This window comes from Xanthomonas phaseoli pv. dieffenbachiae (assembly GCF_008639345.1).
GTDB classification, from domain to species: domain Bacteria; phylum Pseudomonadota; class Gammaproteobacteria; order Xanthomonadales; family Xanthomonadaceae; genus Xanthomonas; species Xanthomonas phaseoli.
Genome location: NZ_CP041380.1, coordinates 4,803,015 through 4,918,357 on the forward strand (window position 1 = coordinate 4,803,015; position 115,343 = coordinate 4,918,357).

84 protein-coding genes, 10 pseudogenes and 1 riboswitch (2 of these 95 cut by a window edge) are annotated in these 115,343 nt (G+C 64.9%); of the genes and pseudogenes, 53 read left to right on the top strand and 41 right to left on the bottom strand.

What is annotated here, in order from left to right; all coding sequences use genetic code 11:
* Positions 1-1,397 (bottom strand): annotated as a pseudogene (locus tag FLG15_RS21340) (outer membrane protein assembly factor BamB family protein) (it extends 333 nt beyond the left edge of the window).
* A gap of 813 nt (positions 1,398-2,210) precedes the next feature.
* On the bottom strand, positions 2,211-2,795 hold the full coding sequence (locus FLG15_RS21350; protein ID WP_057678007.1) for a gluconokinase: 585 nt from the start codon (positions 2,793-2,795) through the stop codon (positions 2,211-2,213).
* Between the two features lie 157 nt (positions 2,796-2,952).
* On the opposite strand from FLG15_RS21350, the gene FLG15_RS21355 reads away from it, so the two are divergent.
* Together FLG15_RS21355 and FLG15_RS21360 are read left to right on the top strand one after the other, a co-directional pair.
* Positions 2,953-4,335, top strand: coding sequence for an MFS transporter (locus FLG15_RS21355; protein WP_057678008.1), 1,383 nt, complete (start codon positions 2,953-2,955; stop codon positions 4,333-4,335).
* A gap of 2 nt (positions 4,336-4,337) precedes the next feature.
* On the top strand, positions 4,338-6,737 hold the full coding sequence (locus FLG15_RS21360) for a GH36-type glycosyl hydrolase domain-containing protein (protein ID WP_057678009.1): 2,400 nt from the start codon (positions 4,338-4,340) through the stop codon (positions 6,735-6,737).
* 92 nt (positions 6,738-6,829) lie between these two features.
* Here FLG15_RS21360 and FLG15_RS21365 read toward each other — a convergent pair whose 3' ends face one another.
* Positions 6,830-9,472 carry a glycosyl hydrolase 115 family protein gene (locus FLG15_RS21365; protein ID WP_150147356.1) on the bottom strand — a complete coding sequence of 881 codons (2,643 nt, stop codon included), beginning with the start codon at positions 9,470-9,472 and terminating at the stop codon, positions 6,830-6,832.
* 685 nt (positions 9,473-10,157) lie between these two features.
* Between FLG15_RS21365 and FLG15_RS21375 the strand changes: the two genes are divergently transcribed.
* Positions 10,158-13,610 (top strand): hybrid sensor histidine kinase/response regulator, encoded by a 3,453-nt coding sequence (locus tag FLG15_RS21375; protein WP_228507658.1) that lies wholly within the window; start codon positions 10,158-10,160, stop codon positions 13,608-13,610.
* Positions 13,611-13,776: 166 nt separating this feature from the next.
* Here FLG15_RS21375 and FLG15_RS21380 read toward each other — a convergent pair whose 3' ends face one another.
* From FLG15_RS21380 to FLG15_RS21395, 4 genes and pseudogenes are all read right to left on the bottom strand, one after another.
* Complete coding sequence (locus FLG15_RS21380; protein ID WP_150147359.1) at positions 13,777-14,361, bottom strand: manganese efflux pump MntP; 585 nt, start codon at positions 14,359-14,361, stop codon at positions 13,777-13,779.
* A gap of 12 nt (positions 14,362-14,373) precedes the next feature.
* Positions 14,374-14,535: riboswitch (yybP-ykoY riboswitch) on the bottom strand.
* A 79-nt stretch (positions 14,536-14,614) separates the two neighbouring features.
* Positions 14,615-16,102: pseudogene (locus FLG15_RS21385) on the bottom strand (S41 family peptidase).
* A 152-nt stretch (positions 16,103-16,254) separates the two neighbouring features.
* Positions 16,255-17,382, bottom strand: coding sequence for a helix-turn-helix domain-containing protein (locus FLG15_RS21390; protein ID WP_209228242.1), 1,128 nt, complete (start codon positions 17,380-17,382; stop codon positions 16,255-16,257).
* Positions 17,383-17,495: 113 nt separating this feature from the next.
* Positions 17,496-18,245, bottom strand: coding sequence for an IclR family transcriptional regulator (locus FLG15_RS21395; protein ID WP_057678013.1), 750 nt, complete (start codon positions 18,243-18,245; stop codon positions 17,496-17,498).
* Between the two features lie 180 nt (positions 18,246-18,425).
* On the opposite strand from FLG15_RS21395, the pseudogene fucP reads away from it, so the two are divergent.
* A pseudogene (fucP, locus tag FLG15_RS21400) lies at positions 18,426-19,722 on the top strand (L-fucose:H+ symporter permease).
* 2 nt (positions 19,723-19,724) lie between these two features.
* Entirely contained in the window at positions 19,725-20,084 is a 360-nt protein-coding gene (locus FLG15_RS21405) for an L-fucose mutarotase (RefSeq protein WP_057678014.1), read from the top strand.
* Positions 20,085-20,599: 515 nt separating this feature from the next.
* Here the strand turns inward: FLG15_RS21405 and FLG15_RS21410 are convergent.
* The 6 genes from FLG15_RS21410 to FLG15_RS21435 form a co-directional block, all read right to left on the bottom strand.
* The gene (locus FLG15_RS21410) at positions 20,600-21,922 is read right to left on the bottom strand and encodes an L-fuconate dehydratase (protein WP_150147365.1); all 1,323 of its coding nucleotides are present in this window, start codon (positions 21,920-21,922) and stop codon (positions 20,600-20,602) included.
* A gap of 524 nt (positions 21,923-22,446) precedes the next feature.
* Entirely contained in the window at positions 22,447-23,304 is an 858-nt protein-coding gene (locus tag FLG15_RS21415; RefSeq protein WP_057679663.1) for a fumarylacetoacetate hydrolase family protein, read from the bottom strand.
* 211 nt (positions 23,305-23,515) lie between these two features.
* A complete protein-coding gene (locus tag FLG15_RS21420) occupies positions 23,516-24,286 on the bottom strand; it encodes an SDR family oxidoreductase (RefSeq protein WP_017156042.1) in 771 nt (256 codons plus the stop codon).
* A complete protein-coding gene (locus FLG15_RS21425) occupies positions 24,283-25,155 on the bottom strand; it encodes an amidohydrolase family protein (protein WP_057679662.1) in 873 nt (290 codons plus the stop codon). Before FLG15_RS21425 ends, FLG15_RS21420 begins: the two co-directional genes overlap by 4 nt.
* Entirely contained in the window at positions 25,152-26,159 is a 1,008-nt protein-coding gene (locus tag FLG15_RS21430) for an aldo/keto reductase (RefSeq protein WP_057679661.1), read from the bottom strand. The genes FLG15_RS21425 and FLG15_RS21430 overlap by 4 nt, the downstream gene beginning before the upstream one ends.
* Entirely contained in the window at positions 26,156-26,377 is a 222-nt protein-coding gene (locus FLG15_RS21435; protein ID WP_057679660.1) for a hypothetical protein, read from the bottom strand. Before FLG15_RS21435 ends, FLG15_RS21430 begins: the two co-directional genes overlap by 4 nt.
* Positions 26,378-26,467: 90 nt before the next feature.
* Here FLG15_RS21435 and FLG15_RS21440 point away from each other — a divergent pair, with 90 nt between their 5' ends.
* Positions 26,468-28,090 carry a family 43 glycosylhydrolase gene (locus tag FLG15_RS21440; RefSeq protein WP_057679659.1) on the top strand — a complete coding sequence of 541 codons (1,623 nt, stop codon included), beginning with the start codon at positions 26,468-26,470 and terminating at the stop codon, positions 28,088-28,090.
* Positions 28,091-28,299: 209 nt separating this feature from the next.
* Here the strand turns inward: FLG15_RS21440 and FLG15_RS21445 are convergent, their stop codons facing one another.
* Both FLG15_RS21445 and FLG15_RS21450 read right to left on the bottom strand, forming a co-directional pair.
* Positions 28,300-28,503, bottom strand: a complete 204-nt coding sequence (locus FLG15_RS21445; protein WP_005922076.1) for a hypothetical protein — start codon at positions 28,501-28,503, stop codon at positions 28,300-28,302.
* Between the two features lie 3 nt (positions 28,504-28,506).
* A complete protein-coding gene (locus FLG15_RS21450; RefSeq protein WP_162267531.1) occupies positions 28,507-29,070 on the bottom strand; it encodes a peroxiredoxin family protein in 564 nt (187 codons plus the stop codon).
* 280 nt (positions 29,071-29,350) lie between these two features.
* Between FLG15_RS21450 and FLG15_RS21455 the strand changes: the two are divergent.
* Both FLG15_RS21455 and FLG15_RS21465 read left to right on the top strand, forming a co-directional pair.
* Positions 29,351-29,912, top strand: a pseudogene (locus FLG15_RS21455) (DUF4424 family protein); the annotation flags it as partial.
* A gap of 189 nt (positions 29,913-30,101) precedes the next feature.
* Positions 30,102-30,259: pseudogene (locus FLG15_RS21465) on the top strand (DUF4424 family protein); the annotation flags it as partial.
* Positions 30,260-30,472: 213 nt separating this feature from the next.
* Here FLG15_RS21465 and FLG15_RS21470 read toward each other — a convergent pair.
* Together FLG15_RS21470 and acs are read right to left on the bottom strand one after the other, a co-directional pair.
* Positions 30,473-31,141 (bottom strand): response regulator transcription factor, encoded by a 669-nt coding sequence (locus FLG15_RS21470; RefSeq protein WP_017156036.1) that lies wholly within the window; start codon positions 31,139-31,141, stop codon positions 30,473-30,475.
* Positions 31,142-31,414: 273 nt separating this feature from the next.
* Positions 31,415-33,358, bottom strand: coding sequence for an acetate--CoA ligase (gene acs / locus FLG15_RS21475; protein ID WP_150147368.1), 1,944 nt, complete (start codon positions 33,356-33,358; stop codon positions 31,415-31,417).
* Between the two features lie 296 nt (positions 33,359-33,654).
* Here acs and FLG15_RS21480 point away from each other — a divergent pair, with 296 nt between their 5' ends.
* From FLG15_RS21480 to FLG15_RS21505, 6 genes are all read left to right on the top strand, one after another.
* Positions 33,655-35,037 (top strand): DcaP family trimeric outer membrane transporter, encoded by a 1,383-nt coding sequence (locus tag FLG15_RS21480; RefSeq protein ID WP_057687119.1) that lies wholly within the window; start codon positions 33,655-33,657, stop codon positions 35,035-35,037.
* Between the two features lie 87 nt (positions 35,038-35,124).
* Positions 35,125-35,442 (top strand): DUF485 domain-containing protein, encoded by a 318-nt coding sequence (locus tag FLG15_RS21485; protein WP_104644630.1) that lies wholly within the window; start codon positions 35,125-35,127, stop codon positions 35,440-35,442.
* Complete coding sequence (locus FLG15_RS21490; protein WP_057687118.1) at positions 35,439-37,166, top strand: cation acetate symporter; 1,728 nt, start codon at positions 35,439-35,441, stop codon at positions 37,164-37,166. Before FLG15_RS21485 ends, FLG15_RS21490 begins: the two co-directional genes overlap by 4 nt.
* Before the next feature lie 602 nt (positions 37,167-37,768).
* Positions 37,769-38,779: a glycerophosphodiester phosphodiesterase family protein gene (locus FLG15_RS21495; protein ID WP_081023123.1), complete on the top strand. Its 1,011-nt coding sequence runs from the start codon at positions 37,769-37,771 to the stop codon at positions 38,777-38,779.
* Between the two features lie 68 nt (positions 38,780-38,847).
* Positions 38,848-39,732: a peptidylprolyl isomerase gene (locus FLG15_RS21500; protein WP_057687116.1), complete on the top strand. Its 885-nt coding sequence runs from the start codon at positions 38,848-38,850 to the stop codon at positions 39,730-39,732.
* 164 nt (positions 39,733-39,896) lie between these two features.
* Positions 39,897-40,604 (top strand): hypothetical protein, encoded by a 708-nt coding sequence (locus tag FLG15_RS21505; protein ID WP_057687115.1) that lies wholly within the window; start codon positions 39,897-39,899, stop codon positions 40,602-40,604.
* A gap of 31 nt (positions 40,605-40,635) precedes the next feature.
* Here FLG15_RS21505 and FLG15_RS21510 read toward each other — a convergent pair whose 3' ends face one another.
* Complete coding sequence (locus tag FLG15_RS21510; protein ID WP_057678852.1) at positions 40,636-41,778, bottom strand: ROK family protein; 1,143 nt, start codon at positions 41,776-41,778, stop codon at positions 40,636-40,638.
* 388 nt (positions 41,779-42,166) lie between these two features.
* On the opposite strand from FLG15_RS21510, the gene xth reads away from it, so the two are divergent.
* Both xth and FLG15_RS21520 read left to right on the top strand, forming a co-directional pair.
* Positions 42,167-42,946, top strand: coding sequence for an exodeoxyribonuclease III (gene xth, locus FLG15_RS21515; RefSeq protein WP_057678851.1), 780 nt, complete (start codon positions 42,167-42,169; stop codon positions 42,944-42,946).
* Positions 42,943-43,380 (top strand): GFA family protein, encoded by a 438-nt coding sequence (locus tag FLG15_RS21520; RefSeq protein WP_057678850.1) that lies wholly within the window; start codon positions 42,943-42,945, stop codon positions 43,378-43,380. The genes xth and FLG15_RS21520 overlap by 4 nt, the downstream gene beginning before the upstream one ends.
* A gap of 61 nt (positions 43,381-43,441) precedes the next feature.
* On the opposite strand, the gene FLG15_RS21525 is transcribed toward FLG15_RS21520, so the two are convergent.
* Positions 43,442-43,693: a GlsB/YeaQ/YmgE family stress response membrane protein gene (locus tag FLG15_RS21525; protein WP_005914591.1), complete on the bottom strand. Its 252-nt coding sequence runs from the start codon at positions 43,691-43,693 to the stop codon at positions 43,442-43,444.
* A gap of 126 nt (positions 43,694-43,819) precedes the next feature.
* On the opposite strand from FLG15_RS21525, the gene FLG15_RS21530 reads away from it, so the two are divergent.
* Positions 43,820-44,416 (top strand): 4'-phosphopantetheinyl transferase family protein, encoded by a 597-nt coding sequence (locus FLG15_RS21530; protein WP_057678848.1) that lies wholly within the window; start codon positions 43,820-43,822, stop codon positions 44,414-44,416.
* 247 nt (positions 44,417-44,663) lie between these two features.
* Complete coding sequence (locus FLG15_RS21535; protein WP_209228238.1) at positions 44,664-46,667, top strand: hypothetical protein; 2,004 nt, start codon at positions 44,664-44,666, stop codon at positions 46,665-46,667.
* A 9-nt stretch (positions 46,668-46,676) separates the two neighbouring features.
* On the opposite strand, the gene FLG15_RS21540 is transcribed toward FLG15_RS21535, so the two are convergent.
* From FLG15_RS21540 to FLG15_RS21555, 4 genes and pseudogenes are all read right to left on the bottom strand, one after another.
* Positions 46,677-47,471 carry an IS3 family transposase gene (locus tag FLG15_RS21540; RefSeq protein WP_370512608.1) on the bottom strand — a complete coding sequence of 265 codons (795 nt, stop codon included), beginning with the start codon at positions 47,469-47,471 and terminating at the stop codon, positions 46,677-46,679.
* Between the two features lie 8 nt (positions 47,472-47,479).
* Positions 47,480-48,567 (bottom strand): IS3-like element ISXcd1 family transposase gene (locus tag FLG15_RS21545; RefSeq protein ID WP_223842567.1). Its coding sequence is split into 2 segments (ribosomal slippage): positions 47,480-48,315 and positions 48,315-48,567, totalling 1,089 coding nucleotides; the frame shifts between segments, so codons are not numbered across the junction.
* Positions 48,568-48,637: 70 nt separating this feature from the next.
* A pseudogene (locus FLG15_RS21550) lies at positions 48,638-48,990 on the bottom strand (transposase); the annotation flags it as partial.
* A 305-nt stretch (positions 48,991-49,295) separates the two neighbouring features.
* Complete coding sequence (locus FLG15_RS21555) at positions 49,296-50,924, bottom strand: alkaline phosphatase D family protein (protein WP_150147374.1); 1,629 nt, start codon at positions 50,922-50,924, stop codon at positions 49,296-49,298.
* A 340-nt stretch (positions 50,925-51,264) separates the two neighbouring features.
* Between FLG15_RS21555 and rsmG the strand changes: the two genes are divergently transcribed.
* The 5 genes from rsmG to FLG15_RS21580 all read left to right on the top strand — a co-directional run bounded on the left by rsmG (position 51,265) and on the right by FLG15_RS21580 (position 58,087).
* Positions 51,265-51,903: a 16S rRNA (guanine(527)-N(7))-methyltransferase RsmG gene (gene rsmG, locus FLG15_RS21560; protein ID WP_150147378.1), complete on the top strand. Its 639-nt coding sequence runs from the start codon at positions 51,265-51,267 to the stop codon at positions 51,901-51,903.
* Between the two features lie 711 nt (positions 51,904-52,614).
* Complete coding sequence (locus tag FLG15_RS21565; protein ID WP_057678936.1) at positions 52,615-54,432, top strand: DUF885 domain-containing protein; 1,818 nt, start codon at positions 52,615-52,617, stop codon at positions 54,430-54,432.
* A gap of 490 nt (positions 54,433-54,922) precedes the next feature.
* Positions 54,923-55,306, top strand: a complete 384-nt coding sequence (locus tag FLG15_RS21570) for a DUF2946 family protein (protein WP_209228237.1) — start codon at positions 54,923-54,925, stop codon at positions 55,304-55,306.
* A 55-nt stretch (positions 55,307-55,361) separates the two neighbouring features.
* On the top strand, positions 55,362-56,633 hold the full coding sequence (locus FLG15_RS21575) for a TolC family protein (RefSeq protein WP_057678937.1): 1,272 nt from the start codon (positions 55,362-55,364) through the stop codon (positions 56,631-56,633).
* A gap of 182 nt (positions 56,634-56,815) precedes the next feature.
* Positions 56,816-58,087 carry an efflux RND transporter periplasmic adaptor subunit gene (locus tag FLG15_RS21580; protein ID WP_057687090.1) on the top strand — a complete coding sequence of 424 codons (1,272 nt, stop codon included), beginning with the start codon at positions 56,816-56,818 and terminating at the stop codon, positions 58,085-58,087.
* Between the two features lie 94 nt (positions 58,088-58,181).
* On the opposite strand, the gene FLG15_RS21585 is transcribed toward FLG15_RS21580, so the two are convergent.
* Positions 58,182-58,880, bottom strand: coding sequence for a hypothetical protein (locus tag FLG15_RS21585; protein WP_150147381.1), 699 nt, complete (start codon positions 58,878-58,880; stop codon positions 58,182-58,184).
* Between the two features lie 356 nt (positions 58,881-59,236).
* Between FLG15_RS21585 and FLG15_RS21590 the strand changes: the two genes are divergently transcribed.
* The 4 genes from FLG15_RS21590 (at position 59,237) to rpmG (ending at position 63,772) form a co-directional block, all read left to right on the top strand.
* The gene (locus FLG15_RS21590) at positions 59,237-62,449 is read left to right on the top strand and encodes an efflux RND transporter permease subunit (RefSeq protein WP_057680077.1); all 3,213 of its coding nucleotides are present in this window, start codon (positions 59,237-59,239) and stop codon (positions 62,447-62,449) included.
* Entirely contained in the window at positions 62,446-63,093 is a 648-nt protein-coding gene (locus FLG15_RS21595) for a cation diffusion facilitator family transporter (protein ID WP_057680078.1), read from the top strand. The genes FLG15_RS21590 and FLG15_RS21595 overlap by 4 nt, the downstream gene beginning before the upstream one ends.
* A 261-nt stretch (positions 63,094-63,354) precedes the next feature.
* A complete protein-coding gene (gene rpmB / locus FLG15_RS21600; protein WP_002809459.1) occupies positions 63,355-63,591 on the top strand; it encodes a 50S ribosomal protein L28 in 237 nt (78 codons plus the stop codon).
* 13 nt (positions 63,592-63,604) lie between these two features.
* Positions 63,605-63,772 carry a 50S ribosomal protein L33 gene (rpmG, locus tag FLG15_RS21605; protein ID WP_002809462.1) on the top strand — a complete coding sequence of 56 codons (168 nt, stop codon included), beginning with the start codon at positions 63,605-63,607 and terminating at the stop codon, positions 63,770-63,772.
* A gap of 443 nt (positions 63,773-64,215) precedes the next feature.
* Here rpmG and FLG15_RS21610 read toward each other — a convergent pair whose 3' ends face one another.
* From FLG15_RS21610 to FLG15_RS21625, 3 genes are all read right to left on the bottom strand, one after another.
* Positions 64,216-65,238 carry an amidohydrolase family protein gene (locus tag FLG15_RS21610; RefSeq protein WP_057680096.1) on the bottom strand — a complete coding sequence of 341 codons (1,023 nt, stop codon included), beginning with the start codon at positions 65,236-65,238 and terminating at the stop codon, positions 64,216-64,218.
* Positions 65,239-65,466: 228 nt separating this feature from the next.
* Entirely contained in the window at positions 65,467-66,522 is a 1,056-nt protein-coding gene (locus FLG15_RS21620) for a 4-oxalomesaconate tautomerase (RefSeq protein ID WP_057680097.1), read from the bottom strand.
* Positions 66,515-67,186, bottom strand: coding sequence for a 4-carboxy-4-hydroxy-2-oxoadipate aldolase/oxaloacetate decarboxylase (locus tag FLG15_RS21625; RefSeq protein WP_057680098.1), 672 nt, complete (start codon positions 67,184-67,186; stop codon positions 66,515-66,517). The genes FLG15_RS21620 and FLG15_RS21625 overlap by 8 nt, the downstream gene beginning before the upstream one ends.
* A gap of 101 nt (positions 67,187-67,287) precedes the next feature.
* Between FLG15_RS21625 and FLG15_RS21630 the strand changes: the two genes are divergently transcribed.
* Together FLG15_RS21630 and cls are read left to right on the top strand one after the other, a co-directional pair.
* Entirely contained in the window at positions 67,288-68,595 is a 1,308-nt protein-coding gene (locus FLG15_RS21630; protein ID WP_150147383.1) for a LysR family transcriptional regulator, read from the top strand.
* Between the two features lie 16 nt (positions 68,596-68,611).
* Complete coding sequence (cls, locus tag FLG15_RS21635; RefSeq protein WP_022560327.1) at positions 68,612-70,030, top strand: cardiolipin synthase; 1,419 nt, start codon at positions 68,612-68,614, stop codon at positions 70,028-70,030.
* 10 nt (positions 70,031-70,040) lie between these two features.
* Here the strand turns inward: cls and FLG15_RS21640 are convergent, their stop codons facing one another.
* A complete protein-coding gene (locus tag FLG15_RS21640) occupies positions 70,041-70,436 on the bottom strand; it encodes a VOC family protein (protein WP_057680099.1) in 396 nt (131 codons plus the stop codon).
* Positions 70,437-70,606: 170 nt separating this feature from the next.
* On the opposite strand from FLG15_RS21640, the gene FLG15_RS21645 reads away from it, so the two are divergent.
* Entirely contained in the window at positions 70,607-72,001 is a 1,395-nt protein-coding gene (locus FLG15_RS21645; RefSeq protein ID WP_057680100.1) for an FAD/NAD(P)-binding protein, read from the top strand.
* Positions 72,002-72,424: 423 nt separating this feature from the next.
* The gene (gene uvrD, locus FLG15_RS21650) at positions 72,425-74,611 is read left to right on the top strand and encodes a DNA helicase II (RefSeq protein ID WP_039571651.1); all 2,187 of its coding nucleotides are present in this window, start codon (positions 72,425-72,427) and stop codon (positions 74,609-74,611) included.
* Positions 74,612-74,798: 187 nt separating this feature from the next.
* Here uvrD and FLG15_RS21655 read toward each other — a convergent pair whose 3' ends face one another.
* Positions 74,799-75,023: a hypothetical protein gene (locus tag FLG15_RS21655; RefSeq protein WP_057680155.1), complete on the bottom strand. Its 225-nt coding sequence runs from the start codon at positions 75,021-75,023 to the stop codon at positions 74,799-74,801.
* Positions 75,024-75,479: 456 nt separating this feature from the next.
* Here FLG15_RS21655 and FLG15_RS21660 point away from each other — a divergent pair, with 456 nt between their 5' ends.
* Both FLG15_RS21660 and FLG15_RS21665 read left to right on the top strand, forming a co-directional pair.
* Positions 75,480-76,061, top strand: a complete 582-nt coding sequence (locus FLG15_RS21660; protein ID WP_057680156.1) for a sugar O-acetyltransferase — start codon at positions 75,480-75,482, stop codon at positions 76,059-76,061.
* 262 nt (positions 76,062-76,323) lie between these two features.
* Positions 76,324-76,770, top strand: coding sequence for a universal stress protein (locus FLG15_RS21665; RefSeq protein ID WP_007972857.1), 447 nt, complete (start codon positions 76,324-76,326; stop codon positions 76,768-76,770).
* Between the two features lie 96 nt (positions 76,771-76,866).
* Here FLG15_RS21665 and tagK read toward each other — a convergent pair whose 3' ends face one another.
* Positions 76,867-77,538 (bottom strand): transcriptional regulator TagK, encoded by a 672-nt coding sequence (gene tagK / locus FLG15_RS21670; RefSeq protein ID WP_057687089.1) that lies wholly within the window; start codon positions 77,536-77,538, stop codon positions 76,867-76,869.
* 313 nt (positions 77,539-77,851) lie between these two features.
* Between tagK and tssB the strand changes: the two genes are divergently transcribed.
* The 15 genes and pseudogenes from tssB to FLG15_RS21750 form a co-directional block, all read left to right on the top strand.
* The gene (gene tssB / locus FLG15_RS21675; protein WP_008572540.1) at positions 77,852-78,361 is read left to right on the top strand and encodes a type VI secretion system contractile sheath small subunit; all 510 of its coding nucleotides are present in this window, start codon (positions 77,852-77,854) and stop codon (positions 78,359-78,361) included.
* Positions 78,362-78,365: 4 nt separating this feature from the next.
* Complete coding sequence (gene tssC, locus FLG15_RS21680) at positions 78,366-79,859, top strand: type VI secretion system contractile sheath large subunit (RefSeq protein ID WP_057677686.1); 1,494 nt, start codon at positions 78,366-78,368, stop codon at positions 79,857-79,859.
* A gap of 80 nt (positions 79,860-79,939) precedes the next feature.
* A complete protein-coding gene (locus tag FLG15_RS21685; protein WP_005993934.1) occupies positions 79,940-80,443 on the top strand; it encodes an Hcp family type VI secretion system effector in 504 nt (167 codons plus the stop codon).
* Between the two features lie 201 nt (positions 80,444-80,644).
* Positions 80,645-81,439, top strand: coding sequence for a type VI secretion system accessory protein TagJ (locus tag FLG15_RS21695; protein WP_057677687.1), 795 nt, complete (start codon positions 80,645-80,647; stop codon positions 81,437-81,439).
* A 6-nt stretch (positions 81,440-81,445) separates the two neighbouring features.
* Positions 81,446-81,949, top strand: coding sequence for a type VI secretion system baseplate subunit TssE (gene tssE, locus FLG15_RS21700; RefSeq protein WP_017157737.1), 504 nt, complete (start codon positions 81,446-81,448; stop codon positions 81,947-81,949).
* A 4-nt stretch (positions 81,950-81,953) separates the two neighbouring features.
* Positions 81,954-83,837 carry a type VI secretion system baseplate subunit TssF gene (gene tssF / locus FLG15_RS21705; RefSeq protein WP_150147387.1) on the top strand — a complete coding sequence of 628 codons (1,884 nt, stop codon included), beginning with the start codon at positions 81,954-81,956 and terminating at the stop codon, positions 83,835-83,837.
* The gene (gene tssG, locus FLG15_RS21710) at positions 83,801-84,841 is read left to right on the top strand and encodes a type VI secretion system baseplate subunit TssG (RefSeq protein WP_057677688.1); all 1,041 of its coding nucleotides are present in this window, start codon (positions 83,801-83,803) and stop codon (positions 84,839-84,841) included. Before tssF ends, tssG begins: the two co-directional genes overlap by 37 nt.
* Positions 84,842-84,897: 56 nt before the next feature.
* A pseudogene (locus FLG15_RS21715) lies at positions 84,898-86,754 on the top strand (AAA family ATPase); the annotation flags it as partial.
* Between the two features lie 70 nt (positions 86,755-86,824).
* Positions 86,825-87,912, top strand: a protein-coding gene (locus FLG15_RS21720; protein ID WP_223842567.1) for an IS3-like element ISXcd1 family transposase whose coding sequence is annotated in 2 segments (ribosomal slippage) — positions 86,825-87,077 and positions 87,077-87,912 — 1,089 coding nt in all. Because the reading frame shifts where the segments join, the coding sequence is not laid out codon by codon here.
* 38 nt (positions 87,913-87,950) lie between these two features.
* A pseudogene (locus FLG15_RS21725) lies at positions 87,951-88,356 on the top strand (integrase core domain-containing protein); the annotation flags it as partial.
* Between the two features lie 395 nt (positions 88,357-88,751).
* On the top strand, positions 88,752-90,551 hold the full coding sequence (gene atzF / locus FLG15_RS21730; protein ID WP_150147390.1) for an allophanate hydrolase: 1,800 nt from the start codon (positions 88,752-88,754) through the stop codon (positions 90,549-90,551).
* Positions 90,552-90,634: 83 nt separating this feature from the next.
* Complete coding sequence (gene uca / locus FLG15_RS21735) at positions 90,635-94,282, top strand: urea carboxylase (protein ID WP_057678178.1); 3,648 nt, start codon at positions 90,635-90,637, stop codon at positions 94,280-94,282.
* Between the two features lie 421 nt (positions 94,283-94,703).
* Positions 94,704-94,922, top strand: a complete 219-nt coding sequence (locus tag FLG15_RS21740; RefSeq protein WP_081023071.1) for a hypothetical protein — start codon at positions 94,704-94,706, stop codon at positions 94,920-94,922.
* Positions 94,923-94,974: 52 nt separating this feature from the next.
* Entirely contained in the window at positions 94,975-95,682 is a 708-nt protein-coding gene (locus tag FLG15_RS21745; RefSeq protein WP_139790887.1) for a hypothetical protein, read from the top strand.
* A gap of 988 nt (positions 95,683-96,670) precedes the next feature.
* Positions 96,671-97,021 (top strand): annotated as a pseudogene (locus tag FLG15_RS21750) (XVIPCD domain-containing protein); the annotation flags it as partial.
* A gap of 36 nt (positions 97,022-97,057) precedes the next feature.
* On the opposite strand, the gene FLG15_RS21755 reads toward FLG15_RS21750, so the two are convergent.
* The 6 genes and pseudogenes from FLG15_RS21755 to FLG15_RS21780 form a co-directional block, all read right to left on the bottom strand.
* Positions 97,058-98,145 (bottom strand): IS3-like element ISXcd1 family transposase gene (locus tag FLG15_RS21755; protein WP_223842567.1). Its coding sequence is split into 2 segments (ribosomal slippage): positions 97,058-97,893 and positions 97,893-98,145, totalling 1,089 coding nucleotides; the frame shifts between segments, so codons are not numbered across the junction.
* 48 nt (positions 98,146-98,193) lie between these two features.
* On the bottom strand, positions 98,194-99,525 hold the full coding sequence (locus FLG15_RS21760; protein ID WP_150147392.1) for a site-specific integrase: 1,332 nt from the start codon (positions 99,523-99,525) through the stop codon (positions 98,194-98,196).
* Complete coding sequence (locus tag FLG15_RS21765; protein WP_150147395.1) at positions 99,522-100,808, bottom strand: tyrosine-type recombinase/integrase; 1,287 nt, start codon at positions 100,806-100,808, stop codon at positions 99,522-99,524. The genes FLG15_RS21760 and FLG15_RS21765 overlap by 4 nt, the downstream gene beginning before the upstream one ends.
* A 147-nt stretch (positions 100,809-100,955) precedes the next feature.
* Positions 100,956-101,258, bottom strand: a pseudogene (locus FLG15_RS21770) (PA0069 family radical SAM protein); the annotation flags it as partial.
* 185 nt (positions 101,259-101,443) lie between these two features.
* Positions 101,444-102,145: a 2OG-Fe(II) oxygenase gene (locus tag FLG15_RS21775; RefSeq protein WP_057679172.1), complete on the bottom strand. Its 702-nt coding sequence runs from the start codon at positions 102,143-102,145 to the stop codon at positions 101,444-101,446.
* Between the two features lie 270 nt (positions 102,146-102,415).
* Complete coding sequence (locus FLG15_RS21780) at positions 102,416-103,756, bottom strand: outer membrane protein transport protein (RefSeq protein WP_057679173.1); 1,341 nt, start codon at positions 103,754-103,756, stop codon at positions 102,416-102,418.
* Positions 103,757-103,974: 218 nt separating this feature from the next.
* Here FLG15_RS21780 and FLG15_RS21785 point away from each other — a divergent pair, with 218 nt between their 5' ends.
* The 3 genes from FLG15_RS21785 (at position 103,975) to FLG15_RS21795 (ending at position 106,086) form a co-directional block, all read left to right on the top strand.
* A complete protein-coding gene (locus FLG15_RS21785; RefSeq protein ID WP_017155963.1) occupies positions 103,975-104,667 on the top strand; it encodes a rhomboid family intramembrane serine protease in 693 nt (230 codons plus the stop codon).
* A gap of 106 nt (positions 104,668-104,773) precedes the next feature.
* Complete coding sequence (locus tag FLG15_RS21790; protein WP_008572943.1) at positions 104,774-105,094, top strand: DUF1820 family protein; 321 nt, start codon at positions 104,774-104,776, stop codon at positions 105,092-105,094.
* A complete protein-coding gene (locus FLG15_RS21795) occupies positions 105,094-106,086 on the top strand; it encodes a D-2-hydroxyacid dehydrogenase family protein (RefSeq protein ID WP_057679174.1) in 993 nt (330 codons plus the stop codon). Before FLG15_RS21790 ends, FLG15_RS21795 begins: the two co-directional genes overlap by 1 nt.
* A gap of 165 nt (positions 106,087-106,251) precedes the next feature.
* Here FLG15_RS21795 and FLG15_RS21800 read toward each other — a convergent pair whose 3' ends face one another.
* The gene (locus FLG15_RS21800) at positions 106,252-107,760 is read right to left on the bottom strand and encodes a S41 family peptidase (protein WP_057679175.1); all 1,509 of its coding nucleotides are present in this window, start codon (positions 107,758-107,760) and stop codon (positions 106,252-106,254) included.
* Positions 107,761-107,864: 104 nt separating this feature from the next.
* Complete coding sequence (locus FLG15_RS21805; protein ID WP_017155961.1) at positions 107,865-109,163, bottom strand: murein hydrolase activator EnvC family protein; 1,299 nt, start codon at positions 109,161-109,163, stop codon at positions 107,865-107,867.
* A 97-nt stretch (positions 109,164-109,260) separates the two neighbouring features.
* Here FLG15_RS21805 and FLG15_RS21810 point away from each other — a divergent pair, with 97 nt between their 5' ends.
* Positions 109,261-109,917 carry a DUF4097 family beta strand repeat-containing protein gene (locus FLG15_RS21810; protein WP_017155960.1) on the top strand — a complete coding sequence of 219 codons (657 nt, stop codon included), beginning with the start codon at positions 109,261-109,263 and terminating at the stop codon, positions 109,915-109,917.
* A 161-nt stretch (positions 109,918-110,078) separates the two neighbouring features.
* Complete coding sequence (locus tag FLG15_RS21815; protein WP_150147398.1) at positions 110,079-111,875, top strand: M28 family metallopeptidase; 1,797 nt, start codon at positions 110,079-110,081, stop codon at positions 111,873-111,875.
* Between the two features lie 313 nt (positions 111,876-112,188).
* Here FLG15_RS21815 and FLG15_RS21820 read toward each other — a convergent pair whose 3' ends face one another.
* From FLG15_RS21820 to FLG15_RS21830, 3 genes are all read right to left on the bottom strand, one after another.
* Positions 112,189-112,632: a PepSY domain-containing protein gene (locus FLG15_RS21820; protein WP_150147401.1), complete on the bottom strand. Its 444-nt coding sequence runs from the start codon at positions 112,630-112,632 to the stop codon at positions 112,189-112,191.
* Between the two features lie 297 nt (positions 112,633-112,929).
* Entirely contained in the window at positions 112,930-114,063 is a 1,134-nt protein-coding gene (locus tag FLG15_RS21825; protein ID WP_057679182.1) for a glycoside hydrolase family 5 protein, read from the bottom strand.
* 620 nt (positions 114,064-114,683) lie between these two features.
* Positions 114,684-115,343: the 3' portion of a glycoside hydrolase family 5 protein gene (locus FLG15_RS21830; RefSeq protein WP_057679179.1), read on the bottom strand. It continues 393 nt past the right edge of the window; the window shows 660 of its 1,053 coding nt (coding positions 394-1,053); the start codon falls outside the window, past its right edge — the gene reads right to left on this strand; it ends in the stop codon at positions 114,684-114,686.

A 115,343-nucleotide genomic window follows, 5' to 3' on the forward strand; every position in this document is an offset into this window, starting at 1 on the left:
TGCCGCCCACGAACCGGCGTTGTGGCTGACGGTGTTGTCTGGGCCCAGCGTGTAGGTGGTGTTGAGGTTGTTGTTGATGCCGACATAGATGCGCGACTTGTAGGGATCAAACGCGGCGCCCCACTCGATACCACCGGTGGTGCCGCCCGGACCAACTTGGGTGGACCATACCTTGGCACCGGTCTTGGCGTCGAAGGCCCAATAGATGCCACTCTTCTGTCCGGCGCCGACCAGTTGTTGCAGCTTGCCGTTGCGCGGCACCGCAAACAGTTGCACGCCCGCACCGCCAAAGTCGTAATCGGGGCCGGTCAGGTTGGTTGCCTGGGTGTTCGGGCACAGGCCATTGGTCGGGGCAAGGATGCACGACAGATTCCAGGCATCGTAGCCCTGGTTGCGGTTGGCCCAGACCAGCTTGCCGGTGTCCAGATTGAGCGAAATCACCGAATCGACGTAGTTGTCCGGTGCCATGCAGTTGAGTTCATCCTCGACGGTCAAATCACCGCCGCGATAGGAGCGCGCATTGGACACGCAGTTACCGACGCTGGCGGGAATGTTGTAGTTGTTGCCGGTGCCGAAATAGATGCGGCGCGCGATCGGGTCCACCGCGACCTGGCCCCATGTCGATGCACCCGTGTAGCCTTCGGGCGCGTTGTAGAACTGCCAAATCTTCTTGCCGGTGTTCACGTCCAGCGCCACCACGCTGCCGCGGAATGAGAACCGATGGGTGGGATCGAGACTTTCATAATCCCTGGAGGACACCCCCAGGTACACGCGGTTGCCGTACACCACCGGGACGAGGTGATCTGTGCCTGTGGATTGGTCTCTACCTCGCTCTTCCACAATAACTTGCCGGTTTTTTTGTCCAAGGCCAGCACGGTGCCGCCGGCCATGTCGCCCAGGATGATGCTCTTGGGGGTGATGGCAGGCGTGGTACGCGAGAGCGAATTGCTCTTGTTCGTATAGTCCGACAGCTTGGCCTGCCAGTTCGGCTTGCCGGTTTGCGTGTCCACGCTATACAGCGTGCCGCCCCAGTCGGGCACGTACAGGGTGCCGCCTTCGATGCTGGGCGTGGCCGAGATGTCGCCGGTGGTGGTCAGCGTCCACGCCGGCTTGAGCGTCTTGGCAGTGGTGCGATTGATCTTCCATTCGCCCGGTGCGAAACGCGAGTTCAAGTAGCCGCCACCGGCCACGGTCCAGTTGCTGGGGCTGGCAAAGGGAAGGTCTTGACCGAAGCTGCGCCAGACCTGGCCGGAGCGTGCGAATGCCTCGGTATCCAGGGCCGATACCGGCTGCTGCGCGGTGGTGGCGCCAGACTGCGCGAAAGCCACGGCACTGGCGAGCAGGCAAGGAACGAGCGTCAAACTGCGAAACCGCAAACGGCGTTTGGGATTGATCATCACGGCATGTCCTAGATGGAAGGAAGCGTTGGATCCCCCCGGATCTGCCGACGAACGATGGACGATTGACGTGACCGTGCAACACCTGCGCGGCGCTGCATTCAGACAACGGTCGGGTCCGTTTGCATCTGGTGCGACCAGCTTGAAAAATTTGCGTTCAATCGGTTCGTTATTCGCACTAATCGTGATGATTCATCACTATTTCCCGTGTTGCGATAGAAAACTTGATTGATGCGGTCTTGAACCGAGATGCGCCGATGACGGCGGTTTGCAAGAAGTAACCAGGAGATATTGCGCAACCTTGTGTGGGTGCTTTGCCACGGATGGGCGCGATGGAAAAGTGCGCCAGGAACACCCGGTGCGCGATATCGGCGGTCGATTGCCGCGTCCTGCGGTATGTAGCCAATGGGGCTGAGGGGCTCGGCGCTGTGGCCGATTGCGCTGCGCGCTGCGAGTCGTGCGGCGTGTGGAGGCGGCGAGATGAGCGATGCGGGTGTGGTCGTACCCTCATCCGCCCCTTCGGGGCACCTTCTCCCGGCGGGAGAAGGGAATGGCGCGTTGCCGATGCGGGCACTTTGCGGCGGCATACGGCCATGCGGATGCGCGCTGGATGCGCAGGCGAGCGCGACAGCAGGTGTTCGCGCTGCGCCGTGCGGGCATTGCCGCTGTGACTGCGCTCAGGCTGCGCGTCGCGCGATCGTGATGGGGCATCCATCCCGGCACGGAAGCAACAGCCTCGCGATGCATGACGCATGACGCATGACGGCCTAGACGACACCCACCGCGTGCCTCACGCAAATCGTCTGCGTGCGCTTACACCCGCTCCGATGCGCGCCATGCATGTTGCACTGCGGCGGCATCGATCGCCGCCAATTGGGCGATCGCATCCTGCACAACCGCAGGCACGCTGGCATCCACGTCCACCGACACCACGTCCGCTTCGTCCAACGGCAGCTCCAACGTCTGCAGCTGGCTGTCGAGCAACGCGGCTGGCATGAAGTGGCCTGCGCGGGCGCTCAGGCGTGCGGCGATCACGTGCGGGGCCGCATGCAGGAACACGAAGCGCATCGGCACGCCGCTGTTGCGCAGCAGCTGGCGATGCGCGCTGCGCAAACCGGAAAAGGCCAGCACCACCGATTCGCCGGCTTGTACGCAATCGCGCAGCGTGGCCGATAGCAGTTCGACCCACGGCAGGCGCATCGCGTCGGTGAGCGGTTGACCGGCTGCCATCTGCGCGCGTGCTGCCACGCTGTGGTAGTCGTCGGCATCCAGAAAACGGAAGCGGTAATGCGCTGCCAGCGCCTGTGCAATGGTGGTCTTGCCGCTGCCCGACACGCCCATCACCACGATGGCAAGCGGCGAAGCGGACGCGGGCGTGGCATGTGTGGCGGTGTCCATCACGTCAGGTTATATCTCTGGATCGATTCGGCATTCGAATGGATTTCACGTTGGCGACAGCCGACGCGTGGTGTAGCGTCGGCGCTCCTCGCCAGGTGCGCGGGCACCCAGCGTAACGGCGTGCTCGGCCGGGTACAACGCATTTGAAGGTGTGTCGATGACGTCATCGCCCGCAACGTCTCCTGCATCGGCGCGCCTGCGCTGGCGCGAAAAGCTGGGCTATGGCGCCGGCGATCTGGGCTTGAATCTGTACTGGGCCAACATCTCGGCGTTCTTGCTGATCTTCTACACCGACACCATGCACCTGCCGGCGGCTGCAGTCGGCACCATGATCTTGTTGACCAAGATCGCCGATGCGATCGCCGACCCGGCGATGGGCGCACTGGCCGACCGCACGCGTAGCCGGCTTGGCAAGTTCCGCCCGTATCTGCTGTGGGGTGCGCTGCCGATGGCCGCTGCCGGCGTGCTTGCCTACACCACGCCGGATCTGGATCAACATGGGCGTATGTGGTGGGCCACGATCACCTTCCTGGTGATGATGCTGGCCTACACGGTGGTGAGCATTCCGTACTCGGCATTATCCGGCGTGATCACCGCCGACAGCCAGCAGCGCACCGGCCTGATCAGCCTGCGTTTCATCGGTGCGTTCGCAGGGACCACCTTGGTCAACTACTTCACGATGGACCTAGTGCGCTGGTTCGGCGCAGGCAACGATGCGCTGGGATGGCAGCGCACGATGATGCTGTACGGCGCGGTGGCGCTGGCGTTGTTCGTCACCGTGGCGCTGACCACGCGAGAACGCGTGCAACCGCCGCCGCAACAACGCACACCGATTCGTCGCGACATCGCCGACCTGCTGCAGAACAAACCGTGGTGCGTACTCTTCGTGCTGTCGTTGATCATCATGATCACGATCACCATGCGCGGCGGTGCGGGCGTGTACTACCTCAAGTACTACGTACAACGTCCGGATCTGGTCGGCCTGTTTCTGGGCAGCTACTCGGTGGCCCTGGGCGTGGGTGCGGCCATCACGCCGCTGCTGACGCGGCGCTGGGACAAGCGCCAGCTGATGTTCTGGCTGATGGTGCTAGTCGGCCTGCTGAGTTGTGCGATGTTTTTCGTACCGGCCGATGCGGTGTGGGCGGTGTTCGTCTTGAACATGCTGATCGGCCTGGCGCTTGGGCCGAAATCGCCGTTGGCGTTTTCGATGTATGCCGATAGCGCCGACTACACCGAATGGCGCACCGGCCGCCGGGCCACGGCGATGACGTTCGCCGCTGCGACGTTTTCGCAAAAGCTCGGTGGGGCGTTGGCCTCGGCCGGCATTGCCTGGGTGCTGGCTGCAATGGGCTATGTCGCCAACACCGCGCAGTCCACCGGGTCGTTGACCGGCATCGTGCTGCTGCTGACAGTGATTCCGGGTGTGGTTGCGCTGCTGGCGGCCTGGACCATGCGTTTTTATCCGCTGGACGACGGGCTGTTGAACCGCATCCAGCACGAACTGGCCGCGCGCAAGCGCGACGAACCGGAGCACCCCTGACCGTGTCTGCAACGCCCCACGCCACGTCCGATGCGCTGTCCAGCTTGATGGCGCCCAGCGCCGATGGTGCGCGCTATACGCTCTACAGCCCCACCGCAATGCCCAATGCCGGCGGCTTCCTGTGGAACCGCCGCATGATGGTGCAGCTGACCTGCCGCGGTTATGCCACCGGCCAGTTCATGCAGCCGGAACCATCGAAATACGCGCATGCGCCGATGCTGGAAGCGCGCAATTTCATGATGCCGGAGCAGCCGTACTACGCGCATCACCCCGGTCGGTTCTTTTATCTCAAGGACGAAGACACCGGCGCGTTGTATTCGGTGCCGCACGAGCCGGTGCGCGCGCAGCCGCAAGCGTTCGAGTTCTCTGCCGGCAAGCACGATGTGCGCTGGCGGGTGCGCCATGACGACATCGTGGTGGAATTGTGCGTTTCCCTCCCCACCGACGATGCGGTGGAGCTGTGGGAATGTCGTGTGCACAACGTGTCCGGGCGCGCGCGCAGGCTGAGCCTGTATGCCTATTTCCCGGTCGGCTACATGTCGTGGATGCATCAGTCCGGCGGTTACGAGCCGGGCTTGGGCGCAATCGTCTGCCGTAGCGTGGCGCCGTATCAGAAGGTGGACGACTACTTCCGCCAGCGCGATTTCAAGGATTGCACCTTCCTGCTGCACGAGCAGACGCCGGTGGCCTGGGACGCGCAGCAGATGGCATTCGAAGGCGAGGGTGGCCTGCACGCACCCTCGGCGGTGCAGGCCGAGCAGCTGGGCAACCACGATGCGCATTACGAAACGCCGGCCGCCGCGTTGCAATACCGGCTGACATTGGAAGCCGATGCGGCCAGCGTGTATCGCTTCGCATTCGGGCCGGCCAAGGACGATGCCGAAATTGCCGCATTGCGGGCGCGCTATCTCTCCGAAGCCGGTTTCGCCCAGGCGGCGCGTGAATATGCGGACTATCTGCAGGCTGGCCGTGGCTGCGTGCAGATCGCCACACCCGACGCGGCGCTGGACAACATGGTCAACCACTGGTTGCCGCGCCAGGTGTTCTATCACGGCGACGTCAATCGCCTGACCACCGATCCGCAGACGCGCAATTATCTGCAGGACCACATGGGCATGGCCTACCTGCAGCCTGCCACCGCACGCGCGGCGCTGTTGCATGCCCTGTCGCAGCAGGAGCCCAGCGGCGCAATGCCGGACGGCATCCTGTTGGTGGAAGGCGCCGAGCTCAAATACATCAACCAGGTGCCGCATACCGACCACTGCGTGTGGTTGCCGATCTTCCTGAGCGCGTATCTGTCCGAGACCGGCGATACCAGCATCCTGGAGGCGATCGTGCAAACCCATGACGGGCAGCGCCTGAGCGTGGCCGAGCGCCTGGACGCGGCCATGCAGTGGCTGCTGGACGCGCGCGATGCACGCGGGTTGAGCTTCATCGCCCAGGGTGACTGGAACGACCCGATGAACATGGTCGGCTGGCGCGGCAAGGGGGTGTCCGGCTGGCTGACCGTGGCCACCGCGTACGCGCTGCGGCTGTGGTCGGACATCTGCGCTGCGCACGGACGCAGCGCGCAGGCCGACAGGTTTGGCGAGGCGGTGGGCGCGGTCAATGCCGATGCCAACCGTGAACTATGGGACGGCAACTGGTACGCGCGCGGCATCACCGACGACGGGCTGCGCTTCGGCATCGCCGACGATGTGGAGGGGCGCATCTATCTCAATCCGCAGAGTTTCGCGCTGCTGGCCGGCACTGCCGATGCGCAGCAACGTGCGGCGCTGCTGGAGGCGGTGCGCGAGCAGCTGCACACGCCGTATGGCCCGGTGATGCTGGCGCCGGCATATACGCACATGCGCGATGACGTGGGGCGGCTGACGCAGAAGTGGCCGGGCGCGGCGGAAAACGGCGCGGTGTACAACCACGCGGCGGCATTCTATTTGTACAGCCTGTACCAGATTGGCGAGGCTGACCGCGCCTGGGAGATCCTGCGCGCCTTGCTGCCGGGGCCAACCCGCGAGGATGTACTGCAACGCGGCCACCTGCCGGTGTCGTTGCCCAACTACTACCGTGGCGCGTGGCATCAATACCCGCGCACAGCCGGGCGCTCGAGCCAGCTGTTCAACACCGGCACGGTGGCGTGGGTGTATCGCTGCGTGCTGGAAGGCTTGTTCGGGTTGGTCGGACAGGGCGATACGCTGGCGATCCGTCCGCAGCTGCCGTCGCACTGGCCGCACGCGCGTGCCAGGCGCCAGTTCCGTGGTGCGGACTTCGATGTCACGCTGACGCGCGAGCCGGGCCGCACCGCGATGGAGGTGCGGGTCGATGGCGAGCTCTGTCCGGAACAGCGCATCGGCAACATTGCGCGCGGGCAGGTGTATCGGGTCGAGGTACGGCTGCCCGAATGAGTCCGCGGGCCATCGCCGCCTCAGCGTTGGCGGCGGCGATGGCCGGCTGAAAGCGCCAGAGCGCGCTCGCGACGCGCTCCAGGTGGCGCGCGTCAGCGTGCCGGCGCAGGCCCCAGATAGGACACAGGCACCGGCACGGTGCTCAGCACGAGCTTCTCAAGGACGATGTTGTCGTCGATCCGGAAGACCTTGATCGTGTGCCGACCCTTCGCCAGCGTGCCCATCTGCGCCGATACGAACACCGCATTGTCCCGCACCGCGGTTGCCCAGGCTTTTTCGGCGGGCGTGTTCTGTGCCCCGCCGGTGGGGTGCAGTTCCCAATTGACGGTGGTCACCGGACCGTCGTCGATGGAGACGCCGAGGCGGAGCGGCCCGCGGTTGGACGTGTCCAGTGTGGGCGCAAGATACAAGCCGAGCGTCGCAGGGCCCGGCGTGGTGACGACCACGTCGTACTCCACTGCGACACGGTCTTCGGCCGTGGTGGCAGGCTGCCCCTGCGGCAGCGCGACCAGGGCGCCTTGGGTACGTCCCAGCGCGGGGATCGCGGTCCATTGCAGCCCCTTGTTGGCGATGACCCGCGAATACCTGGGCGCTTCGAGCGATAGCACCCCTGGCGTTTGCGGGGCCGGCGGGGCGAACGCGATGGAGCGCGCGATCCGGTCGGGCGGCGTGTCGCCGCCAACGCGGCTGATCGAGGGCATGGACTGCTGGGTCGGGTCGTTCCAGATCACATAGCTCATGTGGACCTGGTTCATCATGCCGTCCCATTTGCCGCCGTTGATCGTGTGGTAGCGCTGTGTCAGGGCTTTGTCGCGCTCGAAGGTGGTTTCGACCATGTCGGCGAAGTAATTGGCACGTGCATCGTTGCGTGCGGCCAGGCGCTTGTTCCATGCGGCCGCGTAATAGAGCTGGTAGAGATTGGACACTGCCGCGATCGGGTATTCGATCAGCTGGTAATAGGCGTCTTGCTGGTCGGCAGGCAAGCTTGCCTTGACGCCGAGCATGCGCTGCTCGAGCGCCTGCCATTGCGCCACGATGGCGCCGAACTCACCGCCATCCAGCTCGGCTGGCGCACCTTCGCCCAGGGCGAAGCTGTCCTGATCGACCAATTCCGGCTTTCGCCGCTCAACCAGCATGCTGTAGCGGGTGATCAGCTCTCCGATGCGTGCGGCATGCGCGGCGTCGAACGATTCCTGCGCCCATTGCTGCGGGTACGCCGCAAGCGCGCCGGGCGTCATCGCTTCCGGATTCCAAGCCATCTTCAGGAAAAAACTCAGTGGATATTCCATCGGCTTGATATCGCCGACGTTGACCACCCACAGTTGCCGTGCGCCGCGCTGATAGGCCAGATCCATCTGCTGCCAGATCTTTTCGACCTGATTGGTATTGATCCATTTGTAGTTGCGCGGCACCCCCACATAATCGAAGTGGTAGTACACGCCATACCCGCCGGCGCGCTGCAGGTCGGTGACCGGAAGACGGCGGATCTGGCCCCAGTTGTCGTCGGAAAACAGCAGCGTGACATCGTCGGGGACCTGCATTCCGTGGTCGTAGTAGTCCTGCACTTCCTTGTAGAGCGCCCACACCTGCGGCGTCTGCGCAGCCGGCGCTTTCGTCACATCGGCAATGATGGCGCGCTGGTCCGCCACGACCTTTTCCAGTAGATGGCTGGCCGTGTTCTCGGCCATCGGTTCGTCGCCATCGCCGCGCATGCCGACCGTCACCAGGCTGTCGTAGCGCTGGCCGCCGCCCTTGGACATCATCCGCGCGATGCCGCCCTTCCAGAACGCACGCAGGTTGGCGGCATTGCGGGTGTAGTCCCAGGCACCGCCGCTGTTGGGGATGCTCTTGAGATGCCACTCCTTCTGCGCACGCATCATCGGCTCATGATGGGAGGTGCCCATGACGATGCCCATCTGATCGGCCAGCACCATGTTGTTGGGATCATCGACATTGAATGCCTTGCCCCACATCGCCGGCCACAGATAGTTGGCCTTCATGCGCATGCCCAGCTCGAAGACATGCGCGTACATCTTCGCGTTGACGCCGCCGAATTTCTTCATCGCCCAGCCCTTCAAGGCAGGGTCTTCGTCGTTGATGAAGAAGCCGCGGTAGCGCACCTTCGGCGCATCGGACACGCTGCCGCGGGTGATGAACAGGTTGGAGCGATGCGCCGTTGCGACGTCGGCAAACCAGTACCACGGCGACACGCCAATCTTCTCCGAGACATCGTAGGTACCGAAGACCGCGCCACGGCGATCGGCGCCGACGATGACAAGCGCCCGACCGATCTGCGGCGTGGGGCGATCGACGACAATCTGCGTGTACGCCTCCCAGCGCTGCAGCAGGGCGCGCCTGTCGATTTTGCCGGCGGCGATGAGCGCGTCGATGATCGGGCTGTGGCCGAGCGTGCCCACGATCACGGCCGCTCCGCGGACGCCTGCCAGATCGGTGCTCACGCCACTGCTGTGGCCGGCAACCCGTTGCAGGTCGGCCGCGAAATTGTCGGCCACCGATCGCACGGCGGAATCGGCCGAGGCATCGACCACGACCGTGGCCGGCAGCTCCGAGCGGATCAGCGCAAACGCACCGGCGCTGTCGCGTTCGCACACCGACACCGGCGTGGTACACGCCCAGGCACCGTCGGCGGCGAAAAGGCCGGCAACGATGATCAGCAGGGATCGCACGCCCGACGGCGCAATGGACGAGGTCTGGCTTCTGGCTTGAACGGACATGGGCTCTCCACACCTGCGGTGCTGGTTTCTGGATGGGTGCGACACACGGATCGACTGCACTGCCAGGCGACGGGCGCGGCCGATGCACGCATCGGTATGCGCGGCGCCTGCACGCCGGGACGCATTCCATCGCGTGGTGATGAATGCGCATCGCGGTGGCTGCCGTCGTTGCACTGCAATAGTCAATCGCATCGCGCGGTGGCGCAGGCGATAGCGATGCGGGGAAGAGGCATTGCTGCAATGCAAAACGCCATCGCGCAACGAAACGCTTGGAGCATCGTCCGATTCAAGGTGGACAGACAGTATGGTGTGTTGGCGCTAACATCAAGCCTGGAGTCCGCAGGTCGTGTCTGTCGCTTGCATGTGTTCGCCGATCGCGGCGCTGGCAGCGGTGCGATTCGACGGTGCTGGCATGGTGGAACAGGCCACGGGCGCCGCAGCGGTGGTCGCACACCAACCACGGATATGCCCGCAGTTCGCGCGGGCATGTGCGCGCGTCTTCGATGCCAATGCCTGGCAAGGTGCCGGCCGCGGATTCCCCAAGGCCTTGCTTAGCCCGGCAGGGTTCGTGGCGCATGCCGATGCAACCCACGGCCGACGTCGCCCGGCCCGGATGCTGCGCCTGCAACGCCAACGTGCGCGACTGCGTAAACTCCACCGCTGGCGCTGCGCCACGTCGGAGGACATGTTGGTCTCGAGCTGGATCCTGTTGCTGGTGTCCCTGGGTTACGCAGCCCTGCTGTTCGGGGTGGCGTGGTGGGGCGATCGCCGTCCGCTGTATCCGGAGCGGCCGTGGCTGCGGCCGGCGGTCTACAGCCTGGCGCTGGCGGTGTATTGCTCGTCGTGGACCTTCTACGGCGCGGTCGGCTCGGCGGTGCGCAATGGCATCGGCTACCTGCCGATCTACCTGGGCCCGCTGCTGTTGCTGCTGTTCGGCTGGCGCATCATCGAGCGGCTGGCACTGATCGCGCGCGCCGAAAATACCGTTTCCATCGCCGATTTCATCTCCTCGCGCTACGGCCGCTCGCGCCGGCTGGCCGCGTTGGTGGCGGTGATCGCGCTGATCGGCATCGTTCCGTACTTGGCGCTGCAATACAAAGCGGTGGCGATGAGCCTGGAAGTGTTGACCGGGCATAGCAGCGCCGGGCGCGGCATCTTCGCCGACCCGGCGTTGTATGTGGCATTGCTGATGGCCTTGTTCGCCACCTTGTTCGGCACCCGCCAGGTCGACGCCACCGAACACCACCGCGGCATGATGCTGGCGATCGCGCTGGAGTCGGTGATCAAACTGGTTGCCATCGTGGCGGTGGGGCTGTTCGCATGGCTGTGGTTGAGCGAGCACCAACTGCATATCGCCGATTCGGCGCGCACGCTGTTCGAGCACACGCCGTCGGTGGGCTTCATTTCGCAGACATTGCTGAGTTTTCTGGCGGTGATCTGCCTGCCGCGCCAGTTCCATGTGGCGGTGGTCGAATGCAGCGATGTCGGCGATATCCGCCGTGCGCGTTGGTTCTTCGGCGCCTATCTGGTGATCATCTCGGCGATGGTGGTGCCGATCGCCTCGGCGGGCATCGCGTTGTTCGGCAAGGGCAGTGCGGTGGTCGACGATGCGGTGGTGCTGGCCCTGCCGCTGAGCCAGGGCAACACGGTGCTGGCGCTGGTGGCGTATGTGGGCGGGTTTTCCGCGGCCACCGGCATGGTGATCGTGGCCAGCATCGCGTTGGCCACCATGGTCAGCAACGACCTGGTGATGCCGGTGCTGCTGCGTCGCCGTGGCAGCGCCGATGCGCGCGCGGCGGTGGCCTCGCGCGTGTTGTGGATCCGACGTGTTGCGATCCTGCTGCTGGCGCTCATTGCCTACGGATATCACCGCAGCGTGGCCAACGACACCACGCTGGCCGCGTACGGATTGATGGCATTTGCCGCGGTAGCGCAATTTGCGCCCGGTGTGATCGGCGGGCTGTATTGGCGTGGCGCCAGCCGCAAGGGCGTGGAGACCGGCATGGCGCTCGGCTTCATGACCTGGATCTACACGCTGCTGCTGCCGGCGGCCACGCGCGCCGGCTGGCTGCAGGCGGACTGGCTGGTGGACGGGCCGTTCGGTATCGCCTGGCTGCAGCCGCAGCAGCTGTTCGGCATGCGCGGCTGGGACCCGCTGGCGCATGGCACGTTCTGGTCGCTGCTGATCAACGTGGGCGCGATGATGCTGGTCTCTGCGCGCTGGCGTCCGGGCGTGGACGAACGCCTGCGTGCCGCGCCGTTCCTGGATCCGTACGCGCAGCGCCCGGCGGTGGCCGGCGAGTGGCCGGGGCATGTGCGGGTTGGCGACCTGCAGGCGCTGGCCGAACGCGTGGTGGGCGAGCGGCATGCGCGGCGCGCGTTCGTGGAGCAGGCGCAATTGCTGGAACGCGAACTGCAGCCGACGGTGGTGGCCGACCGCGCCTGGGTGCAGTTCACCGAACGCCTGCTGGCCGCCTCCATCGGCGCCGCCTCCGCACGCCTGGTGCTGACCAGCCTGTTGCGCGGTTCGGGCATGGAACTGGGCGAAGTGGTGGCGGTGCTGGACGAAGCCGGCCAGGAGCTGCGCTTCAATCGCGAGATTCTGTCCACCACGCTGGAAAACATCAGCGCCGCGGTCAGCGTGGTCGACCCGGACATGCGCTTGACCGCCTGGAACCGGCGTTATCAGCAGTTGTTCGGCTATCCCGATGGCATGTTGTACGTGGGCCGGCCGGTGGCCGACCTGATCCGCTACAACGCCGAGCGCGGCGAACTGGGCGAGGGCGATATCGAAGACCAGATCGATCGCCGGATCCGGCATATGCGCGCCGGCTCGCCGCATGTGTTCGAACGCACCCGCAGCGACGGCAAGGTGATCGAGATGCGCGGTCAGGCGCTGCCGGGCGGTGGCTACGTCACCAGCTACAACGACATCACCGACTACAAGCGCGCCGAACGCGCATTGCTGGACGCCAACGAAAATCTGGAGCAACGCGTGGCCGATCGCTCGCGCGAGGCCGAGCTGGCGCAACAATCCAAGACCCGCTTTCTGGCAGCCATCAGTCACGACGTGTTGCAGCCGCTCAACGCTGCGCGCCTGTTCGCCTCGGCCTTGCGCGAGAGCCTTCAGCACAACGAAGAGCAACGGCATCTGGCCGAACGCGTGGATGCCTCGCTGCGTGCGGCCGAAGAATTGCTCGACGGCCTGCTCGACGTCTCGCGCCTGGATGCCGGTGGGTTGCGTCCCACGGTCGAGGATTTCGACGCCAGCGCGCTGATGCACGAGCTGGCCGCGCAATACGCGCCGGTGGCAGCCAGCCGTGGTCTTCGGCTACAGGTGCATGTGCGCGCGATCTGGGTGCGCAGCGACCGCCGCCTGCTGCGCCGGGTGATGCAGAACTTCCTGGCCAATGCGTTGCGCTACACGCGCCAGGGCCGCATCGTGCTGGGCATGCGTGGGCGCGGGCAGCAGGTGGAGCTGCAGGTGTGGGACACCGGCCCGGGCATTCCCGAGCACCACATGCGGCAGATCTTCGAAGAATTTCGCCGCTATCAGCAGCCCTTCGATTGGGGCGAGCAGGGTCTGGGCTTGGGTCTGTCGATTTGCCAACGCATCTCGCGCCTGCTCGACCACGACCTGAGCGCGCGCAGCCAGGTCGGTCGCGGCAGCATGTTCTCGATCCTGTTGCCGCGTGTGGCGCCGGTTCCGGTGGCACCGCTGTTGCCGGTGACGGCTGCACGTGCATCTCCCAGCGGCGATTCGCTGGCCGGCCTGCGCGTGCTGTGCGTGGACAACGACCGCGAAATTCTCGATGGCATGCGCGCGCTGCTCGGCCGCTGGCAGGTGGAAGTGATCACCGCCAGCACCGTGGACCAGGCGCTGGAACGTGCGCGCGAACAGCCGGACCTGATGCTGGTGGATTACCACCTGCACGACCGCATGGATGGCCTGGACACGCTCGATGCCGTGCAAGCCGCCGCGCCGGCGCCGATCGCCGGCGCCCTGCTTACGGCCGACGGTCGCGACGAACTCAAGCAGCTTGCGCGCGAACGCGGGTATCGGTTGCTGACCAAGCCGGTGAAGCCGGCGTCGCTGCGCGCGTTCCTGAGCGCCTACCACGATGCAAAGACACGCTGACAGGTGCACCTGTGCATCGCGACATGCGGGGATGCACGCCGCAGCGATCACGCATTCCATGATGCCGATCGCGTGCGGTTCGCACGCCCACGCAGCGTAGGAGCGCACCCGGGCGCGATGGCGGCTTTACCAGGAAAACCCGCCGCGCCCAGGTGCGCTCCTACGGCTACGCCGCACCGCCCAGGTGCTCGTAAAGAATCACGCTGCCGACGATCACCAGGATCAATCCACCCAGGATTTCGGCGCGCTTGCCGATCAGATTGCCGAGCGCGCGGCCCAGCATCACGCCGGCAGTGACCATGCTGAAGGTGCACAGGCCCACCACCACCGCCACCACGCCGATGTGCACATCCAGAAACGCCAGGCTGACGCCGACCGCCATCGCATCGATGCTGGTGGCAAAGCCGGTGGTGGCCAAGCCCAGCAAGCCATGCCGTTTTGGCGTCTCGGAGGCTGCATCTTCGGCATCCTCCGGCCCGTTGCGCAGGCCGGCCACGATCATGTGGGTCCCCAATGCGCCCAGCAGCACGAAGGCGATCCAGTGATCGTAGGCAGACACATAACTGGCTGCGGCACGGCCCAGCAGCCAGCCGATCACCGGGGTGATCGCTTCGATGCAGCCGAAGATCAGGCCGGCGCGCAGTGCATCGCGCCACTGCGGCTTGCGCATTGCCGCGCCCTTGCCGATCGCCGCGGCGAACGCATCGGTCGACATCGCAAAACCGATCAACACAATGGAAAAAGGAGACATCGACACTCTCGGGTTGGGCACGGTCACAACGGCATGCGCCCGCGCCAACCGTCGTCGTGCACGCATGCCGCTGGTCTCGCCAAACCGAAACTGGTTGCCTGCACCACGGCGCACTGGCCGAGTATGTTGATGCAGGCGCTTTCGATGCACGAAAGCAGGCTACTCCCCAAGGGGCGCGCAGTGTACCAACGCATTGCCGCGTTCGGTGCGTTTGCACTGCACGCGAAGGTCGGTCTGATCTTTATAGCCGTGGCTATGCGGGCGCATCCTGGTCGCCCTGCGGCGGTGTTCCATCACCCCGCAGCAAGGCGCGCACCACGTCCATTTCCGCGTCGCGACCGTCTTGCAGATCCTGCGCCGTGATGTGCACGGGCACATCGGGCAATACGCCGCGATCCGGTTGGGCGCTGATCGGAAACTGCCCAACCACTGGCAGGTCCACTTCGATCTGCGAGTTGGGCAGATGCAGGAAGAAAAAAGCACTGCCGTTGATGCCACGCAGGTTGCCGCCGGTGGGCTGGCCGACCAGCGTGGCCAGGCCGTTGCGCTGCACCTGTTGTGCAAACTCGAAGGTGGCCGAGCTGTTCTCGGCACTGGTCAACACGAAGACCTGGCCGGCGAAGTGCGGCGTGCGCAGTGGCAGGTACGCTTGCGCCGCTGCGCCGCGTGGAGAATCGAGTGCGTAGAAACGCGCGTCGTAGGCGCGCGCACGCGTGCCCCAATCGCGGAAGGAGCGATCCCAGGTCGTGACAGACGATGCCAACGCATCGGGCAGGCGCCGATAGCGCACCAAGTTGCGCACGGGCGGCACGGCCACTTCGCCTGCGGCCAGATAACCAAGCAGCACGCTGCCCACATCCAGCCCGCCCTAGTTGCCACGCAGATCGATCACCAGCGCACGCACGCGGCGCTCGGCAAGGCGAGCGAAGCTGCGCGCCAAGAAGGCGTGCCAGTCCCAGCGGCTCTCATAGAGCGCCCAGTCCGGCATGCGCAGGATCGCCAGATCGGTCGAGTCCATCGTCAGCGTCCATGCCGGTGCTGCGCTGTCGCGTGCACGCTGGGGCGCCATTGCATTGCGCTGCGCCGCGTCGATGCCGCTGACCCGCAGCGCGCGTGGCGCGTTCGCTCCCGGCGTGCGGACCTGCAGCATCGGGTTGGCGGAAATCTGTGGGAACAGCATCGGCAGGTACACATCGAATGCCTCGATGCGTGCAAACCCCTGCAGCTCCATCTGGGCAACGCGCTTGGCATCGTTGCTGCCGTCCGCGCGTGCCACGCTCATCAGGGCCGCCAGAATCTGCGCGCTGGCAACGCCATCGATCGACAGCACTTCAGTGCCGGGGACCAGGCCGGGCTGATCCGAGCCATTGCGGCTGATGACCATGCGGCCTTGCAGCCAGCGGAAGTGAAACGGGAGCAGCCGCTCGCCGGGGAACAGGGCCTGCTGGATCGGCGCGGGTTGATTGACGAAATTGGGGAAGCTGTGGCCGCAGCGCACGCTGGCTGTCAGGCGCGAAATGGCCAGATAGGCCTGGCCGAGCGTGGCGCCGTGTGCCAGTTCGGCGCGCAGCGCGGCGAAGCGTTGCGCAACCTGCGGCTCGGTAGCGTAGCGGTACAGGCCCGGATGCAACGCCGCATAGGCCTGTTGAAGCACATCGACATCGGCCAGCAGCGCCGGGCCCGACAGCGGGCTGTCCCTGCTCAACGGCGGCGTTGGCGGGGCGGCCCACGCCGGGCACATGGGCAAGCACAGCACGCACCATGACAGGACGCGCCACAACGGCAATGGGTGGGGGCGGATGCGCGGGGACATGGCAACTCCTTGGCAAGAGTCGAGACAATTCCCAACCGCACGGCGGCATGCGCCTCAAATGCCCAATCGCCAAGCGATTTTCAGGATATGGGACGTTGCGTGCGCCGGTAATCGCTGGGCGTGCAGCCAACCTGCGCCCGAAACACCCGGTTGAAGCTGGCCTTGGAGCCGAAGCCGACCGCCAGCGCGATGGACAGGATGTCCTCGTTGCCCGCCAGCAAACGCCGTGCCTCGGCAATGCGCAGCGCGTTGACGAAGGCGCTGAAGCTCAGCCCCAGCCCCTCGTTGAGCGCTCGCGAGAGGTAATTGCTGTTGGTGCCAATGCGGCGCGCCAGCTCGGGCAGGGTGAGGTTCGGCTCGCGCCACCAGCCGTGCGCGCCGACTTCGGCGGCGACGCGTTGACCCAGTGCCTGCCAGTCCTTCTCCGGCGCCGCGGGCTGTGGGCAGGCGGGCGCGGGCAGGTCCGACACAGGCATTTGCGGGTCCAGCATCTGCGCCGCGTCGCGCTGCGGATAGTGCGCGCGCGCATGTCGCCAACCTTCCAGCCCCAGGTAGTAGACCAGGGCGGCGGTGGCCAGATACCGCGGGAACTCGTCGAAGTACGACAGGCGATGCCATAGGCGGTCGCTGGCGGTAAAGCCCAGCCGCAACGCCACCAGCAACGAAGCGGCCAGCAGAAAGCCGCGCAGCCACGGCAGCCGCAGTTCCTCGCGCGCGCTGCTGTGGTGCTCCAGCCAGCGTTGATAGGCCAGGTACTCGCGCCAGGCCAGCGCCAGGTACACCGCCAGCGAGGCCAGCACCAGGGCATCTTGCAGCGGGGCGATCCAGGGTACCTGGACAGCGGCGTTCCAGGCCCACTTGCGTTGCAGCGGCCAGGTGAACAGCCAGGTGTAGTAAGCGCCTTGCAGCAGCGCCGGCAGCAGATGCAGCGCCCAGCGCGGTGGCAACTGCTGGCGTGCCAGTTGGCGCACGTAGAGCCACACCAGCGGGCCGATGGCCAGCTCCCAGAACAGCGGTGCGTAGGTAAGGTCCGGGTAGGCGTCGTAGGCGCCGGCATAGCCGAGCGTGTAGGGCGTGATCAGCGCCACCACCACCAGCAGCAACGCCGCCAGGCAGCGGTTGGCGATGCGGTTGACCGACGTCAGCAGCAACAGGCCCGCACCGAGCACGCCATGCGCGCTGCCGAGCAGCAGGATGGTGCTCCACATCCCGAAGGTGATGCTGGACATGCGATCCCGCGTGGTCGATCGCGCCGAGTATAGAGGCCAACGGCGGCGGCGCCGTTCCGGCCACGGTGGCGCGGCCTTCGCTCGGTGTGCGGCTAGTGCAGCGCGCCGGAAATCTCGGCGGTTGCCGCGCACAGGGCCTGCAACGCCGCTTGCGGGCTCACCAGCGCAGGGCGCCGTTCGATGAAGGGCACCGTGAGCGTGTAGGTGGCGCTGCCGCGTTGCAGGATCGGGGCAGTCAGGTCGACCACGCCCACCACCGCCTCGCTGGGCTGCATGGCATAGCCATCGCGGCGCGCCTGCGCGGCGGCGGCCAGGAACTGCGCGCGCTCGAACGGCACATCGCTGGCCTCGAGCATGTCCAACCAGCGCGCCTGCACCTCCGGCTGCTGGAAGGCGAACAGCACCAGCCCGGAGCTGGAATGCGTCAACGGGCGACGATGCCCCGGGCGTACCACCAGGCCCAGGTCGCTGGGCACGTCCATTTGCGCGATCACCACGATCTGGTCGCCGGACGGCGCAACCAAGTGGCACGGCTGGTAGATCGCATCGGACAGGCGCCGCATCACCGGCAGTGCGGCCTCGCTGATGCTCTGCACGTGCGGCTGCTGCATCCCGAGCATGAACAAGCGGTTGGTCAGCACGTAGTCGCCTTCGCCATCGCGGGTGAGGTAGCCGCGCTCTTCCAGCACCTGCAGCATGCGGAAGATTTCCCCGCGCGAGCGCCCGATGCCCTGCGAGATCGCGCCCATGCTCATCGGCTGCGCCTGGCGGGCGAGCAATTCCAGGATGTCCAGCCCCTTGTCCAGGGCGGGTGCGCGGTACTTGGCGGGTGCGGTGCTCATCCGTTTGCGGGTCCAGGCAAGGTGCGGCGCGCCAGGGTACAGGCATCGCAGGCACGGCGGCGGTGGAAGTCTCTTCGTGCAAATATAAACAAAGATTTTATATCTGCATGGCGCTGGCCTGCGCAGTACGCTCGCTCGATTGCAACGCAAGCGCCACAGCCTTGGGAGGGGAACGGTCGCATGCATCACAGTGACATTGCCGCGTCGCCGCGCGGCAACCTGGCGCGCACCGCCATGGTTCCCCTGTTGTTGATCGTCAGCCTGTTCTTTCTATGGGGCATGGCCAACAACCTCAACGACATCCTGATCAAGCAGTTCAAGAAGGCGTTCGAGCTGACCGACCTGCAGGCCGGGCTGGTGCAGAGCGCCTTTTACATGGGCTATTTCGTGTTTGCGATGCCGGCGGCGATGTTCATGCGCCGCTACAGCTACAAGGCCGCGGTGGTGCTGGGCCTGCTGTTGTACGCATGCGGCGCGTTCCTGTTCTATCCGGCCGCGCAAGTGCACACCTACTGGCTGTTCCTGCTGGCGCTGTTCGTGATCGCCAGCGGGCTGGCATTCCTGGAAACCACGGCCAACCCGCTGGTGACCGTGCTAGGTCCGGCCGATGGCGCGGCGCTTGAACCTTGCGCAGGCGTTCAACCCGCTGGGCTCGATCACCGGCGTGCTGGTCGGCCAGCATTTCATCTTCTCCGGCGTGGAGCACACCCCGGCCGAGCTGGCCGCGATGGCGCCGGCCGCGCGCGAGGCGTTTTTCGCCACCGAATCGGCAGCCGTGCAGACGCCCTACCTGATCATCGGTGCGGTGGTGGTGCTGTGGGCGATCCTGATCGCGCTGGTGCGCTTTCCCAGCGGCGCGCCGGAGGCAGGCACCGGCGCCGCGCCCAGGCGCGCACGCTTTGGCGAATTGCTGCGTAACCGCCTGTTCGTGTTTGCGGTGGTGGCGCAGTTCTTCTACGTGGGCGCGCAGGTCGGCATCTGGAGTTACCTGATCCGCTATCTGCAGGACGCAGTGCCCGGCACGCCGGAGAAGACCGCTGCGACCTATCTCACCATCTCGCTGGTGCTGTTCATGGCCGGCCGCTTCATCGGCACCGCGCTGTTGCGCTATCTGGCACCTGCCAAGCTGTTGGCAAGTTTTGCCGTGATCAATCTGGTCCTGTGCGCGGTGGCCATCGCACTGCCGGGGTGGACCGGCTTGTATGCACTGGTGGCGGCGAGCGTGTTCATGTCGGTGATGTTCCCGACCATTTTTGCGCTGGGCCTGGACGGCATGCACGACGATGCCCGCAAGCTGGGCTCGTCCATGCTGGTGATGTCCATCATCGGCGGTGCCCTGCTCACGGCGGTGATGGGCGCGGTGTCGGATATGGCCGGCATCCACTGGGCGATGGTTGTGCCGGGTGCGTGCTTTGCGGTGATTTTGTCGTTCGCGTTGCGCGCCCGTCGCGTGGCGCCCGTGGTTGCAGGAGCCTGAGCATGCCGCGTCTTTGCTATGTGTTGGACCTGCACGACGATGCGGACTTGATCGCCGAATACGAGCGCTGGCATCAACCCACCGAGGTGTGGCCGGAAGTGGTGGCTTCCCTGCAGCAGGCCGGCATCCAGGAACTGGAGATCTTTCGCAGCGGCGACCGGTTGGTGATGCTGATGCAGGTCAGCGAGGACTACGATCCGGCCGCCAAGGCCGCGCGCGATGCAGCCGACCCGCGTATCCAGGCATGGGAGCAGTTGATGTGGCGGTTCCAGAAACCGCTGCCCGGCAGTGCGCCGGGCGAGAAATGGCGGCAGGCCGGGCGGATCTTTGCGCTGAGTGAGGCGATCGACGCGCAGCGCTAAGAGCGCCCTCATCCGCCCTGCGGGCACCTTCTCCCGCAGGCGGGAGAAGGGCGTGCTCCGCGTTGGGCCAGGCGTGGCGGGTTTAGGCAGCCAGCCATTGGTTGTTCTGCACGGCCGAAAGCTCAGGCCCAGACGTGTCAATCCGAATTGCCGAGCGGTCCCGGACCGCTTCCTTCTCCCGTGCGCGGGAGAAGGGTGTGCTCCGCGTTGGTCCAGGCGTGGCGGGTTTAGGCAGCCAGCCATTGGTTGTTCTAGAAGGCCGAAAGCTCAGGCCCAGACGTGTCAATCCGAATTGCCGAGCGGTCCCGGACCGCTTCCTTCTCCCGCGCGCGGGAGAAGGGCGTGCTCCGCGTTGATCCAGGCGCGGCGGGTTTAGGCAGCCAGCCGGTGGTTGTTCTAGAAGGCCGAAGCTCGGGCCGAGACGTGTCAATTCGAATTGCCGAGCGGTCCCGGAACCGCTTCCTTCTCCCGCGCGCGGGAGAAGGTGCCCGAAGGGCGGATGAGGGGACGCGCGCTCAGGTCTTCGCGCTGGCCGCCAGATCCTCTACCCAGAAGCGTCCGCCCGGATAGCTGAACTCCGCGATCGAGGCGGCGTGCATTTCTGCGGAGAAGCCCGCCGCTTCCGGGGCGAGATAGCGGCCGTGGCGAATGCGCACCGGGTCCAGGAAATGCTGGTGCAGGTGGTCGACGAACTCGATCGCGCGGTCTTCCATCTTGCCGGTGATGGCCACGAAATCGGCCATTGCCAGATGCTGCACCAACTCGCACAGACCGACACCGCCGGCGTGCGGAAACACGCGCACGCCGAACTTGGCGGCCAGCAGCAGGATGGCGAGGTTCTCGTTGACCCCGCCCACGCGCGCGGCATCGATCTGGATCAGGTCCACCGCACCGGCCTGCAGCAACTGCTTGAACACCACCCGGTTCTGCGTGTGCTCGCCGGTGGAGACCGGCACCGGCGCGATGCCTTGGCGGATGGCGGCATGGCCGAGCACGTCGTCCGGGCTGGTGGGTTCTTCGATCCAGGCGATGTCGAATTCGGCCAGCTGGCGCATCCAGTCGATCGCCGGGCCCACGTCCCAGCGTTGGTTGGCATCGACGGCCATGGCGATGTCCGGGCCGATCGCTTCGCGTGCCAGGCGGCAGCGACGGATATCGTCGCGCACGTTGGCGCCGACCTTGAGCTTGATGGTGCGGAAGCCGTCGGCCACCGCTTCCTTGGCCAGCCGCACCAGCTTTTCGTCGGAGTAGCCGAGCCAGCCAGGCGAGGTGGTGTAGGCGGGGTAGCCCTGTTCGATCAGCGTGGCGATACGTTGCGCGCGCTGCGGCTGCGCATTGCGCAGGATCGCCAGCGCCTCGTCGCGGGTGAGCACGTCGGTGAGGTAGCGGAAGTCGATGGTGTCGACCAACTGCTCGGGCGTGAGTTCGGCAATGAAGCGCCACAACGGTTTTTTCGCCGCGCGTGCGGCCAGGTCCCATGCGGCGTTGATGACAGCGCCGATGGCCATGTGCATCACGCCCTTTTCCGGGCCCAGCCAGCGCAGCTGCGAATCGTTGGTGAGCCGGCGCGCGAACGCGCCCAGATCGGCGATGACGTCTTCCACCCGCAAGCCGACCACATGCTCGGCCAGTGCTGCCACCGCAGCGGTCTGCACGTCGTTGCCGCGGCCGATGGTGAACACCAGGCCGTAACCGGCCAGGTCATCGGCCGCATCGGTGCGCAGCACGACGTAGGCCGCCGAGTAATCGGGATCGGGATTCATCGCGTCCGACCCATCCAACTCGCGCGAGGTGGGGAAGCGGACGTCGTGGGTTTCGAGGGCGATGATGGTGCGCATGAAAATCCTGGGCGGTGAAGGGTGGAAGAAGAACGGACCGACAAGAACGGAAACAGGGAATTGATCTAGCCCATCTCCTATCGGGAGAGGGGTTGGGGTGGAGGGTGCGAACGCGTAGCGACGGTTGTGTTGACGCATGGCAGGGCCCCTGCGTTTGAAACTCGAATCACTGAATCGATTGCACGACAAACTGCGTATCGCCATCGAAGCGCTACAACGTTTGGACATTCAATGCGGGCGCCCACTCGCTAAAGACCTGCTGATGATTCGTTAGCACCAGCATCGAGGTAGCAAACCAACAAACAGCGGCATTGCGTCGATTTGCGCGACGACGTGGCACCTCACCCTCACCCCAACCCCTCTCCCGGTGGGAGAGGGGCTTGAGCTGCAGCGCGTACCCATGGTTGCTCGGCGACGTCTACGGTTGTTGTTCGGCTTTTGCTGCAAAAGAAGGGTCTGGGTGGTGGAGCGCAACGCGTCAACACGCTTTCAATTCGGTAACCCTCTCCTGCCGGCACGCAACCTCACCCCGCATCGCGTGGATGCGCCACCACCGGCTGACGTTGGCGACCCAGGCCTTCGATCTCCAGCTCCATCACATCGCCCGGCTTGAGGTAGACCGGTGGCTTCTGGCCCAGGCCCACGCCCGGCGGCGTGCCGGTGCTGATCACATCGCCGGGCATCAGCGTCATGTAGCGGCTGATGTGGCTGACCAGTTCGGCCACGCCGAACACCATCGTGCGGGTGCTGCCGTTCTGGTAGCGGTGACCGTTGACCTCCAGCCACATCGACAGGTTCTGCGGGTCGGGGATCTCGTCGCGGGTGACCAGCCACGGGCCGATCGGGCCGAAGGTGTCGGCGCTCTTGCCCTTGACCCACTGGCCGCCGTGTTCGAGCTGGAATTCGCGCTCGGACAGGTCGTTGATCACCGCATAGCCGGCGACATGGTCCAGCGCTTGGTCCACCGACACATCGCGCGCCACATCGCCGATCACCACGCCCAGCTCCACTTCCCAATCGCTCTTCACCGACCCGCGCGGAATGATCACCGTGTCGTTGGGACCGCACACCGCGGTGGTGGCCTTCATGAAAAGAATCGGCATCTTGGGCACGTCCATGCCCGATTCGGCGGCGTGGTCGGCGTAGTTCAAGCCCACACAGATGAACTTGCCGATGCGGCCTACCGCAGCGCCGTAACGCACGTCGCCTTCGATCACCGGCAGCGCAGAGACATCCAGCGCGCGCAGCTTGTCCACGCCGGCATTGGTGAGATGCTCACCGGCGACATCGTCGATCACACCGCTGAGGTCGCGGATGCGGCCTTCGCTATCGATCAGGCCAGGGCGTTCGTGGCCTTCGGCGCCAACACGTACGAGTTTCATGCAGTCTTCCTTTGTAGGGGAGGAGTGGAGCGGCCAATTACACGTCGCAGGCGGGTGCGGAAGGTGCGCTCGGAGGAATATGGATGATGCATGCTGCAAACAGCGGTGACGCCAGGTGTGGAAGAGCGTTTTTTGTCAGCGCGCAACGCGCGATAAAACCCTGGCGAGCGTGAGTGCGCCTGGCGGCTGCACTCTCGTTCGCCAGCGGTGCTCAGTTCGACCAGCCGCCATCGATGATGTGGGTCTGGCCGGTGGTGAACGACGATTCGTCCGAAGCCAGGTACACCACCAGCTGCGCAATCTCGCGCGGGTCGCCCAGGCGGCCCATCGGCTGGCGGTCGGTGAAGCTCTTCCACACCGCCTGTTCGTCGCCGCCCAGGGCCTTGACGCGCTGGCCCAGCGACGGCGTCTTGATGGTGCCCGGGCAGATCGCGTTGCAACGCACGCCCTGCGCCACGTAGTCGGCCGCAATCGCCTTGCTCAGCCCGATCACCGCGGCCTTGGTCACGCCGTACACGAAGCGGTTCGGCACACCCTTGATGCTGGAGGCCACCGAGGACATGTTGATGATGCTGCCGCGGCCGCGTTCGAGCATGCCCGGCAACACCGCCTTGCAGGTGTAGTACATCGCATCGACGTTGATCGAGAACGAACGGCGCCATGCCGGCTCGTCGCAATCGAGAATGCTGCCCTGATGCACGAAGCCGGCGCAGTTGAACAACACATCGAACGGGCCATGCGCAGCGATCAATGCATCGATTGCTGCAGCGTCGGTCACGTCGAGCAGGTGAGTGGTGATGGCGTCCGATTCGGTGGCCAGCGCCTGCAAGGCCGCAGCGTCGATGTCGGTGGCGATCACCTGTGCGCCGGCGCGTGCGCAGGCCAGCGCGCTTTCGCGACCGATGCCGGCCCCGGCGGCGGTGATCAGGCAACGCTTGCCCTGCAGGCGGGTGTTGGGAGTGGTGGAGATCGAGACAGTCATACCGATGAGGTTCCGTGGGTGGGGGCCGCCGGCCGTGGCAGACGATAGAACGTGCGTGCGTTGTCGCCGAAGATGGCTGCCGCGTGCTCGGCGGCATGCCGGGTGACGAGTTGCTGGGCAAGCGCGAACCAGTGCGCGTAATCGGCGCGCAAGGTCAGCACCGGCCAGTCGCTGCCCCAGAGCAGCCGCTGCGCGCCGAAGCGGGCGAACAGGTGCGCCACATACGGCTCCAGCGCGTCCACGCCCGCGCCGCGCGCGGCTTCGGTCAGCAGGCCGGAGAGTTTGCAATGCACATTGGGATGCTGGGCCAGTGCGGCCATGCCGGCGGCCCAGGCGACGAATTCGCCGGCCGCAATCTGCGGTTTGCCGCCGTGATCGACCACCACGCGCAAGCCCGGATGGCGCTTCAGGCGTGCCTGCAGTGCCGGTACATGGGCGGCACGAATCAATGCGTCGAAGGCCAGATCGTGCGCCAGCAGGGCATCGAAGGCGGCATCCAGGGCAGGACTGGCCAGCCAGTGCACGTCGGCGATGTCCTGCACCATCGGGCGCAGGCCCTTGAGCACGCCGCCGCCGGCGCGCACCAAGGCGCCGATGCGTGCAGCCGCATCGGGTGCGGCGAAATCCACCCAGCCCACCACGCCGGCAATGCGCGCATCGTCGCGGGCCAGCTCGAACAGGTAGCAGGTCTCGGCCTCGGTGGTGGCCGCCTGCACCACCACCACGTGATCGACATTGGCCGCGTCCAGCGCAGCGCTGACGTCATCCGGGCCGAAGTCGCGGTACAGCGGCGCCAGCTCCGGCGTCAGCCAGTGGTAATCGCCACGGGCCAGGTGCCAGAAGTGCAGGTGCGCGTCGACCCGGCTCATGGCGTGGGCAGCTCCGCTGCGAGCAGACCCTCATCGCGCAGGCGTTGCCACAGTGCCGATGGCACCGGAGCGGCAAGCCGCGTGGCAGCCGATCGCACTTCGGCCACGCTGCGCATGCCGGCCACCACCGTGGTCACCGCCGGGTGCGCCAGCGGGAACTGCAAGGCAGCCGCACCGATATCCACCTCGAACGCCGCGCAGGCCGCGTACAGCCGCTGCGCATGCTGCAGCGTTGCGGTGTCGACCGGGGCGTAGTTGTAGGTGGCGCCGGGGCCGCGTGCGTCGCTCAGCAGGCCGGAGCTGTACGGGCCGGCCGACAGGATCGCCACATTGCGTTGCTGCGCCTGATCCAGCAGCGCACGCGCGCCGTGCTGTTCCAGCAAGGTGTAGCGGCCGGCCAGCATCACGCAGTCGAGCGGAAAGCGCGGCAACACCTCCAGTGCCACGTCCTGCTCGTTGACGCCCAGCCCGATCGCCCCGCAGGCACCGGCCGCCTTCAGCTCCGCCATCGCCGGCAAGGCCTCCTCCAAGGCCTGGCGCAGGACGTTGGCGTGGTTGTCGCCGTGGGTGAGCGCACCGATGTCGTGCAGCAGCACGTCGATGTAGTCGGTGCCCAGGCGCTGCAGGCTGGAGTCGAACGCGCGGCGGACGCCGTCGGCGCTGTAGTCGAACTCGGCACGCCGCCCGGCCACCGCAAAGCCATCGCGGCCGGCAACGGCGTGGGCATCGTCGTAGACGCAACGGCCAACCTTGGTCGACAGCGTGTAATCCGCGCGCGGCACGCCGGCCAGGCCACGCCCCAGGCGCGCTTCGCTCAGCCCGTAGCCGTAATAGGGCGCGGTATCGAAATGACGGATGCCGGCCTCGAACGCGCCTGCAACCGCTGCCAGTGCGTGCGCTTCATCCACTTCCGCATACAGGTTGCCGATCGGGGCCGCACCGAAGCCCAGTGCAGACAGCTGCACGTCGGTGCCGCCCAGGCGCTGCCGTGCCACGCCGCTCATACGCGCCGCTCCACGAGCAGGGCGCAGGGGCGGGCGCTTGAAGAATCCGTAGAACAGAAGCTGAGCATTGCAACGTCCACCATCCGGCAGGTGCCGGACTGTTCGCATATGAATATGGCAATCATCAATGAACAGATCACGCTGCAGTGCAGCATAGCGCTGGCCTGGGTGTGCGCATCGTCGTCGAGGCCGGCGGCGCTATGTCGGATTTCGCACATGGCATGACCAGTTCCTATAACGCCCCGCCTGCGGTTGCGGCATGAAAGCCGGTGCGGCTAGATACCTGCCTTCTTCGACGAACCTGGCGCATGGCAGACACGACACGGCGGGATTTGTTCAAGGGGCTGGCTGCCGGCGCACTGGTCGCACCGCTGGCGGCTGCGCCCCAGGCGTCGGCGACACGGTGCGCACGCACGCCACAGTGGGCGCGCGGTGTGGAGGGGCAGCGCAAGGCGGATCTGGGCGACGGCACCTATCTCAATCCCATCGTGGCCGGCGATCACCCCGACCCCACCATCCTCAAGGATGGCGACGACTACTACATGACGTTTTCGTCGTTCTTTTCCTACCCGGGCATCGTGCTGTGGCATTCCACCGATCTGGTCAACTGGACCCCGATCGGCCCGGCGTTGCATCAGGAGCTGGGCACGATCTGGGCGCTGGACCTGTGCAAGCACAACGATCGCTACTACATCTACATCCCGGCCAATCCGGACGACACCGGCTGGTCGATCTTCGTGATCTGGGCCGACGACATCCGCGGGCCGTGGAGCGCACCGATCGACCTGAAGATCGCCGGCTGCATCGATCCCGGTCACGTGGTCGGCGAAGACGGCAAGCGCTATCTGTTCGTCAACGGCATCCGCAAGATCCGCCTGCGCGATGACGGCCTGGCCACCGACGGGCCGCTGGAACCGGCCTATGCGCCGTGGCGTTATCCCGACCACTGGGTGGTGGAGAATTTCGCGCCCGAAGGCCCCAAGCTGACCTGGCACGATGGCTGGCTGTACCTGGTCACCGCCGTTGGCGGCACCGCCGGGCCGGTGACCGGGCACATGGTCATCGCCGCGCGTTCGCGCTCGGTGCATGGGCCGTGGGAGCACTGCCCGCGCAATCCGCTGGTGCGCACCCAATCGGAGCAGGAGCCGTGGTGGTCGCGCGGGCATGCCACGCTGGTGGAAGGGCCGCGCGGCGACTGGTGGATGGTCTATCACGGCTACGAAAACGGCTTTCGCACGCTGGGGCGGCAGACCTTGCTGGAGCCGATCGAGTGGACGGCCGACGGCTGGTTTCGCGCCACTGGCGGCGATCTGTCCAAACCACTACGCACACCGGCACGCGTGCCTGCCGGCGGCATGGCGCCGGCGACGGGGTTGGCCTTGTCCGACGATTTTTCCAGCGACAGGTTCGGCACCCAATGGAGCCTGCATGCGCCCAAGCCCGGCGAACAGGCGCGGGTGCGGCGTGCGCACAAGGCGCTGACGCTGGCCTGTGCGGGCAGCTCGCCGATCGACAGCACGCCCCTGACCTGCGGCGTGCCCGATCGCGCCTACATGGCAGAGCTGACGCTGGAACTGGTCGGCAATGCCGAAGGCGGCATGGTGTTGTTCTATAACCACAAGGCCTTCGTCGGCATCGGCTTCACTGCCGACACCATGAAGACCTACGAATATTCGGAAGAACTGGTGTGGGCACGCGCGCCCAATACGCATCGGCGCATACGCGTGCGGTTGACCAACGACCACCAGATCGTGAGTTTCGACTACTCCTTCGACGACGGCCGGCAGTGGACGCGTCACCCCACCCGCATGGAAGTGTCCGGATTCCATCACAACGTGTTCGGCGGTTTTCTGAGCCTGCAACTGGGCGTATACGCCGCGCAACAAGGCCACGTGGTGATGCGCGACTTCCGTTATCGCGCGCTGGGCTGAGTGGCGCGGCACGCCACGCACCGACACCTTCAGACGGCGAGGCCCGGAGGGACCTCGCCGTCAGGCGGAACAGCGGCGATCAAAACGGTGCGTGCAGCGTCAGCAGAAGGCGGGCGGTGCGCAGAAGCGGAAGATGCGCGTGCAACACGCTGCTTCCGTCCACCGGCCGCTTCCGTTTGGCAGCGACACAGTCGCTTTGTCGCCGGCGGTTAACCGCAGCAGTAGCAGACGTTGCCCTGGCCCAGGTCGCCGCCGAATTCCGGACACTCGGCTTTGCAGGCCCATGCACTACACGATTCGACTTTCGGCTGTGCGTTATCGACCGCCATCACCTGGAAGGCACCGAACCCGGTACTGGCCAGAAAGGTCGCTGCCATCAACGCACTACGCAAGCTTACCCAACGCTTCTTCATGCATTACTCCTTCACCGTTGCAAAAGCCGCTGGCGCGTCCGTGCGGCGCAAGGCGGCAACGAGGTCCTGCACCCGCTCCGTGGTATCGAAAATGCCAAGATGCGAATGACGCACGCGCCCCTCCCCATCGATGGCCATCAGCAGCGGCACATTGCGTGCGCGGAACAGCATCAGCGCGCGACGATCGGTCAACGTGACCACCGGGAAATCGAAACCGTGCACATGGGCGTAGCGCGCCGCCTGCGCCGCATCGCAATGGCACACGCCCAACAGCTGCGGCCGGCCGGGAAGGTTGGCCTGCAGCTCCCGCGCTGCCCGCAGCACGGTCGGTGCCGAGCGCTGGCAGTACGGGCAGGTGGTGGTGAAAAAGAACAGCACCTGTGCCGGCCCCTGCGACGCACCGAGCAGATGTCGCCGGCCATCGCCATCGGTCGCTTCGATACGCGGCACGTACATGCCGTCATACGGCGTGCTGATGCGCGTCTGCAGCCACTGCTGCTGCACGCGTAGCTGCCGGTTCTGCCACGCCAGCACCGCAATCAATGCACAGGCCACCAGCAGGCCCATCCAGAGCCAGGGGAAACGTCGCGCCATGCCAGCTCCAAAGCGTCCTGGGTGCTCGAGCCTTGCCCAGGCATTAGCTCATGGTCAATGGTGATATCGACAACTGCGATGTCGCACGGTATGCGGTTGTGGATGCGATCACGCCCCCGCGCTTGGGCTTGTCACTGAAGCAGGGTGTCGCGATCGGCATTTGCGCAATCAGCGCATCGTGGAAGGGTGCAATGCGGCGTTGGCATGGGCAAGCGCGTGGAAGCTGGGATGACGTTGCGCGAGCGCGCACAACGTTTTCGCCACCACTAGCGAGCGCGACCTGAGCGTGCCGGTGGTCTTTCTGATACTGCCGATGTACTGCCGAATGGCCGACAACAAGGCACTGAGCGATTTCAAACTCTGGGGCCGACGGCAACCCGGCTGCCACCGCGCGCAAGCTGGTTATGCTGCTAAATGACGGCAGCAGGAGCTCCACCGCGTTCGCCGCCACCGGCTGGACCCAGGACAATGTCGCCGCCTTTACCGCACCGGCCACGCCGCCGAACGGACGCAAACCGCTGCCCGCACTGGGTCGATGGCGATGGGCCGGCGCGATTCACGCTTAATGCCTACTTCGTCTGGCAGCAGGAATTTCCTGCCAAGGTCAGAGTGCAGATCCGCCACACCTCTATATCCAGCCTGTCCATCAACGTCCCGCAGCCCAGCAGGGAGTGGCTGGAGTCATATGCAAAGACACCTGTATCGAACCGACGACCCAGGCCAGCATGCAGCGTCGTGAGGACAAGGACGGTCTGGAATGGACCAACCTGTGCTACGTGCGCACGAACGGCAACCACTGGAACGGCCCGATCAAGCAGGCAACAGCCTGCGTTGAGGCCGGCATGCTGGCGCAGGCACGATTGCACCGGCGCGCGCAGCGTTTGCTGCCCGCCGGCATCGAGACGGTGGCGCTGCTTCCACGCACTCGCCGTCGCTGCGGGCCGTGCCCGGCGCGTCGTACAGCACCAACCAGGTGGGAATCTTGCCCGCCAAGTTGCCTGGGGGTCCGGCTGACCATTCGCAAGCAGGCGGCCAGCGCCATCCCGAGCGTGTGCCTGGATGGCGAACTGAAAAAGTCGACCCGCTGACCTTCCAGTTCACGCAGGCCAACTTCGAGCCGATGCGCGAGTTGCACGTGCTGTTGGTGCGCGCGCCGGAATAGGGGCACGGCCTGAAAAGTGCAGGAACGCGCTGCGCGCGATACCGCACTACCGATAACGCCCTCGCGCCCGGGTGCGCTCCTACCGCGGTGCCGGAGCGTGCGATGTAGTGCAGCGCATCGGGTGACTCGGATGGATGCCGGGTCAGGCGCAGGCGCGCACCCGGGCGCGATGAAGTGTTCCCTAGACGCCCAACGCAGGACGTCCGGCGCGACTCATTCCTCTTCCGGCGGCGGCAGCACGATGCCGTCGGCATCGATGGCGAGTTTGCCGGCCATCAGCACTGCCTGGGTGCGATTGGTGACGCCGAGCTTGCGCAGGATCGCGGTGACGTGGGCCTTGATGGTGGCTTCGGACACGCCCAGGTCGTAGGCGATCTGTTTGTTGAGGCGCCCGGCACCCAGCATCTGCAACACGCGAAATTGCTGTGGCGTGAGATCGCGCAGACGCTGGCCAACCTCGCGTTCCTCGCTATCGGTCGGCGGCAGGTTTTGCGCTTCGGCCGGGATCCAGCGCTCGCCATCGAGCACGGTGGCCAGCGCGCGCCCGATGGTGTCCGAATCGGCGGATTTGGGAATGAAGCCGAACGCACCGTGGTCGATCGCGCGCCGCATCACGGTGGGCTCTTCGCGTGCGGAGACCACCACCACCGGCAACTGCGGATGCAGCGAGCGCATGTGCACCAACGCGCTGAATCCCTGCGCGCCAGGCATGTTGAGATCCATCAGCAGCAGATCGGCGTCCGGCTGCGCATCGGCCAGGGTGTATAGCGCATCCACGTTATCGGCTTCGAATAGTTCTACCCCCGGCATCACGCGCTGCACCGCCCCGCGCAAGGCTTCACGGAACAGGGGATGGTCGTCGGCGATGAGCAGGGTGGTCATTGGGGAGCCGGGAATCGGGAGTGGGGAATCGGGAAATCAAGAGCAGCCCAGAAGCAGGCAAGCAAGCAGCAACTAACGAGGGCACAGGCAGCACACGACAACAAAAGAAGTAACGAACGAATTGAGTGGGGTGGCGTTGGAGGAAATCAGTTGACGACGATGGCAGCGCAGCAAGGAGATTCGCTTCCGACGAATCCCCATCCCCATCCCACGCTCAGCAACCAGGGAACCGCTCTACCGATTCCCTACTCCCGATTCCCCATTCCCAGCGCGTCAGCGCGCCAGGCGCTCGTTGACCAGCGAATCCACCACCGACGGATCTGCCAGCGTGGAGGTGTCGCCAAGCTGGTCGGGCGCGTTCTCGGCGATCTTGCGCAGGATGCGGCGCATGATCTTGCCCGAGCGGGTCTTGGGCAGGCCCGGCGCCCACTGCAGGTGGTCGGGCGAGGCGATCGGGCCGATCTCCTTGCGCACCCAGCTCACCAATTCCTTGTGCAGGTCCTCGCTCGGGGTTTCGCCGGCGATCAGGGTGACATAGGCATAGATGCCCTGGCCCTTGACGTCATGCGGGAAGCCCACTACGGCCGCTTCGGCGACCTTGGGGTGCGAGACCAGCGCGCTTTCCACTTCGGCGGTGCCGATGCGGTGCCCGGAGACATTGATCACATCGTCCACGCGGCCGGTGATCCAGTAGTAGCCGTCGGCATCGCGACGGCAGCCGTCGCCGGTGAAGTAGCTGCCCGGATAGGTGCGGAAGTAGGTGTCGATGAAGCGCTGGTGGTCGCCATACACGCTACGCATCTGGCCCGGCCAGGAATCGAGCAGCACCAGGTTGCCTTCAGTGGCGCCTTCCAGGATCTTGCCTTCGGCATCGACCAGCGCCGGCTGCACGCCGAAGAACGGCAGGGTGGCCGAGCCTGGCTTGAGATCGACCGCGCCGGCCAGCGGCGAAATCAGGATGCCGCCGGTTTCGGTCTGCCACCAGGTGTCCACGATCGGGCAACGGCTGTCGCCGACCACCTCGTAATACCAGCGCCAGGCTTCCGGATTGATCGGCTCGCCAACGCTGCCAAGCAGGCGCAGGCTCTTGCGCGAGGTCTTCTTGACCGGTTCGGAGCCGTCGCGCATCAGTGCGCGAATCGCAGTGGGTGCGGTGTAGAAGATGCTGACCTGGTGCTTGTCGATCACTTCCCAGAAGCGCGAGACGGTCGGGTAATTGGGCACGCCTTCGAACATCACCGCGGTGGCGCCATTGGCCAGCGGGCCGTAGACGATGTAGCTGTGGCCGGTGACCCAGCCCACGTCGGCCGTGCACCAGTAGATGTCGTCCTCGCGCAGGTCGAACACCACTTCATGCGTGTAGCTGGCAAACAACAGATAGCCGGCGGTGGTGTGCAACACGCCCTTGGGTTTGCCGGTGGAGCCGGAGGTATAGAGGATGAAGAGCGGGTCTTCGGCGTTCATGCGCTCGGGCGTGCACTCGGCCGGCTGGCCGTCGACCACGTCGTGGAACCAGCGATCGCGCGGTGCCTGCATCTCCACCGCGCCACCGGTATGACGCACCACCAGCACGGTTTCCACCGTATTGGTGCCGGGAATCTTCAGCGCTGCATCGACATTGGCCTTGAGCGGAATCTTCTTGCCGCCACGCAGGCCTTCGTCGGCGGTGATGATCAGCTTGCTCTGGCAGTCGATCACGCGGTCGGCGATCGAGTTGGCAGCAAAGCCGCCGAACACCACCGAATGCACCGCACCGATGCGCGCGCAGGCCAGCATGGCCACGGCGGCGTCGACGATCATCGGCAGGTAGATGGTGACCCGGTCGCCCTTCTTGACGCCCAGGTTGCGCAGCGCATTGCCCAGCTTGCACACGCGCTCATAGAGCTCGCGATAGGTCACCGGGTACGAGGCCGCGTCCGGGCTGTCGGGTTCGAACAGCAGCGCGGTCTTGTCGCCGCGCGTGGCCAGCTGGCGGTCCAGGCAGTTGACGCTGGCGTTGAGCTCGCCGTCGCCGAACCAGCGGATGTGGAAGTCGTCCAGCGCATAGCTGACGTCCTTGATCTGGGTCGGTTGCTTGAACCACTCCAACCGCTGCGCGGCCTTGCCCCAGAACTGTTCGGGGTGTTCGATCGATTCGCGGTACAGCGCGGCGTACTGCTCGCGCGTCACGCGCGCATCGGCGGCGAACGCGGGATCGACGGGATAAACATCAGCCATGGCACCCTCACTTGCGATGAACTTGTCGGAAGAGGGCGTTGCGGCTGCCCTCGGTAGGCAATCAGTGTGCCGCATCCATTCTGTCCCGGCGGTCAACGGCGCCTTAGACCATGGTCGTAACCCGGATGAGTGGGGCAACGCACATGCCAGGCGTGATGCGGTGCGACCATCGGTCATCTTGCGGAATGCTGCGTTGCAGCTACGACCAAAGGCGAATAGGCTCCGAAGCGCGGACTGCCTCACGCTCCGCACAGCATCGCCATCAAGCGCGAGGCCTTCATTGGGGAGAGGGTTCCATGAAACACCGTATTGCACCGCTGGTGCGCCATCCGTTGGCGGCCGCCTTGTTGGTCGCCACCTTATTGCCGGGCGCTGCGTTCGCCCAGACGTCCAAGGAAAAGGCACTGGAAGCGCGCATCGCCGAGCTCGAGCGTCAGGTCCAGATGCTGGTGTCCGCGCAGCAACAGCAGCAGGGCCAGATCGCGCAGACGCAGACGCAGGTCACCGAAGTGCGTACCTTGCAGGCGCAGACGCCGCCGGCACCGGCGGTGCCTGCCGGCAAGAAGCCGATCCAGCTGACCAGCATCACGCCGAACGCGTTGCCGGGGACAACGTTCCGTTACGGTGGTTTCATCAAGGCCGACTTCATGACCACCCGCACCAGCGACGGCGCACTGCCTGAGGGTGCGGTGGGACGTTACCTGTATATCCCGACGCAGACGCCGGTCGGCGGGCAGGCGTCCAGCACCGACACCGACTTCCACGCCAAGTTCTCGCGCTTCAATCTGGGCGTAGACACCGTCACCGAAAACGGCGACAAGCTCACCGCCTTCATCGAACTGGATTTCTTCGGCAACGCGCTGGCCAACCAGGTCAACAATCTGTATGGCGGCACCTTGCGGCATGCCTACATGAGCTGGAACAACTGGCTGGCCGGTCAGACCTGGTCCAACTTCATCGATCCCACCATCCTGCCGGAAGCGGCCGACATCGTCGGGCCGACCGACGGTGCGTTGTTCAGCCGTCAGACCCAGATCCGGTATACCCGCGGCGCTTTCAGCGTGTCGGCCGAAAACCCCGAGACGCTGACCACCCCGTACCAGGGCGGCAATACCATCCTGGCCTCCGACCATGGCGCGATGCCGGACCTGACCGCACGCTACAACTGGAAGGGCACCTGGGGCACCTTCGGTCTGTCGGCCATCGCGCGCCAGTACCGCACCCGCAGCGCGCTGACCAACGACACCGACTTCGGCGGTGCCATCGCCGGCGGCGGCCGCTGGATCATCAACTCCAAGAACGATCTGCGTTACCAGCTCAGCTACGGCGAGGGCCTGGGACGCTATCTGGGCCTGGGCAACGGCTCGGATGTGGAGATCGACATCGACGGCAATATCCAGACCGTCACCACGGTTGCCGGTTGGGTGGCCTGGCGCCACGACTACAACGCCAAGCTGCGCAGCACCCTCATGTACTCGCGGGTGAATTACGACCATTCGCTGGCCAATACCGGTGGGCTTGCCAGCAAGTCCCAGCAAAGCATTCGCGCCAACGTGTTCTATTCGCCGTTGCCGAAGGTGGATGTGGGCGCCGAGCTGATGTACGGCCGCCGCGAAGCCGAAAACGGCGACAGCGGCGACATCTCGCGTCTGCAGTTCACCACCAAGTACAGCTTCTAGCGTTCTGCCACTGGCGGCCTGTTCCACTGCGGTGGAACGGGCATCGCCGCCTTCATGTCTTACCAGCGCTCTACCAGGAGACAGACCATGACCGTCTCGAATGACGCGTTGATCGCCAAGATCGATGCCAATCCGAAGTACCACGCACTCAAGCGTCAGCGCAATATGCTGGGCTGGACGCTCACCGTACTGATGTTGCTGGCCTATTACGGCTACATCGGCCTGATTGCCTTCGACAAGGAATTCCTTGCCAAGCCGATCGGTGCCGGGGTGACCTCGATCGGCATTCCGATCGCGATCGGGGTGATGGTGTTCACCATCGTCATCACCGCCATCTACGTGCGTCGCGCCAACAACACCTACGACCAGCTGACCGCGCAGATCCTGGAGGAAGCCCGCAAATGAGCAAGACTTCGCGCCTTCTCCTGATCCTGGCCGGCCTGATGCCTGCCGGCATCGCGCTGGCCGCCGGCGGCGACCTGGGCCAGGTCGACAAGCAGCCCACCAACTGGGTGGCGATCGCCATGTTCGGCTTCTTCGTGCTGGCCACCCTGTGGATCACCAAATGGGCAGCGGCCAAGACCAAGTCGGCCGCTGACTTCTATACCGCTGGCGGTGGCATCACCGGTTTCCAGAACGGCCTGGCGATCGCCGGCGACTTCATGTCGGCGGCCTCGTTCCTGGGCATCACCGCCGCGGTGATGGCCAACGGCTACGACGGCCTGATCTATGCGATCGGCTTTCTGGTCGGCTGGCCCATCCTGACCTTCCTGATGGCCGAACGCCTGCGCAACCTCGGCAAGTACACCTTCGCCGACGTGGCCGGTTACCGCTTCGCGCCGACGGCGATCCGCAGCTTCGCGGCGTCCGGCACGTTGGTGGTGGTGCTGTTCTATCTGATCGCACAGATGGTGGGTGCCGGTGCGCTGATCAAGCTGCTGTTCGGCCTGGACTACTGGGTGGCGGTGACCCTGGTCGGCGTGCTGATGATGATCTACGTGTTGTTCGGCGGCATGACCGCAACCACCTGGGTGCAGATCATCAAGGCCGTGCTGCTGCTGACCGGCGTGACCTTCATGGCCGTGGCGATCATGTGGCATTTCAACTTCAGCTTCGAGGCGCTGTTTGCCGAAGGCGTGCGGGTGAAAACCGCGGTCGCGGCCAGCGGTGGCGCTTCGCCTGAGGATGCGGCGAAAGCAGGCCTGTCAATCATGGGACCGGGCGGTTTCGTCAAGGACCCGATTTCGGCGATTTCCTTCGGCATGGCACTGATGTTCGGTACCGCCGGCCTACCGCATATCCTGATGCGATTCTTCACCGTTCCCGATGCCAAGCAGGCACGCAAGTCGGTGCTGTGGGCCACCACCTGGATCGGCTACTTCTACATCCTGATCTTCATCATCGGCTTCGGTGCGATCGCGCTGGTGCTGACCAACCCGCAGTTCGCCGATGTTGCCACCGCCACCATCCATGGCGGCAAGGGTGCGGCCAACATGGCGGCGGTACTGGTCGGTAACGCGGTGGGCGGCAACGTGTTCATGGGCTTCATCTCGGCAGTGGCCTTCGCCACCATCCTGGCGGTGGTGGCTGGCCTGACCCTGTCCGGCGCATCGGCGGTGTCGCATGACCTGTACGCCACGGTGATCAAGAAGGGCAACCCGGCGCCCGGCTCCGAGCTCAAGGTCTCGCGTGCCACCACCCTGGTGCTGGGCGTGATCGCCGTGCTGCTGGGCATCGTGTTCGAGAAGCAGAACGTGGCCTTCATGGTGTCGCTGGCCTTCGCCATCGCCGCCTCGGCCAACTTCCCGGTGCTGATCCTGTCGCTGCTGTGGAAGAACTGCACCACCCGCGGCGCGGTGGTGGGCGGCTTCCTCGGCCTGATCTCCTCGCTGGTGCTGACGATCCTGTCGCCGTCGGTGTGGGTGGACACGCTGGGCAATGCGGCCGGCTCGGCGCCGTTCCCGTACACCTCGCCGGCGCTGTTCTCGATGACGATTGGCTTTGTCGGCATCTGGTTGTTCTCGGTGCTGGATCGCAGCCCGCAGGCAGCCAACGAACGCGCCGCCTTCAAGGCGCAGCAGATCCGTGCCGAAACCGGCCTGGGTGCCAGTGGCGCTTCGGGTCACTGATAGATGGGTTGATGGTTGATGCGACCGCACAACGCCGGCCCAGTGCCGGCGTTGTGCGTTTTGGCGCCGCCGCCGCTGTTCTGGCGGCCCGGCCAGTGACGTGTGCGAGATACCCGCGCGGCCCTGGCCCCGGTGGCCCCGGTGGCCGCGTGTTCGTGGTGGTGCGCACGCGCACGCGCAGTGCCCTATGCAGGCCGAGCGCCGGCATTTCGTGGTTGTCCCGACGCCGGGAAACACCTGCAATAGACCCCGGCCGACACATGTTGGACATGTCTTTCGTTGCGTGCGCCATCGCTGCGCGCCGGTAGCAAACCGCCATCTGGTCGAAGAAATTAGGTCATGGAAAGTGACTAAGTTTTTCGCCAAGCCGACCGCCAATTGCGGCCGGCTTGCGCTCCCTCGCGGCCATTGATCCGTTGAGCGAGTGTGCTGTCCGGCGAGTGCATCGATGGTGTCGACCCGTCGGTCCTTGTCGTTGGGGATGCACCTTCCTTCACTCTGGACAATGAGACATGACCACTTCCTGTGAGATTCATAGGCTGGCCCGTGCGTGCCGGCGCCTCGGAACGATTGCGTTATTTGCAGCATTGCCACAGTGGGCGATGGCCGCGTGCGGCGACTCCAGCGCAACCAAAATGAACGCCATCCTGTTCAATGGCGCCGACAAGACCACGGTGCTGGCGCATCGCGGCCTATGGGGAAAATACGCCGGGATCGCCGATCTGCCGGAAAACTCGCGCGGCGCGTTGCAGGCTGCCAACGATCAATGCATGGATGGCGTGGAGCTGGACGTCAAGCTCACCAGCGATGGCGTGCCGGTCCTGTTGCACGACTACAACCTTGGCCGCACCACCACCGTGTGGCAGCAGCATCCCGGCGTCAAATACGACCCGATCACCAACCAGGGCGTGAACCCATCAGTGCTGGTGACACCCTGGTCGCAGGTCAGCGCGCTGTTCCTGCTGAGCCCGGACCGCAACACCATTACCGGCTATCACGTGCCGCGCGTCGATGACGTGTTCGCCTATTACAAGCAGCACAACCTGCGCACTCCGATGGTGTTCGACATCAAGGATGCGGCGACGGTACGCGCTGTCCGCAAAGCGGCGGAAGGCGCGTTCGGTGTGGCCTCCGGCAGCTATGTCGCCGCCAAGGTCAATGCAACGCTGTACACCAGTCGCGATGCCTACCGTGCCGACGGTAGCGGCATGGTCGGCATTCCGGTGTTCACCACCAACATGCTCGGCAAGATCAACGTGCGCCAGACGATCTCGGCGTGGATGAACGACGGCCAGCAGACGATGGAGATCAACGTCAAGCAGCTCGGTGGCCTGTTGCAGAGCGATGCCGACTTCATTCGTGAGCGCGGTTATCGCGTCGGTGTCTTCCAGGCCATTCCCGACGGTCCGTCTGCCGGCAAGTTCTATCAGAACAGCGGTGCCTGCTGTTATGCCTTGTCGGATCTGTACTTCGCCTACGCCGGCGGCCGCGACACCGCCGACAATCGCGGCAACCTGGATTTCATCGTGCACGACGAGGCATTCGGCCTGATCACCACCGATGACCCGAAGGCGGCCATCGCCTATCTGCGTGCGCGCGGCAAGCACGAATAACGCGTGCATCTGGCCGACCCGACGGCGGCGCCGACTGCCGTCGGGTCTTGTCTAACGGAGGTTGTCGTATGTTTTCCAGACGTTTCTTGCTCGCTGCGCTGGCGGTGAGCCCGATCTTCTGCGTGGCAGCGGCGCAGGCCGCCACTACCGCATCCGATAGACGCAGTCACCAGGCAACGGTGCTGCAGATCGGCAAGCAATCGCTCGATGCCCAGCAATACCGTGTGCTTGCGCTGGCTGGCTTGCCGCAGGATTTCGATCCCGCCGGTGCAGCCGACCCGGCATTTGTACGCGAATTCGCCGATCGCCTGTTGCTGGTGGAGCAGGCTCGGCGTGTGCATCTGCAGGACGATCCGGTCGTGGCCGCGCGCATCCGTCAGGCAACCGATGCGATCCTGGCCAAGGCCGTGCAGACGCGTGCGCGCGACAGCGCGCAGATCGATGCTTCGCAGATAAAGGCGCAGTTCGATGCGCATCCACACGATTATGATGAAGTGCACTTGAGCCATGTATTCGTGGCGTTGAAGCCGCAGGGCGCCGCGCGGCGCGGGACGCCACTGACCGATGCGCAGGCGCTTGCCCGGGCGCAGCGCCTCAAGCAACAGCTGGAGTCCGGCACACCGTTTGCCGAATTGGCGATGCAGCAGTCCGACGATGCCAGCACTGCGGCCGAAGGCGGCGCACTGTCGCCGATGTTTCTGCGCAACGTGGCGGACGCGTTTGTCGCGCCGGTGCAGGACCTGGCGGTGGGACAGGTGTCGGCGCCGGTGCGTGGCCCGGAGGGTTACCACCTGATCCGTGTCGATGCGCGGCGACCGGCAACCCTGGACAGCGCACGCGGACAGATCGAAGTGCAATTGCGCGACCAGGCGGCTGCCAACGCACTGGAGCAGTTGCGTCAGGCCAACCCGGTGCGTTTCGATCACGCCACGCTGGAAGCGGCATTGCGTTGAGGCGGGGTGCGATGACAAGCCGACCGCAAACGGCGCATCGGTCTGGCGATCGATCAGGCTGGCCATGGCCGGGCAGGGTTGCTGCGATCGTGCTGGTGCTGGCGGTCATAGGGTCGCTGCACGCGTTGCATGCACCCGACACACCGCGTGTCGAGGATCGAGCCATGCTGCCGAGCGCGCCTTCGGGCGCTGGCCGATCGCGACAGCCATTCAATGGCGCATCGCCCAGCTTGTTCGACACCGCCATGCAGCAACTCGCCTGCCGCGAACGTCAGCACCAACAGGCTGCGCAGATCGCGCGCGGTGGGGTGATGGTCGCAGGGTTGCCTGGTCGGGCCGGATGCGTGGCAGACACGCCCTTGCAGATCGAGGCGATGCTACGGACCGCCGCCGCGCGTGGCGATGCGGCTGCCCAGCGCTATCTGCTGGCGCAACGCGCTGCCGACCTGATGCAGCGTGCTGTGGCGGCCGCGCCTGCAGGCACGCAGCCAACGTTGTCGCCGGATGCAGAGCGCGAGGTGGCTGTCATCGTGAGCGAACTGGAGGCGCTGGCATTGGCAGGTCACCGCGATGCCATCGATACCCTGGCGCAGGTGGTGGAATCGCCGCTGCTGCATGCGCCCGACCCGGTGTATGCAGCGGCGTGGCGACTGGCTGCACGCCAGCCGCCGGGGCAGCCGCTGGACGCAACTGCGCCGCTGCAGGCCGAAGACGAGATGTTGGACGCGCTTACCCAACAGCAGCAGCAACAGGCACGCAATTTGGCGATGGAACTGTTCGACGATTGCTGCCGCCCTCTGCGGCAACTAGGAGATCGCAGCAACGCGCCGGCTTACCAGAATGCGCATCTGCCGTCGCAGCCAGGACGCTAGCCGCGCTGGCGATGCGGGTGCAGCGCCTTGCTCAGCCGAAATAACGCGCCTGCAACGGCAAGCTGGCCGCGCCAATCGCGCAGGCATCGGCAGGCGCCTCGGCCGGAAGCAGCACCGGCAGGCGCGCCTGGTCGCCGCGTGGCAGGGTGGCGATCTGCACTGCGGCGATCAGGCGTTGCGCCAGATCGCCCGGCAGGCGACCGCCGAACACGATGGCGTCGGGGTCGCACACGGCGGTGATGGCCGACACGATCGACGCGACCCCAGGTACGCTGCCGGCAATCCAGCGCTCGATCGCCGCCCAGGCCGGATCGTAGGCCGCCAGCAGGCTGCGCACATCGGCAAACGCCAGGCCGTCTTCGGCCAGTAGTTCGCGCAGCACTTCCAGGGTGGCCGGCTCCCGCTGCGGCGCCGGCAAGATGTCGGCGAATGTGCCGGCGTTGCCACGTGCCCCACGCATCACCTGGCCATCGATGACCAGGCCGCCGCCCAGGCCGTCACCTACAGACAGATAGGCAAAGTCGCGATGGCGCCGGCCAACCCCCAGCATCGCTTCGCCGGCGGCGGCAACGCTGCCGTCGTTATCCATCCACACCGGTTGCCCGAACGCCTCGGCCAGCCATGGGCACAGTGCGATCTGGCCCAGGGCGCGCAGCGGTTCGGGCGGATGGATGAAGGCATCCTCGCCGGTGAAGTACCCGCCCGGCGCCACGCCGATACCCAGGCGCGCGCCGGCTGTGTCCACGCGTGCCAGCAGCGCCGCATCGGCGGCCTGCAGTTGGGTGAGCACCCCGTACAACGTGGTGTCGGTCAGCGCGGCCTCGCTGCAGGCGAGCAGGGCACCGGAAAAATCCACCAGTGCCAGGGCCAGCGCATCGGTGGCGATGGAGATGCCCAACGTGTGCCCATGCGCCGGATTCAGCGACACCGCCACCCCGGGCTTACCGCGCCCGTGGCGTGCCACCGCCTCGCCCATCTGCACCATGCCGCGCGCGTGCAGACCTTCGATCAGGCGCACCGCAGTCTGCATGGTCAAGCCGGTGCCACGGCTGAGGTCGGCACGGGTGAGCGCACCGGCCAGACGCAGGCGGTCGAGCATGTCGCGCTCGTTGCGGCTCAGGCTGGGAAAGGCAGGCGACTGCGGCGGCAACGCGACTGCGGCGGATGACGGCATGGCTAGCGGTGTCATGGGGGTCGGGCAAGCTTACCCATATCAACCGGGAGGATTGCTTCACGCTAAGTGATTGAATTGGCGGCGGCTGTCCGGCGCAGGTGCCCGCCTCGCGCTTTCGGTGACAGGCGGCGGTCGCCGGACCGGCCGCGCCCGCGCGTGACCGCCGGCCGCTCGCCACCGTTCGCGGGCAAGCGCGTCCGTTGCGCCGATCCAGTGCGCCCGCGCAATGGGCGGCACCGATAACGCGCACGCCAGGACCGCACGCGCCTTCCCGACGACACAACCGCAGCGCGTGGCGGAATGCCCCGGTTCTGCCACGCCGGGCTCCACCGTCCTGAGGGCGACACATGGCGCGGTACCATTGGTGGTTTGGACCACGGTCCGCGCCATGAAGATTGCCTCCTGGAACGTCAACTCGCTCAATGTGCGCCTGCCGCACCTGCAACAGTGGCTCGCCGCGTTTGCGCCGGATGTGGTGGGCATCCAGGAAACCAAGCTGGAAGACCACAAGTTCCCCGATGCGGCGCTGGCGGCACTGGGCTACCGCAGCGTGTTCTGCGGCCAGAAAACCTACAACGGCGTGGCGATCCTGTCGCGCTCGCCGGCCGTTGACGTGCAGATGGGCATCCCCGGGCTCGACGACGTGCAGCAGCGCGTCATCGCCGCCACTGTGGATGGCGTGCGCATCATCAATCTGTATGTGGTCAACGGCCAGGACGTGGGCACCGACAAGTACGCCTACAAATTGCGCTGGCTCGCCGCAGCGCACGACTGGATCGCGCAGGAGCTGCAGCGGTACCCGCAGCTGGTGGTGCTGGGCGACTTCAACATCGCCCCGGATGCGCGCGACGTGCACGATGCGACGGTGTGGAACGAGCACCACATCCTCACTTCGACCGACGAGCGCGCCGCGTTGGACAAGCTGCTGGCACTGGGCCTGCACGACGCATTCCGGTTGCATAACCAGGACGCCGAACACTTCAGCTGGTGGGATTACCGCCAGGCCGGTTTCCGCCGCAATCTGGGCCTGCGTATCGACCTGACCCTGGTCTCGGAAGCCTTGCGCACGCGCGCGGTGGAATCGGGCATCGACCGCGAACCGCGGACCTGGGAGCGCCCCAGCGACCATGCGCCGGCGTGGGTGCGGCTGGCGGAGGTCGGCGCATGAGCGAGCGGCATCTGCGTCGTAGCACGCACAAGGTGGGCGATGTCACGCTGGGGCCGGTGCATCGCCTGAGTTGCCACTGCGGTGCAGTGCAGATCGATCTGGATCTGCCGCATGGCCTGCTCGATCCACGCCGCTGCGATTGCTCGATGTGTCGCCGTCGCGGCGCCATCGTCGCGTCGGTCACCCTCGATGGCCTGCATGTCGTACAGGGCGAAGACGTGCTGCGACTGTATCAATTCAATACGCAGACGGCAGCGCACTATTTCTGCGGCGTGTGCGGCATCTACACCCATCACCGGCGCCGCTCCAATCCCAACGAATACGGCTATAACGTCGGCTGCCTGGAGGGCGTCAATCCGTATGCGTTGAACATTGCCGTGCCGGTGGAAGACGGCGTGCATCATCCGGCCGATCGCATCGCCGCCAAAGGTTGAAACGACAACGCCCGGGCGGGCCCGGGCGTTGCGTGACGCGAGAACTGTATGAGGCGCTGCGTTAGCGCAGGCGGCCGCGGGTCACCAGGTTGACGATGGCCAGCAAAATCACCGCACCCACCAGCGACCACACGAAGGTCCACAGCGTGATGGCCTGGTTGATGCCGCCGCCAAACAGGAAACCGGCGATCAATGCACCCACGATGCCGACCACCACATTGAGGATGATGCCCTGCTGCGCGTCGCGGCGCATGATGATGCTGGCCAGCCAACCCACGATGCCGCCGACGATCAACCAGATGATGATGCCCATGTTGCCGATCTCCCTGTTCGCGTGCACCGGAAGTGGTGCATGGGCGCCATTCAACGCAGCCGCGCGTGAAGCAGCTGTCGAGCGCGATGAACGCTGTGGCCGAATGTTCGGCTTGGTGTACGGCGCGTGACAGCGCACGCAAGTTGGCAGGTTGGCCCGGTGCAGCTGTGGCTACGCCCGCACCGCCCTGGCGATCGTGGCGAGCCGCAGGCACGTCAGCTGCTGGGCCCGGCGTTGGGCATCGATCCGGCAGTGGTGCCATTGCAGCGCGATGCACGCGGGCGTCCTTCGCTGCACGCCGCGCTACCCGACCGCGATACCGGCTGGAGCCACAGCGGTGAGTATCTGCTGGTGGGGCTGGGCCAAGGCGTGCGACTGGGCGTGGATCTGGAGCGCATTCGCGCGCGGCCGCGTGTGCTGGAAATCGCGCAACGCTTCTTTCATCCCGACGAGATCGCCTTGCTCGCTGCGCTGGCGCCGGATGCACAACACGCGTTGTTCTTCCGGCTGTGGTGCGCCAAGGAAGCCTTGCTCAAGGCCCATGGGCATGGCCTGTCGTTCGGCTTGCACCGGCTTGCGTATGCGCTCGCACCCGACGGCGCACTGCGCCTGCAGTGGTGCGATCCGGAACTCGGCCAGGCCGCACACTGGCAGCTGCACGAATGGTGGGCTGCTCCAGAGTGTCGCGCGGCGCTGGCGTTCTATCCTAAAGCCGACGCATGAGCCTCAATCCCCGCTCAGCTCGCGCAACGTCACGGTCAGGGCCAATTTGTGCATTCAACTCAACTTGGGCCAAGAATTAAAAATCTGCCGTCGCGGCAGTTCTGCGCTGGCAGGCGTGGAAAATATTCAACATCGGCATCTAACTTAAAAGATTTGGATCAATGGGTCTGGATACTCCGTCCCAATTTTCTTTCATGGCGAAACATCAAATTCACATGTCACTCACTCAACTAGCGGCCGCGCGGCCTTGCTGCGCTACCAAGCTGTAGTACGGCAGCAGCAGTGGCTCGCATACGAGATTTCACCAGTCTCAGGATCTGCGCCAGCTGAGGTTGAAACTGAGCCTGTCTGGCGTCGAATAGGTGGTGAGCTGACATCATTATTATTCTTTGACAGTAAGCACGGCGACATCAAATCCACGTTACGCCCTGCGTGTTTCACGCCTTGGGTTAGGCAATCTGCCTGCACGGATTTTATAAGCAAGGTGCGTGAGCTTTGTCTGCAATGGTTAAATATTCTAAATGGAAACAGGGTGATTGATATGAATACAGGTAGCACGCGTAACGACGTGGATGGAGAGTCTGCTGATTCGCTTCGAGCGGATCTCGCCAATCCAGACATTGGAACATCGCTTCTTGGATTTAAGCAGCGTGGTGCAGCTGCGGCTGCGCGTACACTGCAGGATAAGATATGGCAAGATCTCCCAGTTAGCGTGCTTGATTACATTCCATTCGATGAGCACATTGCTATTCTTGCTGGCACCAGCACCTATGACTGCTCCCCTGGATTTCAATCAGCACTGAGTGATCTTCAGGCTCGCCCTTCAGGTGGCCGGCTTTTCATTCCAAATGGAAGATATAATTTAAATTCACAACTCAATTTTACTGGAAATAGTATTGAAATTTCCGGCGAGACTGAAGAGGGCGTCGTAATTTTATCACGATCAGCCGGGCACACATTCAATTTCATACTGAATGGGCCTATTGCTGGCACGCCCTCTAGCAAAGCTTTCGACTCTTGCACCATACGGAATATTTTTTTCTACGCTGCGGCCAACTCTACAGGCGCAGCTATAAATGTAGAATATATGCAAGAAAATGGAGGGCAGTGTCCGATGTTGGTGGAAAATATTCGGATCGCCAATGATCTTGAAAATAGCCTTGCATTTAAATATGGAATTAGGACGGCAAAAGCGGGCGATATGCTGGTTTGCAAAGTATTTATCGGATTTTTCGGAAATCAGTCTACGGCTTGTATACGCATGGAGCACGCAAATAATGGGCCGACCTACAATTTAAGATTCGAACATTTGGATTTGAATGGCGCTGTTTACGGAATCTGGGGGACCGGCTGGATGGAGTCAGTATTTGTCGGTGCAGGATCGTTAATTGTCGGCAGTGACGAATGTCTGGTTTTTGAATCCGCGGGTGCGCCTTATGGGAATCCCCATTTGTACATTACTGGCGTACATCTCAATGGTAAGAAAAATACGATCAGGACAGATGGTTGGCGGACTATATACGTAGTTGGTTGTGATATTTATTCTGGCGTTGGTTTCGGCGACTTGGATGGTCGTTTGGCTCTGTTCAATAATGCAGATTGGGTTTGCATAACAGGAAATAAGTTTGAGCAGGGGGCGCTATCTGTAAAAAAAGAAGGGCTCGGGCTAAATGATGTTCGTGGATATTGCGTAACTGGGAATAACTTTTACAACATCAATGGAACGCCAGTCGCAGCTTTTGGCGCCACCACGGATCGGGGTACGATCACAGGTAATAACATCTGGACTGACAGTTCTGTCGCAAGTAGCGGCGTTTACTTACAAGGTAATGGAAACCATTGCACGATTAGTGGGAATACCATCCGCGGCTATGCCACAAGCATTAATGTGGCAGCATCCGGGGCCCCTACCCTGGTGACAGGAAATATCCTCCGAGACGCAAATACTGGGGTTTCGGGACGTGCTGACACTGATGCGCGCAGCAATCAAATCTTGGGAATTTCTACGCCATTCAATCAAGTGGGAAGGCGTGAATTTTTTGCTACAGTCGTAGTGAACCCTCCTTCCATAGCGGCTGGCGCGAGAGCTACAATTTTATTGAATATACGTGGAGTTGTGCTTGGTGATTTTGTCGCTTTTTCGGCGCCATATGACATAAGTGATCTTACAATTACTGCCAATGTCCAGGCTAATTCATTAGTGGCGTTGTACATTAAGAACGACACTGGTGGTGCGAAAGACCTTCCGTAAGCTCCCCCGTCAAGCAGACAGTCCAAAAGTAGACCTTCTGGCGTGTTGGTTGCGGTACTCGGTCGGCGTTAGGCCGCCGAGCGCGTCATGGGGCCGCTGTTCGTTGTAATCGATCATCCACCAATGGGTAGCTTCGCGGATATCGTCGAGGCGGGTGAAGAGGTGCTGGTCGAGCACTTCTTCCCGGAAGGTGCGGTTGAAACGTTCGATGAAGGCGTTCTGGTTCGGCTTGCCGGGCTGGATGTACTGGATCGCCACGCCATTGACCTTCAGCCAGCTGGTAAATGCGTCGCCCAGAAACTCTGGTCCGTTGTCGGAACGCACGACCTGCGGCAGGCCATGATCGTGCTTGATCTGCTCGAACACGCGCACCAGACGATGCGAGTTGATCGACGTATCCACCTCGATGTGGAGCACCTCGCGGTTGAAGTCGTCGACCACGTTGAAGGTGCGGAAGCGTCGGCCGCACGCCAGAGCGTCGCTCATGAAGTCGACCGACCAGACGGTATCAGGCAACCTTGGGACATACAGCGCGACACGCTCGCGCTTGGGAAGCCGCCGCTTCGCAGCGCGGCGCAGGTTGAGCCGCATGGCCTTGTACACGCGATAGATTCGCTTCGGGTTCCAGTCAGGTCGCGTCCTGCGCAGTACGTCGCTGCATTTCCAAAAGCCGCGACTGGGGCGGTCTTCGACGACACGTGCGATCGCCGCGATCAACTCGGCATCGCGTACTGTCCAGTCGAGCGGTGGCGCATACCACGCCGCACGTGCAAGGGTAATCCCCCCGCTTTGAGCGTTCGCCAAAAGTGGAGCTAGGCGGCCATCGCCAATTTCATTGCTGGCGTGATACCGCCGAGCGCCATGTTGGGGCGCTCATGGTTGTACGTCCATAGCCAGCGCGTGGCCTTGTCCTGAACCTGCTCGATGGTGTCGAACAACGTTGTGGCCAGCCAGGCGTAGCGGACGGTGCGGTTGTAACGTTCGACATAGGCATTCTGCTGCGGCTTGCCTGGCTGGATGTGCTCGATCCGAATCCCGCGCTGCTGTGCCCAAGCTAGCAGCGCGCCGCTGATGTACTCCGGGCCGTTGTCGCAGCGAATGGCGTTTGGCTTGCCGCGCCAGTCAATGATCTGTTCCAACGAGCGGATCACCCGGGCCGATGGCAGCGATAAGTCGACCTCGATGCCCAGACCCTCACGGTTGAAGTCATCGAGCACATTGAACAACCGGAAGCTGCGGCCGTCGGCCAGCTGGTCGTGCATGAAATCCATCGACCAGACCTGGTTGATCGTCTCCGGCACCGCCAACGGCTCTGGCCGCTCGCGCACCAGCCGCTTCTTCGGCTTGATCCGCAGGTTCAACTCCAGCTCCCGATAGATGCGGTACACCCGCTTGTGATTCCAGCCAAAGCCCTTCACGTTGCGCAGGTGCAGAAAGCACAGGCCGAACCCCCAATCACGATAGGTTGTGGTCAACCGCACCAGCCAATCGGCAATCCGGGCGTTCTCCTCGCTGGCCTTGGCTTGATAGCGAAAGCAGGTCTCGCTCACCGCAAAGGTCCGGCAGGCATGCCGGATGTTCGTGTGGCCACCATCTACGGCCCATCGGGCCATCTCCCGGCGTTGAGATGGCCTCACCATTTTTTTGCCATCGCCTCCTTCAGCAGGTCGGCGCTGAGCTGGGCATCGGCGTACATCTTCTTCAGGCGCCGGTTCTCGTCCTGCAGCTCCCTGAGCTGGGACATCAGCGATGCGTCCATGCCGCCGAACTTGCTGCGCCACTTGTAGAACGTCGCCGAGCTGATGCCGTGTTCCCGGCACAACTCCGGCACGGGCGTGCCGGCCTCGGCCTGCTTGAGGACGGCAATGATCTGGCTGTCGGTGAAGCGGGATGTCTTCATGGAACCTCCTCGGAAAAGGGTACGAGAAAATTCCACTTCTGGCGTCAGCTAACCTGTGGGGGGATTACCCAAGCCCGACGCATGCACAGGACCGACGCAGCGGCCGCGCGTGTACCTCGATCAGGTACCGCACGGCCTCGCGCTTGCGCGCCGGCCCTAGAGTTTTTTTGCGATGAGATCCTTCATGGCCGCATTGTCGAGCGCCAACTCGGCGTACATCCGCTTGAGCTTGGCGTTCTCCGACTCAAGCTCCTTGACCCGCCGCAGCTCCGAAGCCTCCAGGCCTCCGTACTTACTCTTCCACTGGTAGTACGTCGCTGTGCTGATACCAACCTGGCGACAGACGTCCTTGACCGGCACGCCGGCGTCGGCCTGCTTGAGCGTCGCGACGATCTGCGTCTCGGTGAACTTTGAGGTGCGCATAGAACCTCCTGGCTGAGGTAACGATGCCAGAAATATCCACTTATGCGGTGTCTGTCAGGCTGGGGAGCTTACGCTTCCTTCCGGGTCGTGGAATTTCCATATTTATAGCTAATCATAAATCGCATCTTAGTGCGATGAAGTAGCCGCTTTACCCGCTCCCGGGTGGAAATCCCCGGGCGGAGTCTATATTAGGAGGACGTCTAGTTTAGCTGTCGAGATCAAAACGTACAGGTCGAGCTAGCCGGTTTAGATTGCTTGCGAATTTTATATCCGAATATGTAGCGAGCAATTTTCGAGTAGAGGGATTACGCCTCCACCGCGCCGGCGCGGCCGTCCTCGACCACGAAACGTTTGAGCGTGTTGACGCTGGCCTGGCGATCGCGCCGATCGGAGATGCCTTGCAGTCGTGTTTCCATCTGGCCTGGCGTCAGCGTCACCGAGACATAGCCGCGGGTTTCGCCCTCGACGTAGCGCACGTGCGGGTTGAGCGCCATGGTCTGATGCAGTTCGGCATTGGGCTGGCCGTCGGAGGTGACCGAGGTGCCGACGAATTCGGTGGCCAGCGTTGCCGACGCGTCGTCGCCCGGATCGGCCTTCAGGTCGGTGACCCAGTACGAGTGGATGTCGCCGCCCCAGAACACCGGGTTGCGCAGGCGCGTGTTCGCTATTGCATCGAGCATGCGCTCGCGCGTGGCCGGGTAGCCGTCCCAGCCATCGGTCCAGTGCCCGACCACGCCGTCGCGCCCTGCCTGCCGCATCGGTGCCACCAGCAGATCCTGCGCAATGACGTTCCAGCGTGCTGGCGACTGCGCGAAGCCGCCATGCAGCCAGCGCTCCTGCTCCCAGCCAAGCATGGTGCGCTGCGGGTCGGTGCGCTGTCGGCAACTGTCGGCCACCACATGGCCGCCGCGCCAGCCATTGGCCTGCGGGCAGGGTTGCTCGCTGCGGTACTGGCGGCCATCGAGCACGTAGAAACGCGCCAGCTGGCCGTAATCGAACGACCGGTAGATGCGCATGTCCGCGCCGTGCGGGCGATGCCGCGCACGCAGCGGGAAATGTTCGTAGAAGGCGCGGTAGGCGGCAGCGCGCCGGGCCAGAAAGGTGTCGACCGGAATCGCCGGGTCCTGCGACCAGCGATTGGCGTAATCGTTTTGTACCTCGTGGTCGTCCCAGGTCGCTACGCAGGCGCTGCGGGCGTGCAGCGCCTGCAGATCCGGGTCGGTGCGATACAGCGCATAGCGATTGCGGTAGCCGGCCAGATCCAGGCATTCGCCGCTGCCGTGCGGGCGCACGATCTTGTTCGCCGCCTCGCCGTGGTTGCTGTACTCGTAGATGTAATCGCCCAGGAAGAACACCAGGTCCGGCTGTTCCGCGGCCAGGTGGCGGTAGGCGCTGAAATATCCCAGCTCCCAGTGCGAGCAGGAGACGAATCCGAACCGCGCTGTGTCCGGGGTCTGGTGCGCCGCCGGCAGGGTGCGCGCGCTGCCGATCGGGCTGCGCGCACCCAGCGCCTGGAAGCAGTACCAGTAAGGGCGATCGGCCGCCAGACCGGTGAGCTCCACGTGCACCGCGTGGCCCCAGGCAGGGCTGGCGACGGTCTCGCCCTGGCGCACGATGGTGCGCATCTGCGGGTCGCAGGCCACCTGCCAGCGCACCGGCACCGCGGCGTGCAGGCCGCCGCGTCCGTCCGGGTCCAAGGGACGCGGTGCCAGCCGCGTCCAGAGTACGAAGCCATCGGCCAACGGGTCGCCGGCCGCCACGCCCAGGGTAAAGGGATCGGCACTGTCGGCGGCGCGTGCGAAAGGGCTGAGCAGCCCTGCCGCAGCCAGGCTGGCGCCAGCGATGAGTAGGCGCCGGCGGCTGCGATCCACGGCGGCAGGAGCGTTGTCGGAGGCGGGCAAAGGGACTGCGGAAGATGGGTTGATCAAGGACATGGGCACACGGGCGATCTGGCGAACGCGACCATAGTGCGACGGGCCGATGTCCGTTCAATGGCAGCGACACGGCTACCGCTGCCGGTGCAGGCTTGCCTGCACCATCGATAGCGGACGGCGGATACGGGAAGTGCCGCGGCGGCGGATGATCCTGCCCACAGCGCTGCGCATGAGCCGATGCAGCCGGGGTCTGTCGTGGCTGCAGGTCCTGCGCCAACGCCACGCCTGACGATCGTGCTGGGCAAGTTCACGTACGCCAGCGTCCTGTCCAAGCCCCGGGCATCGCCAACGCGCCCGACACGCCCGCACCTCCGCATCATCCAGCTGCGATAATTGCAGCATGAACGATGCCGCACTCGCCCCCGATGTTTCCGCCGCGCTCGAGCGTGGCCTGCAGTCCCAATCCCTGGACGCGGCGTTCGCCGCACCGCTGCTGCGCTACCTGGCCTTGCTGGTGCGCTGGAACAAGACCTACAACCTGACCGCCGTGCGCGACCCGCGCGAGATGGTCACCCGCCATCTGCTCGACTCGTTGGCCATGCAGCCCTATATCGCCAGCGGTACCCTGGCCGACCTGGGCACCGGCCCCGGCCTGCCTGGCATCCCGCTGGCGATCACCCGCCCGCAGCTGCAGGTGACGCTGGTGGAAAGCAACGGCAAGAAGGCGCGCTTCATGCGCGAGGCCTTGCGCCATCTGGAGCTGGGCAACGCCCGCGTGGCCGAATCCCGTGCCGAAGCGCTGGACGAACCGGCCGCCTACGACCACCTCACTGCGCGCGCGCTGGACACGCTGGCCGGCATCATCGCCGTCGGCGGCCACCTGCTGCGCCCGGGCGGCAGCCTGCTGGCGATGAAGGGTGTGTACCCGCACGACGAAATCGCCGCATTGCCCGCCGCTTGGACGGTGGGCGAGGTGCATCCGCTGCAGGTCCCCGGCCTGGAGGGCGAGCGGCACCTGGTTGTGGTGCGCAAGGGCTGAGCCGTTCGGTCTTAAAGCGCCATCACCCCAACCCTCTCCCGCAGGCGGGAGAGGGAGTGAACACCGCCCACGACAAGCGCACCGCATCTCTTCCCTGGCCGAGCAGGCCAACTCGCTTCCCACGCCTGCGGGGGAAGGTGCCCGCAGGGCGGATAGGGGCAGCCGGCGGCATTTCCGGCCACGCCAGGGCATCGACGCGCGCTCTGCCACAGGCGGCAGAGGGAGTGAACAGCATCCCCGACAAGCTCGGTGCCTGCCCTTGCTGGATAAGCACATCAGCCCTTTCCCCCGGCCCTCGACGAGCAAGCCAGCGTCCTTCCCCCGCCTGCGGGGGAAGGTGCCCGCAGGGCGGATGGGGGCAGCCGGCGGCATTCCCGGCCACGCCAGGGCATCGACGCGCGCTCTGCCACAGGCGGCAGAGGGAGTGAATAGCATCCCCGACAAGCTCGGCGCCTGCCTTTGCTGGATAAGTACATCAGCCCTTTCCCCCGGCCCTCGACGAGCAAGCCAGCGTCCTTCCCCCGCCTGTGGGGGGGAAGGTGCCCGCAGGGCGGATGGGGGCAGTCCCCCTGACACGCCCGTCAGCATCAGGGCAGCACCGACACCCCAGCCCATGCGCCTACGCCAGCCCGCGTTGGGACTTCCGGCCCATGGCAGCGCGGCCTAGGGCTGCGATGATCGGGCGTTCGCTCCAGATCAGGCATTCCGCACGTGACCTCTCCGCTCGCCACCGCCCTTGCGCTCGCTCTGCTGGGCGCAGGCTTCGCCGCCACCTCGGCGCAGGCCGCCACGCCTGCCGCCCCCGCCACGCTCACCGCCGAGGCACCTGCCGACGCACGCTTCCGCGCCATTTACGAGAAAGAGTGGGCCTGGCGCCAGGCCGAGACGGGCCAGGCCGACGAAGACAGCGACACCACCGGCGACAACACCCATCTGCCCGATGTCAGCGCGGCCGCGCAGCAGGCGCGTCTGGTGGTCTGGGACGGCGTCCTCAAGCAGCTCGACGGCATCGACCCGAAGCAGCTCTCGCCCGCCAACCAGATCAACTTCGCCATCTACCGCCCGCAGGTGGAGAACCTGGCGGCCGAAGTGCGCCTGCGCGCCTACGAGATGCCGTTCAATTCGGACAGCTCGTTCTGGTCGAATCTGGGGTTCATGGCGCAGCGGCCGATGAAGACCGCTGCCGAGTACCGCGCCTACATCGCGCGCCTCAACGATGTGCCGCGCTATTTCGATCAGCAGACCGCCAACATGCGCGCCGGCCTGGCACGTGGATTCAGCGTGCCGCGCGCCGTGCTCGACGGGCGCGACGTCTCCATCGCCACCGTGGCCGATGTCAAAGACCCCACCGAATCCACCTTCTACGCGCCGTTCAAGCAGCTGCCTGCGCAGATCCCGGCGGCCGAGCAGGCGCAACTGCGCGAACAGGCCAAGGCCGCATTGCGCACCGCCGTCCTTCCGGCGTACAGCAAGCTGCTGACGTTCTTCCGCAACGACTACATGCCCAAGGCACGCACCACGCTGGCGGCCGAAGCATTGCCCGACGGCAAGGCGTTCTATCGCCAGCAAATCCGCGAATACACCACGCTGGAGCTGAGTCCCGAGCAGATCCATCAGATCGGCCTGGATGAAGTGGCGCGCATCCAGACCCAGATGAACGCCATCATCAAGCAGGTGGGTTTCAAGGGCAGCTTCGCGCAGTTCCTGACCTTCCTGCGCACCGACCCGCAGTTCTACGCCAAGACCCCGCAGGAGTTGCTCGATCGCGCCGCGTGGATTTCCAAGCGCGTGGACGGGCAGGTGGGCAAGTTCATCGGCACGCTGCCGCGCGGGCGCTTCACCATCAAGCCGGTGCCCGACGACATCGCGCCGTTCTGGACCGCCGGCCGCGGCGGCGCGACAACCTATTGGGTCAACACCTACAACCTGCCATCGCGGCCGCTGTACAACCTGCCGGCGCTGACCTTGCACGAGTCCTCGCCGGGTCATTCGCTGCAGGGGTCGCTGGCGCTGGAGCAGGGCGAGCAGCCGGCGTTCCGTCGCGAAAACTACATTTCCGCCTATGGCGAAGGCTGGGCGCTCTACACCGAAAAGCTCGGCCAGGAGATGGGCATCTACGAAACGCCGTACGAAGAATTCGGCCGGCTCACCTACGAGATGTGGCGCGCGTGCCGGCTGGTGATCGACACCGGTGTGCACCATGACGGCTGGAGCCGCGCGCAGGCGCTGGCCTATCTGCGCGACCGCACCGCGCTCAGCGAACACGAAGTCACCACCGAGGTCGATCGCTACATCTCCTGGCCCGGCCAGGCGCTGAGCTACAAGCTGGGCGAGATCACCATCGTCAAGCTGCGCGCCGAGGCAGAAAAGGAGCTGGGTGACCGCTTCGACATCAAGGCCTTCCACGATGTAGTGCTGCGCCAGGGCTCGGTCACCCTGCCGGTGCTGGAGCAGCAGGTGCGCGCCTTCATCGCCGAGAGCAAGGCACGCCCGATAGACGCCAAATCGGCCGGTCGCGCGGCGCCGTGATGCTGGGTTGCATTGCCGACCGCCGGCCAACCTTCTAGTGCGGTGAGGGCATCGCGCCCTCAGGGCCTTCGCGCTTGCTGCAGGATCCTTGCCCGCCCACCATCGCGGGACACGCCGCAAGACGTCCATGTAGGCTCCTTGGCGGCATCCATGCCGCCAGGGGTCTCACGACGGTGGGCGGGCAAGGACCAGTCGCGTTGGTCGGTGTGCAGCGTTTTCAACAAGCAACCAGCAGACCACGGGACGCGGCTCTCGCTCTTCAGTAAGAATCACCAGCCAACTATCTGGTGCGATGTCCTCGCCGCTTGCGGGACCGTTGGCGGCATGAACGCCGCCATCGAGCCCCATGGAGGGGGTCACGGCGTGTCCCGCGAGCGGCGAGGGCACCGCGCGCTCGACGCACCGTGCTTGCAGAGTTCCCGAGCACACCCAAACAACACGCGCCGCCCATGCAATTGTGTAACCACCCCGGCCTCTATACGCTGCGCCCATGCTGCTCCGTCGCGCCCGCCTGTCGCACCCATTGCTCCGCCTGATGGCGTTGCTGGTGCTGGTCATGGGCGTGCTGGTCGCACCGGTCGCCTGCGCACGGGGCGATGTGCACGCGCTGGCGCACGACCAGGCCCACCTGGACGACACCGCACCGCATGGCCATGACGGTGCCGACGAAGGCGATGCCGGCGAACGCGACGGTGCAGGTTTGCTGCATGCCTTGATGCACAGCGGCTACTGCCACGGGCACAGCCCGGCCATGTTGCCGGCGTTGGCCTGGGGCCCGTTGCCTGCGCGCACGCACGGGCAGCCGCCCGTATTGACTACCGCCTACCGCTCGCATCTGAGCGAGACCGGATTGCGTCCTCCGATCGCGGCCTGATGCATCGCCGGCAGCCGCCGGCCTGTCCATCGATCCCGATTCCGGAGACACCCTCATGTGGTTGCGACTGACGGCGCTTGCCGTCTTCGCGGTCGTGCCGTGCGCCAAGGCGCAGGACCTGCCGCCCAAACCCGTGCTGACCCTGGACGACGCCATTGCACGCGTCGCCCGCCAGCACCCCGATCTGCGCCTGGCCGATGGCCAGCGCGCGGTCCTCACCGCCGAAGCCGAGCGCGATGCACTGCGTCCGCCGTTGCGCATCGGTGCCGAACTGGAAAACGTGTTCGGCACCGGCCCCACCCGCGCGCTGGACCAGGCCGAACTCACTGTCACCCTGGCCGGCGTGCTGGAACGCGGCGGCAAGCTCGACGCGCGTCGCACCCTGGCACAGGCCCGCATCGACGCGCTGGCGCCGCAGCGCGCCCTGGCCCGGCTGGACGTCCTGGCCGAGGTGGCGCGCCGTTACCTGGGCATCGGCATCGCCGCGCAGCGGCACGCGGCGGCGCTGGACACGCTGGCCCAGCGCCAGCGCACCGTCAGTGCTGCGCGCCAACGGCTGCAGGCCGGCGCATCGCCCGAATCGGTGCTGCTGACCGCCCAAGCCCTGCAGGCGCGCGCAGAACTCGAACGCGACCGCGCCCAGCAGGAACTGCTCGCCGCACGCCGCCAATTGGCCGTGCTGTGGGGCGAGCGCACGCCGGACTTCGGCGCCATTACCGGCGACCCGTTGCAGCTGCCGGCCATTCCCGAGTTTGAGGTGCTGGCGCAGCTGCTCGATGCCACGCCCGAACTGGCGCGCTTGAACGGCGAGCAGCGCGTGCGCCAAGCCCGTGTGCGGCTGGCGCGCAGCCAGGCGCGCCCGGATCTGGACTGGCAGGTGGGCGTGCGCCGGCTCGAAGGTAACGATGCCACCGCGCTGCTCGGCAGCGTCTCGCTGGCACTGGGCAGCGCTGCCCGCGCGCAGCCGGAGATTCGCGCGGCCGAAGCGGAGCTATCGCTGCTGGACATCGAACGCCAATCGCAGGCGTTGGTGCTCTACGCCACGCTGGCCGATGCGCATGGCCGCTACCGCGCTGCACAGCTGGAGGTGGCGCGCATACGCGAGGATGTACTGCCGGCGCTCGCACGCGCCGATGCCGCCGCCGAGCGCGCCTATCGCGCCGGTGCCACCAGTTATCTGGACTGGGCACAGCTGCAGGCCCAACGCAGCGAGGCACGCCAGCAGCAACTGGCCGCCGCATTGGAAGCGCAGACCGCGTTGATCGAAATCCAGCGCCTGACCGGGCAGCCGTTCGTGCGCGATCCTGCCGCGCAGGTGACGCCATGAATGCTGTTTCGGCACTGCGTTTTCAGGCCGCGCGTGGGGGCCTTGTTGGAATCGCCGCATCTGCAGTGATGTCGGCATCCAGCACGCGCCAAACGCTGCTCACGCCAGGCGCACCTTCTTCGCAACCCACCTCTATTCGTTCGCCCGACCCAGCGCGTCGGCGCCAACCAGGATCATCTTCGATGACACGTTTCATGATTGCGCCGCTGCTGCTGGCGCTGGTGCTCGGTGGCTGCAGCCGCAACAGCGATAAGGCGCACGATGACCACGCAGGACATGCCGCCGAAGGCGAGGCGGGCGCCGCTGCACACGGCGAGGAAGCCCAGGCCGGCACGCATGGCGGGCGCTTGCTCAGCCAAGACGGCGACAGCGTGGAGCTGGCCATCGCCGAAGACGGCACGCCGCCCACCTACCAGGCCTGGCTGTACCGCGATGGCAAACCGTTGCCGGCCGCCGCCGGCAAGGTGGAAGTGCATCTGACCCGGCTCGGCGGCGTCACGGAAGTGCACCAATTGACGCCGCGCGACGACGGCAGCCTGCTGGCCGACAGCACGGTCGGCGAGCCGCATTCGTTCGATGTGGACGTGCGTGCCACCGTGCAGGGCAAGACCCACCGCTGGCGCTATCCCAGTTACGAAGGACGCACCACCATCGCGGCGAAGGTCGCGCAGGACGCAGGCATTCGTGTGGCCGCCGTCGGCGCCGGCAGCATTGCCGATCAGCATGAAGTGCAGGGGCTACTGACGCCGGCAGAAGGCGCGCAAGCGCAGGCCACCGCGCGTTTTCCCGGGCCGGTACGCAGCTTGCGCGTCAACGTGGGCGACCAGGTGCGCGCCGGCCAGGTGCTGGCCACGGTGGAGAGCAATCTGAGCCTGACCACCTATTCGGTGAGCGCACCGATCAGCGGCACCGTGCTGGCGCGTAATGCCAGCCTGGGCAGCAACGCAGGCGAAGGCCAGGCGCTGTTCGAAATCGCCGACCTGTCCACCTTGTGGGTGGATCTGCACATCTTCGGCGCCGACGCCGGGCACATCACCGCCGGCGCACCGGTGACGGTCACGCGCATCAGCGACGGCGTCGTGGCGCAGACCACCCTGGAACGCGTCCTGCCCGGCACGGCGACGGCGAGCCAGAGCACCGTGGCGCGCGCGGTGCTGCGCAACAGCGATGGCTTGTGGCGACCGGGTTCTGCGGTGAAGGCGCGGGTCACGGTGGCGCAGCAGCCGGCGGCGATGGTGGTGCCGGCCGGTGCGTTGCAGCGGTTCCGCGATTGGGATGTGGTGTTTGTACGGGCGGGCGATGTCTACGAAGTGCGGCCGGTGAAGCTGGGTGCGCGCGATGCGCAGCAGGTGGAAGTGGTCTCGGGGCTGGTGGCAGGTGATGCGGTGGTGGTGGAGCAGAGTTACCTGGTGAAGGCCGATATCGAAAAGTCGGGGGCTTCGCATGATCATTGAGCGCGTTGGGGTGGGCGGCATTGCGTTTTCGAGTCGGGGCGAATGTCGGATACGGGGATGCACGCCAGATCCAAGGCTTTCGCGCCCTGTCGGGCTAGAGCAAAGGCTTTCGCGGCACGAGCAAAGGCTTTCGCGGCACGAGCAAAGGCTTTCGCGGCACGAGCAAAGGAAAGGCTTTCGCGGCACGAGCAAAGGCTTTCGCGGCACGAGCAAAGGCTTTCGCGGCACGAGCAAAGGCTTTCGCGGCACGAGCAAAGGCTTTCGCGGCACGAGCAAAGGCTTTCGCGGCACGAGCAAAGGCTTTCGCGGCACGAGCAAAGGCTTTCGCGGCACGAGCAAAGGCTTTCGCGGCACGAGCAAAGGCTTTCGCGGCACGAGCAAAGGCTTTCGCGGCACGAGCAAAGGCTTTCGCGGCACGAGCAAAGGCTTTCGCGGCACGAGCAAAGGCTTTCGCGGCACGAGCAAAGGCTTTCGCGGCACGAGCAAAGGCTTTCGCGGCACGAGCAAAGGCTTTCGCGGCACGAGCAAAGGCTTTCGCGGCACGAGCAAAGGCTTTCGCGGCACGAGCAAAGGCTTTCGCGGCACGAGCAAAGGCTTTCGCGGCACGAGCAAAGGCTTTCGCGGCACGAGCAAAGGCTTTCGCGGCACGAGCAAAGGCTTTCGCGGCACGAGCAAAGGCTTTCGCGGCACGAGCAAAGGCTTTCGCGGCACGAGCAAAGGCTTTCGCGCCCTGTCGGGCACGAGTCACTTTTTCTTTGCTTGTGCAAAGAAAAAGTAACCAAAAAGAAAGCACACCCCGTCCTCGCGCCCTACACGCCTGCGGCGCTGCGGGTGCGCAAGTCCGGCAGAAATTTTTGTAAGGGACGTCCCTGTCCCTTACAAAAACGTCGCGCATCCATGCGCGCCGCCCTGCGGGTTGTATCTGCCAGCCTTGCCGCTGCGGTATGGGGCCCCGAAAGCCAACATCATCAACAGCAACAACAGCAACAACAGCAACAACAGCAACAACAGCAACAACAGCGCTGGTGTGTGGGTGGTGGTTTGTTCGGGGTGTTGCGCGGCTGCGCGGTAGGGAGGCGGCGCTCTCGGTCGGGGGCAGGGCGAGGGTACCGACCGGTGCGGTGCCGGGTGTGCACGGAGGGGCGTGCCATGCTGACCAACATCATCCGGTTTGCGATCGCGCAGCGTTGGTTGATGCTGGCGTTGACGGGCGTGCTGATCGCCATTGGCGCGTGGAGTTTTTCGCGCTTGCCGATCGATGCAACTCCCGACATCACCAACGTGCAGGTGCAGGTCAATACCGCGGCGCCTGGCTATTCGCCGCTGGAATCCGAACAGCGGGTCACGTTTCCATTGGAGACGGTGCTGGCGGGCTTGCCGGGGCTGGAATCCACGCGCTCGCTGTCGCGCTATGGCTTGTCGCAGGTGACGGCGGTCTTCGCCGATGGCACCGATCTGTATTTCGCGCGGCAACAGGTGGCCGAGCGTCTGCAGCAGGTCAAGTCGCAATTGCCTGCCGATCTGGAGCCGCAGCTGGGGCCGATTGCCACCGGCCTGGGCGAGATCTTCATGTACACGGTCGAGGCCAAGCCGAATGCGCGCAAGCCCGATGGCAGTGCGTGGACGGCGACCGATCTGCGTACCTTGCAGGATTGGGTGGTGCGCCCGCAGCTACGCAACGTGCCGGGCGTCACCGAGGTCAACACCATCGGCGGGTATGCGCGGCAGATCCATATCACCCCCGATCCGGCGCGCCTGGTCGCGCTGGGGTTCACCCTGGACGAGGTTGCCCAGGCAGTGGAGTCCAACAACCGCAACATCGGCGCCGGCTATATCGAACGTAACGGCCAGCAATTTCTGGTGCGGGTGCCGGGGCAGGTGGACGACATCGCGCAGATCGGCGCGATCGTGCTGGATCGGCGCGCCGGCGTGCCGATCCGCGTACGCGATGTGGCGCAGGTGGGCGAGGGACGCGAATTGCGCACCGGCGCCGCCACCCAGGACGGCAGCGAAGTGGTGCTCGGCACGGTGTTCATGCTGGTCGGTGCCAATAGCCGCACCGTGGCGCAGGCCGCAGCGCAGCGGTTGGAGGTGGCCAATGCCAGCTTGCCGGCGGGGGTGCAGGCAGTGCCGGTGTACGACCGCACCGCATTGGTGGACCGCACCATCGTCACCGTCGCCAAGAACCTGATCGAAGGCGCGTTGCTGGTCATCGTGGTGTTGTTCCTGTTGCTGGGCAACGTGCGCGCAGCCCTGATCACCGCGGCAGTGATTCCGCTGGCGATGTTGTTCACGCTGACCGGCATGGTGCGTGGTGGCGTGTCCGGCAACTTGATGAGCCTGGGTGCGCTGGATTTCGGCCTGATCGTCGATGGTGCGGTGATCATCGTGGAGAACTGCCTGCGCCGCTTTGGCGAAGCGCAACTGCGGTTGGGGCGCGTGCTCGAACGCGATGAGCGTTTCGAGCTCACTGCCGAGGCCAGCGCCGAGGTGATCCGCCCCAGCCTGTTCGGCCTGGGCATCATCACCGCGGTGTATCTGCCGGTGTTCGCGCTCACCGGCATCGAAGGCAAGATGTTCCACCCGATGGCGATCACCGTGGTGCTGGCGCTGACTGGCGCGATGCTGCTGTCGCTGACCTTCGTGCCGGCTGCGATCGCGCTGCTGCTCGGCGGCAAGGTGGCCGAGCACGAAAACCGCGCGATGCGCTGGGCGCGCGGCGTCTACGCGCCATTGCTCGATCGTGCGCTTCGGCACAGCCGCTGGGTCGGCATTGCAGCGCTTGCAACGGTGGCGCTGTGCGCGGTGCTGGCCACCCGCCTGGGCAGCGAGTTCATCCCCAACCTGGACGAAGGCGATATTGCGCTGCATGCCTTGCGCATTCCCGGCACCAGCCTGGAGCAGGCCATCACCATGCAATCCACGCTGGAAAAACGCATCAAGCAGTTTCCGGAGGTGGCGCATGTGTTCGGCAAGCTCGGCACCGCCGAAGTGGCCACCGACCCGATGCCGCCGTCGGTGGCCGACACGTTCCTGATCATGCATCCGCGCGCGCAGTGGCCGGATCCGCGCAAGCCCAAGGCGCAGTTGCTGGCCGAGATCGAGGAGGCGGTGAAGCAGTTGCCCGGCAACAATTACGAGTTCACCCAGCCGATCCAGATGCGCATGAACGAGCTGATCTCCGGCGTGCGTGCGGATGTGGCGATCAAGGTGTACGGCGACGATCTGGACACGCTGGTCACGCTCGGGCAGCGCGTGCAGGAAATCGCCAGCGCGGTGCCCGGTGCAGCCGATGTGAGCCTGGAACAGGCCACCGGTTTGCCGATGCTGGCGGTGGTGCCCGATCGCGCCGCACTGGCCGGCTACGGGCTCAATCCCGGCGTGGTGCAGGACACCGTGGCGGCGGCCGTGGGCGGGCAGGAAGCCGGGCAATTGTTCGAAGGCGACCGGCGCTTCGACATCGTGGTGCGCCTGCCCGAAGCCCTGCGCCAGGACCCGACCGCGCTGGCCGATCTGCCGATCCCGCTGCGCGGCGATGGCGAACGTGCCGATGCGGACGAGTCCAGCCGCGCGGCAGGCTGGCGCAGTGGCGAGCCGAGCACCGTGCCGCTGCGCGAGGTCGCCAAGGTCGATACCGTGCTTGGGCCAAACCAGATCAACCGCGAAGACGGCAAGCGCCGCATCGTGATCACCGCCAACGTGCGTGATCGCGATCTGGGCGGCTTCGTGGCCGAGGTGCAGCAACGCGTCAAGGCGCAGGTCAAACTGCCCACCGGGTACTGGATCGGCTACGGCGGCACCTTCGAGCAATTGATCTCTGCCAGCCAGCGCCTGGCCTGGGTGGTGCCGGGCACCTTGCTGCTGATCTTCGCGTTGCTGTACTGGTCGTTCGGCTCGCTGCGCGATGCGCTGGTGGTGTTCAGCGGCGTGCCGCTGGCGCTGACCGGCGGCGTGGTGGCCTTGGCCCTGCGCGGGCTGGCCTTGTCGATTTCCGCCGGCGTGGGCTTTATCGCGCTGTCGGGCGTGGCAGTGCTCAACGGCCTGGTGATGATCGCCTTCGTGCGCAGCCTGCGTGCCGAGGGCATGCCGCTGGAGCAGGCACTGCGCGAAGGCGCGTTGGCGCGGCTGCGACCGGTGCTGATGACCGCCCTGGTGGCCGCGCTGGGCTTCGTGCCGATGGCCTTCAATGTCGGGGCCGGCGCCGAAGTGCAGCGCCCGCTGGCCACGGTGGTGATCGGCGGCATCGTCTCTTCCACCCTGCTCACCCTGCTGGTGTTGCCGGTGCTGTATCGCTGGCTGCATCGGGAGCGGGCGCCACGCGTCGCATCGCTCTCCACGCAGCCGCACGGGAGCACGCCATGAGCGATGCCTGCTGCGGCTGCGGCAAGACCCTGGATGTGGCCGCCATGCAGGCGCGCCAGCGGCGCGTCCTGTGGTGGGTGCTGACGATCAATACCGGCAGCTTTGCGCTGATGTTGGCCGGCGCGCTGCACAGTGGCGCGGCCTCGCTGCTGTCCGGCAGCCTGGACAATCTGGGCGATGCACTCACCTATGCACTCAGCCTGGCTGTGGTTGGCGCCAGCCTAACCGCCAAGGCGCGGGTGGCCCTGCTCAAGGCCGGCATGATCCTGCTGGCAGCGCTGGCGGTGGCAGCCGAGATCGGCTGGAAACTGGCCCACCCGCAGCTGCCGCTGTTCCAGAGCATGGGGGTGGTGGCGGCGCTGAACTTCGCTGCCAATCTGGTCTGCCTGCGCCTGTTGTGGCCCTACCGTCACGGCGACATCAACCTGGCGTCGGCCTGGGCCTGCTCGCGCAACGATGTCTACGAGGGCGTTGCGGTGCTGGCGGCCAGCGCAGCGGTGTGGGCGTTCGGCAGTGGCTGGCCGGACCTGCTGATCGCAATGGCCTTGCTGCTGTTGTTCCTGCGCTCGGCCTGGCAGGTGGCGCGTGGTGCCTGGGCGGAACTGCGCCGGGTCGCTGCGCCAGCGCACGCCGAAGGCGGGTGATCGTGCCTTGGCACGGTTGCCGGTGGGCGCCGGCAACCGCGGCTGGGCAGGTAGCGTAAGTGCTTGCGGCACATAGGAAAGCCGTGCATAATGCGCGGCTCGCTGTGCCCGGATCGCTCCGGATGGCGGTACCCAGCGCAATGGGGTTGCCGGCCTGTTCCAGCGTAAGTTCTTGATTCCCAACGTTGCGTGACAGCCCTGGCGCTGTCGGGGCCGCCGCTCCCCAGGCTATGGGTGGCAATTCATTTATCGAGGTGCGTAATGTCCCGCGTATGCCAAGTGTCCGGCAAGCGTGTGCAGACGGGTAACAACGTCTCCCACGCAAACAACAGAACCCGTCGTCGCTTCCTGCCCAACCTGCACGAGCGTCGCTTCTGGGTTGCCAGCGAAAACCGCTGGGTGAAGCTCCGTGTTTCCGCGCATGCATTGCGCACCATCGACAAGAACGGCATCGATGCCGTTCTGAAAGAGCTGCGTGCGCGCGGCGAAAAGGTCTGAGGAGTAAGCAGTCATGGCAAAAGGCAAGCGTGACAAGATCCGTATGATTTCCTCGGCCGCTACCGGCCACTTCTACACCACGGACAAGAACAAGAAAAACACTCCGGGGAAGATGGAAATGATGAAGTACGACCCGGTCGTGCGTAAGCACGTGATGTACAAGGAAGGCAAGATCAAGTAATCCACCGATTACGCGATCTGCATTCAAGCAAACACCCGCCAAATGGCGGGTGTTTGCGTTTGTGGATGTCGAATTCCGTATTGGTGCGTGCAGGTACCGCTGGCGGTGTCATTGCCGATATCGTGCAGCTAAGTCAAGCCAGCCAAGGCCAAGGTCAAATGGGCAGCGGCGCGTGACAGCGCCCCTCTCCCCTCGGGGCGACAAGGCACGGCTTGCGTACCGACGGTGTGCGTGCCTTGGAGCGCTCGCGCCGCTGGCGCGGGCCGGGGCGCGGAGCGGGGGTTGGGGTGAGGTACGGGCGAAGCCGCAGGGACACGATGGACACGAGGCTTCGCACGTACCCTCATCCGGCCCTTCGGGCCACCTTCTCCCCCATAAAGAAGGGGACAATGTCGCAATGGGAGAAGGGAGCAATACGGCAAGCTCGCCGTGCAACGGCGCAGTCACAGCCCACGCGCACGCAATTGCGCATCCAATCTCGGATACACCCGACGCGCATTGCGCTCGAACACCTTGCGCTTGTCGGCCTCGGAAATCGCCAGCGCATCGATGTAGCGTTTGGTGTCGTCGAAATAGTGGCCGGTCTGCGGATCGATGCCGCGCACCGCGCCGACCATTTCCGAGCCAAAAAGGATGTTGTCGATGTCGATCACCTCGAACAACAGGTCGATCCCGGGCTGGTGATACACGCAGGTATCGAAGAACACATTGCGCATCACATGCGTGGACAGCGCAGGCTTGCCCAGCATGTCGGCCAGGCCGCGGAAACGGCCCCAGTGATACGGCACTGCGCCGCCGCCGTGCGGAATGATGAAGCGCAATTGCGGAAAATCGGCGAACAAATCGCCTTCGAGAAACTGCATGAAGGCCGTGGTGTCGGCATTGAGGTAATGCGCGCCGGTGGCATGGAAATTGGCATTGCAACTGCCGGAGACGTGCACCATCGCCGGCACGTCCAGTTCCACCATTTTCTCGAAGAACGGGTACCAGGCGCGGTCGGTCAGCGGCACGCCATTCCAGTGCCCGCCGGACGGGTCGGGATTGAGATTGCAGCCGACGAAACCCAGTTCGTTGACGCAGCGTTCCAGTTCGGCGATTGCGTGTGCGATCGGCACGCCTGGCGATTGCGGCAGCTGGCACACGCCGATAAAGGTGTGCGGATACAGCTGTACCACGCGCGCGATCAGGTCGTTGCAGTGGCGCGTCCACACCTGGCTCACCGCTTCGTCGCCGATGTGATGTGCCATGGTGCTGGCGCGTGGCGAAAAAATCGTCATGTCGGCGCCGCGCTCGCGCAGCAGGCGCAGTTGGTGCAGCTCGACACTTTCGCGCAGCGCATCGTCGCTGATATGCGGATACACCGGCGCCGGCAGCGTTGCGTCGGTGTAATGCGCAATCTGCGCCTTGCGGAACGCATCGTGCGCGGCGGGTGCGGTGGTGTAGTGGCCGTGGCAGTCGATGATCATGGCGATGGTGTGCGTGCTGCAGCGGAAGCGGCGCGCCAGCGACTGCCTGGGCGCCAGGTGGGACGGTCCGTTGGACGGAAGCTGCAGGTCGCAACGGCAATGGTGGTCCCGATGTGCAGGTGGGCACGGGTCACGGCACTCTGCCTGTCGATGGTCTGCTTGAGCGGCACACGCGCGCACGCGCCGCTGCGATGGCGGCCGCGGCGGCTTGGCGATGCAGCGGAGCGTTCAGCCATACAGCTCACCATCGAACAATTTGCGCGCCGTGCGGAGCACCGCGGCACCGACCACGGCGCCGTGCGCATCGAGATCGATCAGGCAGCTGCTCGCACCGCTGGGGTGTTCGACGTCCAGCCGCTGGCTACGCCCGCCGGGCACCTGCGCCAGCGCGTGCGCGGGCGATCCGGGCAACAGGCAGGCGGTGGCGACGGTGACCGCACCCAGCACGCCAATGGAGGCATGACAGCGGTGCGGGATGAACGAGCGCACGCTGATCGCGCCGCCGGCGCGCGGTGCGGCGACCAGCATCATTTTCGGCACCGTGGCGTCGCGCACGTCGCCCAGCTGCATCACCGGACCTGCCTGCAGGCGCAGCGTTTCCAGGCGCGCCCTGAGCGCAGCATCGGCGTCGAGCGTGGCGCGCTCTTCGTAACCGCTGATGCCGACATCGCTGGCGCGCAGCACCACGCACGGCATGCCGTTGTCGATCAGCGTGACCTGCAGGCCCTCGAGCGTGTCCACCGCATGCCCGCTCGGCAGCAGCGCGCCGCACGAAGAGCCGGCGATATCGGCGAATGCCAGCGCAACCGGCGCGGCCGTGCCGGGGACGCCGTCGATGCGGGCATCGCCGTCGTAACGCACCGTGCCATCGGGCGTCTGCACGGTGGCGGTAGCCAAGGTGCCGGTGTTGCGCATGAAGATGCGCACCTGGGTCTGGCCGTTGCATGTGGGGAGCAAGCCACGTTCCAGCGCGAACGGGGCAACCCCGGCCAGCATGTTGCCGCAGTTCTGTGCATCGCTGACCTGCGCCTGTTCCACCGCGACCTGCAGGAACAGATAGTCCACGTCGGCATCGGCACGCGCCGAGCGCGACACCACGGCAACCTTGGAGGTCAGCGGGTCGGCGCCGCCCATGCCGTCGATCTGGCGCGCATCCGGCGAGCCGTAGGCGCGCAGTAAGAACGCGTCGCGCGCGGCGGTGTCGGCGGGCAGATCGTCGGCCAGAAAGAATCCACCCTTGGAGGTGCCACCGCGCATCCACATGGCGCGCACGCGCTCAGACATAGCGCAGGCCTTTGGCGGCCAGGCGTTCGCGCATCGCATAGATGTCCAGGCCCAGTTCGCCGCGTGCCAGGCGTTCGCGCTTGAGCAGCTCGCGTGCCTCGCGCGCCTGCGCCTCGGTCAGCACATCGGCAGCGCTGGCACGCGGCACCACGCAGACGCCATCGTCGTCGGCCACCACCACATCGCCGGGCTGGATCAGTTGCCCGGCGCACACCAGCGGCACGTTGACCGAACCGAGCGTCTCCTTGATGGTGCCCTGCGCGCAGATGGCGCGGCTCCACGCAGGGAATTGCATGGCGGTGAGATCGCGCACATCGCGTACGCCGGCATCGATGATCAGGCCGCGACATCCGCGCGCCTGCGCCGAGGTGGCCAGCAGGTCGCCGAAGTAGCCGTCGCAACAGTCGCTGTTCGGCGCGACCACCAGCACATCGCCTGCCTGCAGTTGCTCGATGGCCACATGCATCATCCAGTTGTCGCCGGGCGGAATCGACACGGTGACCGCGGTGCCGGCGATGCGGCAACCGGCGTAGATGGGACGTAGCCGATGGTGCAGCAGGCCGCTGCGGGCCTGCGCTTCGTGCACGGTGGCCACGCCGGCCTGCGCCAGCCCGTCGACGATGGCCAGCGGCGTGCGCTCGATCCGGGTAACGACCTGGCTCATCCATCCATCCTCGTTAAGAGTGCGCCGAGTCTGGCTGGGCAGAGTCAACCGCCTCAAGATTCATTTGAGGTATGCATATTGGTTTTGCTTATAGTTAGAGCATGCAGCCGATCCCGGAACCGAATCTGCGTCACCTGTACGCGCTGGTCGTGGTGCACCAGGCCGGTAGCATCAGCGCGGCGGCGCCGCGGGTGAATTTGTCGCAACCGGCGCTGACCCAGGCCGTGGCGCGATTGGAGCAGCAACTGGGCGTGCGCCTGTTCGACCGGCACCCGGGTGGCATGTCGGCCACCGAGGCTGCCGGGTTGCTGGTGCCGCGTATCGAGCGGGTGCTGGCGCATCTGGGCCGGGGGATCGGAGTCGCGCGGCGTGCGCTGCGCCTGCCCGCGCGCCCTGGGCTGGAGCGGCGGGTGTCGCTGGGCCAGCTGCAGGCCTTGGTGGCGGTGGATGTGGCAGGCAGTTACGCGTTGGCGGCAGTACGCGCTGGCGTTTCGCAGCCGGCGATCTACCGCGCGGTGCAGTCGCTGGCCGATGTGATCGAAGTGCCGCTGACGGTACGCCGCGGCAAGACCATGCAGCCCACGCCGGTGGCGCTGCGGCTGTTGCGGCAGGTGCGGCTGGCGCTGGCCGAGTTGCGTGCCGGGTTGGACGAGGTGGCCGCATTGCGTTCGCAGCACGCCGGGCGCCTTACCCTGGGGGTGATGCCGCTGGCGCGCGCCATCCTGTTGCCGCAGGTGCTGGCGCGGTTTGCGCGTGCGCATCCGGGGGCCAGCGTCCAGGTGGTCGAGGGCCCGTACGCCCAATTGCTGGCGCAGCTGCGCGAGGGCGGCCTGGATCTGTTGATCGGTGCGCTGCGCGACCCGTTGCCGGTGCGCGATGTGCTGCAGGAGCCGCTGTTCGACGACGAACCGGTGATCGTGGCGCGTAGCGGCCACCCCTTGGCCGGGCAGGGCTATGCGTTTGCGCAACTGCGCGATTACCCCTGGGTGATCGCTGCCGCTGGCACGCCGGTGCGCGCGCGCTGGGAGCAGCTGTTCGGCGACCACCAGCTGGAGCCGCCGCCGGTGCGCATCGAATGCGGCGCCGAGCTGACCGTGCGCGGCCTGCTGCTGGAAGGCGACTGGTTGACCTTGATGTCGCGCGACCAGTTTCTGTTCGAGCGCCGCGCCGGCCTGCTCGAGGAGATCGGCAGCGCCGGGCCGCTGCTGCGCCGGCAGATCGGCATGACCACGCGCGCCGACTGGTATCCCACCCGGATGCAGTCGGCCTTCGTGCAGACGTTGCGGCAGGTCTGCGCCGAACGCGTGCAGCCGGCCGATGCGCAGGGCGGGCCGTTTCGCTATTGCCCCCCTGTCTGTGCGCCACCGCCGTTGCGTTTGCGCGCGGCCAAGTCAGAATCGGATTCCTGATGAGAACGGACCACTGATGCTGCCCGATTGGGTCACAGGCACCTGGCTGCTGGCGCTGGACTGGGCGATCCGCCTGGCAGCACTGCTATGGATTCCCGCCCGCACCACGCCGGGCGCGGCGCGCAGCTGGCTGCTGCTGATCGGCTTCGTACCGGTGGTCGGCCTGCCGCTGTATCTGCTGTTCGGCCACCCGTGGTTGTCGCGGCTGCGGGTGGAGCGGCAGGCCACCGCTTCGCAGGTGATTCGCGAACAACAACTGCCCCTGCACGCCTTGCGCTGGATGCCGCAGGCAGACACCAGCAGTGCCGAAGTGGTGCCGCTGATCGAACGCGAGGGCGATTTCATGCCCACGCTGGGCAACGCGGTGGAATTGCTCGACGACTACGCGCAGTCGTTGCAGGCCCTGATCGCGGCGATCGATGCGGCCGACAAACGCGTGCACCTGCTGTATTACCTGATGTTCGACGATGCGGTGGGCGAAGCGGTGGTGGCGGCACTGGAACGCGCCAGCGCACGCGGCGTGCGTTGCCGCGTGCTGCTGGACGCGGTGGGCGCCAAGCGTGGCCTGCGCCGCTACCGCAAGCGCCTGCAGGCCGGCGGCGTGCAGGTGCTGGCAGTATTGCCGGGCGGTTTGCGCTGGCGTCGCAGTGGCCGCATGGATCTGCGCAACCATCGCAAGATTGCGGTGCTCGACAACCGGGTGGCGTTTGTGGGGTCGCAGAACCTGGCCGAAGCCGGCTTCATTGATGGCGTGCCCAATCGCGAATTGGTGGCACGCGTGCGCGGGCCGGTGGTCAATCATCTGGAAGCGGTCTTCGCCAGCGACTGGTTCACCGAAACCGGAGAGCGGCTGGACGTGTGGCCCGATGCGCCGGTCTGCGAAGCCAATATCGCCACGCAACTACTGCCCAGCGGGCCGGCGTACCCGTTCGAAAATGCGCGCGATGCGATCAATGCGGTGATCCATCTGGCGCGGCGCAAGGTGGTGCTGGTCACGCCGTACTTCGTACCCGACGAAGCCTTGTTGAGCGCCTTGCGCATCGCTGCGGTGTCGGGAGTGGATGTGCAGTTGATCCTGTCCGAGCACAACAACCAACGCCTGGCCGCGTGGGCGCAGGAGGCCTATTTCGAAGAGCTGCTGCGTTGCGGGGTGAAGATTGCGCTGTATCGCCCGCACTTTCTGCATGCCAAGCACCTGAGCATGGATGACGACATCGCGCTGGTGGGCTCGATCAACCTGGATATCCGCTCGTTCGCGCTCAACGCCGAGATCGGCATGCTCTGCTATGACACCGGCGTGGTGCAGCGGTTGCGTGAGATCGAGCAGGATTACCTGGCCAATGCGCGGCAATTAACGTTGGAACAGTGGCGTCGCCGCCCGGCCTGGCGCCGCAGCCGCGAGGGCATTGCGCGGCTGGCCGATGCGTTGATGTAGGGCGCCTGGGTCAATCCAGGCGCATGACCTGGAAGACGTTGCCCTCCGGGTCGCGGCCGTCGTACAGCTGGTACGCAAAGCCGGGGTAACGTTTGAGCTCGCCCACATGCACGCCCGCGTGTTGCAGCTGCGCGCGATGTGCGGGCAGATCGCTGGCGATGGCGAACACCAGCTTGGTGGTCGTGCGTGTCGCATCCGCGACAGGGCACGGCGCAGGCGTCGATGGCCGCTGTCGGTAGGCGTCGCCCACCCGGTGCAGCGCCAGCTCGATGCCGCCAGCTGCAAGCACCACCCACGCGTCGGCAATCTCCTCGGTGACGGCGAGCGCGAAATGGGTCTGGTAGAACGCCTTGATTGCCGCCACATCGTGGACGTAGAGGATGGGCCTGACCAGGGCGATGGACATGTTGGGGATTCCCCAATGGCGCGTGCCGATGCTGACCCGCCAATCGTAAGTGCTTGGCAGGCAGGGCGTGTGGGAGGCGTTGGCACACACCGCGCTTGCGATGCCGTGGAAGACAGCCACTGCCGGTGACGGCCTGCGGGTGTGGCCGATGCATCGCCTACAATGTCGACATGAATACACTGCGTGATCCCGGCGATGCCGTCATCGCCATTGTCGGCGGCGGCGCGTCCGGTGTGCTGGTTGCGCTGCAGCTGCTGCGCCAGGCCGCAGCGCCATTGCAGATTGTCCTGATCGAGCCGCATGCGGCGCTTGGCGAAGGTGTGGCGTATTCCACCGCGCGCAGCGAACACCTGCTCAATGTGCCGGCTGCGCGCATGAGTGCGCTGCCGCAGCTGCCCCACGACTTTGTCGATTACCTGCGCGCGAACGCCTGTTGCCCCGAACTGGACGATGCACAGTTGCCGCTGCAGTTCGTGGGGCGGCGGCACTATGGCCCGTACTTGCGCGACCGCCTGCAGGCGGCATGTGCGCACAGCCCGGCGACGCTGCGTGTGCACTGCGCACGCGTGCAGGCCCTGCAACCCAATGCCGATGGCGCACTGTTGCAGCTGGACGATGGACAGCTGCTGCAGGCGAGCGTGGTGGTCTTGGCAGTGGGCAATGCGCTGCGACCGCTGCCGCTGCGAGGTGCCACCGGGCTGTCGCGCGCGCAGCGTGTCGAAGCCTGGGAGACCGAGGCGGTGGCAGCGCTGCCACCGGACGCGGCCGTGTGCATCGTTGGTTCGGGCTTGAGCATGGCCGATACCGTGGTGACGCTGGCAGCGCAGGCGCATCGGGCAAGCGTGCATGTGGTGTCGCGGCATGGCTTGCTGCCGCTGCCGCAGGCACACGGCGGCGTGGCGCTGTTCGATCCGCAGCCGCTGCTGACAATGCCGCTGCGCGCGCGCATGCGCACACTGCGCCAGCATGCGCGCATCGCCGCCGCGCAGGGCCTGCCATGGCAGAGCGTGATGGAACGCATCCGGCCGTTGAGCCAGGCGTTATGGCAGACGCTGTCGGTTGCCGACCAGCGCCGTTTTCTGCGGCATGTGGTGCGCTACTGGGACGTGCATCGGCATCGCATCGCCGCAACGGTGCATGCGCAGCTGCAGGCGATGCAGGCACGCGGTCAGCTGCAGGTACATCGCGCACGGCTGGATGTGGCCTTCGAGGTGGGCGCTTGCGTGCGCGTGAGTGCCGGAGCCGCCAGCGCCGGACATGCCTTGCAGCTGGATGTGCAGACTCTGGTCAATGCCACCGGGGTGGAAATGCGGGTGCAGGCGATGGGCAACCGGCTGCTGCAACAATTGCTGGGGCAGGGCATCGCAGTGGCCGGTCCACACGGGATCGGCGTGGACACCGGCCCCGATGGCAGCCTGATCGATGCCGATGGACGGATGCAGCCGCAGTTGCGGGTGATCGGCAGCCTGCGCATCGGCACGCTGTGGGAAAGCCTGGCGGTGCCGGAGTTGCGCGAGCAGGCTGCGGCGATTGCGCGGGATGCGCTGTTGCAGCTGGAGCGCTGATAGGCGTGTGGAGATTGGAAATGTAGCTTGGCTGCCGTCTCCGTCCGTGACGCTGGCCTCTTCGATGGGCAAAGGCGACGCATAGCACCGATGAGGGGGCGAGCAAAGCCTCGGATGACCCGCATGCGTCGGCTGCGCCTCTTGCCCTCACCCCAACCCCTCTCCCGCAGGCGGGAGAGGGGCTCTGCCACGGCGAGCATCCGTCTGCGCTCTTGCAGGCGGGAAAGCAAGCAGCGTCGCGCCTTCTCTGGCGAGCGGCAGAGCAATCAGCGTCGGCCTTCTCTGGCAGGCGGCAGAGCAACCACTATCCTGCCTTCCCCGCCTGCGGGGGGAGGGTGCCCGAAGGGCGGATGAGAGGCAGCAATCCCAACCGCTTCATCGCAATCTCAGCCGCAGCGACGCCACAACCGGTAAAATGCGCCGGTGGATGTCTCTCATTTGCTCGATCATTTAAACCCCGCCCAGCGCGAGGCCGTTTCCGCGCCGCCGGGGCATTACCTCGTGCTGGCCGGCGCCGGCTCCGGCAAGACGCGCGTGCTGATCCATCGCATCGCCTGGCTCAACGAAGTCCAGGGCGTGCCCAACCACGGCATCTTCGCGGTGACCTTCACCAACAAGGCGGCCGGCGAAATGCGTCACCGCACCGACCTGCAGCTGCGCAATGGCAGCCGCGGGATGTGGATCGGTACATTTCACGGGCTGGCCCATCGCCTGTTGCGTCTGCATTGGCAGGACGCGCGGCTGCCGGAAGGTTTCCAGGTCATGGACAGCGATGACCAGTTGCGGCTGGTCAAGCGCGTGGTGCAGGCGCTGGAGCTGGACGAGAGCAAGTATCCGCCCAAGCAACTGAGCTGGTGGATCAACGAGCAGAAGGACGAGGGCCGCCGTCCGCAACATATCCAGCCCGAGCCCAACGACGATTGGACCGAGGTGCGCCGGCAGGTGTATGCGGCCTACCAGGAACGCTGCGACCGCTCCGGGCTGCTGGATTTCGCCGAGTTGCTGCTGCGCGCGCACGAGTTGCTGCGCGACACGCCCGCATTGCTGGCGCATTACCGCGCACGCTTCCGCGAGATTCTGGTGGACGAGTTCCAGGACACCAACGCCATCCAGTACGCCTTCGTGCGGGTGCTGGCCGGCGAATCGGGCAACGTGTTCGTGGTGGGCGACGACGACCAGGCCATCTATGGCTGGCGCGGTGCCAAGGTCGAGAATGTCCAGCGTTTCCTGAAGGATTTCCCTGGCGCGCAGACCGTGCGGCTGGAGCAGAACTACCGCTCCAGCGCCAATATCCTGGGCGCTGCCAATGCGGTGATCGCGCACAACCCGGACCGTATCGGCAAACAGTTGTGGACCGATTCCGGCGATGGCGACCCGATCGATCTGTATGCGGCCTACAACGAAGTGGACGAAGCGCGCTATGTGGTCGAGCGTGCACGGCAGTGGGTGCGCGACGGCGGCAGTTATGGCGAAGTGGCGGTGCTCTACCGCAGCAACGCGCAATCGCGCGCGCTGGAAGAAGCGCTGATTTCCGAGCAGTTGCCGTACCGTGTGTATGGCGGCATGCGCTTTTTCGAACGTGCCGAAATCAAGGACGCGTTGGCTTACCTGCGCCTGCTGACCAATCGCAGCGACGACGCTGCGTTCGAACGCGCGGTCAACACGCCCACGCGCGGCATTGGCGACCGGACGCTGGATGAGGTGCGCCGGCTGGCACGTGCCAGTGCGCTGTCGTTGTGGGAAGCGGCGATGCTGTGCACGCAGCAGAACACGCTGGCCGCACGCGCACGCAATGCGCTGGCCACCTTCCTCAGCCTGATCGGCCAGCTGCATGCCGAAACCGGGCAGATGGAACTGGCCGAACGCATCGACCATGTGCTGATGCGCTCGGGCCTGCGCGAGCATTGGGCCAAGGAAAGCCGTGGCGGGCTGGATTCGGAATCGCGTACCGAGAACCTGGACGAACTGGTGTCGGTCGCCTCGCGCTTCACCCGCCCCGACGACGAAGACAGCCAGGGCATGACCGAACTGGTCGCCTTCCTGGCCTATGCCTCGCTGGAGGCCGGCGAAGGCCAGGCGCAGGCTGGCGAAGAAGGCGTGCAGCTGATGACGCTGCATTCGGCCAAGGGCCTGGAATTTCCGATCGTGTTCCTGGTCGGTCTGGAAGACGGCCTGTTCCCGAGCGCGCGCTCGTTGGAAGAGAGTGGGCGGCTGGAAGAGGAACGGCGTCTGGCGTACGTGGGCATCACCCGCGCGCGGCAAAAGCTGGTGCTGTGCTACGCCGAATCGCGCCGCATCCACGGCCAGGACAACTACAACGTGCCCTCGCGCTTCCTGCGCGAGATTCCGCGCGACCTGCTCAACGAAGTGCGCCCGAAGGTGCAGGTTTCGCGCACCGCATCGCTGGGCGCGGCGCGCGGCGGCCCGGTCCATGGCATCGTGGAGACCGCGCCGATCAAGCTTGGCGCCAACGTCGAACACCCCAAGTTCGGCGGCGGCGTGGTGGTCGATTACGAAGGCGCCGGCGCGCATGCGCGCGTGCAGGTGCAGTTCGACGAGGTCGGCGCCAAGTGGCTGGTGATGGCCTACGCCAATCTGACCGTGGTGTAGTCAGGGGTCGCTCGCCTGCGCGTGCGTGTTCTTTGGCAGGCGAGGGCGTAGTGCGGTGTACTGTGCATGCAGCAAGCGGGGCCGGCCGCTACTGCACCGCATGCGCCAAGCGAGATCGCATGACCATCTCCGACAGCTGATCGATGGCGGAAGCTTCCCGCTGTTGCGCTGTTGCGCTGTTGCGCGCCTACATTTCCCAGCTGAAGCGTGAGTTGATCTGCTTGCCGTTCACGGTCAGTGTCGATTTGTGGGCGAGCACGACCAGGGTAAAGGGTGGCACGCGCGTGTCTTCTCCTGTGTAAATCAGGCGGAGGATTCTGCGTTTGGTGTCGAACGTCTTGACCTGGAAATTGCCCCGCAACAACACGCCCTTGCTGTCGCCAGGTGCATTGAAACGAAGACTGGCGATCACTGGTCGGGTGACGTGACCGATTTCGAAGTCTATCCAGTATCCGCCGCCCTCGAACGAAAGTGAGGAGGTTGCGTTGGCAGGTGTGCTGACGCATGCCCACAGCAATAACGCAACGCAGGCAGCTACACATCGTGTCATGACGTCGTCCTTGAACGTGGTCGTGCCGCAAGGGCACGGTCAGGAGTATCGATGCTGGCGCCAAGGCATTGCAACGGATGCGGCAAGCAATGGAATGGCGACACACCTACCTCGCGCGCCAGGCCGATGCTCGAATTCTCCATGGGCGGTTTCCACTCCAGTGCTGAATGCGCCAATCGCTTTAGCCAATCGCCAGATTGCAAGGTTCTGTAAGCCACTTCGAGCCGGCAAGCCAAGGCGATTGGTGCATCGCTCGATGCATACCGCGCGATATCCATGCCACCCTGTCGGCAGTTCATTGCATAGGCACGCGGCGGCATGCAGACCGAAAAACAGAAAATGCTGGCTGGCGAACTCTACAACGCCACCGATGCGCAACTGCAGGCCGATCAGGCGGCGGCTGCGGCGTGGATGGCACGCTATAACGCCACTGGCGCGCAGCCAGCCGCACAGCGGCACGCATTGCTGGTCGAGCGGCTTGCCGAGGTGGGTGCCGGTGCGGTGATCCGGCCGCCATTTCATTGCGATTACGGCTACAACATCCATCTGGGCGCGGGCGTGTTCCTCAACTTCAATTGCGTGATTCTGGATATCTGTCAGGTGCATATCGGCGAAGGCACGCAGGTGGGGCCCGCCGTGCAGTTCTACGCTGCCGACCATCCGCGCGATGCGGCCGGACGCGCCAGCGGGCTGGAATTCGGGCAGCCGATCCGCGTCGGGCGCAATGTGTGGATCGGGGGCGGGGCAATCATCCTGCCGGGCGTCAGCATCGGCGACGACGCGGTGATCGGTGCCGGTGCGGTGGTCACGCGCGATGTGCCGGCCGGTGCGACCGCCGTGGGCAATCCGGCACGCGTGCGCGTACCCCGGGGTGCTGCCGATGACGCGCCCACCGACTGAAGGCAACGAAGAAGAACCGTTACAAAAAGCTGTCGCGCAGCCGTCAGGCGGACACGGCCAGTGTGCAATGCAGCGCACACGCGAACAGGCCAGTTGTGAGCACGCTACTGGCGCGATGGAGATGGTCGCTCGTCAGCCAGGTGAGCCGCTTCAGGCGCGACCGTCCGCCAGGTGCAAGATTGATCTGTATCAAGGTCTGCGTCGCTGAGTGCTGCCAATCTCAAGTCGCCGGCGCCGCAGCCGGTCCATCCGGGAGGTCATCATGTACAAACGAATCCTGATCGCCATCGATGCGTCCGAGCTCTCGCATCGCGGTTTGTTCCAAGGCCTGGAGCTGGCCAAGGCAACCGGTGCGAAAGTGGATATCGTCACCGTGTCCGAGCCATGGGCGATGGGCATGTACGACGCAATGGGCTGGAGCGTGGGCTATGAGGCCAGCCCGGAATATCGCACCGAGCGCGAAGCGGCCGCTGAAAAGATCCTGCGCCCGGCGTTGGAGCTGGCCGCCGCTGCCAACATCAAGGCCACGCCGCGGCATGTGCTGGATCGCTTCGCCGCCGAGGGCATCGTGCAGACCGCCAAGGACTGCAACAGCGATCTGATCATCATGACCTCGCACGGCCGCCGCGGCATGCAGCGCATGCTGCTCGGCAGCCAGACGGTGGAAGTGCTGACCCACAGTGCGATTCCGGTCCTGGTGATTCGTTGATGCCGATGCCATTGCCTTGCCGCACCTAGGTGCGGCCCTGGGCGCGATGTGGCGTCCAGGTCATGCACGTCGCGTCCGGGTGCGCTCCTGCGCAACTCAGCGTGCTTCGCTCTCCATCGGCTCCAGTTGTGCCGCAAAGCGCGCGGCCGGCCGGGCGAGCCGGCGCAGTGCTTCGGCATGCACCAGCGGAGAGCCGTGCGTGGGTGTGGCCGCGCCGCCGCGGATGGATGCGTGCTCGGGTTGTACGTGCTGGCTCAGTTCGCGCATGAAGCGCCACATCGGCATGTAGTGGCCACGCCGTGGCGCAGGAAGATGCGGCGCAGCGCGGCACTGGCGACGCCACTGCATGGGCGGCATGCCGAAGCGCTGCTGAAACGCGCGCTGAAACTGCCGCTCGGAGGCAAAGCCCATTTCGTAGAGCAACCAGGTCAGGCTGCACTCCGGGTAGGCCTGCAGGTAGCGGTGCGCTGTGCTTAGCCGCTGCTCGCGGATATAGCTGGCCACACCGCCACGCGACTGAAACAAGCGGTACAGCGATGCACGCGATAACGCGAACGCTTGCTGCAACGACTCGGTGCCCAATTCCGCCTCGCCGATGTGCTGCTCGATATAGGCCAGCAGATCGATCATCAGCGGCGCTTGTGCCTCGCCGGCCGGCGGTACGTGCGCAACGATGGCGCTGTAATAACTGCTGCTGCTCATGCGGATGCTGCCTGCGGCCCACTCCCCGGGGCCTGTCCCCTGGTCAACCGAGAAAAGCAGTGCCAACCCATCACGCCTCTTTCACAAAGTCGGCGCTGGATCACGCATCCGTGCCCGTCTGCGCCCGATCGCGGCGATTGAGACGATTTGTCGGGTGAGCGCACAGGCGCATTTCTATCCTCGCCGCAACGCTGAGAAAGCGTCATCGCACGGCCTGCCGCTTCGGTCCGGGTGGTGCGTGGCGGTCGTGGGCTAGCCCACGGCAGCGGCGTCGCACGCAGGCCGCAGACATACCGCCGGGCCGGCGACATCCAAGCCACATGGCGGCGCACGTGCCCTGCACGCCGGCGCAACGGGCAAGCTCAATCGGAGATCAGGCATGGCCAGCAGTCAGAAGTTCATTGCCCGCAATCGGGCGCCACGAGTGCAGATCGAATACGACGTGGAGGTCTACGGTGCGCAGAAGAAGGTACAGATTCCATTCGTGATGGGCGTGATGTCGGATCTGTCCGGCGCCAATGCCGGCGAACTGCCTTCGCTGGACGAGCGCAAGGCATTGGAGATCGATGTCGACAACTTCGACAGCCGGCTGCAGTCGATGCGTCCGCGTGCGCAATTCAAGGTGCCCAACACGCTCACCGGCGAAGGCGAGCTGGCGGTGGATATCACCTTCGAAAGCATGGACGACTTTTCGCCGGCTGCCATCGCGCGCAAGGTTGCGCCGCTGGCCAAGTTGCTGGAAGCGCGCACGCAGCTGGCCAACCTGGACACCTACATGGATGGCAAGGCCGGTGCAGAGCAGCTGATTGCCAACGCCATCCGCGACCCGGCGTTGCTGCAGTCGCTGGTGTCGGCCGCCAAGCCTGCCTCCGAACCGGAAGGAGCGTAACGCCATGTCCGCGACCGAAGCCGCATTGGCCACCAGTGGCACCGAAACAACCGAGCAGGGCGACTTTGCCGCGCTGCTCAACCGCGAGTTCCGCCCCAAGAGCGAGCGCGCCAAGGAAGAAGTGGAATCGGCGGTGCGCACGCTCGCCGAGCAGGTGCTCAACCGCAGCGATGTGGTCAGCGAAGACGTGTCGCAGACCATCAAGGCCTACATCGCCGAGATCGACCGCGCACTCACCGAGCAGCTCAACCAGATCCTGCATCACGCCGATCTGCAGCAGCTCGAAGGTGCTTGGCGCGGCCTGCATTATCTGGTCAACAACACCGAGACCGACCAGCAGCTCAAGATCCGCGTGCTGAACATCAGCAAGAAGGAACTGGGCAAGGTGCTCAAGCGCTACAAGGGCACCGCCTGGGATCAGAGTCCGATCTTCAAGAAGGTCTACGAGCAGGAATACGGCCAGCTCGGTGGCGAGCCGTATGGCTGCCTGGTCGGCGATTACTACTTCGACCAGAGCCCGCCGGATGTGGAACTGCTCAACGGCATTGCGCAGGTAGCCGCCGCCGCACATGCACCGTTCATTGCCGCCGCCGCGCCCAAGTTGATGGGCATGGACAACTGGAGCGAGCTCTCCAACCCGCGCGATCTGGCGAAGATCTTCTCCACGCCCGATTACGCCGCATGGCGCTCGCTGCGCGAATCGGAAGATTCCAAGTACATCGGCCTGGCCATGCCGCGCACGCTCTCGCGCCTGCCGTACGGCGCGGCCACCAGCCCGGTGGAAGAATTCGATTTCGAAGAAGACACCGCCGGCGCCGATTCCAACAAGTACACCTGGCAGAACGCGGCCTACGCGATGGCGGTGAACATCAATCGCTCGTTCAAGCAGTACGGCTGGTGCTCGCGCATTCGCGGTATCGAGTCTGGCGGCGCAGTGGAAGGCTTGCCCACGCATACCTTTCCTACCGACGACGGTGGCGTGGACATGAAGTGCCCGACCGAAGTGGCGATCACCGACCGCCGCTCGGCCGAGCTGGACAAGATGGGCCTGATGCCGCTGGTACATCGCAAGAATTCGGACATGGCCGCCTTCATCAGCGCGCAGTCGCTCAACAAGCCCGATGAATACGACGACCCGGACGCCACCGCCAATGCAGCGTTGGGTGCGCGCCTGCCGTACATGTTCGCGTGCTGCCGCTTTGCGCATTACCTCAAGTGCATCGTGCGCGACAAGATCGGTTCGTTCTCCGATCGCGAACAGATGCAGAGCTGGCTGACGCGCTGGGTGACGCAGTACATCGACGGCGACCCGTCCAACTCCAGCGAAGAAACCAAGGCGCGCAAGCCGTTGGCTGCCGCCGAAGTGGTGGTGGAAGAAGTGGAAGGCGCGCCGGGCTACTACAGCTCCAAGTTCTTCCTCAAGCCGCATTACCAGCTGGAGGGCCTGACCGTGTCGTTGCGGCTGGTCTCGCGCCTTCCCTCGGCCGCCAAGGCCTGATCCGACGCATTCGCGTCACGCACGACGCCACTGCGCGTCGCGCCATCTCGTGTTGTCACTCTCATTGAAGGAGCAGTTCCATGGCGTTCGACATGCATATCAAGTTCGGCAGCGGCAAGGTCAAGATCGAAGGCGCGTCCAACCACAAGAAGCACAAGGGCGAGATTCCGATCCTGGCCTGGTCGTGGGGCGCGAGCAATTCCGGCGACCTGCACACCGGTGGCGGCTCGGCCAGCGGCGGCAAGGCGCATATCCAGGACATCTCCATCACCAAGTACGTGGACGGCTGCTCCAACGCGCTGCTGGATGCAGTGTGCACCGGTGCACGGGTGGAAAACGCCTGGCTGTACGTCACCAACGCCACCGGCGAGCAAAGCGACTTTCTCACCCTGGAATTGAGCGAAGGCGTGCTGATTACCTCGCTGTCGACCGGCGGCTCCGGTGGCGAAGACCGCCTGACCGAAAACGTGACGCTGCACTTCGGCAAGTTCAAGTACGGCTTCCAGCCGCAGGACGACAAGGGCACCGCGCAGGGCGGGGCGAAGGAATTCACCTACGACATTCAGGGTGTGGCCAAGGCCTGACGCGGGCGCAGGCCACCACAACGCCTTCGCCACGCAGGTGCGTTTGGCGACGCGGTGCGGCACGACATGCGTGTACATCGCTCGCTCTGCGCCGCCCATCGGAAGTTGACGCTGTGACGTTGGCTGCCTCCGATGGCGGCAATGCAATGACTGGCGGTGCCGCGCACGGCACCGCCACCTTCTTCGATAAGGAACCGCGCGATGGATGCCACCGCACAGACCCTGCTTGCCCAAGGCGAGCCGGCGCAGGCGTTGCAGCAACTGATCCAGCAGGTGCGCCGGCAACCGGCCGACGCAGCGCAGCGCGTGTTCCTGTTTCAGTTGCTGGCCGTACTCGGCCAGTGGTCGCGCGCCGCAGATCAGCTGCGCGCCTGCGCTGAGCTGGATGCCGCCACGCAGCCCTTGGCGCAGACGTACCTTGCAGTGCTGCAGGGCGAACAGACGCGCGCTGAGGTGTTTGCCGGCGCGCGATTGCCGCATGTGATCGGTGAGCCGGCCGAATGGTTGGCGATGCATCTACACGCGCTGCAACTATCGGCGCAAGGGCATGGCGAACAGGCCGCGGCGTTGCGGGCGCAGGCGTTCGCGTTGGCACCGGCCAGTGCCGGCGTGCTCGATGGCGAACGCTTCCAGTGGCTCGCAGATGCAGACACCCGTTTCGGGCCCTGCATCGAACTCATGCTCGACAGCGGCTACGCCTGGGCACCGCTCAGCCACATCCAGCAGTTGCGCATGCAAGCGCCGCGGGATCTGCGCGACACCGTGTGGGCGCCGGTGAGCGTGCTATGGCGCAACGGTGGCCAGGCCTTCGGCTACCTGCCGGTGCGGTATCCCGGCAGCGAGCATCTGGATGCCGGCGAGCTGCAATTGGCGCGCCGCACCGAATGGACGCATGGCGCGCAGGGCGAGATCGGCCTGGGCCAGCGCATGTGGAGCACCGAGTTGCGCGAGATCGCGCTGCTCGATGTGCGCGATGTGCAATTCGACGCGGGCTGACACGCCATGGCCGAACTCACCACCACCGAACGCCTGCAGCCCTCGCTGCTGGACCGGCTCACCGATGTCGCGCCCAGCCAACGCGAAGAGAGCCGCGAGCAGCGCGTGATTTCGGCCACGCGCCTGCGCGAGTGCGTGATTCGCGATCTGTCGTGGTTGCTCAATGCCGTGAATCTGGAAACCAGCCGCCCGCTGGAAGCGCACCCGCAGGTACGCAGTTCGGTGCTGAATTACGGCATCCCGGATCTGGCCGGTGTTGCAGTGACCGGTATCGATGCGGCCGCGCTGCAACAACGCATTCGCGAGGCGATTCTGGCGTTCGAACCGCGCCTGATTCCCGAGACGCTGCGCGTCAGCGTGCATGCCGATGCTGCGCGCATGGACCGGCGCTCGCTGTTGTTCACCATCGAATCGGAGATGTGGGCGCAGCCGTTGCCGTTGAACCTGTACCTGAAGACCGCGCTGGACCTGGAAACCGGCCGGCTCGATATCGTCGAAGGGCACGGCTGACCTCATGGACCCGCGCCTGCTGCCGTACTACACCCGCGAGTTGCAGCACGTGCGCGACATGGGCGCGGAGTTTGCGCGCGAGTATCCCAAGATCGCCGGCCGGCTCGGCCTGGATGCATTCGAATGCGCCGACCCGTACGTCGAGCGGCTGCTGGAAGGCTTCGCATTCCTGGCTGCGCGCGTGCAACTCAAGCTGGACGCGCAGTACCCGGTGTTCACCCAGCACCTGCTGGAGATGGTCTACCCGCATTATCTGGCACCGCTGCCTTCGATGGCGGTGGTGCAGTTGCAGCCGGACCTGAAAGACAGCGGGCTGGCAGCAGGCGTGGCCGTGCCGCGACAAAGCGCGTTGCGCAGCCTGATCGGCGCCGGCGAACGTACCGCCTGCGACTTCCGCACCGCGCATGCGGTGACCTTGTGGCCATTGCAGCTGGCCGAGGCCAAGTATCTGGAATCGCCAGCCGCATTGGCCGCTGCCGGCATCGCCTTGCCGCCCGGGCGCGTGGTGCGTGCCGGCGTGCGTCTGCGCTTCGAGCTGGTGGGTGGTGCGCAGACGCACGCGCTGGCGCTGGATCGGCTGCCGCTGTTTCTGGCCGGCGCCGATGGCTTGCCCAAGCGGTTGTACGAACAGCTGCATGCCGATACCACTGCGGTGGTGGTGCGTGGCAGCGGTGCCGGCGGTGGCACGCTGGAGATGACGTTGAGCGCCGATGCCGTGCAGATGCGCGGCTTTGCCGACGACGATGCATTGATTCCCTACGACGGCCGCTCGTTCAGTGGTTACCGCTTGCTGCAGGAATATTTCGCCTGTCCGGAGCGCTTTCTGTTCGCAGAACTCACCGGACTGCGCGCGCCATTGCGGCGGTTGCAGGGCAGCAGCTTCGAGGTGGTGGTGTTGCTGCAACGCAGCCTGCCCAGCCTGGCTGCGGCAGTGGGCGCCGAGCATTTCAAATTGTTCTGCACGCCGGCGATCAACCTGTTCCCGCGGCGTGCCGATCGCATCCATCTGCAAGCCGGCCTGCACGAATACCACGTGCTGGCCGACCGTACCCGGCCGATGGATTTCGAGATCCATCACCTGGGCGAGGTGGAAGGCTTCGGCGATCGTCAGGAGCCGGAGCAACGCTTCACCCCGTTCTACGGGGGCGACGCTCGCACCTGGCATGCGCGGCATGGCGCGTTCTACAGCATGCGCCGCGAGCCGCGCATGCTGTCGGCACGGCAGCGCCGTGATGGCGCGCGGTCGAGCTATGTGGGCAGCGAAGTGTTCGTCAGCCTGGTCGATGCCGACGATCAGGCACGCAGCACGCGCCTGCGTCAGCTTGGGCTGCAACTGTGGTGCAGCAACCGCGATCTGCCGCTGCATATGCCGGTAGGCAAGGGCGCCACCGATTTCACCATGGACAATGGCGTGCCGGTACAGAGCGTGCGTTGCGTGGCCGGACCAACCAAGCCGCGCCCGGCACTGTCGGATGGGCAGACCGCGTGGCGCCTGCTCAGTCAATTGCAGCTCAATTATCTGTCGCTGTTCGAAGACGGCGCCGACGGCGCCGCTGCGCTACGCGAGATCCTCACCTTGTACTGCGACCCGTTCGATGCATCCGCGCAGCGGCAGATCGAAGGCGTCAAGCAGGTGAGCGGCACACCGATCGTGCGGCGCATCCCGGTGCCTGGCCCGATCACCTTCGGCCGCGGCCTGGAGATCACGCTCACCTGCGAGGATGCCGCCTTCGAAGGCACCGGCGCGTTCCTGCTGGCTTCGGTGCTGCGGCACTTCTTTGCGCGCTATGTCTCGGTGAATTCGTTTACCGAGACCGTGCTGCGTACCACCGAACGTAACGAGGTGGCCCGATGGCCAGCCCAGCCCGGCACGCGCCCGCGCCTGTGAGCGCCGCGGCTGCTGCGCTGGCGCAAGCGCTGCAGACCCGGCCACAGGATTTCACTCCGTTCGCGGCTCTGCGCGCGATCGAGCGCTGCCATCCGCTGCAGCCGCGCCTGGGCGAATCGGCGCGCGCCAGCGACGATGTGCTGCGGCTGCGGCATGCGCCGTCACTGGCTTTCGCGCCACGTGCGCTCGATCGCTACACACCGGCAACGCACGATCAGCCTGCCGCGCTGTACGGTCTATTTCTAGGCCTGTTTGGGCCGAATGCGCCATTGCCATTGCACCTGACCGAATACGCCATCGAACGGGCGCAGCAAACCAAGGACGGCGCCTTCGCCGCGTTTGCCGATGTGTTCCATCACCGCATGCTGAGCCTGTTCTACCGCGCTTGGGCGCAGGCACAGCCCAGCGTGCAGGCCGAGCGGCCGGCGAGCGACCAGTTCCGTGCCTGGCTGGATGCATTGGTTGGTATTGCCAGCCCGCATCTGCGCGACCGCGACGCCTTGCCGGACGACGCACGTCGTTACTACGCCGGCCGTCTTGGCACCGCCACGCGTACGCCGGAAGGCTTGCGTGCACTGCTGCAGCAGGTGTTCGAATGGCCGGTGCAGGTGCAGGAATTCATCGCCGAATGGATGCGCCTGCCGGCCGATGCGCACTTGCAACTTGGTCTGGGCCCGCGCAACGCGCAGCTGGGCGTGGACAGCGTGGTGGGCGCACACGTGCGAGGCGCCCAGCAACGGGTGCGCATCTGTCTGGGGCCGCTGCCCCGCCTGGTGTTTCAACGCTTCCTTCCGGGAGGCCAGGCGCTCAGGCAGCTCACCGCCGCAGTACGCAGCTATCTGGGCGACGAATTCGGCTGGGAACTGCAGCTGTTGCTCAAGGCCGACGAGGTTCCCACCCCGCAGCTGGCGCGCAATAGCCGGCTGGGCCTGGACACCTGGCTGGGCCGCCGCGCCTGGAGCATCGCCGACGCCGACGAGGTGCTGCTGCGCCCATCGGGCTGACGCGCACCGCTCTCCCTTTCGCTCACACGCAACGTACCGACTTCGAAGGACGCATCATGGCCGAGATCTCCCGCAGTGCCCTGTTCGGCAAGCTCAACCCGCTGGCCTATCGCGGTATCGAAAGCGCCACCGTGTTCTGCAAGCTGCGCGGCAACCCGTACGTGGAGCTGGTGCACTGGCTGCATCAATTGCTGCAACTGCAGGACTCGGACCTGCACCGCATCGTCAAGCATTTCCAGCTCAATCCTTCCGCGTTGGCGCGCGATGTCACCACCGCGCTGGATGGCCTGCCGCGCGGCTCCACCGCCGTCACCGACCTGTCGGCCAATGTCGAAGAAGCGGTCGAGCGCGGCTGGGTGTATGCCTCGCTCAGCTTCGGGGAGGCGCAGGTGCGCACCGGCTACCTGGTGGTCGGCATGCTCAGCGAACGTGGCTTGCGTAATGCATTGCTGGCGATCTCCAAGGAGTTCGACAAGCTCAAGCCTGCAGTGTTGGACGAGCACTTCGCGCAGATCGTCGCCGGCTCGCCGGAAGGCGGCCTGCTGCCCAGCGATGGATTTTCGCTAGGTCAGTCCGCTGCACCGGGCGAGGCCAGCGGCGCCATCGCCCCGGCCGCGATGGGCAAGCAGGAAGCGCTGAAGAAATTCACCACCGACCTCACCGCACAAGCGCGCGAGGGCAAGCTCGATCCGATCATCGGCCGCGACGACGAGATTCGCCAGGTGGTCGGTATCCTGATGCGCCGCCGCCAGAACAACCCGATCCTGGTCGGCGAGGCCGGTGCCGGCAAGACCGCGGTGGTGGAAGGCTTCGCCCAGCGCATCGCCCGTGGCGATGTGCCGCCTGCATTGAAGGACGTGCAACTGCGCACGCTGGACGTGGGCCTGTTGCAGGCAGGCGCCAGCATGAAGGGCGAGTTCGAACAGCGCCTGCGCGCGGTGATCGACGAAGTGCAGGCCAGCCCCAAGCCCATCATCCTGTTCGTGGATGAAACCCACACCCTGGTCGGCGCCGGTGGCGCGGCCGGTACCGGCGATGCCGCCAACCTGCTCAAGCCGGCGCTGGCACGCGGCACGCTGCGCACCGTGGGCGCGACCACCTTTGCCGAGTACAAGAAGTACATCGAGAAAGATCCTGCACTGACCAGGCGCTTCCAGGCCGTGCAGGTGGACGAGCCGGACGAAGCCAAGGCGGTGCGCATGATGCGCGGCGTCGCCTCGACGATGGAACAACACCACCGCGTGCAGATCCTGGACGAAGCGCTGGAAGCGGCCGTCAAGCTCAGCCACCGCTATATCCCCGCGCGCCAGCTGCCGGACAAATCGGTGAGCCTGCTCGACACCGCCTGCGCGCGCGTCGCGGTCAGCCTGCACGCCACGCCGGCCGAGGTGGACGACAGCCGCCGCCGCATCGAAGCGCTGGACACCGAGCACGCCATCATCGAGCGCGAGCGTGCGATCGGCATCGTGGTGGAGGAGCGTGCTGCTACCTGTGCCGGCCTGCTGGAAAGCGAGCACGGCCGCCTACGTGATCTGGAGCAACGGTGGGGTGCCGAAAAGGCGTTGGTCGACGAGCTGCTGTCGCTGCGCGCACGACTGCGCAGCAGCAATGCGCCGGTGGAAGGCACCGGTAGTGCGTTGGAAGCAGAGGCCGAGGCTGACACCGATGCCGATGCCGCTGTCGCACAGGCAGCGTCTGGCGACACTGCCGTACTCGAAGCGCCAATACGCGTGGATCGCGACACGCTGCTCGCACGCCTGCAGCTGGTGCAGGCCGAACTAGCCGCCTTGCAAGGCGAATCGCCCTTGATCCTGCCCACGGTCGACTACCAGGCGGTGGCCGCCGTGGTCGCCGACTGGACCGGCATCCCGGTCGGGCGCATGGCGCGCAACGAGATCGACACCGTCCTGCGCCGGTAATCCCCCCACAGGTTAGCTGACGCCAGAAGTGGAATTTTCTCGTACCCTTTTCCGAGGAGGTTCCATGAAGACATCCCGCTTCACCGACAGCCAGATCATTGCCGTCCTCAAGCAGGCCGAGGCCGGCACGCCCGTGCCGGAGTTGTGCCGGGAACACGGCATCAGCTCGGCGACGTTCTACAAGTGGCGCAGCAAGTTCGGCGGCATGGACGCATCGCTGATGTCCCAGCTCAGGGAGCTGCAGGACGAGAACCGGCGCCTGAAGAAGATGTACGCCGATGCCCAGCTCAGCGCCGACCTGCTGAAGGAGGCGATGGCAAAAAAATGGTGAGGCCATCTCAACGCCGGGAGATGGCCCGATGGGCCGTAGATGGTGGCCACACGAACATCCGGCATGCCTGCCGGACCTTTGCGGTGAGCGAGACCTGCTTTCGCTATCAAGCCAAGGCCAGCGAGGAGAACGCCCGGATTGCCGATTGGCTGGTGCGGTTGACCACAACCTATCGTGATTGGGGGTTCGGCCTGTGCTTTCTGCACCTGCGCAACGTGAAGGGCTTTGGCTGGAATCACAAGCGGGTGTACCGCATCTATCGGGAGCTGGAGTTGAACCTGCGGATCAAGCCGAAGAAGCGGCTGGTGCGCGAGCGGCCAGAGCCGTTGGCGGTGCCGGAGACGATCAACCAGGTCTGGTCGATGGATTTCATGCACGACCAGCTGGCCGACGGCCGCAGCTTCCGGTTGTTCAATGTGCTCGATGACTTCAACCGTGAGGGTCTGGGCATCGAGGTCGACTTATCGCTGCCATCGGCCCGGGTGATCCGCTCGTTGGAACAGATCATTGACTGGCGCGGCAAGCCAAACGCCATTCGCTGCGACAACGGCCCGGAGTACATCAGCGGCGCGCTGCTAGCTTGGGCACAGCAGCGCGGGATTCGGATCGAGCACATCCAGCCAGGCAAGCCGCAGCAGAATGCCTATGTCGAACGTTACAACCGCACCGTCCGCTACGCCTGGCTGGCCACAACGTTGTTCGACACCATCGAGCAGGTTCAGGACAAGGCCACGCGCTGGCTATGGACGTACAACCATGAGCGCCCCAACATGGCGCTCGGCGGTATCACGCCAGCAATGAAATTGGCGATGGCCGCCTAGCTCCACTTTTGGCGAACGCTCAAAGCGGGGGGATTACCCGGGCAACCAAGTGCCTGGTGATCGTGGACGATGCCACGCACGAAGCAGTCGCCATTAGAGGTGGAGCGCGCCATCTTCGGCCATGGTGTGGCACGCGTGCTGGAGCGACTGGCGCACAGTCGCGGCCTGCCAAAGACGATCCGTAACGAGCGTGCCTCCCCTCGGGGCATCACGGCGGGAATTCTGCGGCAAGGCCATGGTTGCCTGGGCGCACGATCATGGCGTCCAGTTACGGCTGATACAACCCGGAAAGCCAAACCAAAATGCCTACGTCGAATCGGTCAATGGCCCACTGACATCGGACGGTGGCGACGCTAGTACAACGAGAATCGACCCAAAAAAGCGATCGGCGTCATGGCACCGGCTTCCTACGCCCAGCACCTAGCCAACAGCGAGATCATCAACCACAGACTCCAAACCCGACTGCTACTTAGGATGGGGGACGTCGGGGTATGTATGGGTTTCCGGGCGAATAAGAAAAAAGCCCTCGGCAGTGGTTCCGCTCGGGGTCTTGCTCAGGGCGTGGCATCGGCACGCAAAGAGGAGGAGGCCGCAAGGCAGAGGGTCAAGTCCGCTCAGAAAGTCGACCTGACCTCATTTTCGATCACTCAGGATAATTCCTTCGCAAAGGACGTCGTCGCTTCTCGCAAAAAATCCCGTTCCTGCGCCACCTGACGTATCTATGGGCGTCGGAATGCGCGATCACCTCAAGAATTCTCAGATGGGTCTCAGTTGTTGAGTCGACCAGTTGCTGCGCGTGCCGAGGAGCTTCCCGCGACCATCCAACTTGTCGAGTGACCATGACCACCACCGCTTTTTGGACCCTGGCCGATTGGCAATCGGCGTATGCGCAGGGCGCCGCTCCTGCCCAACTGCTGTCTTCCCTCATCGCCGGCCTGCCGCAAGGTGATGTCGCCTGGATTTCCCTGCTCTCCCTGGACGGTCTGCAGTCGCGGCTTGCCGGACTTGCCCAACAACTGATGCGCGTTGGCGGCGACCTGTCCAAGCTGCCCCTCTACGGCGTGCCCTTCGCCGCGAAGGACAACATCGATGTCGCGGGGTTGCCCACGACCTGTGCCTGCCCGGAATTCGCTTACCAGCCGACGCACAACGCCACCGTGATCGATCGGCTTGAAGCCGCTGGCGCGGTGGTCATCGGCAAGACCAACCTCGACCAGTTCGCCACCGGCCTGGTGGGCACGCGCTCGCCCTATGGCCCGGTGCCCAATGCCTTCAAGGCCGAGTACATCAGTGGTGGATCCAGTTCGGGCTCGGCCTCCGTGGTGGCCCGTGGCCTGGTGCCGTTTGCGCTGGGCACCGATACCGCCGGCTCCGGCCGCGTGCCGGCCGGCCACAACAACCTGGTAGGCCTGAAGCCTACGCGCGGAATGGTCAGCACCAGCGGACTGGTGCCTGCCTGCCGTACGCTGGATTGCATCACGGTGCTGGCGCTGAGCGTAGATGACGCCGATGCAGCGCTGCGCGCGATGGGCGGCTTCGATGCCTCCGATGCGTATTCGCGTCAGGCGCCGGTCCGTCCCGCCAGCTGGCCCGCCAAGCCCGTGCTGGGCATTCCCGCCTCGCCCGACTGGTTTGGCGACATCCAGGCCGAGCGCGTCTACACCGATGCGCTGCGACGGTTGGACACCATCGGCGTGGAACTGGAGCCGATCGACTTCGCGCCGTTGTTCGAGGTCGCTGCGCTGCTCTACGAAGGCCCCTGGGTCGGCGAACGCTACGCCGCCATCGAGGAGCTGATGAACGCCAAGCCAGATGTCGTGCACCCGGTGGTGCGCGACATCGTCCAAAAGGCGACGAATTACAGCGCGGTGGACGCCTACAAGGCCGAGTACCGCCGCATGGCGCTGGCACGCAAGGCCGACGCTCTCATGCAGGGGCTGGATGGCCTGCTGGTGCCCACCGCGCCCAGCATCTACACCATCGAGCAGTTGCTGGCCGACCCGGTGACGATGAACGCGCGCATGGGCGTCTACACGAACTTCGTGAACCTGCTCGACTTCAGCGCCATTGCGCTGCCGGCCGGCATGCGCGCCGATGGGTTGCCGGCAGGCATCACGCTGATCGCACCGGCTTGGCACGAGGCGCGGCTGGTCGCGTTCGGCCGGCGCTGGCAGGCGGCCGCGCCTTGGAAGCGCGGTGCTTCGCAGCAGGATCTGCCACCGGTCGATGCGCCAGCCGCCCCAAGCCTCGATGGCCAAGTCGTCGTCGCGGTCGTCGGCGCGCACCTATCGGGCATGCCTTTGAACGGGCAGCTCACCGAGCGCGGCGCCACGCTGCTGGAGAGCACGCACACCTCGGCGGCGTATCGCCTCTATGCCTTGCCCGGCACCGTGCCGCCCAAGCCGGGGCTGCTGCGCGCGGGCGAAGGCGCGCCCATCGCGGTCGAACTATGGGCCATGCCGGTCGAGCGCTATGGCTCCTTCGTCGCCTTGATCCCATCGCCCTTGGGTATCGGCAGCCTGGATCTGATCGATGGCCGCACGGTCCAGGGGTTCGTCTGCGAGTCCTGGGCCACGCGGGGAGCGGAGGACATCACTGTGCTGGGCGGTTGGCGTGCCTACGTCGCCCGGAAGGACTAGACCATCGCGCACGAACTTCACCTACCCATTCGCAGTGGGCTCCGGTCCGAAGCCAAGCCGCTGCATCGACCGGAGCACGCCATATGTTCAAGAAGGTCCTCATCGCCAATCGTGGGGAGATCGCGGTGCGCATCGCGCGCACGCTCAAGAAGATGGGGGTGACATCGGTCGCGGTGTATTCCGACGCCGACCATGACAGCCTGCACGTGAGCGTTGCCGACGAAGCGGTGGCGCTGAACAGCGGCGGTGGCAGCAGCGCCGCCGAGACCTACTTGCGTGGCGATCGCATCCTGGAGATTGCCCGGACGACCGGTGCCGGGGCCGTCATCCCCGGCTATGGGTTTCTGTCCGAAAACACCGCGTTCGCCGAGCAATGTGCGCAGGCCGGCGTCGTCTTCGTCGGCCCCACACCCGAGCAAGTGCGCCGCTTTGGCCTCAAGCACACCGCGCGCGCGATCGCCGAGGCCGCCGGCGTGCCGCTGACACCTGGCACCGGCCTGTTGCAACGTCTGGACGATGCGAAAGTCGCCGCACAGCGCATCGGGTATCCCGTCATGCTCAAGAGCACGGCCGGCGGCGGTGGCATCGGTCTGTCGCGCTGCGATAACGCCGCCGAACTGGCCACGGCCTACGATTCGGTGCAGCGCCTTGGCCAGAACTTCTTCAAGGACAGCGGCGTGTTCATCGAACGCTTCGTTGCCGATGCGCGCCATGTCGAAGTGCAGATCTTCGGCGACGGCAAGGGCCGCGTTGTGGCGCTGGGCGAGCGCGACTGCTCGCTGCAGCGGCGGCACCAGAAGGTGGTTGAGGAAACACCTGCGCCGCACCTGCCGCACGCGACCCGCGCCGCCTTGCTGGACGCCGCCGTGAAGCTGGGCGAAGCGGTGAACTATGTCTCGGCCGGCACGGTGGAATTCATTTATGACGCTGCGCGCGATGCCTTCTATTTTCTTGAGGTCAACACGCGCCTGCAGGTCGAGCATCCCATCACCGAGGCGGTCACCGGGCTGGACCTGGTCGAATGGATGCTGCGCATTGCCGCTGGCGAGCCGCCATCCTTCGACGATCTGCCCACACCGCAGGGCGCTGCCATCGAAGTGCGCGTCTATGCCGAGAACCCGGTGCGCGGCTTTCAGCCTGCGCCCGGCGTACTGACCGATGTTCAGTTCCCCGAAGGCGTGCGCGTGGACACATGGGTGCAGACCGGTACCGAGGTGTCTGCCCATTACGACCCACTGATCGCCAAGGTCATCGCCCACGGCTCAGACCGTGAGCAAGCCCGCCAGAAATTGCTGATGGCGCTGGAGTCGACGCGCCTTGACGGCAGCGCCACCAACCTGGACTACCTGCGCAGCATCGTGCAAAGCAGGGAATTTTCGGCCGGGACGGTGTCCACCTCGTTGCTGGACCGCTACGACTATGTCTCGCCCGTGGTCGAGGTGCTGGAATCGGGGACCTACACGACGGTGCAGGATTACCCTGGGCGTACCGGCTATTGGGACATCGGCGTGCCGCCCTCCGGACCGATGGACGACTATGCCTTTCGCCTTGCCAACAGCATCGTCGGCAACCACGAGAGCGCTGCCGGCCTGGAATGCACGCTGCAAGGGCCGACACTCAAGTTCCATGGCGATGCGGTGATCGCGCTCACCGGCGCGCCGGCACCGGCGACCCTGGACGACGGTGAACCGCTGCCCTGGTGGACGCCGATCGCAGTGCGCGCCGGCCAGGTGCTGCGCATCGCCAAGGCCAGCAGCGGTTGCCGCAGCTACATCGCGATCCGGCGTGGCATCGATGTGCCCGAGTACCTGGGCAGCAGGTCCACCTTCGTGCTCGGGCAGTTCGGCGGCCATGCCGGGCGCACGCTGCGCGTGGGCGATGTGCTGCCCATCAGCCGGCCCGAGCTGGCGGTCTGCGCCACGCCAGCGCCGGCCTGCGTGCCGGCCATGGCACCGCACGAACTGGTGCCCAGCTATGGCAAGCACTGGGACATCGGCGTGTTGTACGGCCCCCACGGCGCACCGGATTTCTTCAGCGAAGACAGCATCGCCAGTTTTTTCACCACCGACTACCAGGTGCACTACAACTCCAACCGCCTGGGTGTGCGGCTGGTGGGCCCCACGCCCAAGTGGACGCGCAGCGACGGCGGCGAGGCCGGGCTGCATCCATCGAATGTGCACGACTGCGTGTATGCCATCGGCAGCATCAACTTCACCGGCGATACGCCGGTGATCCTGACCTGCGATGGCCCCAGCCTGGGCGGCTTCGTGTGCCCGGCAACCATCGTCAAGGCCGAGCTCTGGAAGGTGGGCCAGGTCAAGCCGGGCGACACCATCCGTTTCAGGCGCATGGGCTTCGATGAAGCCCTGGCGCTGGAGAAGGCGCAGGACGAGGCCATCCGCCTGCTGCGCCCGCTGCCGGACCTGCCCGCGCTGGATCTTCCCGCGGCACCGGCGACGGTTTCCGAATGCGTGCTGGCCGAGCTGCCTGCCGAAGGCGAACGCCCGGCCGTGGCCTACCGGCAGGCTGGCGACAAGTACATCCTGCTCGAATACGGCCCCAACGTACTCGACCTTCGGCTGCGGCTGCGCGTCCATCTACTCATGGAAGCGCTCAAGGCCGCGAAGCTGGACGGCGTGCATGAGCTTTCGCCCGGCGTGCGCTCTGTGCAAATCCACTACGACAGCCGCGTCATCGCGCAGTCGGTACTGGTCGAACGCCTGATCGCCTTGGAAACGCAATTGCCCAGCGTGGAGGGTCTTCAGGTCCCGAGCCGCATCGTGCATCTCCCCATGGCCTTCGAGGATTCGGCCACGCTGGGCGCGGTCACGCGCTACATCGAAACGGTGAAGGGCGACGCCCCCTGGCTGCCCAACAACGTGGACTTCATCCAGCGCATCAACGGCCTGGAAAGCCGCGAGGATGTTCGCACCACGGTGTTTGAAGCCAGCTACATGGTGCTGGGGCTGGGCGACGTGTACCTGGGCGCGCCCTGTGCCGTGCCGCTGGACCCGCGCCATCGGCTGCTCACGTCCAAGTACAACCCGGCACGCACCTTCACGGCTGAAGGCACGGTGGGCATTGGCGGCGTGTACATGTGCATCTATGGCATGGACTCGCCCGGCGGCTACCAGCTTGTGGGCCGTACGGTGCCGATCTGGAACAAGTTCCTGAGAAACCGCCAGTTCGGTGCGGAACCCTGGCTGCTGCGCTTCTTCGACCGGGTGCGCTTCTATCCAGTGACCGAAGTCGAACTGGATCGGTTCCGGGCCGACTTCCGTGCCGGCCGCACGCACATCAAAGTCGAAGATGCTGTGTTTGATCTGGCCGAGCACGAGCGGCTGCTAGCGCAAGACGCAAGCAGTATCGACGCATTCCGGGAGCGGCAGCAGGCCGCCTACGCCGCCGAAGTGGCGCTGTGGCAGAACGACCCCAAGGTGGACGCGGTGGAGGATGCCGAGGAGGCCGTCATGCAGGCTGTCCACGGAAGCGCGGTGGTGGCGGACATGTGGGGCAATGTGTGGAAGGTTCTTGTCGACGTCGGACAGCAAGTCCAGATCGGCGAACCGCTGGTGATCCTGGAAGCCATGAAGATGGAGTTCCAGGTCGCCGCACGTCAGGCAGGAACGGTCGCGGCCTTGCATTGCAAGGCGGGCAAGCCTGTCGCCGCGGGAGACGCGTTGGTGGTGATTCGACCGCACCCTGTGGCTGCGACTGCGCCTCACGCGTGACGTGGCGTCGCCGCGGTCGGTATGCCTGCGACGTCGGCAACAGCACGGGAGCGCCAGTGCTCCCTAGTGGAGAGCTTCTTCGGCCAGCCCGAAGGCGAGAGGATCGGGCGATGTTTCTCTATTGCCCAGGTGCGCCGCCCGCGCAGAGGTGCTCGATTGCATCGGGATATTCAACACTCCCGACGCCACCTTAGTTCAATGAGCGACCTGTTTCCTGAGAGTTTGAACGGCGCTACGCGCAACGGGTGTCTCGAGTGTCTACGAAACCCTGGGCGTATCAGGTCAAGTGCACTCAGAAGGTCGGGCTGAGCGGGTTTCCAGATCGCCTGGCGGCAAGGCGGGTCGGTGTAGCCTACCCCTTCACCGACGCAGTCTGCCCGACGCTAGCCTGCGAAGGCAGATCCATATCCAAGGAGTGGGAATGAAAGCGTTTCACGTGCGCGGGAGTGTGTGGAAGGCCGATGGCAAGCATCCTGTATTGCCCACTGAAGCCATGGTCGAATGCGCGAGCGAAGAAGACATCGCCGATGCGCTTAGCGATGCTTATGGACGGCTGGCGAGTGACTTCGCTGTCGTAGACGGTGCTGATGGCACCAGTGATCCGAGCGTGATTCCATCCTTGGACGAGCGCCATACCTGACGATTAGACTCTGGCGGCAACGAAGCACATCGAGCATCCACGGAGCCTCAGCTTGCGGTTACTGATTCGCAGCATTGTGGTGTTTACCCTTTCGTTAGGCACGCTGGCCTGTGCTCAGGGACCGGGGACTGACCATGCCTCTCAGGAGAAAACGATGGAAGGACATCCCCCCAGCGCCGCAGACGTGCGCTCCGAGCAAGACAAAGGCGCTGCTATTGCGGACAGGGCTGCAGACGAGGCCAGCCGGCGAGCCGCTCCCAATGCTGTGGTGTTGGGCGATTACCCACCATTGCCGCAAGGCCCGGCGCTAACGTCAGGTGTATTGGTCGAAGCCATCGTTCGAATGGCCAAATCATTCGAAACCAGAGCAGACATGGCGCCGATGCATGTTGCGCAAGTGTCAGGGCTTAAGGTGGCGCCAGACAGTCAAGGGCGGCGCACAGGGCTCCAGGGCGCACTAGTTGCGGGGCGATACGAGTTCGCTGTGTGGAAGCCCTACGCACGTCATCCTGGCCACACCATCGAGCTGACCGTGCAGCCATCCGAGGCCTGCGAGCTGTCGTTCAAATCGCTGCATGACCCGTTGGTTGCCGCCGGGTTCGGTGTGACCAAGAGCGCGGTGGGCTTCAAGCCGAGGGTTTACTTTGAGCGAGCACTCGCAGAAGGGCTTGGCTTGTATGTGGTCGTCAGCACGGACAAGCACGACGACCCACGCTGCGTTTCGCGGGTGAGGCTCGAAATGGAGCCGCGTGATGGCTGATCAGCGCGATATTGACCGGTTGCTACAGGACCTGGAGCAGCAGCCGGGCCTCCCCAAGGGCGCAGTGCGTGACCTTCGAGAGGCCATCGATACATCGCCTTATTTGACTTCGGTGATGACGCAAGCCATCGACCTGGGCACCTTGCGTCGCATGGAAGTGTCCAACCATCCGAACGAGGGCGGGCACTACGATGACAAGACGGGCACCGTCAGCATCAACACCTCGATTTTCGCGCCGTCCATCCGGTCCGACCGCTTGGACATGTTGGCCGGAACATTGGGACACGAGACCGGGCATGCGCTGATGGCGCCGTCGGCGCAGGTTTCCCTGAACACCTTTGTGTTCAAGCTCGATACCGCTCTAAAAGACGGCGTCCAATACGGTGAGTCGGTGGTTGATGTGACCGCGCCATCCAAGGACTACTTCGCGTCCGCGAGGCAGAACGAAGCCTTAGCAGAGTTGGTGAGCATGAATTCCGTTGCCAGTCGAGTGACGACGACCACGGGAGAGTTCAACCAGGCCCAGTTTCTGCGTCGCGTCGAGCCAATAACCGCTTGCGTGAAAGACGGAAAGCTAGAGCCAGGCATCCATTTGGACGAGCGCGGACTTCAGCGGACGGGAAACAGCATTTCCAGTCCTGCCGTGGAAGCGGTCGCCGTGTGTCACTTCGATCGAAGTGACAGCAGTATGGGCAGTCAGGGCAGTTCCAACTACACCGGTTATTACGCGGCCGATGCCGTGAGTGCGGGCGCTGCCTTGCTGAAAGAGCGCGCAGGCTCGACTACCCAGGCGTTGCCGCGCCTGGGTTACAACCTCGCAGAGCTCGGCACCGATACGGCCAAGCTGGAGGGCGCCGGTCTGAACTTGGGCGGGCAGGGCAGAGTGTTTGGATTCGTCGATACCTCCCATGGTCAGCAGCGAGAAGTCGAGGTGCGTCAACAGGGCACAGCGCAGCATCGCCCGGATATTGAGCCTCTCTCGCTTCAGTCACCTTCGCGGGTGCTGGCCGACAATCCCGCTCACTCGGACCACTCGACCTATCAGCAGATCCACTCCTGGGTGCAGGGCACCGGCAACTGGAACGACGAAGAGAGCCGGAACGTCACCGCAGCCCTCTACAAGCAGCAGATCGAAGACCCTTTGCTGAAGCGCGTGGACCATGTCACAGGCGGCCTGGGGAAGGATGGTGCCCACAACGTCTTTGCGGTTTACGCCCCGCATGGGATGGGAGTCGCGCCCATGTTTCACGCACATGTCGATGGGCGCGAGGCGTCCCGGCAGCCGGCCCAGCAGAGCCTGCAGCAATCGGAGGCCATCAAACAAGATCAGGTGCGTCGGTAATCCCCCCGCTTTGAGCGTTCGCCAAAAGTGGAGCTAGGCGGCCATCGCCAATTTCATTGCTGGCGTGATACCGCCGAGCGCCATGTTGGGGCGCTCATGGTTGTACGTCCATAGCCAGCGCGTGGCCTTGTCCTGAACCTGCTCGATGGTGTCGAACAACGTTGTGGCCAGCCAGGCGTAGCGGACGGTGCGGTTGTAACGTTCGACATAGGCATTCTGCTGCGGCTTGCCTGGCTGGATGTGCTCGATCCGAATCCCGCGCTGCTGTGCCCAAGCTAGCAGCGCGCCGCTGATGTACTCCGGGCCGTTGTCGCAGCGAATGGCGTTTGGCTTGCCGCGCCAGTCAATGATCTGTTCCAACGAGCGGATCACCCGGGCCGATGGCAGCGATAAGTCGACCTCGATGCCCAGACCCTCACGGTTGAAGTCATCGAGCACATTGAACAACCGGAAGCTGCGGCCGTCGGCCAGCTGGTCGTGCATGAAATCCATCGACCAGACCTGGTTGATCGTCTCCGGCACCGCCAACGGCTCTGGCCGCTCGCGCACCAGCCGCTTCTTCGGCTTGATCCGCAGGTTCAACTCCAGCTCCCGATAGATGCGGTACACCCGCTTGTGATTCCAGCCAAAGCCCTTCACGTTGCGCAGGTGCAGAAAGCACAGGCCGAACCCCCAATCACGATAGGTTGTGGTCAACCGCACCAGCCAATCGGCAATCCGGGCGTTCTCCTCGCTGGCCTTGGCTTGATAGCGAAAGCAGGTCTCGCTCACCGCAAAGGTCCGGCAGGCATGCCGGATGTTCGTGTGGCCACCATCTACGGCCCATCGGGCCATCTCCCGGCGTTGAGATGGCCTCACCATTTTTTTGCCATCGCCTCCTTCAGCAGGTCGGCGCTGAGCTGGGCATCGGCGTACATCTTCTTCAGGCGCCGGTTCTCGTCCTGCAGCTCCCTGAGCTGGGACATCAGCGATGCGTCCATGCCGCCGAACTTGCTGCGCCACTTGTAGAACGTCGCCGAGCTGATGCCGTGTTCCCGGCACAACTCCGGCACGGGCGTGCCGGCCTCGGCCTGCTTGAGGACGGCAATGATCTGGCTGTCGGTGAAGCGGGATGTCTTCATGGAACCTCCTCGGAAAAGGGTACGAGAAAATTCCACTTCTGGCGTCAGCTAACCTGTGGGGGGATTACCCACTGACCTTCTCGGTATCTCCAAAAGTATCTCATTGAGGTACTCGGCTGCAGCTAACCGAATGGCGCTTGAGCCTGCGGCTTTGAGGCCTCGGTCCCTGAAGAACCTGGACTTCCTTTCGGCTGAAAGATTGTAGGTCCCACGTAGCGGCTGTCCCAGCGAGCGGATTGCTCCGATCTTTCTAGTCTTGAACTTGCACGCGTACAGAAATAGATCGTCACGTATTCGTTGGGGCGCGTACGCCCGAAGGTGTTTGGTCCATCGCTCAATAAAGTCTATAACGTTGCAGGGATTGAACAACTCGTCGCTTTTAAAGAACGAGCGATGAACCATGCCTTTTCCACGAAACTTTATACTCGATAGTTTGTACTTATTTGAGAATAATCCTGAACACCTGTCGATATTTGAGATGCGCAAGCAGCACATTGGCTGTTCGTTCCAATGTGTGAAGCACTGAAGAATGATGAATGCAGGTATCAGATAATGTACGTTTGGATTGATAATTTGAGCGACACGCAGGTAACCCACCTCTTCCAAGCGAAGAAAGAAATTAGGTTCGTGTTGCTTTAGCCATTTGCGCTCCGGAAGTACGCCTCCATACTTGACTATCGCCTGAGCGCACACTCCCTCAAGTGTGTTTGGAATAACTGAGTGACTTTTGATAAGAGCAAGATGGTGGTCAATCTGTGTAAGCGAGAGATCCAACTCTCTAAAATTTTGTTCATGCGCATTTATCGCGGCGGTCATCAACCTCAAAAAATGCTCTTGTGATATTGCTTCCTTCTCTTTCCCCTCATTTCTGTGTGGATTTTCTCCAGGCCACGGATTAATTGGAATATCATGCTGGACGCCGAGCTTTGATAGCTTTGGAGAAAGCCGTGAGATCAACTTACGTAGGGCACTCAGCTTGTGCATCCTATCGGAATAGCCCCAAACGCATTTTTGTCCATCTCTTCTTTTTCTTAGCCATTGTGTAAAATCTTGAAAAGTTGCTCGATCAAGGCTACGTAGCTCGGTGTGAGGAGAGGTTTCGTTCAGGTATTGAATAATTCCGTAGCGAAGCGATCGGTGCGTTCCGTTCCGAGTTGTTGCTCTTTCTGATGCAAGGATGGCAAGTGTTGCATCAATGAGATCTTCGGCGATTTGAGAGAGACCTGCCCATCCGGAAAAGTCGTAAAGCTTGATATCTTCATCGAGTGGCCCTTCGCACTGAAAGTGCAGTAATCCTTTTTTCTCAACTCGAGAGAAGCGCACTTGAGTAGGACCGAATGAATTCTGGCCGGACTCCGTTCGAAATCGCGTACGTTTCATGTTGCGTACCCATCCAGTGCATTCATTAGATGGCGTTGATCCTTCTCGGACAGCTCTTCTTCTAGTAGCAGGCTCGCGTTTAGGTATATTTGTTCTGTGGTAGATCTGTTTGCATGTCCAAGAAGCGCCTGAACTTTCTTTGCCGGGTCGGGATTTCCCGCACGCGCTTCCAAGATGAAGTGCCACAAAGCAAAAGAATGTCTACAAGCGTGCGGGGACGGGATACTGTTGTTTACGGTTTCTCCAACTGCACGTATTGCGGCGCGCCTCATTATCTTTCTGAAGTTATTTGCTGTTAGCGCTTGACCACGAGAATAACGAGCAATCGCATGATTGACGAAGACTTGGTTATGCTGTGCCTTTGCTTTCGAAGCGAGTACGGCGTCGGCACGCTCGGTAGAAACATAGATACTTAGTTCTGCCAATAGCCAAATAGGGACAATGAGTTTTCGATGCGTTCCTCCTTTTCCCATTACTTGTATGTGGCAAGCTGCAAGGGAATTCTCCTTACCGACTTTTTGAAATGGCAGCTCGCTAATCTTGATTGATAGCGCCTCTGAGATTCGGGCACCGGTATTCAGCAAGAAGGCAAACAAGAGGCGATCCCGAGTCAGAACTTGCGTTTTTTCACTGGGCATCTGGCCAAGGTTTTTGCTAATTGCCTCTACAAGGTCCGTAGCAATATGTTTCACCAGCGCATCCGTTGCAGGTGTCTTTGGCACTTGAACGTCCGGGGCTATGACAAGCTTTTCCATTCCTCTTCGCAGGACCTTTGCGATTTTGAAGCGATTTTTCAAACAGCCGTTATTCTGTAGATAATGAAAGAGCCGCTTTGCAGTCGATACCCTCTTGATGACTGTCCGATCTGCATAGTTCAGAGATGTCTGCGGACTCACTACATACAACATGCTATCGGCATACTGCTGGAGCAGTTCTTCCGAGAACTCTGCAAGCGTTGTGTTGATTTCGTTGGCGAAGAAGAGCAGGTCAACCAAGTCTTCAGCGTTAGCCTTACTTGTATTGGACTGGTGGCGAAGCTTTGGCCTACCCAGCAGGCTGACGTTCTCCGAAATCAAGAAGTCGTAGACATCGGGGATAGGAACTGACGTACGTCTATCGACAACGAAGTAGAAGCCCGCGGGAAGGGCGGCGGTAGACCCCAGCAAGTGACGCGCCTGCCCGCGGGCAGGCAGAGCAACTACTTGGGCGATCTGAGGCTGGTAGATATCCAAGACTGCTTCTCCCGGGGGCCGGAACGAAGAAATCACGGCCTTGGGGGTCATGCAATCTAGCGAGCGGCCAACATCGGGCCAAGTTGAACACTGTCGACCAAGGCTTCGGAACCTAGCTTAGTTCGTTCAGTGCTCCATCTCAACGAAAGCGCTGCTAACCAACGTCCAACGCAGCCCCTAGTTGTGAACAATCTACCAAAACACCATACCATGCTCACATCCCCGGTACGGGTTCACCGACTGCGAGAACCCGATGTCGGGTGAGTTGTTGCGGCTGATGATGCTGCGCGCGATTTCCTCGGCCACCACGGTCTTGGGACGCATGGCAGTCTCGCCATCGGCATCGGCCGCGCCCCAACCATCGTCTATCTCGACGGCGGTGGTGACCGAGAAGCGACCGGGCACGTAGGCGGTGGTGCCGCGCCCCTTGATGACCGTGCGCGAGCTGCGGACATCCCGCTCGGTTGCCGTGCTCGCGCTGGGGAAAGAGTTCTTCTGCATCCAGTTAGTATTCTTACTAACGAGGCGCGGTGCAAGCGAGATGTACTGGACAAAGGAGCGAGCCGAAGCATTGCAATGCAGGGCGTACTCAAGCGCTGTGTAGTTGCGGGAATGGGGCGTCGGCAAAACAACAGCAACAGCCACCGCCGACAGCTCCGCCGTTGCGATTGCCCATTCCCGATTCCCTATTCCCCGCCGTAAAGTGACTGCGCCGACTGAAACAGAATCCAGCTGGTGGCAATGAACTTGTCGCCTCCCACCGGGCGGTTGCCGCGGTGGGTGTGGGTGAAGGCGGTGGGAGCGATCAGCAGGCTGCCGGTGCGTGGGCGCGCCTTGCGTTGCTGGAACAGGAATTCGGTTTCGCCCTGCGCGAATTCCTCGTTGAGATACAGCGTCCACAGCAGATGCCGATGCAGCGTTTCGGCACTGGCATCGCGCGGATACAGCTCGCAATGCCAGTACGGGTAGCCGCCCTGGTCGGCGGTGTACCACTGCAGATTGATCGCGCCCGGGCGCAGGCAGGTGCGTGCCAGATCGCCCAGCGCCTGGTCGCTCATCTGCGCGATATCCTCGGCCACCAGGCGATGCGGTGTGCCATCGGCCGTGGTCACCTGCAGCATCAGCGGTGAAATCAACGCTTGCGGATACTGCCGCAGATAGGTGAGCAGGCCCTCGAACACGGCCTGTTGCAGGCGGCTTTCCACTTCCGCCCATTCGGCCATCCCGCTGATGCGCAGATCGCGGCTGTGTTTGAGGTCTGGGAATACACCGCCACCGATGCGGCCCGGATGCAGCTGCTGGCTCTGGCGCATGCGCTGCACGATGGCCAGGCAATCCTCGCGCGCGATGGCGTTGTCGGTGATCTGGATGAAGTCGGGTTGGCTCATGCGCCTGACCATAGCAATCCGGCGCGCCGGCTGCAGCGTTCGGCAGGCGTTGCGTGCCGGCGGGATCCGCGCGCGAGGTTGTCGGGATCACCAGTGCGTGTTGAGGTGGGGCCGTCGCGCAGGGTGGGCAAGCGCTGCGCCGAGGCGATCTGTCCTGTCTTTGCTTGTTGCTTGGTGCCGGCCGCCCGTGTCGTGGGTGGCGCGTGCAAGGCACCAAAGAAAAACCCCGCCGAAGCGGGGTTTTTCGTCACGCAACGCGTGCTGCGGCGATCAGAACTTGTAGTTGATCGAAGCGGCCAGCACGTCGCCCTTCACGTCGTAGCTGCCGGCCAGACGGTCGCCGGTGGCACTGCGGGTGTCGCTGGTCGGGTCGCTGGTGAACAGGTGGGTGTAACCGAAGTTGTACTCGGTCTGCGCCGACGGACGCCAGCTCATGCCCAGCGACACCCACTTGCGGCTTGCGTCCGGCACGCGCACGTCGCGGTGTTCGGCCGTGGTCGGGGTCTGGTCGTAGGCCAAGCCGCCGCGCAGGGTCACCGTATCGCTCATGCGGTAGTCGGCACCGATCGAGGCGAAGGTGGTATCGCGGTAGGAGAAGTCCAGCACGCTGTCGGGCTGGTTGGACGCGAAGTCCACGGTCACCTGGTCGAACTTGCTCCAGGCGGTGCGGGTCACGTCGGCCATGATCGACCACTGCTCGTTCACGTTGTGCGTGAAGCTGGCGGTGGCGCTGGCCGGCAGCTTGACGGTGGCGCGGCCCTTGGTATCGACGAAGGTACCCGGCGCGGCCACGCTCAGCACGGCGGCAGCACTGCCCGGCACGGTGAAGTCGGCGGTGCCGTCGGTGATCTTGTGTTCCACCTGCGAGCGGTAGCTGAAGCCGATGTGGGTGTTCTCATCGATGCTGAACAAGCCGCCCAGGGTGAAGCCCACTTCGGTGCTGTCGCCCTTGATGCGCGAGTAGCCATCGGCGCTGCCCGGCGCGAAGCCCGGCACGCGGCGCGCAGCCAGCACGCTGCCGAAGTCCACCGCGTTGGCCAGGTCGATATCCAGACGCTCGGCGAACACCGAGGCACCGAAGGACACGTACGGGTTCACGTCATAGGAGAACGCGACGTTGAAGTCGATCGCCTGCAGCTCGGTCTTGGTGCCGTGGTAGCGGCCGACCCAGTCGCGGTCGTATTCGGTCTTGAAGCCGAACGGCACGGTCAGCGAGGTGCCCAGGTGCATGTTGTCGTTCTCGCCGAACGGCACGTGGAAGTACATCGCCGGGACCGGCGCGATCATGCCGGCGTCGCCGCCGTTGCCGCCGGAGACCGGAGCGCCGTTGGCGTAGGCCGCGGTGTCGGGCTGGAACTTGGCCGAGAAGCTGATGGCGCTGACGTCGGCCTGGAACAGGCGACCGTCCAGCTGGCGCATGCCTGCCGGGTTGTTGGCGATGATGGAGGCATCATCCGGGGCGCTGCCCGAACCTGCGAATGCGCGGCCGAGGCCCTTGGCGCTGTTTTCCTTCAGCTGGAACGCGGCGCCGTGCGCCTGACCAACGGCCAGCACGCCAGCGATACCGACGGCCAACAGGGTGGCGCGGCTGAGAGTGGAAGCGGTAGACATAAGTTGTAGCTCTCCGGATAAAGACTGCAATGGTCGGTTCAGCGCCCGCGTCCAGCACCAATCCAGTGCCCGGAGCGCGCCGGAGACCCCCCCCCGACATACGACGCCGTACGCAGTATACCCATGACGATTAACCGAACAATAACGAGGCGCGCGCTGAACGTGCCGTCAGGTTAGGGTTGGGTTCAGCAGCGTGGACCGGCTATTGTCCCCGTCCGATGTTCGTCTCTCTCCCTTCCCGCAAGAAACCCACCCCGCGCTGGGCGGTGCCGTTGCTGTTCGCCGCGGTGTGGCTGGCGTATCTGTGGTCGATCAGCCGGCCGGGCGAGGCGCGCAATACCTTGTGGCTGGACTGGGGCGCGCTCTCCAGCGGGGTCTCCAATCTGGGCGACTGGTGGGCCACCTTGCGCGACGGCAGCGTGCTGCGCCTGTTCACCGCGCTGTTCCTGCACGCGGACTGGTCGCATCTGCTCGGCAACCTGGTGTTCCTGCTGATCTTCGGGCTGCCGGCCGAACGCATCCTGGGCCCGTGGCGGTTGTTGCTGCTGTTCCTGGTGGGCGGCGCGGCCTCCAACCTGGCGGCGATCTTTGCCATCGGCACGCCGGACCGGGTGATCATCGGCGCCTCGGGTGCGGTGTCGGCATTGATCGGCACGTACCTGGCGCTGTTTCCTGGCGCCAAGCTGGGCGTGGTGCTGCCGCTGGGTGTGTTTCTGGAATTCATCCGGGTGCCGGCGCCGTTGTTGATCGGCGCCTGGGCGCTGCTGCAGGTGGTGTTCGCCTATATCGGGCCGGCGTTCGGCATGGTGGCGTGGTCGGCGCATATCGCCGGCTTCGTGTTCGGCATCGTGTACGGCCTGTACGTGCGCGCGGCGATCGCGCGGCGGCTGCGCAAGCGCCACGGTTTCTGAGGCGCACAGCACACACGCTGTAGCCGCAGGCCGCCACCCGTGCGGCCGAGGTACCGGCACGATGCGGCGCACGTCGCTGCCCAGGCGCGCGCCTATAATCGGGCGCATGTCCAAGTCTCTGTACAAAGTCACCTTCCTCAACCACGGCAAGGTGTACGAGCTCTACGCGCGCGAGGTCACCGGCAGCCATCTGTGGGGCTTCAACCAGATCGGCGAGCTGGTGTTCGACGTGCACGACGGGCTGGTGGTGGACCCCACCGAAGAACGCCTGCGCGAAGAATTCGGCAATACCAAGACCTTGCACCTGCCGATGCAGAGCATCGTGCGGATCGAAGAAGTCGAGAAAAAAGGCCAGTCGGTGATTCGCGATGCCACCACCGGCGACAAGGTGGTCACCCCGTTCCCCTCGCCGATCAAGCCACGCTGATGCGCATCGTGGTGCCCGACGACGACCAGGGCGCCGTTGCGCAGCTGCCCTGCCTGCAGCAACTGCAGGGCCACCAGGTGCAGGTGCTGGGTGCGTTGGATGCGGAGCTCGATGCGCGCGCCGCATCTCTGGCCGACGCGGACGCGTTGGTGCTGATCCGCGAACGCACGCGGGTGGATGCGGCGCTGCTGCAACGGCTGCCGCGGCTGAAACTGATCAGCCAGACCGGGCGCGTCGGCGCGCACGTGGATGTGGCCGCGTGCACCGCGTTGGGCGTGGCGGTGGCCGAAGGCGTCGGTTCGCCGGTGGCGCCGGCCGAGCTGACCTGGGCGCTGATCCTGTCGGCCAGCCGCCGGCTGACCGACTACCAGCATGCCTTGCGGCAGGGCCGCTGGCAGGCGCTTGGAGATCCCGGCTTGGGCCGCGTGCTGCATGGGCGCACGCTGGGCATCTGGAGTTATGGGCGGATTGGCCAACGCGTGGCCAGCTTCGGCCGCACGTTCGGCATGCAGGTGTTGGTGTGGGGCGGGCCGGCATCCTGTGCGCAGGCAGCACGCGATGGGTTCGCGATCGCGGGCAGCCGCGAGGAACTGTTCGAATGCAGCGACGTGCTGTCGCTGCATCGGCGCCTGACTGCGCAGACACGGCATGACGTCACCGCACAGGATCTGGCGCGCATGCGCGAGGACGCGTTGCTGGTCAACACCAGCCGCGCGGAGTTGATCGCCCCGGGCGCCTTGCTCGCTGCGTTGGACGCGGGCCGGCCGGCGCAGGCCGCGCTGGATGTGTTCGAGCACGAGCCGGTGCTGGACCTGCGCGATCCGCTGCTGCGGCATGCGCGCGTGCTGGCGACACCGCATCTGGGCTACGTGGAGCGCGACAGCTACGCGCTGTATTTCGGCGCGGCGTTCGACAATGTGCTGGCGTTCGCCGCGGGCACACCGCGCAACCTGGTCAATCCCGAGGTGTTGGCTACAACGCAGCGGTTGTGATTCCCCGCTTGGTTGGCGCGGCCTTGAAGCAGCCGACCGGCCGCGCGCGCTGCTGCCAGGTGCGCGGCGATCGATGTCGGGTGCCGCATGCACCACTCCCACACCGATCCCGGTGAGACGGCCAGGCCCGCCTGACGACGGGCCGCGACGTTGCGGTGGCCGCTCTCAGTTGGCCGGTTCGGTAGACGTTGGCTTGTTTGCTGGCGGCGACGGCTGCACCGGTTCGGCTGGCGCTGCGGGCGCAGTGGCCGGCTTGGCCTTGCCTGCCGGTTCTGCCGGTTTGGCTTTGTCCGTGGTCGCCGGGCGCGCTGCCGGCGGCTTGGGCTCGGCACCGGTCTTGCTGGCGGCCTTCGCCTTCTGCGCTGCTTGCGCCTTGGCGGCGGAGCCGGGTTGCTTGAGTTCGGCCAGGGCTTCGGCGATCGGGCCGTCGCCCGGCAGCACGTCGCCGGCGCTGTAGCCCTCTTCGCCTTCGTCGTCGCCGCGCAGGTGGCCCGGCAAGGTGGCTTCGCTGTAGTCGGTCAGGCTGGCCGGCACATCGGCGTCGCCCGGCTGCGGTTCGGGCGTGAGCAGGACGTCCGGCACGATGCCGCTGGCCTGGATCGACTTGCCGCTGGGCGTGTAATAGCGCGCGGTGGTGAGCTTGACCGAGTCGCCGTTGTCCAGCGGCAGCACGGTCTGCACCGAGCCCTTGCCGAAGGTGCGGCTGCCGATGATGCGTGCGCGCTTGTTGTCGCGCAGCGCGCCGGCCAGCACTTCCGAGGCACTGGCCGAGCCGGCGTCCACCAGCACCACGACCGGTGCGCCATTGAGCAGATCGCCCGGGGTGGCGTCGAACTTGGCATCGCTGATCGAGATGCGCCCGCGCGTGCTGACGATATTGCCCTTGTCCAGCAGATCGTCGGCCACCTGCACCGCCGAGGTCAGCAGACCACCGGGGTTGCTGCGCAGATCCAGCACCAGTCCGCGCAACTTGCCGCCGGCCTGCAGCTGCTTGAGGTTCTTCTGGAAGTCGGCACCGGTGTCGGCCTGGAAGGTGCTGATGCGGATGTAGCCGTAGCCCGGCTCCAGCAGCTTGCTGCGCACGCTGGCCACGCGGATGGTTTCGCGCTGCAGGGTCACATCGAACGGCTTGGGCGTCTTGTCGCGCATGATGGTCAACACGACCTTGCTGCCGGATTCGCCGCGCAGCGGCTCCATCGCCTTGCTGGCATCGATCGGCTTGCCGTCGATGGCCACGATCACATCGCCGGCGCGGATGCCGGCGCGCGCGGCCGGGGTGTCGTCGATCGGCGCAATCACCTTAAGGGTGTTGTCCTGCTGCTGCAGCAATTCCACGCCGATGCCGTCGTAGGCGCCGGTGGCCTGTTCGTCGAAGGCTTCGGCATCTTCCTTGTCGAAATAGGTGCTGTGCGGGTCCAGGTCCGAGAGCAGGCCGCGCACGGCGGAGTGCATCAGCTTCTTGTCTTCGACCGGGTCGACGTAGGCCTGCTTGACCGCGTTGTAGACCGCCACGAAACGGCGAATCTCATCCAGCGGCACCTTGGACACAGCGGCTTCATTGGCTTCCGGGTCGTCCGCGCTGGCCTGGGCGGCGGCGGGGCCGGCCTTCTGCGCCCAACCAGGCGACGCGAACAGGGCCAGCGACAGGGCAACGGACAGGACGGCTACGCGCATGAAGCACTCCGACAAAGAGATAAGGCGCCCCGCAGCGCGGAGCTGACCGGATTATGCGCGAAGCAGCGGTAAATCCGCGTTGAATCGCGGGCGGTGCGCGGCGCTCAGCGGCGTTGCAGCCAGCTCGATGGATCCACCGGCTGCCCGTTGCGACGCAATTCGAAATACAGCGCCGGCACGCCCTGCCCGCCGGAACTGCCGACCTTGGCCACCGCCTCGCCCCGTTTGATCGATGCGCCGGCATCGCGCAGCAAGGTGTCGTTATGCGCGTACAGGCTCATGTAGCCGTTGCCGTGGTCCACGATCAGGATCATGCCGTAGCCGGTCATCCAGTCGGAAAACACCACCGTGCCATCGGCCACCGCGGTTACGGTGCTGCCCTTGGGCGCGCCGATCAGCACGCCCTTGCTGGTGTGGCCATCGGGCAAGGTGGCGTTGAAGCGCGCCAGCAGATTGCCCGCCACCGGCCAGCTGAGCCCACCGACCTTGGGCGCCGGTGCGTTGGCGACCACCTTGGGCGGCGTCTTGCCGGGGCGATCGGAACGCTCGGTCTTGCTGCGTTTGGCCTGCGCGGCGGCTTCGGCGGCAGCGCGTTTGGCGGCAGCGCGCCGTTCGGCTTCGGCCTTGGCGGCCGCTGCGCGCAGATTGGCGAGCAGTTGTTCCAGCGCCTTGGCGTCCTGGCCGATCGCCTTTTCGCGCTCGGCACGCTGTTTGTAGCGGTCGTCCAGTTGCGCGACGGTGGCCGCCTGTTGCGAGCGATCTTTCTGCAACGTGGCCGCTTGCGCCTTTTGCTGCGCGCGTGCGGCATCCAGCGCCTGGCGGCGGGTGGCGATGTCCTGTTCCACTTTCGCCAGGGCATCCAGTTGCGTGGTCAGGGCGTGGATGCGCTGCGCACGCGCGTTCTGCACATAGCGGTGATCGGCCAGCATGCGTGTGGCATCGCCCACCGTGTCTTGCGACAGCAGCACCTTCAACGGCGCATTGCGGCCCACCTGATCGGCAGCGCGCAACAATGCCGCCAGCTGCGTGCGCTGGCTCTGCAGGCCGCGCTGCAACTGCGCGCGTTCCTGCTGCAGGGTGGACAGATGCTGTTCCTGCGTGCGCATCGCCGCTTCGGTTTCGCTCAAGGCGCGTGCGGTCTTGGCCACCTTCTCGTCGGCCTGGCGCAACTGTTGCGCGGCGGTGCCGCGCTTGCCTTCCAGCTCGCGTCGATCGGCGCTGATGGTCTTGAGCTCATCGCGCAGCTGCTGCAGTTTGCGCTCGGTCTCGCGCTGGCTCTGCGCGTTTGCGCCAACGCTGCCCAGCAACGTGCAGGCCAGCACACCCGCCGCCAGCCACATCCGTCCACGGCCGGTGGACGGAGCGAGCGGCAGGCGCGGCAGCGGTGCGGACGAAGGGGGCAACGAAAGATCCAGTGACTTCAGGCAGGTGCGCGATTGTAGCCAAGCATGATGTGATCGCCGCCACGCCCCAGACAACCACCGCCGCGCGAGGTTCAGCATGAAGCCCCAAATTCTCCTCCTGGCACTGTCCCTGGTCTGCACGAGCGCCTGGGCCGACGAGGACGTCAGCAAGGTCAACGGCAGGATCAGCGCAGATGCCGGCAAGACCTATGGCGCCCTGGAAACGGTCAACGGCTCCATCGAGATCGGTGCCGGTGCGCAAACCAAGAACGTGGAAACCGTCAATGGCGGCATCCGCATCGGCGACAACGCGCGCACCGGTGGCGTGGAAACGGTCAACGGCTCGATCACGCTGGGCCAGAAAGTGACGGTGTCCGGCGGGCTGGAAACGGTCAACGGCAGCATCCTGGCCGAGCGCGGCAGCCGGATCAGCGGCGGCGTGGAAACGGTCAACGGCAGCATTGGGCTGGTGGGGACCGAGCTCGGCAAGGGCATCGAGACGGTCAACGGCGATATCACGGTCGGGGTGGGCTCGCATGTGCGCGGCGGCATCGAAGTGAGCAAGCCGAGCTTCGGTTTTTCGTTCCAGCCCTCGCGCAAGCCGCGTGTGGTGATCGGCCCGGATGCGGTGGTCGATGGGCCGTTGCACTTCGAGCGCGAGGTCAACCTGTACGTGCACCGCAGCGCCAAGATCGGCGCGGTGAGCGGCGCCACCGCGCGCAGTTTCGACAGCGACGTCGCGCCGAAGGACTGACCGAGGCCGCACGCACCTGCCGGTGCGTGCGCCGGAGCCAGGGCGCCTGCTCCAGATGCCCTGCCCTGCCCGTCATGCAACTGCAGCACACGCAGCCGCGCGCTCACCTCACCATGCGGCGCACGCTCTAAGATCGGGATTCCGCCGCACGAGGAGTTCCGATGCCCCGCAAGATCCTGTTGTGCCTGGCCGCGACGCTGGCCCTGGCCGGCTGCAAACGCGAACCCGCCGATGCGCCGGGCGCGCCTGCCGCGCAGACGCCAACCGATAGCGCGCCTAGCGCGCCGGTCAGCCGTCACACCTTCTCCCCGGACATGACCACCGGCGACTTCGCCGAACTGGTCAAGACACTGGCGTCGGACGACTTCGAAGGCCGCGGCCCGGGCACGCCCGGCGAAGAAAAGACCGTGACCTATATCCGCGACCAGATGCAGCGCATCGGGCTGCAGCCGGGCAATGGCGACAGCTGGTTCCAGGAGGTGCCGATGGTGGAAACCACCGCCGATGCATCCACCGCGCCCAGCCTGCGCAGCGGCGCGCAGACCCGCACCCTCGCCTTCGGCACCGACATCGTGGTCGGCACGCGCACAGGGCAAGCCGAGGTCAAACTGGACAACAGCGAGCTGGTGTTCGTCGGCTACGGCGTGGACGCGCCCGAGCAGCAGTGGAACGACTACGCCGGCCAGGAGTGGAAGGGCAAGACGGTGGTGATGTTCGTCAACGACCCGGGCTTCCACACCGACGATGCCAAGTTGTTCGACGGCAAGCGCATGACCTACTACGGGCGCTGGACCTACAAGTTCGAAGAAGCCGCACGCAAGGGCGCGGCCGCGGCGTTGATCGTGCACGACACGCCCGGCGCCAGCTACGGCTGGGACGTGGTGAAACATTCCTGGTCCGGCCCGCAATACGACCTGCCGGCCAAGGACGACCCGGACCCGCGCCTGCCGGTGCAGGGCTGGATCAGCGCCGAAACCGCCAAGCAACTGTTCGCCGATGCCGGGCTGGACCTGGCGCAGGCCTACAAGGACGCCAGCAAGCGCGGCTTCAAGCCGGTGCCGTTGAAGGCCAGCTGGTCGGTGGACCTGAAGAGCACCATCGCACAGAAGACCTCGCGCAACGTGGTCGGCGTGTTGCCGGGCACCAGCCACGCCGACGAGGCGGTGCTGTACATGGCGCACTGGGATCACCTGGGCAAACATCCGGGCGAAAGCGGCGACAACATCTACAACGGCGCGGTGGACAACGCCACCGGCGTGGCCGGCATCCTGGAAATTGCCGATGCATTCGCGCACCAGGACCCCAAGCCGGCGCGCTCGGTGGTGTTCCTGGCGGTGACGCTGGAAGAATCGGGCCTGCTGGGCTCCAAGTACTACGTGGCCAACCCGAGCTTCCCGCTGGACAAGATCGCGGCGGTGATCAATCTGGATGCGATGTCGGTGGCCGGACGTGCCCGCGATGTCACCGTGGTAGGCATGGGCAGTTCGGAGCTGGAGGACATCCTCAAGCCGCTCGCCGCCATGCAGGGGCGCACCCTGCACGCAGAAGCCACCCCGCAGAGCGGCTCGTACTTCCGTTCGGATCACTTCAACTTCGCCAAGGCCGGCGTGCCGGCGTTGTATGCCGATGGCGGCGAAGACCTGCGCGAGGGCGGCACCGCTGCCGGACGTGCCGCAGCCGAGGACTACGGACGCCATCGTTATCACGCGCCTGGCGATGAATACGATGCCGCCACCTGGAAGCTCGATGGCACCATCGAAGACCTGCAGGTGGTGTATGGCGTGGGCAAGGAAGTTGCAGCTGGCGACCGTTGGCCCAACTGGTACCCAGGCAACCCGTTCAAGGCTGCGCGCGATCGCATGATGGCCGGCAGGCCTGGCGCAAGCGCGGCGACCGCGCAGCCGGCCGACGCGTCCAGCACGGCCCCGCAGACGAACAAGGCCAAGTCGCCACACTGAGGCCGCCACGCCGATATTGCCACGCGGCGTGGCACGACTGCATGAGCAATCTGCCTTGGGCGCGCATTGTTGAAAGCCATCTGTATGCAAAAGGCCTCCCACCGGAGGCCTTTTGCATTGTTGCCTCATGTGAAGCGTCTGGCGATCAATCGCACGACATCGCTCAGCTGCGCTTCTGCGCGATCAGTAGCGTGCTGCATCGACGCGACAGGTCCGCCTACGGGTTGGCCGTGTGGTCGTGCGGCGTACGTGCATTCTGTGCGACGCTCGATCTACCCTGCCCGCCCGGCGGGCGAACGTGACGCACACGTACTCAGTCGTTATCCACGCTCACCACGTGGCCGTCTTCCGGATCCACGTGCAGTTCGACCTTTTGCCCGTTGCGCTTGGCATCGGCCTTCCACAGGCCATCCTTGAACTTGAGGTCGTGCACATCGGCATAGCCGCCGGTGGACAGCGATGCGCGCACGTCGGCTTCGCTGAGCTTGGAGGTGGTCTGGTCGCCGTAGACGCGGCCGGTCACCGGGTCGATATGCACGTCCACGTCCTTGCCGTCGCCGCTGCGCGCGTCTGCGGTCCAGACGCCATGCTCGAACTTGACGTCATGCACCTTGGTATAGCCCTTCGCGGTAAGCATGCTGGTGACCTCACCGGAGGTGAGCGCCTTGGTGGGCTTGTCGGCCGCCTGTGCCAACGCGCCCTGCGATAGCAAGGCAAGTGCGCCGATCAGTGCAGTCTTCATCAATCGCTGAGTCATGGGAGTGCTCCTGCAGTGAAGTGTGCTCATGCTGGAGCGCCGCCTATCGCCATCAGGTGAAAACAGGCAAGCGGCCGCAACGAAAGTTCAGTTAGCTGAAACACCCAGGTGCTCACTCACCTGCGATGCACGCGATGTTTACATCGAAGCGGAAGGCGCGGTTGAGCACGCATCGTCGTGTTCATCCACGCTGGAAATCGCCGCAATCTGCGCGCATCTCGTCATGCCCATGCGGTGTGCCCACGCGCGCTGCGTGCGTTCAGAAGCAAAGCCGCCTTGCGGCGGCTTCGTTTGGGATCAACGTGTCGTGCGTGCAGCGGATGTGCTTGTTGCAGAAGTCGATGCAGCGGCGCTGCGCACCGCGGCAGCAGCAACCGGTGCACGCGTGGCCAGTGCGGCCTGTGGCGACAGGATCGCCATCTGCGGCTTGTCGGTGCCGTCCTTGTTGGGGTGCACGTTGTACGCGTAGCTGAGGTTCCACCACGAACCGGCCGCCCACCAGGTCCAACCTAGCCACACATCTGCGTTGGCTTCCATATGCGCCAACATGCCTTGCAGCGCCTGGTTGCACACCGCATTGTTGGCGGTGCCGAATTCGGCCAGAAAGCCGCGTTTGCCGTTGGTGCGCAGCCACTGCGTAAAGTTGCGCAGGCGCTCGGCGCCAATGGTGCTGCTGACGCAAGTGCTACTGGTGCCGCTGGAATCGGCATCCAGATATTGATGCACTTCGAAGGCGTAGCGATTGAGCGGGTCGTAGATGGACGTCAGCGCGGTGGCGTTGGAGTAGCCATCGGTCGTGGGGGAATACCAACTGTGCGCACCGGTCCACAATGCGCCGGGTACCAGAATCAGGTTATTGGCACCGGTCCTGCGGATGGCATCGATGGCGGCCTGCGCTGCGCCGGCCCATTCGCTGGCCGAAATATTGTTGGGTTCATTCATCAGCCCGAACATCACCGCGTTGTCGCTGTTGAACGCCAGTGCGAGACGACGCCATAGATCGGTGAACGTGGCCACCGGTACTTCCGGGCTGCCGATCTTGTAGCCGTAATACTTGGCGTAGTTATGGATGTCGATGACCAGATACATGCCGGCTGCCTTGGCGCGTGCCACGGCCTGTTGCAGCAACGCGAGTTGGGCCGGATCCAGTTCGCCGCCCGCGGTGGGCTGCAGCCGTTCCCACAGGATCGGCAGGCGGATGGTATTCATGCCGACACCGGCGAAATAGGTGTAATCGCTGGCCGCGGCGTACATATAGTCCTTGTTGAGGACTCCGGGCTTTTTGGAAGATGCGTATTCGGCACCGGACAGATTGACGCCGGCATAGGTGAGCGCGCGCGTCTGCGCGTGGGCCAACGGCAGGCTGCCAAACACGATGAAAAGCAGCGTGGAGCGCAGTAGCGTGCGCAACGAAAAACAGACAGCGGACATGACACAACTCCTCAGACGGGGGAGATGCAGCCGAGTGCGTGCGCGTTGCGCGCGATGCGCTGCATCGGTCTGAGTCAATGCATCAGCCGTGCCCAAATGCTGCGTGTCGTCGATCCAGCGCCGATATGCGAACTGCATCGCAGTCACACTCTGCAAGGCGCGTTGTCGAGATTTATAGGCCGCACAAAAGCGCGTGATATCACCCGATATTTGCGTCAGTGCGGCATGCGCTCTTCCACGCTGTCGATTTTGCGTCGTATGGAAGCGCCTGCCGTCAGTTGCATGGCGTCATGTCCATGACGTTATGCCGCATTGAAACTGCCACCTAGACTGCAGGCATAGGCTGCCTCAATCCCTTCCGAGAAAAGACGGGCAGAGCGGCCAATCGCGGTAAGGCTCAGCCCGGTAGAACGCGCGTGCTCGCTACCGTCTAGAAACGTGATCTGCGTGGCGACGATGCCTGCTGCGCCCGCGCGCGTCTGCCGTTGCGAACAGCAGCCAAAGCACCGGCGTGCAAGCGTCAGGCGGGCGCGGCGGGCGTTGGCGTGGACCACCTGCGTTGTGCTTTGCGCGCCATTCGCGCCTGCCTGACGACAACTCGCTACGTGCGTCGGTCGCGTTTAATCGGTAATCCGGCGCGCACGCGCGCTCAATATCGACATCTGCGGCTTGTCGCGCCCATGCGCATCCGGTTGCACGTTGAACGGATACGCCGCGCTCCACCACGCGCCTGCCGCCCACCAGGACCAGCCGATCCACACATCGCTGTTGGATTCCATGTAGCCCAGCATGCCGTTGAGCGCGAGATTGCAGGTGACCGTATTGCCGGTGCCGAATTCGCCGAGAAAGCCGCGCTTTTTGTTCAAACGCAGCCATTCGGTGAAGCTGCGCAGCCGTTCGACCCCGACCGTGGCGCTGACGCAACCGCCGCTGGTGCCGCTGGAATCGGCATCCAGATATTGATGCGCTTCGATGGCATACCGATTGAGCGGGTCGCGAATGGATGCCATCGCCACTGCATTGGATTGCCCGGCCACCGTGGAGTACCAGCTATGCGCGCCTGTCCATAACGCACCCGGCACCAGAATCAGATTGTTCGCGCCGGTCTTGCGAATGGTGTCGATCGACGCCTGTGCGGCCGTTGCCCACGCCTGCGGATCGATGTCGTAAGGCTCATTCATCAGTCCGAAGATCACGGCGTTGTCGTTCTTGAAGGCGATTGCCAGCCGTCGCCATAGATCGTTGAAGGTGCTGATCGGCACTTTCGTGCTGCCGATGGT

Coding starts and splice junctions, on each gene's coding strand:
- FLG15_RS21390 (WP_209228242.1), bottom strand. CDS start 17,382: ATGTGGAGCACCATCCTGCTGCTCGGCAGCGCGCATGGCGTGCTCGGT.
- FLG15_RS21820 (WP_150147401.1), bottom strand. CDS start 112,632: ATGACTCAGCGATTGATGAAGACTGCACTGATCGGCGCACTTGCCTTG.
- rsmG (WP_150147378.1), top strand. CDS start 51,265: ATGAACGATGCCGCACTCGCCCCCGATGTTTCCGCCGCGCTCGAGCGT.
- FLG15_RS21450 (WP_162267531.1), bottom strand. CDS start 29,070: ATGGGCCTGCTGGTGGCCTGTGCATTGATTGCGGTGCTGGCGTGGCAG.
- FLG15_RS21430 (WP_057679661.1), bottom strand. CDS start 26,159: ATGAGCGGCGTGGCACGGCAGCGCCTGGGCGGCACCGACGTGCAGCTG.
- tssF (WP_150147387.1), top strand. CDS start 81,954: ATGGACCCGCGCCTGCTGCCGTACTACACCCGCGAGTTGCAGCACGTG.
- atzF (WP_150147390.1), top strand. CDS start 88,752: ATGACCACCACCGCTTTTTGGACCCTGGCCGATTGGCAATCGGCGTAT.
- FLG15_RS21350 (WP_057678007.1), bottom strand. CDS start 2,795: ATGGACACCGCCACACATGCCACGCCCGCGTCCGCTTCGCCGCTTGCC.
- FLG15_RS21555 (WP_150147374.1), bottom strand. CDS start 50,924: ATGTCCTTGATCAACCCATCTTCCGCAGTCCCTTTGCCCGCCTCCGAC.
- uca (WP_057678178.1), top strand. CDS start 90,635: ATGTTCAAGAAGGTCCTCATCGCCAATCGTGGGGAGATCGCGGTGCGC.
- FLG15_RS21665 (WP_007972857.1), top strand. CDS start 76,324: ATGTACAAACGAATCCTGATCGCCATCGATGCGTCCGAGCTCTCGCAT.
- FLG15_RS21645 (WP_057680100.1), top strand. CDS start 70,607: ATGAATACACTGCGTGATCCCGGCGATGCCGTCATCGCCATTGTCGGC.
- FLG15_RS21785 (WP_017155963.1), top strand. CDS start 103,975: ATGTTCGTCTCTCTCCCTTCCCGCAAGAAACCCACCCCGCGCTGGGCG.
- FLG15_RS21570 (WP_209228237.1), top strand. CDS start 54,923: ATGCTGCTCCGTCGCGCCCGCCTGTCGCACCCATTGCTCCGCCTGATG.
- FLG15_RS21520 (WP_057678850.1), top strand. CDS start 42,943: ATGAGCGAGCGGCATCTGCGTCGTAGCACGCACAAGGTGGGCGATGTC.
- FLG15_RS21760 (WP_150147392.1), bottom strand. CDS start 99,525: ATGAAACGTACGCGATTTCGAACGGAGTCCGGCCAGAATTCATTCGGT.
- FLG15_RS21620 (WP_057680097.1), bottom strand. CDS start 66,522: ATGTCTGAGCGCGTGCGCGCCATGTGGATGCGCGGTGGCACCTCCAAG.
- FLG15_RS21355 (WP_057678008.1), top strand. CDS start 2,953: ATGACGTCATCGCCCGCAACGTCTCCTGCATCGGCGCGCCTGCGCTGG.
- FLG15_RS21500 (WP_057687116.1), top strand. CDS start 38,848: ATGTTTTCCAGACGTTTCTTGCTCGCTGCGCTGGCGGTGAGCCCGATC.
- tssC (WP_057677686.1), top strand. CDS start 78,366: ATGTCCGCGACCGAAGCCGCATTGGCCACCAGTGGCACCGAAACAACC.
- FLG15_RS21765 (WP_150147395.1), bottom strand. CDS start 100,808: ATGACCCCCAAGGCCGTGATTTCTTCGTTCCGGCCCCCGGGAGAAGCA.
- tssG (WP_057677688.1), top strand. CDS start 83,801: ATGGCCAGCCCAGCCCGGCACGCGCCCGCGCCTGTGAGCGCCGCGGCT.
- FLG15_RS21800 (WP_057679175.1), bottom strand. CDS start 107,760: ATGCGCGTAGCCGTCCTGTCCGTTGCCCTGTCGCTGGCCCTGTTCGCG.
- FLG15_RS21525 (WP_005914591.1), bottom strand. CDS start 43,693: ATGGGCATCATCATCTGGTTGATCGTCGGCGGCATCGTGGGTTGGCTG.
- FLG15_RS21435 (WP_057679660.1), bottom strand. CDS start 26,377: ATGTGCGAAATCCGACATAGCGCCGCCGGCCTCGACGACGATGCGCAC.
- FLG15_RS21580 (WP_057687090.1), top strand. CDS start 56,816: ATGACACGTTTCATGATTGCGCCGCTGCTGCTGGCGCTGGTGCTCGGT.
- FLG15_RS21395 (WP_057678013.1), bottom strand. CDS start 18,245: ATGAGCACCGCACCCGCCAAGTACCGCGCACCCGCCCTGGACAAGGGG.
- tssB (WP_008572540.1), top strand. CDS start 77,852: ATGGCCAGCAGTCAGAAGTTCATTGCCCGCAATCGGGCGCCACGAGTG.
- FLG15_RS21505 (WP_057687115.1), top strand. CDS start 39,897: ATGCTGCCGAGCGCGCCTTCGGGCGCTGGCCGATCGCGACAGCCATTC.
- FLG15_RS21775 (WP_057679172.1), bottom strand. CDS start 102,145: ATGAGCCAACCCGACTTCATCCAGATCACCGACAACGCCATCGCGCGC.
- FLG15_RS21375 (WP_228507658.1), top strand. CDS start 10,158: ATGTTGGTCTCGAGCTGGATCCTGTTGCTGGTGTCCCTGGGTTACGCA.
- FLG15_RS21485 (WP_104644630.1), top strand. CDS start 35,125: ATGACCGTCTCGAATGACGCGTTGATCGCCAAGATCGATGCCAATCCG.
- xth (WP_057678851.1), top strand. CDS start 42,167: ATGAAGATTGCCTCCTGGAACGTCAACTCGCTCAATGTGCGCCTGCCG.
- FLG15_RS21480 (WP_057687119.1), top strand. CDS start 33,655: ATGAAACACCGTATTGCACCGCTGGTGCGCCATCCGTTGGCGGCCGCC.
- FLG15_RS21695 (WP_057677687.1), top strand. CDS start 80,645: ATGGATGCCACCGCACAGACCCTGCTTGCCCAAGGCGAGCCGGCGCAG.
- FLG15_RS21795 (WP_057679174.1), top strand. CDS start 105,094: ATGCGCATCGTGGTGCCCGACGACGACCAGGGCGCCGTTGCGCAGCTG.
- FLG15_RS21425 (WP_057679662.1), bottom strand. CDS start 25,155: ATGAGCCGGGTCGACGCGCACCTGCACTTCTGGCACCTGGCCCGTGGC.
- FLG15_RS21640 (WP_057680099.1), bottom strand. CDS start 70,436: ATGTCCATCGCCCTGGTCAGGCCCATCCTCTACGTCCACGATGTGGCG.
- FLG15_RS21415 (WP_057679663.1), bottom strand. CDS start 23,304: ATGAAACTCGTACGTGTTGGCGCCGAAGGCCACGAACGCCCTGGCCTG.
- FLG15_RS21470 (WP_017156036.1), bottom strand. CDS start 31,141: ATGACCACCCTGCTCATCGCCGACGACCATCCCCTGTTCCGTGAAGCC.
- FLG15_RS21815 (WP_150147398.1), top strand. CDS start 110,079: ATGCCCCGCAAGATCCTGTTGTGCCTGGCCGCGACGCTGGCCCTGGCC.
- FLG15_RS21610 (WP_057680096.1), bottom strand. CDS start 65,238: ATGATCATCGACTGCCACGGCCACTACACCACCGCACCCGCCGCGCAC.
- FLG15_RS21810 (WP_017155960.1), top strand. CDS start 109,261: ATGAAGCCCCAAATTCTCCTCCTGGCACTGTCCCTGGTCTGCACGAGC.
- FLG15_RS21445 (WP_005922076.1), bottom strand. CDS start 28,503: ATGAAGAAGCGTTGGGTAAGCTTGCGTAGTGCGTTGATGGCAGCGACC.
- FLG15_RS21490 (WP_057687118.1), top strand. CDS start 35,439: ATGAGCAAGACTTCGCGCCTTCTCCTGATCCTGGCCGGCCTGATGCCT.
- FLG15_RS21740 (WP_081023071.1), top strand. CDS start 94,704: ATGAAAGCGTTTCACGTGCGCGGGAGTGTGTGGAAGGCCGATGGCAAG.
- FLG15_RS21825 (WP_057679182.1), bottom strand. CDS start 114,063: ATGTCCGCTGTCTGTTTTTCGTTGCGCACGCTACTGCGCTCCACGCTG.
- FLG15_RS21495 (WP_081023123.1), top strand. CDS start 37,769: ATGGCCGCGTGCGGCGACTCCAGCGCAACCAAAATGAACGCCATCCTG.
- FLG15_RS21405 (WP_057678014.1), top strand. CDS start 19,725: ATGCCGCGTCTTTGCTATGTGTTGGACCTGCACGACGATGCGGACTTG.
- FLG15_RS21590 (WP_057680077.1), top strand. CDS start 59,237: ATGCTGACCAACATCATCCGGTTTGCGATCGCGCAGCGTTGGTTGATG.
- FLG15_RS21420 (WP_017156042.1), bottom strand. CDS start 24,286: ATGACTGTCTCGATCTCCACCACTCCCAACACCCGCCTGCAGGGCAAG.
- FLG15_RS21440 (WP_057679659.1), top strand. CDS start 26,468: ATGGCAGACACGACACGGCGGGATTTGTTCAAGGGGCTGGCTGCCGGC.
- FLG15_RS21685 (WP_005993934.1), top strand. CDS start 79,940: ATGGCGTTCGACATGCATATCAAGTTCGGCAGCGGCAAGGTCAAGATC.
- FLG15_RS21630 (WP_150147383.1), top strand. CDS start 67,288: ATGCAGCCGATCCCGGAACCGAATCTGCGTCACCTGTACGCGCTGGTC.
- acs (WP_150147368.1), bottom strand. CDS start 33,358: ATGGCTGATGTTTATCCCGTCGATCCCGCGTTCGCCGCCGATGCGCGC.
- cls (WP_022560327.1), top strand. CDS start 68,612: ATGCTGCCCGATTGGGTCACAGGCACCTGGCTGCTGGCGCTGGACTGG.
- FLG15_RS21780 (WP_057679173.1), bottom strand. CDS start 103,756: ATGTCTACCGCTTCCACTCTCAGCCGCGCCACCCTGTTGGCCGTCGGT.
- FLG15_RS21625 (WP_057680098.1), bottom strand. CDS start 67,186: ATGAGCCAGGTCGTTACCCGGATCGAGCGCACGCCGCTGGCCATCGTC.
- FLG15_RS21790 (WP_008572943.1), top strand. CDS start 104,774: ATGTCCAAGTCTCTGTACAAAGTCACCTTCCTCAACCACGGCAAGGTG.
- FLG15_RS21380 (WP_150147359.1), bottom strand. CDS start 14,361: ATGTCTCCTTTTTCCATTGTGTTGATCGGTTTTGCGATGTCGACCGAT.
- FLG15_RS21660 (WP_057680156.1), top strand. CDS start 75,480: ATGCAGACCGAAAAACAGAAAATGCTGGCTGGCGAACTCTACAACGCC.
- tssE (WP_017157737.1), top strand. CDS start 81,446: ATGGCCGAACTCACCACCACCGAACGCCTGCAGCCCTCGCTGCTGGAC.
- rpmG (WP_002809462.1), top strand. CDS start 63,605: ATGGCAAAAGGCAAGCGTGACAAGATCCGTATGATTTCCTCGGCCGCT.
- FLG15_RS21365 (WP_150147356.1), bottom strand. CDS start 9,472: ATGTCCGTTCAAGCCAGAAGCCAGACCTCGTCCATTGCGCCGTCGGGC.
- FLG15_RS21595 (WP_057680078.1), top strand. CDS start 62,446: ATGAGCGATGCCTGCTGCGGCTGCGGCAAGACCCTGGATGTGGCCGCC.
- FLG15_RS21575 (WP_057678937.1), top strand. CDS start 55,362: ATGTGGTTGCGACTGACGGCGCTTGCCGTCTTCGCGGTCGTGCCGTGC.
- FLG15_RS21410 (WP_150147365.1), bottom strand. CDS start 21,922: ATGCGCACCATCATCGCCCTCGAAACCCACGACGTCCGCTTCCCCACC.
- FLG15_RS21510 (WP_057678852.1), bottom strand. CDS start 41,778: ATGCCGTCATCCGCCGCAGTCGCGTTGCCGCCGCAGTCGCCTGCCTTT.
- rpmB (WP_002809459.1), top strand. CDS start 63,355: ATGTCCCGCGTATGCCAAGTGTCCGGCAAGCGTGTGCAGACGGGTAAC.